Source organism: Candidatus Chlorohelix allophototropha, assembly GCF_030389965.1.
In the GTDB taxonomy this organism is placed as follows: Bacteria; Chloroflexota; Chloroflexia; order Chloroheliales; family Chloroheliaceae; genus Chlorohelix; species Chlorohelix allophototropha.
The window spans coordinates 230,687-346,029 of the sequence record NZ_CP128401.1 but is presented as its reverse complement, the minus strand read 5'-3'; the positions used below and the strand labels follow the sequence as shown (position 1 = coordinate 346,029).

The 115,343-nt window shown below is 46.2% G+C and carries 96 protein-coding genes and 1 pseudogene (1 of these 97 cut by a window edge); 40 read left to right on the top strand and 57 right to left on the bottom strand.

Annotated features, from left to right (window positions below; translation table 11 throughout):
• The 4 genes from OZ401_RS24550 to OZ401_RS24535 all read right to left on the bottom strand — a co-directional run.
• Nucleotides 1–1,476, bottom strand: partial view of a 6-bladed beta-propeller gene (locus OZ401_RS24550; RefSeq protein WP_341471970.1) — the 5' portion only. Its footprint begins 795 nt before the window's first position; only the first 1,476 of its 2,271 coding nucleotides appear in the window; it begins with the start codon at nucleotides 1,474–1,476; its stop codon lies beyond the left edge, outside the window.
• A gap of 21 nt (nucleotides 1,477–1,497) precedes the next feature.
• Nucleotides 1,498–3,843: an SMP-30/gluconolactonase/LRE family protein gene (locus OZ401_RS24545; RefSeq protein ID WP_341471969.1), complete on the bottom strand. Its 2,346-nt coding sequence runs from the start codon at nucleotides 3,841–3,843 to the stop codon at nucleotides 1,498–1,500.
• A 126-nt stretch (nucleotides 3,844–3,969) separates the two neighbouring features.
• Entirely contained in the window at nucleotides 3,970–5,385 is a 1,416-nt protein-coding gene (locus OZ401_RS24540; protein ID WP_341471968.1) for a hypothetical protein, read from the bottom strand.
• Nucleotides 5,386–5,399: 14 nt separating this feature from the next.
• Complete coding sequence (locus tag OZ401_RS24535; RefSeq protein WP_341471967.1) at nucleotides 5,400–5,594, bottom strand: helix-turn-helix domain-containing protein; 195 nt, start codon at nucleotides 5,592–5,594, stop codon at nucleotides 5,400–5,402.
• A gap of 562 nt (nucleotides 5,595–6,156) precedes the next feature.
• Between OZ401_RS24535 and OZ401_RS24530 the strand changes: the two genes are divergently transcribed.
• Together OZ401_RS24530 and OZ401_RS24525 are read left to right on the top strand one after the other, a co-directional pair.
• Nucleotides 6,157–8,385 (top strand): 6-bladed beta-propeller, encoded by a 2,229-nt coding sequence (locus tag OZ401_RS24530; protein ID WP_341471966.1) that lies wholly within the window; start codon nucleotides 6,157–6,159, stop codon nucleotides 8,383–8,385.
• 318 nt (nucleotides 8,386–8,703) lie between these two features.
• Nucleotides 8,704–10,587, top strand: a complete 1,884-nt coding sequence (locus OZ401_RS24525) for a serine/threonine protein kinase (protein ID WP_341471965.1) — start codon at nucleotides 8,704–8,706, stop codon at nucleotides 10,585–10,587.
• Between the two features lie 21 nt (nucleotides 10,588–10,608).
• On the opposite strand, the gene OZ401_RS24520 is transcribed toward OZ401_RS24525, so the two are convergent.
• From OZ401_RS24520 to OZ401_RS24510, 3 genes are all read right to left on the bottom strand, one after another.
• Nucleotides 10,609–11,727: an NHL repeat-containing protein gene (locus tag OZ401_RS24520; protein WP_341471964.1), complete on the bottom strand. Its 1,119-nt coding sequence runs from the start codon at nucleotides 11,725–11,727 to the stop codon at nucleotides 10,609–10,611.
• 76 nt (nucleotides 11,728–11,803) lie between these two features.
• Nucleotides 11,804–12,955: an NHL repeat-containing protein gene (locus tag OZ401_RS24515; protein WP_341471963.1), complete on the bottom strand. Its 1,152-nt coding sequence runs from the start codon at nucleotides 12,953–12,955 to the stop codon at nucleotides 11,804–11,806.
• A 185-nt stretch (nucleotides 12,956–13,140) separates the two neighbouring features.
• Entirely contained in the window at nucleotides 13,141–13,329 is a 189-nt protein-coding gene (locus tag OZ401_RS24510) for a hypothetical protein (RefSeq protein WP_341471962.1), read from the bottom strand.
• A gap of 582 nt (nucleotides 13,330–13,911) precedes the next feature.
• Between OZ401_RS24510 and OZ401_RS24505 the strand changes: the two genes are divergently transcribed.
• Nucleotides 13,912–14,160 (top strand): hypothetical protein, encoded by a 249-nt coding sequence (locus OZ401_RS24505; protein ID WP_341471961.1) that lies wholly within the window; start codon nucleotides 13,912–13,914, stop codon nucleotides 14,158–14,160.
• A 570-nt stretch (nucleotides 14,161–14,730) separates the two neighbouring features.
• Here the strand turns inward: OZ401_RS24505 and OZ401_RS24500 are convergent.
• Together OZ401_RS24500 and OZ401_RS24495 are read right to left on the bottom strand one after the other, a co-directional pair.
• Nucleotides 14,731–14,943: a hypothetical protein gene (locus tag OZ401_RS24500; RefSeq protein ID WP_341471960.1), complete on the bottom strand. Its 213-nt coding sequence runs from the start codon at nucleotides 14,941–14,943 to the stop codon at nucleotides 14,731–14,733.
• Nucleotides 14,940–15,536, bottom strand: a complete 597-nt coding sequence (locus tag OZ401_RS24495; protein ID WP_341471959.1) for a helix-turn-helix domain-containing protein — start codon at nucleotides 15,534–15,536, stop codon at nucleotides 14,940–14,942. The genes OZ401_RS24500 and OZ401_RS24495 overlap by 4 nt, the downstream gene beginning before the upstream one ends.
• A 182-nt stretch (nucleotides 15,537–15,718) precedes the next feature.
• Here OZ401_RS24495 and OZ401_RS24490 point away from each other — a divergent pair, with 182 nt between their 5' ends.
• Complete coding sequence (locus OZ401_RS24490; RefSeq protein ID WP_341471958.1) at nucleotides 15,719–17,167, top strand: DNA methyltransferase; 1,449 nt, start codon at nucleotides 15,719–15,721, stop codon at nucleotides 17,165–17,167.
• 380 nt (nucleotides 17,168–17,547) lie between these two features.
• Here the strand turns inward: OZ401_RS24490 and OZ401_RS24485 are convergent, their stop codons facing one another.
• A complete protein-coding gene (locus OZ401_RS24485; protein ID WP_341471957.1) occupies nucleotides 17,548–17,862 on the bottom strand; it encodes an ATP-binding protein in 315 nt (104 codons plus the stop codon).
• Between the two features lie 119 nt (nucleotides 17,863–17,981).
• Between OZ401_RS24485 and OZ401_RS24480 the strand changes: the two genes are divergently transcribed.
• Nucleotides 17,982–19,250 (top strand): IS4 family transposase, encoded by a 1,269-nt coding sequence (locus OZ401_RS24480; protein WP_341468347.1) that lies wholly within the window; start codon nucleotides 17,982–17,984, stop codon nucleotides 19,248–19,250.
• A 3-nt stretch (nucleotides 19,251–19,253) separates the two neighbouring features.
• On the opposite strand, the gene OZ401_RS24475 is transcribed toward OZ401_RS24480, so the two are convergent.
• Nucleotides 19,254–19,778, bottom strand: coding sequence for an ATP-binding protein (locus OZ401_RS24475; protein ID WP_341471956.1), 525 nt, complete (start codon nucleotides 19,776–19,778; stop codon nucleotides 19,254–19,256).
• Complete coding sequence (istA, locus tag OZ401_RS24470) at nucleotides 19,775–21,298, bottom strand: IS21 family transposase (protein WP_341467827.1); 1,524 nt, start codon at nucleotides 21,296–21,298, stop codon at nucleotides 19,775–19,777. Before istA (OZ401_RS24470) ends, OZ401_RS24475 begins: the two co-directional genes overlap by 4 nt.
• 273 nt (nucleotides 21,299–21,571) lie before the next feature.
• On the opposite strand from istA (OZ401_RS24470), the gene OZ401_RS24465 reads away from it, so the two are divergent.
• Complete coding sequence (locus OZ401_RS24465) at nucleotides 21,572–22,474, top strand: ATP-binding protein (RefSeq protein ID WP_341471955.1); 903 nt, start codon at nucleotides 21,572–21,574, stop codon at nucleotides 22,472–22,474.
• Nucleotides 22,475–22,566: 92 nt separating this feature from the next.
• Here OZ401_RS24465 and OZ401_RS24460 read toward each other — a convergent pair whose 3' ends face one another.
• Complete coding sequence (locus tag OZ401_RS24460) at nucleotides 22,567–23,601, bottom strand: tyrosine-type recombinase/integrase (RefSeq protein WP_341471954.1); 1,035 nt, start codon at nucleotides 23,599–23,601, stop codon at nucleotides 22,567–22,569.
• Nucleotides 23,602–23,985: 384 nt separating this feature from the next.
• On the opposite strand from OZ401_RS24460, the gene dndB reads away from it, so the two are divergent.
• Genes dndB through OZ401_RS24435 form a run of 5 tightly spaced genes read left to right on the top strand, consistent with a single transcriptional unit; the run spans nucleotide 23,986 to nucleotide 30,127 of the window.
• The gene (gene dndB / locus OZ401_RS24455; RefSeq protein ID WP_341471953.1) at nucleotides 23,986–25,083 is read left to right on the top strand and encodes a DNA sulfur modification protein DndB; all 1,098 of its coding nucleotides are present in this window, start codon (nucleotides 23,986–23,988) and stop codon (nucleotides 25,081–25,083) included.
• Between the two features lie 27 nt (nucleotides 25,084–25,110).
• Nucleotides 25,111–26,616 (top strand): DNA phosphorothioation system sulfurtransferase DndC, encoded by a 1,506-nt coding sequence (dndC, locus tag OZ401_RS24450; protein WP_341471952.1) that lies wholly within the window; start codon nucleotides 25,111–25,113, stop codon nucleotides 26,614–26,616.
• Nucleotides 26,613–28,613 (top strand): DNA sulfur modification protein DndD, encoded by a 2,001-nt coding sequence (gene dndD / locus OZ401_RS24445; protein WP_341471951.1) that lies wholly within the window; start codon nucleotides 26,613–26,615, stop codon nucleotides 28,611–28,613. Before dndC ends, dndD begins: the two co-directional genes overlap by 4 nt.
• Before the next feature lie 51 nt (nucleotides 28,614–28,664).
• Nucleotides 28,665–29,057 carry a DndE family protein gene (locus tag OZ401_RS24440; RefSeq protein ID WP_341471950.1) on the top strand — a complete coding sequence of 131 codons (393 nt, stop codon included), beginning with the start codon at nucleotides 28,665–28,667 and terminating at the stop codon, nucleotides 29,055–29,057.
• 2 nt (nucleotides 29,058–29,059) lie between these two features.
• Complete coding sequence (locus tag OZ401_RS24435) at nucleotides 29,060–30,127, top strand: DNA sulfur modification protein DndB (RefSeq protein ID WP_341471949.1); 1,068 nt, start codon at nucleotides 29,060–29,062, stop codon at nucleotides 30,125–30,127.
• Here the strand turns inward: OZ401_RS24435 and OZ401_RS24430 are convergent.
• The 4 genes from OZ401_RS24430 to OZ401_RS24415 are packed head-to-tail and all read right to left on the bottom strand — an operon-like array spanning nucleotide 30,124 to nucleotide 33,409.
• Nucleotides 30,124–31,113, bottom strand: coding sequence for an HNH endonuclease (locus OZ401_RS24430; protein WP_341471948.1), 990 nt, complete (start codon nucleotides 31,111–31,113; stop codon nucleotides 30,124–30,126). The genes OZ401_RS24435 and OZ401_RS24430 overlap by 4 nt on opposite strands.
• A gap of 16 nt (nucleotides 31,114–31,129) precedes the next feature.
• A complete protein-coding gene (locus OZ401_RS24425) occupies nucleotides 31,130–31,468 on the bottom strand; it encodes an AAA family ATPase (protein WP_341471947.1) in 339 nt (112 codons plus the stop codon).
• A gap of 12 nt (nucleotides 31,469–31,480) precedes the next feature.
• A complete protein-coding gene (locus OZ401_RS24420; RefSeq protein ID WP_341471946.1) occupies nucleotides 31,481–31,678 on the bottom strand; it encodes a hypothetical protein in 198 nt (65 codons plus the stop codon).
• 12 nt (nucleotides 31,679–31,690) lie between these two features.
• Nucleotides 31,691–33,409 carry a DEAD/DEAH box helicase family protein gene (locus tag OZ401_RS24415; RefSeq protein ID WP_341471945.1) on the bottom strand — a complete coding sequence of 573 codons (1,719 nt, stop codon included), beginning with the start codon at nucleotides 33,407–33,409 and terminating at the stop codon, nucleotides 31,691–31,693.
• 254 nt (nucleotides 33,410–33,663) lie between these two features.
• Here OZ401_RS24415 and OZ401_RS24410 point away from each other — a divergent pair, with 254 nt between their 5' ends.
• On the top strand, nucleotides 33,664–34,755 hold the full coding sequence (locus tag OZ401_RS24410) for an IS4 family transposase (protein WP_341467879.1): 1,092 nt from the start codon (nucleotides 33,664–33,666) through the stop codon (nucleotides 34,753–34,755).
• Between the two features lie 982 nt (nucleotides 34,756–35,737).
• Here OZ401_RS24410 and OZ401_RS24405 read toward each other — a convergent pair.
• The 4 genes from OZ401_RS24405 to OZ401_RS24390 form a co-directional block, all read right to left on the bottom strand.
• Nucleotides 35,738–37,231, bottom strand: coding sequence for a P-loop NTPase family protein (locus OZ401_RS24405; protein WP_341471944.1), 1,494 nt, complete (start codon nucleotides 37,229–37,231; stop codon nucleotides 35,738–35,740).
• Nucleotides 37,232–37,235: 4 nt separating this feature from the next.
• On the bottom strand, nucleotides 37,236–38,225 hold the full coding sequence (locus OZ401_RS24400) for a hypothetical protein (RefSeq protein WP_341471943.1): 990 nt from the start codon (nucleotides 38,223–38,225) through the stop codon (nucleotides 37,236–37,238).
• Between the two features lie 2,253 nt (nucleotides 38,226–40,478).
• The gene (locus tag OZ401_RS24395) at nucleotides 40,479–41,093 is read right to left on the bottom strand and encodes a hypothetical protein (protein WP_341471942.1); all 615 of its coding nucleotides are present in this window, start codon (nucleotides 41,091–41,093) and stop codon (nucleotides 40,479–40,481) included.
• Between the two features lie 602 nt (nucleotides 41,094–41,695).
• Nucleotides 41,696–43,456 carry a TolB-like translocation protein gene (locus OZ401_RS24390; RefSeq protein ID WP_341471941.1) on the bottom strand — a complete coding sequence of 587 codons (1,761 nt, stop codon included), beginning with the start codon at nucleotides 43,454–43,456 and terminating at the stop codon, nucleotides 41,696–41,698.
• A 383-nt stretch (nucleotides 43,457–43,839) separates the two neighbouring features.
• Between OZ401_RS24390 and OZ401_RS24385 the strand changes: the two genes are divergently transcribed.
• Both OZ401_RS24385 and hemH read left to right on the top strand, forming a co-directional pair.
• Entirely contained in the window at nucleotides 43,840–44,328 is a 489-nt protein-coding gene (locus tag OZ401_RS24385; protein ID WP_341471940.1) for a hypothetical protein, read from the top strand.
• A gap of 158 nt (nucleotides 44,329–44,486) precedes the next feature.
• Nucleotides 44,487–45,434: a ferrochelatase gene (gene hemH / locus OZ401_RS24380; RefSeq protein WP_341471939.1), complete on the top strand. Its 948-nt coding sequence runs from the start codon at nucleotides 44,487–44,489 to the stop codon at nucleotides 45,432–45,434.
• Nucleotides 45,435–45,682: 248 nt separating this feature from the next.
• On the opposite strand, the gene OZ401_RS24375 is transcribed toward hemH, so the two are convergent.
• Nucleotides 45,683–46,132, bottom strand: a complete 450-nt coding sequence (locus OZ401_RS24375; RefSeq protein WP_425607649.1) for an aldo/keto reductase — start codon at nucleotides 46,130–46,132, stop codon at nucleotides 45,683–45,685.
• Between the two features lie 113 nt (nucleotides 46,133–46,245).
• Between OZ401_RS24375 and istA (OZ401_RS24370) the strand changes: the two genes are divergently transcribed.
• Both istA (OZ401_RS24370) and istB read left to right on the top strand, forming a co-directional pair.
• Complete coding sequence (gene istA, locus OZ401_RS24370) at nucleotides 46,246–47,769, top strand: IS21 family transposase (protein ID WP_341467827.1); 1,524 nt, start codon at nucleotides 46,246–46,248, stop codon at nucleotides 47,767–47,769.
• Nucleotides 47,766–48,563: an IS21-like element helper ATPase IstB gene (gene istB / locus OZ401_RS24365; protein ID WP_341467826.1), complete on the top strand. Its 798-nt coding sequence runs from the start codon at nucleotides 47,766–47,768 to the stop codon at nucleotides 48,561–48,563. Before istA (OZ401_RS24370) ends, istB begins: the two co-directional genes overlap by 4 nt.
• Before the next feature lie 176 nt (nucleotides 48,564–48,739).
• Here istB and OZ401_RS24360 read toward each other — a convergent pair.
• From OZ401_RS24360 to OZ401_RS24345, 4 genes and pseudogenes are all read right to left on the bottom strand, one after another.
• Nucleotides 48,740–49,315: pseudogene (locus tag OZ401_RS24360) on the bottom strand (aldo/keto reductase); the annotation flags it as partial.
• A gap of 388 nt (nucleotides 49,316–49,703) precedes the next feature.
• On the bottom strand, nucleotides 49,704–52,133 hold the full coding sequence (locus tag OZ401_RS24355; protein WP_341471938.1) for a choice-of-anchor Q domain-containing protein: 2,430 nt from the start codon (nucleotides 52,131–52,133) through the stop codon (nucleotides 49,704–49,706).
• A gap of 866 nt (nucleotides 52,134–52,999) precedes the next feature.
• The gene (locus tag OZ401_RS24350; protein WP_341471937.1) at nucleotides 53,000–57,481 is read right to left on the bottom strand and encodes an AAA-like domain-containing protein; all 4,482 of its coding nucleotides are present in this window, start codon (nucleotides 57,479–57,481) and stop codon (nucleotides 53,000–53,002) included.
• Nucleotides 57,478–58,929, bottom strand: a complete 1,452-nt coding sequence (locus OZ401_RS24345) for an AAA-like domain-containing protein (protein ID WP_341471936.1) — start codon at nucleotides 58,927–58,929, stop codon at nucleotides 57,478–57,480. Before OZ401_RS24345 ends, OZ401_RS24350 begins: the two co-directional genes overlap by 4 nt.
• A gap of 858 nt (nucleotides 58,930–59,787) precedes the next feature.
• Here OZ401_RS24345 and OZ401_RS24340 point away from each other — a divergent pair.
• The 5 genes from OZ401_RS24340 (at nucleotide 59,788) to OZ401_RS24320 (ending at nucleotide 67,050) form a co-directional block, all read left to right on the top strand.
• On the top strand, nucleotides 59,788–62,013 hold the full coding sequence (locus OZ401_RS24340) for an alpha/beta hydrolase family protein (RefSeq protein WP_341471935.1): 2,226 nt from the start codon (nucleotides 59,788–59,790) through the stop codon (nucleotides 62,011–62,013).
• 137 nt (nucleotides 62,014–62,150) lie between these two features.
• Nucleotides 62,151–63,599 carry an IS66 family transposase gene (gene tnpC / locus OZ401_RS24335; protein ID WP_341471934.1) on the top strand — a complete coding sequence of 483 codons (1,449 nt, stop codon included), beginning with the start codon at nucleotides 62,151–62,153 and terminating at the stop codon, nucleotides 63,597–63,599.
• Nucleotides 63,600–64,025: 426 nt separating this feature from the next.
• Complete coding sequence (locus OZ401_RS24330; RefSeq protein ID WP_341471933.1) at nucleotides 64,026–64,910, top strand: phage antirepressor N-terminal domain-containing protein; 885 nt, start codon at nucleotides 64,026–64,028, stop codon at nucleotides 64,908–64,910.
• A 13-nt stretch (nucleotides 64,911–64,923) separates the two neighbouring features.
• Complete coding sequence (locus OZ401_RS24325) at nucleotides 64,924–65,955, top strand: ParA family protein (protein ID WP_341471932.1); 1,032 nt, start codon at nucleotides 64,924–64,926, stop codon at nucleotides 65,953–65,955.
• A gap of 15 nt (nucleotides 65,956–65,970) precedes the next feature.
• The gene (locus OZ401_RS24320) at nucleotides 65,971–67,050 is read left to right on the top strand and encodes a ParB/RepB/Spo0J family partition protein (RefSeq protein WP_341471931.1); all 1,080 of its coding nucleotides are present in this window, start codon (nucleotides 65,971–65,973) and stop codon (nucleotides 67,048–67,050) included.
• 249 nt (nucleotides 67,051–67,299) lie between these two features.
• On the opposite strand, the gene OZ401_RS24315 is transcribed toward OZ401_RS24320, so the two are convergent.
• On the bottom strand, nucleotides 67,300–68,262 hold the full coding sequence (locus OZ401_RS24315) for a helix-turn-helix domain-containing protein (protein WP_341471930.1): 963 nt from the start codon (nucleotides 68,260–68,262) through the stop codon (nucleotides 67,300–67,302).
• Between the two features lie 589 nt (nucleotides 68,263–68,851).
• Nucleotides 68,852–69,487 carry a CpXC domain-containing protein gene (locus OZ401_RS24310; protein ID WP_341471929.1) on the bottom strand — a complete coding sequence of 212 codons (636 nt, stop codon included), beginning with the start codon at nucleotides 69,485–69,487 and terminating at the stop codon, nucleotides 68,852–68,854.
• A 473-nt stretch (nucleotides 69,488–69,960) separates the two neighbouring features.
• Here OZ401_RS24310 and OZ401_RS24305 point away from each other — a divergent pair, with 473 nt between their 5' ends.
• Nucleotides 69,961–70,395, top strand: a complete 435-nt coding sequence (locus OZ401_RS24305) for a hypothetical protein (RefSeq protein ID WP_341471928.1) — start codon at nucleotides 69,961–69,963, stop codon at nucleotides 70,393–70,395.
• Nucleotides 70,396–70,461: 66 nt separating this feature from the next.
• Here the strand turns inward: OZ401_RS24305 and OZ401_RS24300 are convergent, their stop codons facing one another.
• The 9 genes from OZ401_RS24300 to OZ401_RS24260 form a co-directional block, all read right to left on the bottom strand.
• Nucleotides 70,462–72,021, bottom strand: coding sequence for a metallophosphoesterase family protein (locus OZ401_RS24300; protein ID WP_341471927.1), 1,560 nt, complete (start codon nucleotides 72,019–72,021; stop codon nucleotides 70,462–70,464).
• A 21-nt stretch (nucleotides 72,022–72,042) separates the two neighbouring features.
• A complete protein-coding gene (locus OZ401_RS24295) occupies nucleotides 72,043–73,638 on the bottom strand; it encodes a metallophosphoesterase family protein (protein ID WP_341471926.1) in 1,596 nt (531 codons plus the stop codon).
• 80 nt (nucleotides 73,639–73,718) lie between these two features.
• On the bottom strand, nucleotides 73,719–74,309 hold the full coding sequence (locus OZ401_RS24290; RefSeq protein WP_341471925.1) for a YbhB/YbcL family Raf kinase inhibitor-like protein: 591 nt from the start codon (nucleotides 74,307–74,309) through the stop codon (nucleotides 73,719–73,721).
• 186 nt (nucleotides 74,310–74,495) lie between these two features.
• On the bottom strand, nucleotides 74,496–76,082 hold the full coding sequence (locus OZ401_RS24285; RefSeq protein ID WP_341471924.1) for a hypothetical protein: 1,587 nt from the start codon (nucleotides 76,080–76,082) through the stop codon (nucleotides 74,496–74,498).
• A gap of 95 nt (nucleotides 76,083–76,177) precedes the next feature.
• Entirely contained in the window at nucleotides 76,178–77,581 is a 1,404-nt protein-coding gene (locus tag OZ401_RS24280; protein WP_341471923.1) for a sensor histidine kinase, read from the bottom strand.
• The gene (locus OZ401_RS24275; protein WP_341471922.1) at nucleotides 77,578–78,255 is read right to left on the bottom strand and encodes a response regulator transcription factor; all 678 of its coding nucleotides are present in this window, start codon (nucleotides 78,253–78,255) and stop codon (nucleotides 77,578–77,580) included. The genes OZ401_RS24280 and OZ401_RS24275 overlap by 4 nt, the downstream gene beginning before the upstream one ends.
• Before the next feature lie 109 nt (nucleotides 78,256–78,364).
• Nucleotides 78,365–79,411 (bottom strand): permease, encoded by a 1,047-nt coding sequence (locus OZ401_RS24270; RefSeq protein ID WP_341471921.1) that lies wholly within the window; start codon nucleotides 79,409–79,411, stop codon nucleotides 78,365–78,367.
• Between the two features lie 75 nt (nucleotides 79,412–79,486).
• Nucleotides 79,487–79,723, bottom strand: a complete 237-nt coding sequence (locus OZ401_RS24265; RefSeq protein ID WP_341471920.1) for a thioredoxin family protein — start codon at nucleotides 79,721–79,723, stop codon at nucleotides 79,487–79,489.
• A 49-nt stretch (nucleotides 79,724–79,772) separates the two neighbouring features.
• On the bottom strand, nucleotides 79,773–80,138 hold the full coding sequence (locus OZ401_RS24260; protein WP_341471919.1) for an ArsR/SmtB family transcription factor: 366 nt from the start codon (nucleotides 80,136–80,138) through the stop codon (nucleotides 79,773–79,775).
• A 350-nt stretch (nucleotides 80,139–80,488) separates the two neighbouring features.
• On the opposite strand from OZ401_RS24260, the gene OZ401_RS24255 reads away from it, so the two are divergent.
• Genes OZ401_RS24255 through OZ401_RS24245 form a run of 3 tightly spaced genes read left to right on the top strand, consistent with a single transcriptional unit; the run spans nucleotide 80,489 to nucleotide 82,879 of the window.
• Nucleotides 80,489–81,109 carry a glutaredoxin domain-containing protein gene (locus tag OZ401_RS24255; protein WP_341471918.1) on the top strand — a complete coding sequence of 207 codons (621 nt, stop codon included), beginning with the start codon at nucleotides 80,489–80,491 and terminating at the stop codon, nucleotides 81,107–81,109.
• A gap of 44 nt (nucleotides 81,110–81,153) precedes the next feature.
• Nucleotides 81,154–81,666 (top strand): carboxymuconolactone decarboxylase family protein, encoded by a 513-nt coding sequence (locus tag OZ401_RS24250; RefSeq protein WP_341471917.1) that lies wholly within the window; start codon nucleotides 81,154–81,156, stop codon nucleotides 81,664–81,666.
• 19 nt (nucleotides 81,667–81,685) lie between these two features.
• Nucleotides 81,686–82,879 (top strand): NAD(P)/FAD-dependent oxidoreductase, encoded by a 1,194-nt coding sequence (locus OZ401_RS24245; protein WP_341471916.1) that lies wholly within the window; start codon nucleotides 81,686–81,688, stop codon nucleotides 82,877–82,879.
• Nucleotides 82,880–82,958: 79 nt separating this feature from the next.
• On the opposite strand, the gene OZ401_RS24240 is transcribed toward OZ401_RS24245, so the two are convergent.
• The 6 genes from OZ401_RS24240 to OZ401_RS24215 form a co-directional block, all read right to left on the bottom strand.
• Nucleotides 82,959–83,708 (bottom strand): sulfite exporter TauE/SafE family protein, encoded by a 750-nt coding sequence (locus OZ401_RS24240; RefSeq protein ID WP_341471915.1) that lies wholly within the window; start codon nucleotides 83,706–83,708, stop codon nucleotides 82,959–82,961.
• 5 nt (nucleotides 83,709–83,713) lie between these two features.
• Nucleotides 83,714–85,075, bottom strand: a complete 1,362-nt coding sequence (locus OZ401_RS24235; protein ID WP_341471914.1) for an MBL fold metallo-hydrolase — start codon at nucleotides 85,073–85,075, stop codon at nucleotides 83,714–83,716.
• Between the two features lie 59 nt (nucleotides 85,076–85,134).
• Nucleotides 85,135–85,470, bottom strand: coding sequence for a rhodanese-like domain-containing protein (locus OZ401_RS24230; RefSeq protein ID WP_341471913.1), 336 nt, complete (start codon nucleotides 85,468–85,470; stop codon nucleotides 85,135–85,137).
• A gap of 207 nt (nucleotides 85,471–85,677) precedes the next feature.
• A complete protein-coding gene (locus tag OZ401_RS24225; RefSeq protein ID WP_341471912.1) occupies nucleotides 85,678–86,103 on the bottom strand; it encodes a hypothetical protein in 426 nt (141 codons plus the stop codon).
• Between the two features lie 13 nt (nucleotides 86,104–86,116).
• Nucleotides 86,117–87,055 (bottom strand): 4Fe-4S binding protein, encoded by a 939-nt coding sequence (locus OZ401_RS24220; protein ID WP_341471911.1) that lies wholly within the window; start codon nucleotides 87,053–87,055, stop codon nucleotides 86,117–86,119.
• Between the two features lie 198 nt (nucleotides 87,056–87,253).
• Nucleotides 87,254–87,604, bottom strand: a complete 351-nt coding sequence (locus OZ401_RS24215; RefSeq protein ID WP_341471910.1) for a rhodanese-like domain-containing protein — start codon at nucleotides 87,602–87,604, stop codon at nucleotides 87,254–87,256.
• A 473-nt stretch (nucleotides 87,605–88,077) separates the two neighbouring features.
• Here OZ401_RS24215 and trxB point away from each other — a divergent pair, with 473 nt between their 5' ends.
• The 3 genes from trxB to OZ401_RS24200 all read left to right on the top strand — a co-directional run bounded on the left by trxB (nucleotide 88,078) and on the right by OZ401_RS24200 (nucleotide 89,836).
• The gene (gene trxB / locus OZ401_RS24210; RefSeq protein ID WP_341471909.1) at nucleotides 88,078–89,040 is read left to right on the top strand and encodes a thioredoxin-disulfide reductase; all 963 of its coding nucleotides are present in this window, start codon (nucleotides 88,078–88,080) and stop codon (nucleotides 89,038–89,040) included.
• Nucleotides 89,041–89,124: 84 nt separating this feature from the next.
• The gene (locus OZ401_RS24205) at nucleotides 89,125–89,547 is read left to right on the top strand and encodes a DsrE/DsrF/DrsH-like family protein (RefSeq protein ID WP_341471908.1); all 423 of its coding nucleotides are present in this window, start codon (nucleotides 89,125–89,127) and stop codon (nucleotides 89,545–89,547) included.
• A 49-nt stretch (nucleotides 89,548–89,596) separates the two neighbouring features.
• The gene (locus OZ401_RS24200) at nucleotides 89,597–89,836 is read left to right on the top strand and encodes a sulfurtransferase TusA family protein (protein ID WP_341471907.1); all 240 of its coding nucleotides are present in this window, start codon (nucleotides 89,597–89,599) and stop codon (nucleotides 89,834–89,836) included.
• Between the two features lie 283 nt (nucleotides 89,837–90,119).
• Here the strand turns inward: OZ401_RS24200 and OZ401_RS24195 are convergent, their stop codons facing one another.
• The 7 genes from OZ401_RS24195 to OZ401_RS24165 form a co-directional block, all read right to left on the bottom strand.
• On the bottom strand, nucleotides 90,120–90,413 hold the full coding sequence (locus OZ401_RS24195) for a PDZ domain-containing protein (RefSeq protein ID WP_341471906.1): 294 nt from the start codon (nucleotides 90,411–90,413) through the stop codon (nucleotides 90,120–90,122).
• Nucleotides 90,414–90,425: 12 nt separating this feature from the next.
• A complete protein-coding gene (locus OZ401_RS24190; RefSeq protein WP_341471905.1) occupies nucleotides 90,426–90,665 on the bottom strand; it encodes a glutaredoxin domain-containing protein in 240 nt (79 codons plus the stop codon).
• Nucleotide 90,666: 1 nt separating this feature from the next.
• Complete coding sequence (locus OZ401_RS24185) at nucleotides 90,667–91,035, bottom strand: rhodanese-like domain-containing protein (protein ID WP_341471904.1); 369 nt, start codon at nucleotides 91,033–91,035, stop codon at nucleotides 90,667–90,669.
• A gap of 205 nt (nucleotides 91,036–91,240) precedes the next feature.
• Complete coding sequence (locus OZ401_RS24180) at nucleotides 91,241–92,383, bottom strand: NAD(P)/FAD-dependent oxidoreductase (RefSeq protein WP_341471903.1); 1,143 nt, start codon at nucleotides 92,381–92,383, stop codon at nucleotides 91,241–91,243.
• A 65-nt stretch (nucleotides 92,384–92,448) separates the two neighbouring features.
• Nucleotides 92,449–92,688: a sulfurtransferase TusA family protein gene (locus OZ401_RS24175; RefSeq protein ID WP_341471902.1), complete on the bottom strand. Its 240-nt coding sequence runs from the start codon at nucleotides 92,686–92,688 to the stop codon at nucleotides 92,449–92,451.
• Between the two features lie 395 nt (nucleotides 92,689–93,083).
• Nucleotides 93,084–93,509: a NifB/NifX family molybdenum-iron cluster-binding protein gene (locus OZ401_RS24170; protein WP_341471901.1), complete on the bottom strand. Its 426-nt coding sequence runs from the start codon at nucleotides 93,507–93,509 to the stop codon at nucleotides 93,084–93,086.
• A 36-nt stretch (nucleotides 93,510–93,545) separates the two neighbouring features.
• Nucleotides 93,546–94,070 (bottom strand): DUF6788 family protein, encoded by a 525-nt coding sequence (locus OZ401_RS24165; protein ID WP_341471900.1) that lies wholly within the window; start codon nucleotides 94,068–94,070, stop codon nucleotides 93,546–93,548.
• A 475-nt stretch (nucleotides 94,071–94,545) separates the two neighbouring features.
• On the opposite strand from OZ401_RS24165, the gene OZ401_RS24160 reads away from it, so the two are divergent.
• The 5 genes from OZ401_RS24160 (at nucleotide 94,546) to OZ401_RS24140 (ending at nucleotide 98,083) form a co-directional block, all read left to right on the top strand.
• On the top strand, nucleotides 94,546–95,094 hold the full coding sequence (locus OZ401_RS24160) for a QcrA and Rieske domain-containing protein (protein ID WP_341471899.1): 549 nt from the start codon (nucleotides 94,546–94,548) through the stop codon (nucleotides 95,092–95,094).
• A 52-nt stretch (nucleotides 95,095–95,146) separates the two neighbouring features.
• Nucleotides 95,147–95,455 carry a hypothetical protein gene (locus tag OZ401_RS24155; protein WP_341471898.1) on the top strand — a complete coding sequence of 103 codons (309 nt, stop codon included), beginning with the start codon at nucleotides 95,147–95,149 and terminating at the stop codon, nucleotides 95,453–95,455.
• Nucleotides 95,456–95,468: 13 nt separating this feature from the next.
• Nucleotides 95,469–96,578 carry a TDT family transporter gene (locus OZ401_RS24150; protein WP_341471897.1) on the top strand — a complete coding sequence of 370 codons (1,110 nt, stop codon included), beginning with the start codon at nucleotides 95,469–95,471 and terminating at the stop codon, nucleotides 96,576–96,578.
• A 146-nt stretch (nucleotides 96,579–96,724) separates the two neighbouring features.
• A complete protein-coding gene (locus OZ401_RS24145; RefSeq protein ID WP_341471896.1) occupies nucleotides 96,725–96,970 on the top strand; it encodes an FmdB family zinc ribbon protein in 246 nt (81 codons plus the stop codon).
• Between the two features lie 105 nt (nucleotides 96,971–97,075).
• Nucleotides 97,076–98,083: a methyltransferase gene (locus tag OZ401_RS24140; RefSeq protein WP_341471895.1), complete on the top strand. Its 1,008-nt coding sequence runs from the start codon at nucleotides 97,076–97,078 to the stop codon at nucleotides 98,081–98,083.
• A gap of 3 nt (nucleotides 98,084–98,086) precedes the next feature.
• Here OZ401_RS24140 and OZ401_RS24135 read toward each other — a convergent pair whose 3' ends face one another.
• From OZ401_RS24135 to OZ401_RS24125, 3 genes are all read right to left on the bottom strand, one after another.
• Nucleotides 98,087–99,244, bottom strand: coding sequence for a sensor histidine kinase (locus OZ401_RS24135; protein WP_341471894.1), 1,158 nt, complete (start codon nucleotides 99,242–99,244; stop codon nucleotides 98,087–98,089).
• Entirely contained in the window at nucleotides 99,241–99,945 is a 705-nt protein-coding gene (locus tag OZ401_RS24130; protein ID WP_341471893.1) for a response regulator transcription factor, read from the bottom strand. The genes OZ401_RS24135 and OZ401_RS24130 overlap by 4 nt, the downstream gene beginning before the upstream one ends.
• Before the next feature lie 124 nt (nucleotides 99,946–100,069).
• A complete protein-coding gene (locus tag OZ401_RS24125) occupies nucleotides 100,070–100,735 on the bottom strand; it encodes a ferritin-like domain-containing protein (protein WP_341471892.1) in 666 nt (221 codons plus the stop codon).
• 241 nt (nucleotides 100,736–100,976) lie between these two features.
• On the opposite strand from OZ401_RS24125, the gene OZ401_RS24120 reads away from it, so the two are divergent.
• On the top strand, nucleotides 100,977–101,198 hold the full coding sequence (locus tag OZ401_RS24120; RefSeq protein WP_341471891.1) for a YgaP family membrane protein: 222 nt from the start codon (nucleotides 100,977–100,979) through the stop codon (nucleotides 101,196–101,198).
• Between the two features lie 82 nt (nucleotides 101,199–101,280).
• Here the strand turns inward: OZ401_RS24120 and OZ401_RS24115 are convergent, their stop codons facing one another.
• Nucleotides 101,281–102,054, bottom strand: coding sequence for a GntR family transcriptional regulator (locus tag OZ401_RS24115; RefSeq protein WP_341471890.1), 774 nt, complete (start codon nucleotides 102,052–102,054; stop codon nucleotides 101,281–101,283).
• Nucleotides 102,055–102,140: 86 nt separating this feature from the next.
• Nucleotides 102,141–103,136, bottom strand: coding sequence for a prolipoprotein diacylglyceryl transferase (lgt, locus tag OZ401_RS24110; protein ID WP_341471889.1), 996 nt, complete (start codon nucleotides 103,134–103,136; stop codon nucleotides 102,141–102,143).
• 221 nt (nucleotides 103,137–103,357) lie between these two features.
• Between lgt and OZ401_RS24105 the strand changes: the two genes are divergently transcribed.
• From OZ401_RS24105 to OZ401_RS24085, 5 genes are all read left to right on the top strand, one after another.
• Nucleotides 103,358–104,191 (top strand): sulfite exporter TauE/SafE family protein, encoded by an 834-nt coding sequence (locus tag OZ401_RS24105; protein ID WP_341472130.1) that lies wholly within the window; start codon nucleotides 103,358–103,360, stop codon nucleotides 104,189–104,191.
• A gap of 17 nt (nucleotides 104,192–104,208) precedes the next feature.
• Nucleotides 104,209–104,661 (top strand): DUF1634 domain-containing protein, encoded by a 453-nt coding sequence (locus tag OZ401_RS24100; protein WP_341471888.1) that lies wholly within the window; start codon nucleotides 104,209–104,211, stop codon nucleotides 104,659–104,661.
• Between the two features lie 1,049 nt (nucleotides 104,662–105,710).
• Nucleotides 105,711–107,552 (top strand): hypothetical protein, encoded by a 1,842-nt coding sequence (locus OZ401_RS24095; protein ID WP_341471887.1) that lies wholly within the window; start codon nucleotides 105,711–105,713, stop codon nucleotides 107,550–107,552.
• A gap of 23 nt (nucleotides 107,553–107,575) precedes the next feature.
• Nucleotides 107,576–108,187 (top strand): YbhB/YbcL family Raf kinase inhibitor-like protein, encoded by a 612-nt coding sequence (locus tag OZ401_RS24090; RefSeq protein ID WP_341471886.1) that lies wholly within the window; start codon nucleotides 107,576–107,578, stop codon nucleotides 108,185–108,187.
• A gap of 81 nt (nucleotides 108,188–108,268) precedes the next feature.
• The gene (locus OZ401_RS24085) at nucleotides 108,269–110,536 is read left to right on the top strand and encodes a glycosyltransferase family 39 protein (protein ID WP_341471885.1); all 2,268 of its coding nucleotides are present in this window, start codon (nucleotides 108,269–108,271) and stop codon (nucleotides 110,534–110,536) included.
• 86 nt (nucleotides 110,537–110,622) lie between these two features.
• Here the strand turns inward: OZ401_RS24085 and OZ401_RS24080 are convergent, their stop codons facing one another.
• The gene (locus tag OZ401_RS24080) at nucleotides 110,623–112,899 is read right to left on the bottom strand and encodes an MMPL family transporter (protein ID WP_341471884.1); all 2,277 of its coding nucleotides are present in this window, start codon (nucleotides 112,897–112,899) and stop codon (nucleotides 110,623–110,625) included.
• 138 nt (nucleotides 112,900–113,037) lie between these two features.
• Nucleotides 113,038–113,829, bottom strand: coding sequence for a hypothetical protein (locus OZ401_RS24075; RefSeq protein WP_341471883.1), 792 nt, complete (start codon nucleotides 113,827–113,829; stop codon nucleotides 113,038–113,040).
• A 193-nt stretch (nucleotides 113,830–114,022) separates the two neighbouring features.
• Between OZ401_RS24075 and OZ401_RS24070 the strand changes: the two genes are divergently transcribed.
• On the top strand, nucleotides 114,023–115,333 hold the full coding sequence (locus OZ401_RS24070) for a sensor histidine kinase (RefSeq protein ID WP_341471882.1): 1,311 nt from the start codon (nucleotides 114,023–114,025) through the stop codon (nucleotides 115,331–115,333).
• Nucleotides 115,334–115,343 lie beyond the last annotated feature (10 nt).

The following is a 115,343-nucleotide window of genomic DNA, read 5'->3' as shown; positions in this document are numbered from 1 at the left end:
ATTGCTATCAAACTTCTGGACACGGTTGTTGTTAGTATCAGCGACAAAGAGATTACCCTGCCCATCCACTGCTATTCCAGTACCGCTGCTATCCCACTTGAGGAGAAACCTACCGTTCCCATCGAATTTCTGGATACGTACAGAATCAACCACATAAACGTTACCCTGCCCATCCACTGCTATTCCTCGAGGCCAGAGAAACTGCCCATCCCCTGTATTAAAGCTGCCCCACTTAAGAAGGAACTTTCCATTGTTGTCGAACTTTTGAATACGGTGGTTAGCCATATCAGCCACGTAGACATTGCCTTGCCCGTCCATTGCTACTTCTCTAGGGTCGTTAAACTGCCCAGCTTCATTTCCTTGACTACCCCACTTGAGGAGAAGATTACCCTTTCCATCGAACTTCTGGATACGATGATTGACAGAGTCAGTGACAAATACATAGTCCTGCCCGTCCACTGCAATACCATAGGGATCCCTAAACTGCCCATCGCCGCTGCCGAAACTACCCCACTTGAGGAGAAATCTACCACTTCCATCAAACTTTTGGATACGAGAGTTACCCCAATCAGCAACATAAATATTGCCTTGTCTATCTACTGCTATTCCAAAGGGAGCGCTAAACTGTCCACCTTCATTTCCTTGACTACCCCACCTAGAAATAAATTTGCCACTACCATCATATTTTTGAATTCTATTATTATCTTTATCGGCAACATAAACATTACCTTGCCCATCCACTGCTATTTCTGACGGGTTCTTAAGTCCGTTATAATTTCCCCCAATCTTCCATACGAAATCAACGTTATCAGCCTTGGGGGTTTTAATCTGCTTTCCCAATAGCCCCAGTAATACGTCATAGGGCGTACCGGCATTTTCGGGGTGTGACTCAAATCTAGCCCGTTCGAACCACTGCATTACATACACGTTCCCAGTTTCAGGGTCAACCTCTTTATGCTCCTCGCTGATGGGGTAGCCGAAGCGTTCCAAACCACCGTTCTGCTGCCAATACTCTAGGAAGTGGAAGCGCAGGTTGTGCCCGGTTTCAAGGAAGTACCACTGCACCTCTTTGGAATAAGCGTTGTTATAGAGGACATCCGCTTTCACGAAGTCGGGGTCAACCGTCAGCGCTTCCCGGCGCAGGTCTTTACCCAGCAACCCCGCCAGTACCTCGTACTTCGTACCAGCATTCTCAGGGTGTAGCTCAAGTCTGTGGCGCTCAAACCATTGGGTGAGGAATTGCTTGCCTGTCTCAGGGTCAGTCTCCATCTGCGCGTCGGTGATGGGGTAGCCGTAGGTGGGCAGACCACCGTTGTTGCGCCAATAATCCAGAAATTTCCCGCTCACCGTATGTTTGGTTTCGGGGAAATACTGGCTGGCTTCTGCCGCCAAAGCCGGGGCAAAATATCCAAAAAAGCTAAATGCCATTACCAGAATACCGAGCAAACAATATCTTAAAAGATTAGTGTATTTCATAAACTCCACTCTGACATTTAATTAGCGCTGCCGGAACTTCTGGATGCGGTTGTTGTTAGTATCAGCGACAAAGACGTTACCCTGCCCGTCCACCGATATTTCTGTGGGATCGATAAACTGTCCGTCCACATTACCGTAACTACCCCACTTGGTTAGAAACTTGCCGTTCTTGTCAAACTTCTGGATGCGATGATTGCCAGAATCAACCACAAATACATTACTTTGGTTGTCCACTGCTATTCCATTAGGTTGGTTAAATTGCGCGTCCTCGCTACCCCAACTACCCCATTTGGTCAAGAACCGGCCACTGCTATCAAACTTCTGGATACGGTTATTCCCGGAATCGGCAACTATGACGTTACTTTGTCCATTTACTGCTATAGCACCCAAATCGGAAAATTGCCCATCGCCTTCACCTTGACTACCCCAATTAGTTAGAAACCTGCCGTTCTTGTCAAACTTCTGGATACGGTGGTTATTAGTATCAGCGACGTAGAGATTACCCTGCCCGTCCACCGCTATCCCAGAAGGATTGAGAGCAAATTGCCCATCTCCACAACCATAGTAACATCCTCCCCACTTTAGAAGGAATTTACCACTTTCATCAAACTTCTGTATATTATTTTCATCCGCTATATAGACATTACCTTGCCCATCAAGTGCAATTCCCCTAAGATTGACAAATAACCCATCTCCTTTGCCAAAACTGCCCCATTTGGTTAGAAACCTGCCGTTCTTGTCAAACTTCTGAATGCGCTTGTTCCAGGTATCAGCGACGTAAAAATTGCCCTGCCCATCCACTGCTATTCCCTCAGGATAGTTAAACTGTCCGTCCGCAATAGCCTGACGACCCCATTTGAGGAGGAAATTGCCGTTTCCATCCAACTTTTGGATGCGATCATTCCAAGAATCAGCAACATAGACATTCCCTTGATCATCCACCGCGATTCCAGTAGGAGAATTAAACTGTCCATTCTCACCACCGTAGCTACCCCATTTGGTTAGAAACTTGCCGTTCTTGTCAAACTTCTGGATGCGATGGTTGCCAGAATCAGCGACATGGAGATTGCCCTGCCCATCCACCGCTATTGCAGTAATTTCCCCGCAATCCCACTTGAGGAGGAAATTACCGTTTCCATCAAATTTCTGGATCCTACCATTATAAGTGTCACCGATAAAAATATTGCCCTGCCCATCCACCGCTATTCCTTTTGGAAACCAAAACTGTCCATCTCCATTACCTCCGTTTCCCCATCTAGCTAGGAATTGACCATTCTTGTCAAACTTCTGGATGCGATGGTTATTAGTATCAGCAACGTAGACATTGCCCTGACTATCCACCGCTATTCCCTGAGGAGAATTAAACTGTCCATCTCCATTACCTCCGTTTCCCCATCTGGCTAAAAACGTCCCATTGCGGTCAAACTTCTGGATACGGTGGTTATTAGTATCAGCAACGTAGACATTGCCCTGACTATCCACCGCTATTCCCTGAGGAGAATTAAACTGTCCATCTCCATTACCTCCGTTTCCCCATCTGGCTAAAAACGTCCCATTGCGGTCAAACTTCTGGATACGGTGGTTATCAGTATCAGCAACGAAGACATTACCTTGCCCATCTACCGCTACTCTTCTAGGTTTTTTTAAATCGTTAAAGTTATTACCCCCAATTTCCCACATGAACTCGACGCTGCCAGCCTTGGGGGTTTTAATTTGCTTTCCCAGTAGCCCCAGCAGTATGTCATAGGGTGTATTAGCATTTTCAAGATGTGACTCAAATCTCGCCCGCTCGAACCACTGCATTACATACACATTGCCTGTCTCTGGGTCAATTTCACTATGTTCCTCGCTGATGGGATAGCCGAAGCGTTCCAGTCCACCGTTCTGCTGCCAATACTCTAGGAAGTGGAAGCGCAGGTTGTGCCCGGTTTCAAGGAAGTACCACTGCACCTCTTTGGAATAAGCGTTGTTATAGAGGACATCCGCTTTCACGAAGTCGGGGTCAACCGTCAGCGCTTCCCGGCGCAGGTCTTTACCCAGCAACCCCGCCAGTACCTCGTACTTCGTACCAGCATTCTCAGGGTGTAGCTCAAGTCTGTGGCGCTCAAACCATTGGGTGAGGAATTGCTTGCCTGTCTCAGGGTCAGTCTCCATCTGCGCGTCGGTAATGGGGTAGCCGTAGGTGGTTAGTCCACCGTTGTTGTTCCAGTAGTCCAGAAACTTCCCGCTCACCGTATGCCCCGTCTCAGGGAAATATTGATTAGCTTCTGCTGCCAGCGCCGGGGCAAACGGATTGAAGAACAAACTCATCGCTAAAGCTACCAGCCCAATCAACCCTGCTCGTATCAGCTTTATCCGGTTCTCCATCACCTGCGCTCCTTCATCACGTTATCCGTTTATGCCGTCTTCTTGATTGTAGTCTGCCTTTTTCGCCTTTTGAGAACCTGTCGCTAAAATTCTTTTCGGTGTTTCATTATCATGCTTACACTACTCTCACTCTTTAGGCTTCAACCTTAAGCCCTGAAACCACACCTCCAGATAGCACTCTGCCGACCCATCCCACCCCTCTATCCCTATCTCCAACGGGAAATGCTCCTCCGGTTGCCCAAACTCCTGCTCCATACTTCTTAACCCTCTGGCTTGCCCATCAAACTCCAGTTGCCCCACGTGCAGCGCTGCCCCTTTCCCATTTCTCAGGCTCAAATTCATCCGCCTACCCGTCGCAAAGCTGCGGATTGCAGTGGGAGCTGAAAGCCTAACCCTCACCTGCTCCTCATACACCCTTCGCCCAAATGCGCTCAATTCCTCGCTCCATTCCAATCGGTGGGTAGCCTGCTCGAAAGTGAGCGGGAAGCGGTAGGGTGGCGTGGTTTCTTCTCTGGCGCTGCGCCGCTTAAGCTCATCATAAAATCGCCGTCTGGTCTCCACCCACCTTTGCTCTGGATTTCCAGTATTGCGCTGCCTTTGCGCCTTGCGCTTGAGCACCTCATACCGCAGCACATCCCCGTACAAATAAAAAAGGTCTTGCCAGATCGCTTTAGCCTGTTCTTCTTCCGGCGGATAATGTCCCAACCGCAGCAATTCCACCAACCAACGACTGCGTAACTCATCTTGCCCGGAATACTGCTGGAAAAGTTCGCCGGACAAGAACTCTGCCAGCGGGTCACGCCTCGAGAGGGGTGGAAAACCTTCCAGCCTGGCACGGTTCAGCCGAAAATGCCCCAATTGACGAGGGTTTTCTTCCAGCAACTCTAAATCCAACAGAACTTGGTGCGCCGCGTACAACTTGGCAGGCGCAATGGCATACTTCCCCTTCTTCCTTAACTCGATACGCCCTTCCTCGGTCTCCCTTAACTCACCTTTCCGCAAAATCTCCCCCATCTCGGTGGAAGTAGCATTGTGGTTGGAGAAAACATTGATAGTCAGACCGAAGTAATGATTGAGCAAGCGTTTGGGTAAAGCCAAGTTCTTTTCGCCTCTGAGCGCTTGAATCCAACCGTTCCTGATATAGCTCAAGGGCTTCAGGATACCTTTTGGCTGCAAAGCGGCATAATTCTCAATCACAAACTGGGAATAGTGACCGGTGAGGGCAGAACCTTTGTTGAGCAAGCCTTTATTTTCTGCTTTACTGATAATATCTCCCACATCCTGCCGACCAACCCCACTCAACTCGACCAGTTCAGGAGTGTTAGTCTCAAAAGAACCGGGGGGATTAGCCCGCCAAGCGAGTTGGCGCTCCTTTTCGGTGGGCAAGGAAAGAATCTCCAATCTGGTTTTAGCTGCCAGATAGAAAATAGTGTCCCACAGATCGATTTCGTTGGCAGTCAAACAGGCAAAAGCCTTGGGCAGCCGATAATGAGTGGGTTCGAACTGAGCTTGGAAATATTTGGAACTGTCCTGCGATCTCATTGCGGACTCCTGAGTTACGGCTTAGGCTGGAGCGTAACGCCTTGCAACTTGCTATCGAGCCAACGGTCAATCAGCTCCTTCTGAAAGCGCCAGACCCTGCCAATTTTGATGGCAGGGATTTTATGATCCTGTGCCAGCCGGTAAACCGTATTCTTGTTAAGCTGAAGGTACTCGGCAAGTTGGTCAATGGTTAGGAGTTCATTGGTCATAGCAGCATCCTCACTCCGGCAGTTGGAACTTGCCCAACTGCATAACTAGGAAACTATTAAAATCTGATAAGAAGTAACGCCGAAAGACAAAGAAGTTAAATGCGTGCGATTGGATAAGTAAAGGCAAGCGAACCGAGGTTGGTAGTAAACAGTGGCATGAGATAGCTTGCAGTATATCCAATTACGTAACTTTAGCTATTATCCTAAACCAACATTACTAAAAAGATTAATATATGTAGTAAACAGGTAAACATTTTCTGAATATTTAAATTATTTGAGATAACAGGAAGGGAAGGCAACGTCAAATTGGGTCTAACGGGTTTGAAAATGGTCATAAGTTAGTGGAAAGGAGAGAAGTGGAAGGTAAAATAGACAAACGTGCAGGAAATATTTTTAGCGACACTTTTGAGTAGCAGGAATAAATCGGGTTACACTAGAAGTAAAATGTGTTTGTTGAGAGTTAGGGATACTTTACTCAAGAGAAGCTATATTGGTGCGATAAATTCAAAGCAATAATTGACCTGATTATACTAGAGTAGCGGTCGGGGAAGGCAGGATAAATATGAATCTAAAGCGTAGGGCAATTCGTTTTGGTTTGTTTACAATCGTATTGTTGTCGGTAAGTATGTTCTTTAATCCCTTTGCTCCGGCGTTGGCAGCGGAAGCAAGCCAATATTTCCCTGAGACGGGACACACGGTGAGCGGGAAGTTTCTGGACTACTGGCGCAACAACGGTGGACTAACCACCTACGGCTACCCCATCACCGACGCGCAGATGGAGACTGACCCTGAGACGGGCAAGACCTTCCTCACCCAGTGGTTTGAGCGGCACAGGCTGGAGTTACACCCTGAAAACGCTGGTACGAAGTACGAGGTACTGGCGGGACTACTGGGCAAAGACTTGCGTCGGGAAGCGTTGGCGGTTGACCCCGATTTCCTGAAAGCCGATGTGCTTTTCAATACTGCCTATTCCAAAGATGCGCAGTGGTATTTCCCCGAAACCGGACATAACCTACGCTTCCGCTTCCTAGAGTATTGGCAACAGAACGGAGGATTGGAACGCTTCGGCTACCCCATCAGCGAGGAGCATAAAGAGGTTGACCCTGAGACTGGCAACGTGTATGTGATGCAGTGGTTCGAGCGGGCTAGGTTTGAGTCTCACCCTGAAAACCAAAGACCCTACGAGGTGCTGCTGGGATTATTGGGTAAACAAATTAAAACCCCTAAGTCTGGCAATGTTGAGTTTGTTTGGAAGATTGGTGGAATTGCTTATAACGGGCTTAAAAAGCCCAATGGAGTAGCGGTAGATAAAAATGGCAATGTCTATGTAGCCGATACTGAAAACAATCGTATCCAGAAGTTTGACGGGAATGGTAACTTCCTGATCAGGTGGGGTAACCAAGGTAGTGGGGAAAGTCAATTTAACTACCCCAACGGAATTGCAGTGGATGGACAGGGCAATGTTTATGTCGGTGATAATAATCGGATTCAGAAGTTTGACGGGAACGGCAAATTCCTACTCAAGTGGGGTAGCTATGGTAGCGGGGATGGACAGTTTGTAAGCCTTTATGGAATTGGATTAGCCGTGGATACGCAAAACAATATCTACGTTGCTGATAGCAATAACCATCGGATTCAGAAGTTTGACGGGAATGGCAAATTCCTGCTCAAATGGGGGAGCAAGGGTGGCGGAGAAGGACAGTTTGACAATCCATATGGAATTGCAGTGGATGGGCAAGGGAATGTTTTTGTAGCCGATACCGCAAATAATCGGATTCAGAAGTTTGACGGGAACGGAAGCTTTTTGTTCAAATTTGGTAGTCAGGGCAGCGGGAATGCTCAGTTTGTGCGCCCTTGGGGAGTTTCAGTGGACGGACAAGGGAATGTATATGTGGTTGATTCTGGTAACAATCGAATCCAGAAATTAGATAAAAACGGGAAATTCTTGCTCAAATGGGGTTCTCAGGGAAGTGATGCTGGGCAGTTTAGCAACCCCTATAAGATAGCGCTTGATGTGCAGGGCAATGTATTTGTGGCAGATAATGATAACCATCGGATTCAGAAGTTTGACGGGAATGGCAACTTTCTGCTCAAGTTTGGTAGTCAGGGTAGCGGAAATGCTCAGTTTGTGCGCCCTTGGGGAATTGCAGTGGATGGGCAAGGGAATGTATATGTGGTTGATTCTGGGAACAGTCGAATCCAAAAGTTTGATGTGAGCGGGAGATTCTTGCTCAAGTGGGGTACTCCGGGAAGTGGCGATGGACAGTTTGCTACTCCTTATGGAGTTGCGGTGGCTGGACAAGGGAATGTTTTTGTAGCCGATACCGCAAATAATCGGATTCAGAAGTTTGACGGGAATGGTAACTTCCTGATCAAGTGGGGTGGCAAGGGTAACGGTAATGGGCAATTCAACCAGCCCCATACAATAGGTTTAGATGGGCAGGATAATATCTATATCGCTGATTCGGGTAATATTCGGATCCAGAAATTTGACGCGAGCGGGCAGTTTTTGACTAAATTGGGCAGTTTTGGTAATGGAGATGGGCAGTTTTTCTCGCTTGGCGGCATAGCAGTAGATAGGAAAGGAAATGTTTTTGCCTCGGATTCTGGGAACAACCGCGTTCGTATCCAAGGGTTTGATAGCAGTGGAAAGTTTCAACTTAAGTGGGGTAGCGAAGGTAGCGGAGATGGGCAGTTTCAATCTTCTATAGGTGTAGCTGTGGACGGGCAGGGCAATGTCTTCGTATTGGATACCGCCAATAGTCGCATCCAGAAATTCCGGCAGCGCTAGGCTTCGGGATTTCCCAAACCCACAGTCTCTACTGCCCGGCTCGAAGTTAGCGCTTTGAGCCGGGTTTTCCTTTTACCCCCCTACATATTTTTAGCGACACTTTCCGCTACCTCCCAAGCAACCCAAAAGTTTAACCCCGAAATCACTTCAGAGACGCAATATTTGCTAACATTTTGTCAGCGGCATATTCCGTTCATTTTTCTTTCAAGAGGGTAGCCTCGTGACCAAGCTCAGCAACTTTCAGTTCCCTAAGTGAGGTAGCGAGGTTAAAGCCGTTAGATTTCAACGTGCGCCGACAGATATTAACAGGAGAATACCATGCCGGAGAATGAAAAGTTTCAACCCGAACAGCCCAAACCCTACCAACCTTTCCCTGTCCTCCCCAATTCGAGGAGGGAACAAGCCACTGACAAAATGCCACCACCCCCACCTAAAGGGCTGGTAGAAGGTCGCTACTCTCTGCAACAACTACTGTGCGCCAGCGGAGATAATGAGGTGTGGCTAGCTTCAGAGGGGAATCGCACTCTAGCGCTGAAACGGGTCAAACCTTACCGCACCTTTCGCAGTTCCCAGCAATACCGCTTAGCTGGATACAGATTAGAGCGGGAGGCGGTATTGCTGCAACGCTTGGAAGGCTGTTCCCATATTCCGGCGTTATGGGGCTATGTCATTGAGGTAGAGGGACGAAATTATCTGGTAATGCCCTATTACGAAGGAGAGTCACTTCAGGAAAAGCTGGAGCAGCGCGGTCGCCTACCGGTATCGCAGGCTTGCCGAATTGCCCTCGACCTTTGCGCTGCACTGGAGTACGTCCATGCCAAAGGGATAATCCACCGCGATCTCAAGCCCTCACATGTGTTATTGGCTGCCAATGGAAAGGCGCTGCTCTCAGGGTTTGGTTCTGCCCTCCTGCTTACGGGAGAGGCTGAAAATGATGCGGAAGCGCTTGAAACCCCACTTGAAGCAACCCTGAATCATCCCGGTTCAGCCGAGTACATGTCCCCGGAACAGGCAAGGGGCGAAGGATTGGACGGACGCAGTGACCTGTATTCGCTGGGTTTGCTGCTGCACCTGATGCTGACCGGAAGCCCTTACCGGGCAGGACAGGGAGTGCAAATACGCGCTACCAACCCGGCAGTACCGCTTGCGCTGGAGCAGGTCCTTGCCAAAGTATTGCAGGAGAAACCTTCTCGGCGCTACCCGAATGCTGCCGCGCTGGAAGGGGCTATTCGGAAAGCGCTGCAACCTCACCGCTCTCGGGCAGGGGTGGCGGTAATATTGGTAGCGCTGTTAGCATTACTCATAACCCTGTTTGGTCTGAGCGGAATATTCTTAACCCAACCCGCGCCCACACCGTTTGGTGAAATGCTTACTACCATTCCGGCGGAAAAGAGCGTCATCACCACCAGTTCTGCGCTAACAAGCCCAAGCCCTGCAACGATCTCAGCCACTACTTCACCACTTTCCCCTATCCACACTCTTGCCAGAACCGCGCTTACCCTAGTACCTACTGTCACGCCCCTACCTACATCTACTCCTGTTATTCCGACTCCAACCCCGCTTCCAACGCCACTGGTCAGTAATGGGACTTTCAGTCGCGATTGGCAGCAGGGCTGGAACAGAGCCAGCGGGGAAGATTTGGGCGGTAAGAACGAGATAACCACCCTGCAATATCCCGCGATTGGGGGCACTGCGCTGCAACTGGAGCATAGCGGGCGGACTTATATGGCATTGTACCAGACGGTAAAGGTGGACAATTTCAGGTTGAGCTTTGGGGCGCAATTGGCGGGCTACACCACCACCAACGGACTATTTAGGGATTCGAGCGGAATTGCGGGGTTAGTTCTGAATTTCTACTACGAACTGCCGCAACAGGCGGACTTGAACCGCCCTGCCGGGACGCTGGCATATGTTACGGGCAGCAAGTTTGAGAACGGCAAGGGCTTCGGGCTGTACCCACTGACAACTTCGGCAAGAAGTGGGACGGTCGCGGTGCGAGGGTTTGAGGTGAAAGGGCAGAGCCTTTCCATACCGAATCTGGAAGAGGAAGTGCGGCGGCAGTTACCCGTGCTGGAGGGAAACCGGGTGAAAACGGTGACAATCTCTCTGTTCACGGGAGGTAGCAGCAAGTGCAAGGAGAACGAGTGTATTGCCCGCTTGTATGCCGGGCAAATCACTCTCGCTCCCCTCTCCAAATCCTGAAATAGAGGAAATCCCGAAAGCTTAACGCTGCCGGAATTTCTGGATTCTGCTATCCAGGACAATTACATTAAGGTTAGTATCAACTGCAAATTTGGGATATCCAATCTGACCATCACCATCTGTATGCGGTATATTAAACAAGATCGTATAGTTACCATCTTGAGTGTATTTGCTTATTGTTTGTTCTGAACCTTTTGAGGTATAGACATAAAAATTGCCTTTTTTATCTGTTGCATAATTAAAGAGATGATCAGCTGTAAACTGCCTAATTATGCTTCCATTAGTATCAATTACCTGGATGAGTCTTGGGTTTGACCCGGTATTGATTACATAAAGGTTTCCATCGGATCCAGTAAGAACTTCTGGTTCGTTAAAATTTCCTACCAACTCCCCTAAATATTGGCCATCTCGGGAGTATTTCACAATCTTCTTTCTTTCAGGTGAAAAATATAATATTCCCGAACGATCAGTTGCAATGTATCCAGCAAAATAGGTTGTGCCTGTGATATCCCAGCTACGTATTAAATTTCCATTCGAGTCAAAGACTTTAACCTTTTTTCCATCCGGTATAAATAAATTTTCCTCGTTATCAACAATGAAGTTAGTGAGGTAGCAACTTTCGATAAAAGTTGTTCTTTGCGAAAGAAATTGGCCGTTATTTGCAAATTTTTTCAGCCTATAAAACTCATTTGTACTACAACCTGCATTTGTATCGTATACATAGATATTATCTTTATTATCGATAAAAACATTTTGTAAGTTTTGGAATCTATCAGGTTCAAGCCCGGTCGTTCCCCATTGAGATTGAAATTTATCATTACTGTCAAATCTTTGTATCCGACCGTTATTAGTAGACAAACACCCTCCCCTCCCGCATGAATAGGAAGAGTCGAGAATAAACCTATTTCCTGTATTATCAATGGCCATATCGGTAAGTAGATTAAACTGTCCGGGGTTGGATCCCTTTGAACCAATTTTGCCAGTAATCTCACCATTTTGATTGAATGTAAAGAGGTTATTTATTTCATCACCAACATATATTGAATTGGTTTTATCTATCACGATTAAGACAGGAAGCCAGAGGCCTTGGGAGGCGCCATCAAAAGTTTTCAGGTATCTACCATTACTATCAAATTTCAATACCCTACTATTAGCACTTCTATCATTAAGATAGACATTATCCTGATTATCAACAGCAATTAAATCATGCCCGTACTTATCCGGTACGATCCATTCCCCCCAGGTAAATACCGTTGGGGCTAATTTTCATTATTCTAGAAGCTGTATAGTCATGGTTAACATCCAAGCGATAAAGAATCCCATCCTGCGAAATTGCAATGTTAGACGATCTTGTAAAGTCCGAATAATTACCGCCATATGCATTAATACTACCCAAAAATTTACCATCTGCTGAAAACTTTTGAATTCTGGGTTTTGTAGTTGTGCTAAAGTCTCCAGGATCAAGGGTAAATATTAAATTCTCAGGTGAGGCGACTACCTTCGTAACATTTGTAAACTGGCCATCACCATTTCCTTTATAACCCCATTTAGTAATAAGCCGACCGTCTCTATCAAATTTAACAATTTGATAATTTCCGGCATCTGCTACATAAACATTACCATTCGTATCAGTGGTTATGGAGCGTGCCCCTTTGATATCTCGATAAGAAGTCCCTTTTTTCCACATAAATTCAAATTTACTTTTAGGGGATTTAAGCTGGTTTCCCAGAAGACCAAGTAATACATCATAAGGGGTACCCAAATTTTCAGGATGGTATTCAAACCTGGCCCTCTCAAACCATTGCATTACGAATATCTGCCCGGTTTCCGGGTCAATTTCCCGGTGTTCCTCACTGATAGGATAGCCAAAACGCTCTAGTCCACCATTCTTCTGCCAATAATCTAGGAAGCGGAAGCGCAGGTTGTGTCCGGTTTCGGGGAAGTACCATTGCGCATCTTTGGAATAGGCGGTATTGAAAAGCACCTCCGCTTTCAGGAAATCGGGGTCAACCACCAACGCTTCCCGGCGCAGGTCTTTGCCCAGAAGTCCAGCCAACACCTCGTATTTCGTACCAGCATTCTCCGGGTGCAGTTCAAGCCTGTGCCGCTCAAACCACTGGGTCAGGAATTGCTTGCCAGTTTCAGGGTCAGTCTCCATCTGCGCCTCGGTGATGGGATAGCCGTAGGTGGGCAGTCCCCCATTGTTGCGCCAATAGTCCAGAAACTTCCCGCTCACAGTATGCCCGGTTTCTTTGAAATACTGGCTCTCCTCCGCAAATAGCGGGGTCAACACCGGATTGAACAATGTGCTTAGTAGTAATGTGGCAAACAATAAGCCAATTATCCCCTGACGCTTCCCGCTTCTCATTGCAGCTTCCTCCCTTTTGCCCAAGGCTTCCAATCAACTTTCGATTCCTTTTCCACCTGTTACAGAATAATACAAATCTCAACCGCTGTGTAAAACTGTCACTAAAAATCTTTTCTACCTACGTTAAATGCTTGGGGTAAATAAAACTGGACGCAAGGTTTATAGCCCTGCGCCCAGCTTAGAGGTTAGCCGTGTATTGGAGGTGTAGCCGAACCTCCTCCATCCGCTACCACTTGGGTAATAGAAGAGGAAGGGTTCACGGCTTGGGGGTTCGTGGGGTTACCCGCCACTACTTGTAGGGTCAGTAAAACTAGCGCTGCCAGCGCGAGCGCTTTGCGAGAGATTCGCTTGATCGCGTTAGATTGGGTAGACATCCAGACTCACCTCCATAAGGTAAGCTATGGTGGCTAAACTCAATTCCTAATCAGCTTTAGTCCGGGTTGGGGAGCAGTCTCTCAATTCCCCGGATGTGTTCCGATAGGTTTTGCTTTAGTCCCCGATTACTTGCCGAGCGCCAGCGCGAGTTACCTCGTAGGCGCGACAAAAGCGAAGGGTCTGGAAGTATTGACCGATAGTTACCGGCTATGGCAAAGAAAGAAAGTTGGGAACAAAGCTTGGTGCAAAAGCGCCGGTTGCGATAATGGGTGGGTAGTAAGCTTTCTAGTAGAAATGATACTGGAGGAAAGGGGGTAGGCGGATATTTGTCTCTAATATTCCTTAGCGGTAGAAAGTATGTGGAAAGTGTCGGGAAAAATCTTTGCCGGAGGGAAGGGAGAGCTGAAATGTAGTGATGCTGAGGGAGAATCAGTAGGAAGGTGTAGCACCTCTGTAACAAGCTGGTTAGCCGGTGTTTTGTATAGTATTTTCCGGCAAACAGTGCAGTAGGTCTGAAAGCCAGCCATTATTAGCCAAATCGGCAAAAAAGCCTCATGCCACGAAGCCATATTAGGCGGCTTGTGAGTGAATTAGGCAAGATAGCTGCTCTCAGTGAAATAGGCGGGCTTAAAACGGCTTGTAATGCGTGGCTACTTTTAAGGCTTCGCAATAGGCTAGATAGCTCTAGTATTTTACAACTGAAAGCAGTAATAGCGGCTTATCGTTCTTTGCTGGAAATATTAGTGGTGAAAAGGGAATGGATTAAGATGATCGGAAAGGCAAGGAAGGTCAGGCTGAATAACCTGGTCGAAAATTATTTGGATCGGTAAGAACCCAATCCATCAGAACTATAGAACAAGCTTACTGACCCGGCGCAGCGCAGCAATGTTTTCTGTTATAAAACCTCCATAAATACTGCGAAAATCCCATAATGTAGCGTTTTTGCCCCCGTTTGTACCAGATTTACACCCGAAAGTACCCGGAATTACCCCCTCCATTTTTAGGAGATTTGAACTTACAAATGGTTAGCATGCGGTGAATTAACCGTTCATTGTGTACGAAATTACCGGTTCAAAATAATTGTCCTGCTTTGTCTGAGCGTCAAACTAAAAATCGCGCCCCATAGCGCTGGCACGACATTTGCACAGGATAGCCTGCCCGACCTCCAGCACCAGCAACTGCTTTAGGCTCGCGCTCCTGTCCATAAAGCCACCAATCCCTTGTTTAGCCCACAGAAGCAAAGCGCTAACCTCTCCACTGATTCACATATCCCAAATCCTGCCACCTCAACTAGCGTAACCCTCCTCTCCCTTTTCTCTCCTCGCTATTAACACACTGCTAGTCAGCGCCATTAGAGGGCGCTTTGAAACAAGAGTTGAATAGAGAGAGAAAACACTCCCCTAAAGCCGCACCCACCAGCGCAAGTCGCTTCTCTCTCTTTCTGTAAGGGATAGGGTGAAGGGTGGGAAGCCGTCAGTCACAGTACAAAATCTGCAAGCCACCGGTTGGAGCGTATCGCCGCAAAGAGTAGTGAAAAGAGTGTGGTGGAAAGTGGAAAGGCGAAATATGGCACGTCCGCGCAGGGTGCGGGGCAAAAAATTGGTGGAAATCAATTTGGATACACAATATCACTGCCTGCTACGTGTTCCATTAGTTGTCGCATCAGATCACCAGCTTCTGGATCGTGCAGAATCTTGAAAGCTACATCGCTGCTATTCTGCACTTGGGCGCTCATACCTATCAAGTGGCGCTCTGGCAAATTTAAATCGAGCAGTTTAGCTTTTTGCGCTAGCATATCTCGGATCAGTTGCAGGAAAGCCACGTCCCCAACCTCATCGGAGACGGTTATCTTGAGCATCCCGAACTGCTGCAGCCTGCCGCTAGCCTCACTGCCCGTTTCTCCCAGCAATTGCCGGGTTTGGCTGGCGTGCTTCTGCTGCGACCGCTCCCAAGCTGCATAAGCTTCAGCGATTACGTTGTCGATTTCGATCAGTTGCTTTCGGACCATGGCATCGAAATCCCCTAGATACTTCTGCTGCCACTCGGTGGAGATGCGCCTAATCTCGCGGGAAACGGTGGCTTGCGACACGCCCAGTTCAGCGGCAATGCGAGCTTGCGACCAACCCTTAATGTACAATTCACCAATCTTAATCCGATCATGCAAGATATGCCCTTTGGTGCGGTGTGTTTGCCCGTGCCGTGTCAAAACTAGCAACTCCTTTCATAGAACAAAACATCTTACCCAAGTGTATTATAACGTAACCAACCGTAGGGACTACTAGTAGCTTATTATGCCACCGCCAAGTAGTTACTCGTGGGATCAATTTGTAATATAATCATACCATAAATAGTACGTATGTTCTTCGCGGTTTGCACCGGAAATGTCTTTTGGAGTTAAAAGCTGGAATCGAGGCGCAAATGGAAATCGACTTGGAGAAAATCCGAACTGATGGCGGCTCTCAGACCAGAGCCTCTCTCAGTGAGTTTGCAATCGGGGAGTACGCCCTAGCAATGCAAAACGGGGACAGCTTTCCCCCCGTTGTAGTTTTCTTCGATGGCTCAGACTACTGGTTGGCCGATGGCTTCCACCGTTATAGCGCTGCCCTCAGCGCCGGGATAACTAGCCTGCCAGGAGACTTCCGAATGGGCACGCGCCGGGATGCTATTCTCTATTCGGTTGGCGCCAATACTACCCATGGTCTCATGCGAACCAACGCCGACAAGCGCAGAGCCGTTGAAACCCTCCTGTTTGATGCGGAATGGCAGCAGTGGAGTAATGTCGAAATAGCCCGTAGGTGCGCTGTTAATGAAATAACGGTTAGAAGAATGCGGGATGAGGTATCTTCGACAATGTCGAAGATAGAAGATACATCCCGTCTTGCCACTCGCAACGGCACCACCTACCGGATAAATACTGCCAATATCGGCAAGATGCTCAATAGCCCGATAGCAGATGATCCGCAGGAGCGGAAGGAATTCTTGAGATTGGTGCCAGCTCTCCAAGGGCGGGTAGCCGAACTGCTCTCCAGTGGAGCAGCTCCCTCGGTGCGGGAAGCCCGCAGAGCATTGGAGCGGGAAGAGCTTGAAGCGACACCCACCCCCATTATGCCTGCTACTTGTATGGTAGAGCATCGGGATAATATTCTCCATGTGGCTGATGGCAGCGTGGACTTGGTGCTGGTTGACCCACCCTACAATATAAGCGGGGGAGGCAAGCTTACCAAAGTGGGCGATACCGTAATCCCGGCAGATTTCGATGGCAACGAGAATTGGGATACCGTTCCCGAATATATCTTCAAACAAAAGCTTATGGAATGGACCTCCGAATGGGCGCGGGTACTCCGTCCCGGCGGTTCGCTGCTCGTTTTCACCGACCGGGCGCTGGTGTCGCAGCTCTGGGAAACAATGGTGCGCTATTCCCTGGCGCCCAAGAACATCATTACATGGGTAAAAACCAACAGCGCCCCAAACGGACTGATGCGCCGCAACCTGATCAGCTCCACCGAATTCATCCTTTGGGCAGTAAAACCCGGGGCACGTTACACCTTCAACGAGGTGCCGGGCTGGGATCGGCGTAATGTGATTCAGACCAATATCATCTCGGCGCAGGAGAAGGTTGATCATCCCACCCAAAAGCCGGTTTCACCACTGTTAACCAACCTGATCCAGTTGACTACCCACCCCGGCGATCTGGTACTCGACAACTTTGCCGGCTCCGGCAGTACCGGAGTGGCAGCGCTTAAATTGGGGCGTAGGGCTCATTTGATTGAGCAAAACGCTTACTATGTGAAACTCGCACGGGAGAGACTGGCTGGAAACAGGCGGCAAACTGTTTGATTGGCTTGAGCTAGCCTGATCTGTTTTCCCCACCTCGGCATTGCTAGCGCGTGGGTTTTGAGCTAACCCTGTACGAGCAAATCTTACCGGAAAAAGCGCTTTCCAGATTAGGTCAACCTAGCTGCACCACCAAGTAGCAGACCGGTCAGTTTCTGAAATCCCTGACATTTTCCTGAAGAAATCCCCGACAGCTTCTTGGCTGTAGATTGCGGTTGTCAAGACCCAATATTCCGGGCTAAAAATGCATCTGAATTTAACCCACTTTTTTAAGAAAAAGCTCCAGGCAGTGGCCTGTCGCACGCTGGCGTTCGCACAAAAGCCAAGCTTTTGCGCTCAACCAGCTCTTATTAGGCTGAAATAATCTTAGCCTCTTGAAATCTTTAAGAACCAGTTCCCGCTTCCGGTTTCTTTTCTTCTGGTGGAAGTTGCCGACGCTCTAAGCCGTAACTCTCCTTTCCTAAAGTGCGGTAACTGCTACCTCTTAAATAAAAAACTTCTCCGTGATGCAATAAACGGTCAATAATCGCCACCATCAAGGCAGTATCACCACCCTCGATCAGTTCGCCCCAGTTAGAAAGGCTTTTGTTACTGGTAATGATCGTAGCACCTCTGAGGTAACGTCCGCTGATCAGCTCATATAAGGCCGGACCTACACGTGCGTCCATCGGTAAATAGCCCAGTTCGTCTAATACCATCAGTTACAAGTTAAGGGATTAGGAGATAAGTCAAATCAATACGAGGTGAAAAAAAGCCCTATTCCAATTACAATAGGGCGATGGAAAAAGAAGAAAAACCACCAAAAAAAGCGAGTAGTGTGCGGCATACCAGAGCCATCGCCCTTGATCGCTCAAAAAGACCCACGATCGCTCCCCCGCCCGAAGAAATCGAGCAACTGCTGGCGGAAGTGGTGCAACCCAACACTTTTAGTCTGATCCGGCTCTATCAGGAAATGGGCTTACGGGCGCGTACTCTGACCCTGCCAGTAATGCTGGCTTTCGTCCTCAGTCTGATCTGGCGTCAGATCGGGGCCGTCTCTGAAGCGGTCAGAGTAATCAAGCAAGAAGGAATGTTATGGCAGCCGCCGATCAGGGTCACTCAGCAAGCGATCAGTCAACGCCTGCGGGAAATGCCAGCGGCTCTGTTTGAAGCGGTCCTAAACGAAGTGCTGCCCCTGATGCACCAGCGTTGGCGCCAGCGTCAGCGTCCTCTGCCACCTGAGCTGCAAAGGGTTTTAGCCCACTTCAGCCGGGTGGCCGCGGTGGATGGTTCCACCCTGGATGCTTTGATCAAGAAAACCGGTTTACTGCGAGAAATAGAAGGCAGCGTCTTAGCGGGGAAAATGATGGGTTTGCTGGATGTAGCCAGCCAGTTACCCCTCAAAATCTGGTATGGTGAAAATAGCGCAGCCCACGATCAGAGCTGGTGGGAAGCCATTATCGAGACTTTGGAAACAGAGAGTTTGACGCTGTTTGATCTGGGCTTTGTAAATTATGGCCGTTACCGGCAGTTGACGGTGGAGCACAAGTACTTTGTGACACGGGTAAAAAGTAGGATGGACTACCGGGTGGTGCAAGCGCTAACCAATGAGGAGGGAGTGCGGGAGTGGTTGATCGCGGTGGGTTCCAAAGAAGAGAAAAGTGAGCAGGTACTGCGTCTGGTGGCAGTGGAATGGGAGGGGAAAAGTTATTGTTATTTGAGCAATGTGTTGGAGAGGTCCCGTTTAACTGGAGCTACGATAGCCTATCTTTATCGCCAGCGGTGGCGGATCGAGGAGGCTTTTAAGGTAGTAAAACGGCAGTTGGGTCTGGCTTATTTTCACGCCGGCAGCATAAATGCGATCTGCCTGCAGGTCTGGGCTACCTGGTTATTGTATTGTGTTTTGATAGACTTGACCGACAGCGTAGCGGAAGAACTAAAACAACCTTTTAAGGCAATCTCAGTAGAAATGGTCTATCGGGGGTTATACCATTACAGCCAGGCCTTAAAGCGGGGAGAAACCTTGAGTGTTTCTCAGTATCTGGCTCAAAATGCCAAGTTATTAGGGATTGTCAAACGCCCTTCCAAAAGACCTCTTCTTATTTGACATTTACTTTGCTACCTTAACTTGTAACCTATGGTCTAATACCAACACCTGACATTTCAAAAGCGGCTCTAAAATCCTGGCTATTTCCTGGCGAGTGCTAGCCGCAATCACTTGGTTCGCCAGTTGTTGAGCCGTAATGAACTTTACGGTGTAACCCAACTGCACCATCTTAATTCCGGCTGCAATCGAAAGATGGGTTTTCCCAAGCCCACTTGCCCCGATTAGGAGTAAATTCCCAGCTTTTTCTACAAAACTGCTGTCGAAATAGCGTAAAATCACGCTGCGCTTCAGTTCCGGGTGGCGACTGAAATCGAATTGTTCCAGGCTGGCTTCAAAAGGGAAACTGGCTGAGTGCAAACGCTTTTTGAGTTGGTTCTCCTGACGAGATAGCAACTCTTCGCTTAACAATTCTTCTAAAAACTCCCCGTAATCCATTCCGGTTTCGCGTGCCCGTTCAATCCAATCGCTGTATACCTGTTTTACCCTGCCCAGTTTTAGGCTGGTGAGTTTATGTTCCAGACTATTCATCCCACCGCCCTTTCTATTTCATTTTCCTCAGGTATGGCCGAAAAACGGTTGGCCACCAGTGGTTCGTATTCACTGAGTAGCCGTTCCACCGCTGGTTGAGTGGGCTTGAGGGTAGCGGCATTACTGCCTGAACCCGCTGGCTTGAGTAATAAACCCTTGAGATATTCCGCCCCGTAAAGCTGTTGTTCCGTTGCCAATTCCACCGCCGCCTGGAATTCTTCCAGCCCTACCTGCTGGGCCAGCGCGTATAGTTGGTGGATTTGTTCACTCATGGTGGCTCTTTGCCGTCGACAGATTACCGCCACATACTGGTACACTTGCGGTCCTAAATTTAACAACCAATCCCGCCACACCATGGTTCTGGCTCTGGGTTTGATCTCAAAAGCTTGGGTGTAATGTTCCGGTATTACTAAGCGGCGGTTTCGGGAATAACAACGGGGGTGCTGTGCCACCAGTTCCGTACCCCGCCATAACTTCAGCCATTCCCGATGTATCCGGGCTGTCAGGGTTTGTCCCATTAGTTCCGCCGGTACGCTATATTTGTTGGTCTCAAAAATGACTACCCCTTCCCGGTTTACCACCAGGCTGGTAAATAAACCGTAATCCCGGGCACTAGCAGGCAATGGGCTGAAGTGTTTACGCTCTATTTCCAGTAAGCTACCCGGAATTTCCCCGGTCGCTGCGCATGTACGCTCGTAATTCACTACCCCTAACCATTCTTCCAACTGCCTTACCAGATCCGCCGCATCGTAGAATGTACGACCAGCTAGAAAATTGTTTTTGGTATACTTTACCAAATTTTCTACGGCACCTTTCTGGTTTCCGCTGGCCGGGGCACAGGCTTCCGGGTGAAACTCGAATTCTAGTGCCAGTTTCTGCCACACCGGATGCCACACTGGTTGGTTCTTTTCATCTCGCCTCAGTACCACCGTCTTCATATTATCCGTGGTAATTACCCACGGTACTCCCCCCATCCGGTTGAGGGCTTCCACCAGGCAGCGCACCAGCGTTTCTTCGGCCATATCTTTCTGAAAGCTCACATACATAAAACGCGAGTATTTCAGCCGGGCACAGAAAAAGTAGAAGGTTTGGGGTACACTATCTTGTTTACTGAACAGCACTCCCCGAATTTCACCCCAGTCTATTTGCAAAAACTCTCCAGGTAAGCCCTCAAAACGTATCTGTACCTGATGAGCCTGGTTCTCTCTGGCTTTTTTGAGCTTGCGCACATAGTCATAGAAGGCGGTGGGTCTGCCACAGTAGGGCTGTTTGGGATCTTCCCACGCTAGTTCCAGCATTCTTTTCACTTGTAGTTTTTGTTCTAGCCAGCCTTCAATCTGTTCTTTGAAGACTGCCACACTACTTTCACGATTGGGGCGGGTTTGTACCTTGTCGCTAGGTTCATTTAGCACTCTTTTTACGGTACGGGCATCATGTTGCACTTTGCCCGCAATTACGTTGTAGTTGTCCCCTCGTTTCCGGTGGTACTTTATTGCGCTTCTGGCCATAACTTCTAACATCTCCTTCTCGTAGCTCCTCTCTTCTCACCCTTCTTGCCAATAGTGTTGCTAGAACAACTATTCTACAAAATTGGTCTTCTAAGAGAAACCCAAAACGGCATTTTTATCCCGGAATCCTTTTCCTTTCCTTCCCGTATTCTACATTGGCTCCCTTTGAGAAAGTCGGCAAAATTAAAACAGGCTCTTTCCAAAGCCATTACCAATTCTTTATTGGTTTTAGGCGGGGAGAGCCTAATTTTATTTTAACCGTTTCATTACGAAAAGAGGGATTTTATGGAACAAAATAACCCCGAGCCAGCGAACCTGGCACCAGGAGGGTGGCGCTGTACCTACTGTGCCGATAACGGTATTATTAAAACGCCGGTCGCTGTCTTGGTGGGCTGGTCTACCCAAACACTGGAAGAGTTGTCCTGGAGGACCGCTCCTTGCCCGCAGCAAGGCTGTATAATTGCCGTTACCGAGTTGGAAAACTGGCAGACGCAGCACCAGTGCATTTGCCAGTATGGCTGGCTAACCGTGCAGATCCATAACCGGACGCAGTATATGCCTTGTCCCGATTGCTCGGAAGGGATTAAAATCTCTGAGGTGCTCGCCCGAGCGAAGCGGGAGCTCAAGTACCAGTTGGCTAACCTAGTGGTGAAGTCCGGTGGACTGGTAGGGGAACTGACCAAGCTGCGCTTTGAGAATTTCAAAGCCAGCTCCTATGCAAGGTCAAATGCTCTGCATGAAGCGCAAAGCGCCTGTAAAAAGGGCACCTCCCTACTAATCACCGGCGCGAAAGGCAGCGGCAAGACCCATCTGGCGGCGGCATACTGTAACGGCGCGTCTGCAAACCGCAAAGAGGCGGTGTTCTTAACCATGCCGGGGCTACTTGATTTGCTGAACCTGGCAAAAGAGGGGAAGAATCCCCACGAGCTGAGCGAGGAACTGCTAGTGGATATTCTGTTGAATATCGATATTTTGGTGCTCGAGGATCTGGGCACCGAACCCATCGACGCAAGGTCGCTCAGTCGGCTGTTTAGCCTCTTGAACGGCAGAATTAACCGCGGGAACGCCACGCTAGTAACCACTGTTTTCACCATCCCAGAATTGGTAGAGCGCGGGTACGATGAGAGAGTGATTGCCCGTCTGAAGCGTTATACTCAGATTAATCTTTCCAAGGAGGATATTGCCTGATTTATCTGCTTTAATGGAAGAATTTGCACATAGTTCCCCACCACTTGCGGTGGGGAGCCTTTATTAGCTGGGTAATAAAACTCAGGTGGCGTTTAGTTGTCATTTGAGCTAACCGGTGGCGGATCGCTTTCTACCGAGTCGAAGGGCAGCTTGATCAACTCGGCGGCCTTCTGCTTGGCAACCTCTCCCCGCCGGTCGTAGCGGGCGGTGGTGGTGACGCTGGCATGTCCCGCCAACTTCTGCACCGTGGCAATATCCGCTCCCGCATCCAACAAATCAGAAATGAAGGTGCGCCGCATATCGTGCGGGCTGAAATGTTCCAGCCCCGCCTCCTTGCCCCGCTGCGACAAGATCCATAACACCGCTTGGTCGCTCAAACGCCGCTTCTGCAGCTTCCCCACTTTGTTCACCGGTAAGAACAGCGGACCGCTCTCTTCCCCTCTGACTGTAACCCATGCTGCCAGCACCGTACCCGAGCCCTGCCCCAGATAGGTGATCCGGTCCTTGCCCCCCTTCCCGGAGCGAACTTTCAAGGAATTGTCTTTGGGATCAAAATCCTTCAAGTCCAGCTTGACCACCTCGCTGCGTCTGAGACCGGCGCCGTACAGCACCGCCACCAGCGCCAAATCCCTAGCTCCTTTGGGACTTTTATCTTTCTGGCAGACCCTGAGTAGGAGGGTCACTTCGGTGGGAATCAGCGCCCTGCCTTTGGGCAGGCTTTCGCCTCTGATGCCCTTAAGCTTGGTGGTGCGACGGAAATCGTCGGCGGAGATAAGCCCCAGATTCTCGGCTTGGGAGAGCACCCCCCGTAAAGCGGAGAGCATGTGGTTGACGGTGGCAGGGCGGTAGCGTTCGGCCAGTTTGGCGCGCAAGGCTTGGGTGTGCTGAAAGCGGAGGGAATGCCAAGGGAAGTCGAGGGGGTCGGAGGGTTCCCCCTTGATGGTCTCAACAATGGCAGCGAGGGCACGCCGCATGCCACGCCGCCCAACCGGGCGGAGGGAGGCGAGATAGATGGCAGCCGGGTTCTGGTCGAGGGGCAGCGAGGGGGGCAGTTCTACTGTGACCAACTCCATGGAATCGGCAGGCAGGATAATGGTCTCGGTATCTAACTTATCAGGCTCTGGCATAATAGGGCGCTTTCGGTTGCTCACTCCAGCAAGTTAACTGTATCGCAATATCCTCTATCTAATAGGTAGAAGGTGCCTCCCTTATAGGGCTATTCTCCCTCTGTGATGGGGTTAATTATAGCACATTTTGGCGTAGCTTTCGACAATCCTCCTTGTCATAAGCTATAAATTCCAGGAATTTGTCCTCTTCTCCTACCTCTATCCTATCACCCCTGTATTTACGCAAACGGTCTGGTTACATTGAATGGAATATTAGCAAGTGCTATAATCAGAGTGTGAAAAAGACTTCCAAATACTTGCTCTTTAGCAAATTATAGCGTATAATCATCGCAGATTTAACTTCCAAACAAGAATATTTAACTTCCAAACACGATAGGAAGTCTTATGGACGAAGCTTGCTATACATTTGACGCTATACGAGGAATCCAAGCCGGTAAATCGTATTACCTGGTAATGTGCCCAATAAAGCTAATCAGCAAAATCTTTCTTTTCGATGAGGATGAATTACCGGCAGAGCTTCGCGCCCAACGGGTCATCAATCGGAGCAGGATTCCCGAAATCACCCGCTACATATTAAATAACCCCACTGAATATGCGTTTTCAGCCTTGACCGCTTCCATAGATGGCAAGGTAGAGTTTAAACCTGTGGCAGAAACAGGGGCTTACCGTAATATCGGCAAACTGGAAATTGCTATGACCAGCCGGCTAATGATCAACGATGGTCAACATCGTCGGGCTGCCATTGAGGAGGCGCTTAAGGAGCGACGGGATTTTGGTGAAGAAACCATTTCCGTTGTTTTTTTCATTGATGAAGGGTTAAAGCGCAGCCAGCAGCTTTTTGTTGATCTAAATAAACACGCGGTTAAACCAAGTAATTCACTTACTGTCTTATTTGAACACCGTGAGCCACTCGCTGACCTTGCAAAACACCTAGCAATGAATGTGGTTGGGTTTAAAGGGTTGATTGAGATGGAGAAAACCAGCATCTCAAACCGCTCTATAAAACTTTTTACTTTAAGTGGTCTTTATCAGGCTACACGGGCGTTACTCCAAAATCCAGCTAAATCTGATATTACTCCCCAGCAACAAAGGCTTGCTGTAGATTTTTGGAATACCCTCTCTGAAATATTTCCTGAGTGGAAGTTAGCCAGCGAGAGAAAAGCCAGCAGCTATGATCTAAGAAAAGAATGTGTACACGCACATGGTGTGGTATTACATGCACTGGGCATTATGGGTGCCAGTTTAATTGCAACCTACCCGAATGATTGGAAAGAACGGCTTCATGCGCTGAAGAAAATTAATTGGTCTCGTACCAATACCGGATTTTGGGAAGGTCGTGCAATGCTAGCAGGACGCATGTCAAAAGCGCATAACAATGTTATTCTTACCGCCTCATATTTAAAAAAAGTTCTCGATTTGCCTTTAACTGAGGAAGAAGCACGGATCGAAGAGTCGTACCTTAGGGCGCTGGGTGAAGATTAAGGTAAGATAGAAAGCAAGGCTAAATTGATGTCGGCAGAACAAGAAGCACATTCAATATTTGATACTAAAACTGTTAGAGATATCCACCATGAAATACAGGAAATATATTTGGCAGACCGCCTACCATGGGTAATTGGGTACAGTGGCGGTAAAGATTCTACTGCCACCCTTCAATTAGTATGGAATAGCCTTAAAGCATTAAATGCCGAACAGCTTATAAAGCCTGTTTTTGTAATCTCTTCCGATACCTTGGTTGAAACCCCCGTTATAGTGAATTACATCGACCGTAGCCTAGCTTCGATCAATGCTGCTGCAAAAGAGCAATGGCTACCTATCGTTGCTGATAAAGTGATGCCCCAGATTAAGGATACATTTTGGGTGAACCTGCTAGGACGTGGGTATCCTGCTCCAAATACCGAGTTCCGCTGGTGTACAGACCGCATGAAAATCCAGCCTGCCAACCGTTTTATACTGGATAAAGTGGCGCAGTTTGGAGAAGTGGTCATGGTACTAGGGGCTCGAAAAAGTGAAAGCTCCTCTCGTGGACAAATTATAAACACCCGTCAGCTAGGGCTTATGGATGGACGTACTGATAAACGGGATGAAGAAGAAAAAAGCAACTTCGATTATACTAAAGTCAATGTGCGGCATGGCAGATTATCACGGCACTCTTCGCTCACCCGTGCTTGGGTATTTACCCCTATCGAAGATTTCTCAACCGATGATGTGTGGGAATATCTGTTGCAGGTAGACTCACCTTGGGGTAACGACAACCAACAACTGGCTGCCCTTTACCGTAGCGCTCAGGGAGGAGAATGCCCCCTCGTTATTGACGAATCCACCCCTTCTTGTGGTAATAGCCGATTTGGGTGCTGGGTTTGCACGGTTGTTACCAAAGATAAATCTATGACTAATTTAATAGATAATGGTGAAGATTGGATGCTTCCCTTGCTCCAATTCCGTGATCGCTTAGCTTTAACTCAAAATCCAGACACAAAAGGCGATGTCCGAGAATTCAAACGTCGGAACGGTCGCGTGAAGTACAAAAAAGATGGGGGGGTCATCTGGGGTCCCTATACAATGGAGTTCAGGAAACAAATGCTTCGGGATCTCTTAGAAACCCAGCGGATAATCAATACTTCCCCTAAAGGGTTTGGCATGGAACTCATCTCAGTACCGGAACTGCATGAGATCCGGCGCATTTGGATTACTGAGGAACGAGATTGGGAAGATTCACTGCCGGTTATAGTAAAAGAAGTGCTTGATCGGGAGTTGCAATGGGTAAGGGATGATATTGGTCTCTTTAAGCCCCGCGATAAAGAGTTGCTTGAAAAACTTTGCCGCGATAAGGACATTCCGGTAGAATTGGTTACCAAATTGCTGGAAGTAGAGCGTCAAATGCAAGGCATGAGTCGGCGTTCTTCAGTGCAAAACAAAATCAGGGCGGTATTTTCAGAAGATTGGCGTACTCGAGATCAGGTTTTGAACAAAGAAGATAATTTACTAGGTACTTTCACAGAAAGCCGCAGATGATTTTCACCGAACTCTCCCTCACAAATGTAGGACTGTACCGTGGTAAGCAAGTCTTCGATCTTGCACCCCAGGTTAATCCAGAAGACAATAGCTACCGCCCCATCATCTTGTTTGGGGGTAAGAATGGTTCTGGTAAAACTACCCTGCTTGAAATGATCAAGCTATGCCTGTATGGTCGGGAAGCCTTAGGGTTACGAGTTGAAAAAGCGGTCTATCAAAAATACCTGTCTGAGTTGATACATCGGCAAGCCGGTCAGGAAATAACCGCACAACAAGCCCGTGTCACTTTAAAATTCCAGCACTCGCATGCCGGAGTCGTGGATTATTACGAAGTAGAACGGAATTGGCGACAATTACCTTCCAGTGATGGTGTACAGGAATCATTTTTGGTGCAGCGCAACGCAGAATTCTTGCGGGAAGTAGATATCGATATCTGGCAAGCCTTTATTAAAGACCTAGTGCCGCCAGGAGTTTCACAGCTTTTCTTCTTTGACGGCGAAAAAATCCAAGAGTTAGCCGATGACGAAACCGGTAGTACCGCGCTTGCCGAAGCTATTAAAGCAACCTTTGGCATCAACCTGGTCGGCTATCTTATAAACGACATTGACAATTACGTTCGTAAAGAAGAGGAAAAGAGCCTCAATGTCGAATTGATCGAAGAAAGAAATCGGCTTGAACAACAGTTGATTGAGAAACAAGATAAAATCACTGAACTTTCCCAAAAACAACGGGATTTAGAAGCAAGTTTGAGTGATGTTCGAAAACGACTGACTAAAACAAGGGAGGACTTCGAGCGAGAGGGCGGCCTATTTGCAGAAAAGCGAAAGGAAGCTGAGGGGAAATTAGGCGAAATCAGGGGTAAGCTAGCCCAAGTCGAGAAAAATCTGAAGGATGAACTTCCTCAAGGGTTAATGCCTTTTGCGGCAGTACCGCAATTGTGTTTAGAACTAAAAGCACAACTCCTTTTAGAGGACGCTTATTTGAAGTGGCAAGCCTCCTCGGAGCAACTTGAATGCTATGTTTCAGACCTTATTGAAAGCATTAGTACCCCTGATTACTTAATTGGTGTGGATTCCGTAAGAATCCTTGAACGTTTGCATAGTGATCTGGAATCAATAAAACGAATTCCTTCTCAATTTGAACACTACCAGACTATTCATGAATTATCTGAGGGAGATCGCCGCCGCATACTGGATTTGATTGATCGGTCGGTAGAAGAAGCGCCCAGAGAAATACGAGCCGCATTCCAAGAGTATGAGGCATTTGTAGATGAGTTGGTACGACTTGAGAATGTTACCCGACTAGCTCCTAACGAAGATGTGCTTCTACCAATGGTGCAAAAACAGGCTCGGCTAATTTCTCAAGAAGATCAGCTTCAAAATGAGAAGGATAAAATCAACACTACCCTTAGAAGTATTCTTCGAGAAAATGAAAACCTTGAACGCAAGCGGGACTCACTAAACGAACAAATCCGAAAAATGCAAAGCGGCGCTGAACGCACCCTACTTGCCCTGAAAGCCCAAGGCGTGCTAGAGGAATTTCATTCTCAAATCTTAGAAAACCGGATACAAGAACTTGAGACTACCCTGGTTCGGTATTTCAATCAGCTTTCTCGGAAGCGAAATTTGGTCTGGAATGCAAAAATTGGGCGAGAGGATTTTTCGGTTACACTCTATACCCGTGATGGGCAGTTACTACCAAAAAACGGGCTTTCCGCCGGGGAAAAACAAATATATGCTATCGCCTTATTATGGTCGCTGCGAGATATTAGCAACCGACCACTGCCCGTTATTATTGATACACCCTTGGGTAGGTTGGACAGTGACCACCGGCAACAGATCGTGGAAAATTACTTTCCTTTTGCCAGTCACCAGGTAATCTTGCTTTCTACCGATACTGAAATTGACCAGAAGTATTTTGCAGCGCTTGAACCCGCTATATCGCATTGTTATCACCTTAAATACGATCAGACAGAAAGACGCACTATAGCACTATAGTAGAGGAAGGCTATTTCTGGGAACGAGATACTTCTTCAAGTGAGGTGATTGATGAAGCTAAAGTATAAGGTTTATCTTAGCCGGGAGGTGAGTAGCCGTCTTTCATTATTAGCCTCGCGCCTTGGGATGTTGCCCAACTTGATCTGTCGTATCGGGTTCTGTCTTTCGCTCGAAGAGCCTACGATTCCAGATCCCCGGCAATTTAGCGGGGATAAGGATGGGAAAGAGTTCAATCGGTATACCCTGACCGGGGATTGGGAACTGCTTTTTAATTCACTCTTAAAACAGCGCCTAGCTAAAGACGGGCTTGATCCAATTGCTGATTTTGATGATCAGTTCTCCGCCCACTTGGGAAGGGGTGTATTGTTGCTATATGACCGGGTGAAGAGTTTGAAAGAACTCCGAGGCAGAGATAATTTATTAATGAGAGTTAGGATTAATTGAATATGAGCAATTACCTTTTTGCTGCTACTCGTGGTAAACAAGGTGGACGTGAATATTATGTTATTCAGTGCCCTATCAGACTTCTTTCAAAAATCATTTTGTTTGATGAGTCTGAATTGCCAAAAAATATTCGTGCAGAGCGATCAATTGACGAAACTCAAGTAGAAATAATCACAAAATATCTTATAGCGAAAATTGATAACATTCTTTTACCTCCCTTCCTTGCTACAATTAATCAACCCATAATTTTTGAAGAAATAAGCAGTTCTGGAGAGGGGTTTGGACGATTATTAATACCAATGTCAGCAATGATAGTTTTGAATTTTGGGCAAAATTATCGTGCAGCATTAATTGAAGTACTACAACAACATCCTGAAATTGCTAATGATACTGTCCCAATAATGCTTTTTGCGGATGAGGATTTTTTAAACACGCCTCAGATTTTCTCAAACTTAAACACGAAAATCACTTCGAGTTACAAGAAAAGCGCATTCCTGAGTACTAAGGGAAATCATCTAGAATATTTAGTCAAAGAGTTAATAAAAGAGGTTTCTTTATTTGCTGGTCTGACTGAGATCGAAAAAACTACTCTATCAAACCGTTCTAATAAACTATTCACTTTAAGTAGTATTTATCAAGCTAACCAAGCCTTGCTTGGTGCTACCAAACGAACTGAACTAACAGCACAGCATAAAGAATTAGCTATACAGTATTGGAACGCACTATCACAAATTATTCCTGAATGGGAGCAAGCTATTCGGCGAGAGGTACGCACATCAGAACTTAGGAATAATTATATTCATGCTCATGGTATGGCTCTAATATCATTAGGTAATTTAGGGTGCAAATTGATTGAGCAATACCCTGATGATTGGCAAAAGCACTTAAAGAAATTAGAGCGTGTGGATTGGAAACGAACTAACACCGAATGGCAAAAAAGAGCAATGAATCACGGGCGTATGAGCAAAACCCGACATAGTATAGTTTTAACTACCAATTATTTAAGAATGCTTTTAAATCTGCCACTAACTCTAGAAGAAGAAAAATATGAGGCGGAACTTATTGGTTAGGCGTTTCTGAATATATTATTTTTATGCCATTCAAAAGCTCTCAAGTCGGGTAAGAATCTGCTTTCAGTTGGTTTTAAAATCTCTTTACCCTCAAAGGAAGCTACATGTAGAGGTATGTTATCATTTAGATATAGTTGTGGAGAAGTTTTTACTTTGTAGTGATTATTGACAGTCGTTAGTCCTTCATCAAAAACCCAATGGCATAGACGACATAAAGTAAAACCATTTCTTGGGTCGTCATTATGGCTAAGACTCCAAGGAATTATATGAGCAGCAGCAACAGCAGTATAACCTTTTGCGGTTAATATTCGAATACCACATATAGCGCATTGATGGTTATAAGCAGAAACTATAATTCTTCGGAAAGCTTGGTCACGAACTTCTTTAGCCAGTGGTGTTTCACTTTCTATAGCTTCTTTAATCAAAGTAAATTTTGTGTGAGTACTAACGATTAGTTCTTTACTATATTCAAAGGCTTCCGCGTTTATCTCTTTCAACTTTAATAGTTTTTGTTGGAGGTCAAAAGAAAAATAACTTTCAATTAAAACTCTTCGCAGTAAATCTCTTTCTTCTTTAGTAGCTAACAGTTGATATAGTTCATTATCAAAGGTTGCTCCGAGAAGCATATCTCTAATCTTTCCAGAACTACGAATAGGACCTCCATATTTAATAACATCTTCAAAACCTGGACGAGGTAACAAATGCCAAAACCCATCACTTTTTAAGTGATAAAAGGGTAAGGCAATTTCGCCAGATACACCCATTGGCAAAATCCTTGCACAATAAAGATTAAACATTTCGCCTAATTCTGGTGTTAGTTCGACTAAATTGTCATGGATTTCGCCACGCTCAATTAAGTCGATTACAGATAATAGCAATAAAGGCTTATAAGGCGCACCGTTACTGAGGGTATCACCCCAACTACGGTTTTTTTCACGGTTTAGTTTTGAAAAGAGTATTGCATATTTCTGTAGAACTTCTGACATTTTCTAAAGATACTCCCTAGATGCTAATTTCGGTGGTGAATTTGCGGGTAATTCGATATTCTATTTGGGAGTCGTCACCCAAAGCCAATTCAACCTCGACCTTAGTAAGATCCCCTGGGTTTAAGGAGTGATACACTTTTTCATTTAATATTGGAAGTTGATTTTTCTTGCCATCTTGCTGTAAATGACGTTCTTCCCCATATAAGCACCAAGTAATTGAATTAAGCAGATTGGATTTCCCTGCACCGTTAAAACCCTGTATCAAGGTTAAATTACGGTCAGGATCGGTACTGAACTTGATCTGTGCATCCAGGTACTGTCGGTAGTTGCGTAGACGGATATGATGAATTTTCATATGCTATTCCTGTTATTCGCTATCTGCCATTAAGTACCGGCTATACTTATTTAGTAGGTTCTCATAAACCTGAGTATAGCGCGGAGAATCCTGATCCATGACACCTTTTTCGTGTTGTAGAATCTCGCGTATAAACTCTTTAACGTAGCCAGGAAGTTCGTGATTACTAATTTTATCCAATATCAGACGGTTTATTTGATTCGCATCCATTGTATAAGCCCTCTACTTAATCAAATACTTACGCTTAACCGGTCCAGCTTTGTTCAAGGCTGAAATGCGGTTGAGTGCCAAACCTGCAAACTCATCGTAGCGCTGCAACTCTTTTTTCAGTATCTTGCGTTCCAGTTCAAAGGCATTTAGGTTTAGCTTACCAGTTAAAGTGGGAACTACAATAATATCATAAATGATGGCTTTTTCTTTTCCTTCATATTTCCGCAACACTCTCCCTCGTCGCTGAATAAATTCTTTCGGATTGCCTGAACTGGCCATAATAACAGCGGTTCGAGTTGAAGGAACATCGACACCTTGGTCAAGGCATTTCATGGCTACTAGAATTTCATGGCGACCTTTATCAAAAGACTCAAGTAAAACTTTCCGTTCTTGGAGGGACTCCTCTCCGGTAAAACGGCTCTGAACAATCCCATTGGTATTGAGTATATACTGCACTTGATCGATTTGCTCTGGAGAACAATAGACTAAAGTGTGATCATAATTTTGGAGTGATCCAAGAATTTCTTCGAGACAGGTAAATTTATTACGGGCGTTAACCACAATTTTCTGGCGTAAAATAAAGTAGAGCTTCAGGATTTCATCGTTTTTCGACTCATCACTGGCGCGGGAACGTTTGGTGATTTTCTGAGTCATTTTCTCATATTCAGCCAGTTCCTCCGATGAAAGTTCTACGAAGTAAGGATAATACTCATAAGGTGTTAAGTATTTTGGAATCGCTTTAGCAAGATCGAATTCAAATACTGTTTCACCAAAATACTCAAAAATAGTATCAGTTCCTTCTTCATCCAGCCACCGACGAGGCGTAGCAGAAAGTCCCAACCTATATTTATATTCACTGATTAGACCCTGGCGGCGTTTGGGTGCCCCAATATCATGTACTTCATCAACTATCACCAAATAGGGCAGGTGCTTCTCTTGAAAAATACTCCCAAAGCGAGGATTAGAAAATGTGTCATGAGTGGTTAGCACCACCAAATTATTAATATACCCGGTAGCAAAATTTAGAACTTTATCTGCTAATTTATTAACCCATGTACTGGTTGTACCGAAAGCCAGAAAAGTATTAAATCCAAACTGTTTTACTACTTCTTCCCATTGGGTTACAAGATGGGTAAAAGGGCAAGAAATTATAATAAGGAGGCGAGTTTCCCTTTCGTAGAGACGAATAGCTGCGGCCAGTGCCGTTATAGTTTTCCCCGTCCCTGTTGCCATTTCAAGTATTCCACAGCTGCCATGTTCAAACCAAGCCTTAATAGCCTCCAACTGGTATTCTCTTAAGCTTGTTTGTTCAGGCAGGGCAGGTCTTCTTGTTTGATACTCATATGGGGAAGTTAATTCTGATATTTTTTTCCCATCGAGCCAGGCTGGTTTAGTATATGGTCTTTCATAGGTTTGAAGACGGATGATTTGTTGGCGAGCAGCTTCGGGAAGATCAAATACTTTGACATTAGGATCAAAATTATTCCATAGTCTTTCAAATCGCTCAATATCCGCCTTCACAAAAGCTGTGTAGGCAGACTCCCAAGAACAAAACACTTTTATTGATTCGTAATTGCGTGTACCTTGAAAGCTATCATTATAGGAACCGTTGAAAGAAATTTCATTTCCTTCAACATCGGTAAATATACCGAATTTGTCGTGAAAATCACCCTGATCTAATTTATTGCGGGGGAGTGCCAACCGAAAGGTTAGGATTCCATCAGCCACCATCCAAGCTAGCGCAGACAGCGTATCTTTTTCTAATGTCTTAGCTAAATCTTGAATGGTATGTTCAAGAGCATCGTATATTGCCCGATCAGTACGGGCAGCATCGCCGGTTAGAAGAGCGTCCCAGTCAGTTTGGGATAAAATTGGACTTTGCTACCGTACAGATATAAAGGAGAGGAAAAGGAGGAGAAGGTTGAGGCAGAGTGGTAAACTGTAGTTTTCTTACCGACCAAAGTAGAAAGCAAAAGGATACCAAAATGAGTGACAACCTTCGCCGACATCGTGCCATAAAACAGCAATTGTTGCAACTCCACCCACAAGCGCAGGGGCGCGAATTACAATATTTAACAATTCTAGCGATGGTGATCAGTGGGATTGTAGGTAGTCGGCATAGTGCGTTGCCTAATATCGCCGCCAAAGTGCCAGATAAAACTAAACGGGAAAGCCGCATCATCCGAATGCGCCGATTGCTCAAAAATGATAACTTTAACCAAAAAGTGGTGTATGCTCCTTTCGCCAAACAATTGCTGAGTAGCCTGTGTCATTGTCCACTGGTACTGGTGATAGATGGCAGTCAGGTTGGTGCTGGTGGAATGGGCTTAGTAATCAGTGTAGTATATCAGGGGCGGGCTTTACCTTTGGGTTGGTTGGTGGTTAAGGCTAAAAAGGGACATTTAGCTCAAGCTTTGCACATCAGATTGTTAAAGCAAGTTCACTCGTTGGTTCCGTCTGGTAGCCAAGTAGTCTTTTTGGGTGATGGTGAATTCGATGGCTGTCGTTTGTTAAGACGGTTAGATTATTACGGTTGGCAGTATGTCTGTCGTACTGCTAAAAATAGCCAGGTCTGGTTGGATGAACAAGCTCATTATGCCATCAGTAAGTTAGGGGTTCAGCCTGGTCAGGTAGTGAGTCAGAGCGGCGTAGCATTCAGCAAACACGAGTACGGACCAGTACTGGTCATAGCGGTCTGGCAAAAGCCTTACCGTGAGCCACTTTATCTGGTGAGTAATTTGGCTCTAGCCCAGGAAGCAATCCGGTACTACAAAAAGAGGTTTAGGATTGAAACCTTCTTTTCCGATAGCAAGAGCCGAGGGTTTCGGCTGGACAAGAGCCATTTGGATGACCCTAAACGGCTAGAAAGGTTATTGTTAGCGGCTTGTCTGGCTTATCTTTGGATTGTACATCTGGGTACGATAGCTTTAGCTGAAGGCTGGAACCGGGTCATTCATCGCACCGAACGACTGGATTTGAGCCTGTTCAATTTAGGTTTGAACCTGCTTGAGCATTTTTTGAATGAACATTTACCCTTACCAGTCGCCTTTATCCCTTTTCTTTTAGAGGATTTCTAATTGTGTACGGTAGCAAAAATTGGACTAGTAACCCAGCGGGCATGACCATGGTTCTTGGCAAATGCTGCCATACCCTGTGCATTGATGCGCAGCCAACTAGAACTAAAGAAACCTACTCCCCTATCATAACGGATTGCACAAGAAAGGAGCGGTTGGAAAAAATCCCGTGTGAGATCATTACCGGATGTATCTAAAAATTGTGGTACTGTTAAAGACTTGAATGTGTTGGGTAGCATAAACAGTTACCGATAAAAGTGCTTCACATACGAAAAGTAAGAAATCAGAAGTAATGGGGATTGACTGGGATTTGGTTTAAACATATATCCCTTACAGATTGGAACTGTAATGTACCTAGACGCACTCCATTGAGTGAACTGCCCGCAACAAAGCTAAACTATTGTGACTATCCCTATTATATACAATCCCGCAACCACTTTTGGTAAAAAGCAAGTGAACAACAAACATATACGTAGTCAGCAAGCCAGATGCATTAGAATAGACTTTACCCCCTACATATATTCCGGTCAGCAGGGGAAAGTTCGACACTAATTTCATTAGGGGTTTTACACAGGGGCTGATAAACTTGGGCAGTGGTATGGGTGGAGTGGGGCTGACAGAAAAGTAGTAAAGGGTATGACCAACTTGGGTTGAGAAAAAGCTAATCGGCTTTCGTAAAGCGCTCTTAAATCAAATAATCAAAAAGTGGTGACGCTGTGACGCTAGGTGACGCTGATAAATAGCGACAGCGTCACAGGGGGTTATCCCAGTACAAAGGGACAAACAGCCTTAGCGGGGGGGTCTGTGACGCTGTGACGCTATAATTCCCAATACTTTTTATTTCTCTCTCTCTTTTTTGGTAAGTATAGAAAAGTTAGCGTCACAGCGTCACACGCTGTTGCTTATCCCACTACAATGCGGTAAAAGCCGTGACGCTACACAAAAAAGTTAGCGTCACACAGCGTCACAGCGTCACATTAAATGATCATAAATACTCCATTTCTCCCTGTCCAAAAATAAGTTGAACCTCCTGATCCAATTGCTCTTCTTCAGAATTGGAAATACGCATATTACTGCCTTTTCTGTTGCGAGCTTTGGTAATATAAATAGGCGGGTCGGCAAGGCGCAAGCTGGGTATTAACCGGCTTATTTCCCTACTTAAGTGAGCGCCATCAGCGGGTAGTTTTATCTTATCATTGCCATCCTCCATGTTAGCGTTCCGTAATTCCTTTAGCAGTTCAGTCGCTGTTCCTTCCCATGTTCTTTTACCATCAAACCATTTTGTAATAACACTGGGCAAAGTGGTTTCCAGAATTTGGGTATTGCCAGCTTCTCGGTTGGCTTTATAGGTTTCAAGAAAATTAGCTCCATTTGTCTCTATTTTCGAACTTGCCGCGGCTACCCATTTGGCAAAATCAGCCATACGCGGCAGTACGTCCAACCGGGTTTTAGGGAGATTTTCCAACGCAACTGCTACGCTGTCACACAATGCCCCCAGCAATTTCGGTTGTTCCTGATAAAACTCCTCCAATATTTCTTCTTCCGTTTTACGGTTTTTTTCTACCAAACGCGGACATTCAATGGTTATTGAGCGATCCTGAAAGTCAGGACGGCGACTAATATCAATACCGTTAATCAGTATTGGCCGAGTAGCTTGAAAGATTGTTTCATCCTCGTTGGTATAGAGGGTTCTGTCGCTGAAACCGATTCCGGTAGCTAATGAACAAAACGCATCACTGAACCCCATCGAAATGGAGCTGACATTATCGTAGCTTAGTATGTGGCTATTACTGGCCGCTATCATTAGGGCGCGAATATCGCGTGATAGGATCCGTGTAAGCGCCTTTGAAGGATCTACCAGACTACGTAAAATTCTGGAGGTGAAAGTTTTACCGCTGCCTTGCTCGCCTACTAATACCAGAATCGGGTAAGGTCCTTGCCCGGAAACGGTTCCCAACAGCCAACCTTTGATCAAAACTAGGTCTTTTGGCGCTATGTTAATGAAGTTTTGCAAGGTGTCGAGATTGCCGCCTCGCTCCGGTTTTGGCAAAGCTTCAAGACCGTCCTTCCTGATAAAATGAACCGGAGGGTCTTTAATGATTTGCCAACCGGTGGCGCTGATTTCCACCACGTCACGCTCCTCATTTGCCAGGTCACAATAAATAAAGATGTCTGTTTCCCGTTGCACACGTGCCACTCGGATATAAACCGATTTACACGGTCCCATTTGCGCTTTGTATTCAAGGTGTGTTAAAGCATCTTGTATTACCGAAGAAGAAGGAACACTTTTGTAACTCTCGCTGTAAATCCCGGTTAAAAATCTCTTGAAGCGGTTAGCACTTAGCAGGAGTGTTTCCATTCGTCCGTTTTTGAACTCAGAGAAATAATTCTTGCCGTCCGTGTCGTGAAAGAATTCGGCTCCATTATCCTCTAACAATTGAACAAGCAGGGTGGCTTTTGATGGTAGGGGTTCTGTCATTGCCTTAATCCTCCGGTAATCCTTGAGATGCGGTGATGTGGGTTTTTGCCCAAATCACCAGAGGGTCAAAATCTTCAGGGCGGTTATGGGAACTCCAAGCGCTCCTAAGCGCTTCAATCGCCTCACTTTCATCAATTACCCCGCCATTAATAAAGTAGAAGACGCTCACTAGGCTTTTTTTCAAGGTTTCATGGCGGGTAAAGGCTACCGCGAATTGCACCTTATCACAAAGTTTACGAATTACAGCCGCGGAAAAGGCTTTGACGCGGGCGGATTGATTACCGCTAACCGTATAGTTAATGGCTACTTTTACGGGTGGTTTTTTGCTGTTAAGATATCGGCTATAGCGTTCTCCCCATTCCTCAGCAACCGATAAGGGTAGGATATTGCCGGTTACAACCGGATTCCCGGCGCTATTCCCTAAGAATAGTCGACAATAGTCGGTACAACTTGGATCGGGTTTATTCTCAAATAGCCATTGCATCGCTCTTACTAGGTGACGATATTTCTCACCGTCTTCAATAGAATCATCAAGCAGGAAGATAACCCGCATTTTCGGATTTTCGAAGGTGCTTGAGACAGTGTTATAGATTATGCTGGCATATTTTCTGACCACAGGATGTTCCCAGATTTGCGCCTCTGAGCTTAGGGTGTCGAAGTCAGCCCCCAGATACTGGACAGCTAAAAAATTAGCATTGCAGCGATGTTGTCGGTAACGGCAAGGGAGGTGTTTCCGACCTGAACTATCAAACTCCATTTGGCAATTTTCAGCGCCGGTATGTTGCGCCGTGATAGTAGCGCCCTTGCCCAAACCGTAAGCTATTTGATCGGCTGTAAGCTGAGCGTTCAGCATGTAATAATTTAATTCCAGCCGGCACCGCTTTTGCCACTCAGATAATTTCGACCATTCTAATCCAGTACCCATATCCGGTTTGTGACCAGGATAGGCTAGAACTTTTTCACTACTGGAAACGGCTAGTTTAAAATGCTGCATCCTACAAACCCTCCCCTCTTTTGATTAAAAGGGGCGGATTCAGGCTCACTACAAGCTTTGGAGAGCTTGTCTTTAGCTTCACATGGTTCAGGCGAAGCATCTCGGTGAATACTGAGGAGAAATCGCAATGACGCGGAATGCAGACCGAGCAACGGTATCAAAAGGTTTATGTCTGGTAATATTTTATTCATAGCTTACTTCTTTCCAGCAAGCTATAGGGGGGAGTTAGTATTTACTCAAAGCATGAGTAGTGGTATAATAAGCCTATTAGACTTGCAATAACAATCCGCGTTTGACCGAGCTTGATGAGCAATAAAGGTCAGCGCGGTTTTCTTTCATCAAAAAATGGACAAAAGAATCGATTGAAGCTGGCTTACAGGGAGTTCAGGTGGAGGCATTTGCTTTGGTAGAGTAGGCAGTGTTTAAAGCTATACTGTTTATTTTTACCGATTTTCACAAGTTGGCGGATTCCTAAATAATATAAATGTGTATTTTTGTTCTAGTTGTTGTTGCTTCAATAGTACTACTATGATAAGATGTATACAACTGTACACGAGATTGTCTGATTACCTGATTAACCTAAATGATAGTGTTTGAAATGTATACAGCATTTCAAATATTTTAGGATCAGGTAAATTCCCTCAGCTTTTTTCAAGCCCTGTGATTGATGCAAACAATCACAGGGCTTCGATTCTTATTAAGTTGTCATAAAAGGCGGTGTACAACACTCCAGTTGAAAACATTATCTATCGAATGCAAAACTAAACTTAGCTAGTCAAATAGATTAGCCAAGTATTTTGCTTTACATCGATAGATAATGTTTTCAATTATTTTCTTTTTAAGCTAAAAAGATTACCGGCAAGTTGTATCCGGTTCCTCTTTTATTAAAAATCGATTTAAGGGTAGTACATTTATTTGAAATTTATGTACTACCCCTGCTTTGTCATTTTACTTTATTTTACAGTTATTTTCAATACCGCCCCCCCTTTATGCCTTTATGTGATGTGCTCCTCGTTACTAAAATCTTGTTTTGATTCTTTAAGTTGGAATGCAACTGGTGAATGTGTTTTAAACAAACTGCCACTCTTGCTGTCGTCCAATAACAGCATTATTAAGAAATACGGTGGCAGCCAATCAAGTAGCCTTGAGGCTATCTCTCAGCATCGGTAGATTAGCTCTATCAATGTCCGTATTTCCCCGTTGTGAATTACACCTTGTAAAAGCGGTACAGTTGGGATAAGTCAAACCAGCGCGCCAGATTTCAATTTGAGCAATGAGACTGGGATATCTCGTCCAATTGTCTTTGGGAGAAAGCTTAATCTGCCGTAGACAGTGTGTTATAGATATTTTCTACCCCAATTTATAAATGTCGATCTTGGGAAAATATAAAAAGGCAACGCTAGGGGGGGACTTTAAGAAAAATGATCAACGGTATTTACAACTGGGAAATTCAAAAAACTGCTCCCATAGCGTTGGTGGCACTTTCGAGCTGTTTAACCAAGGCGCCCTCCTAACCTCCCAAGCGCTTTTTATGACGCGCCTGCGCAGACCCTACCCCCCAATCTCGCAGGTAACCCCCCTAGAAAATTCGCGTGAGACATGCCCGCTTAGTGCGCAGCTAATTTTTTTGAAAGCTGATTTTGCGGTTCAAGCAAGGTTGGTTAGGCAAGTTCTGCGGCAGTTTGCCCCATCACGGTGGAAAAACCAAGGCTGTACTGCCACTATTACTGGACTGCACCGGGTTTGGAGGAGAGTATACTAGATGCCGACGTGCCTTGTCCTTAATCACGAATGCCCTAGAGACATATTATCTAGGCTGAGCAGTCGCCTACAGTGGACTGGGTGAGCAGGTCAGCGATTTTCTAATTTGCTATGAGCATTAGATAGGCATAACCAACCCACCTAAAATTGACAGCCTGCTTCAAGTTTAGCATACAATGGTCCCAACCCACTTAATAAAGTATTCCACCGGGTAGCCGGGGATTGACCTCTTTGCATGCGGTAGATACCAATTTCCATAAGTTACGCCGCAAGCGGTGGGGAATTTACCCAAAGTGATTAAAATCTCAAAAATCGTCGGAATAGATTGAAACTACCTATTGCTTTGTACTCAGCCATCTGGTGGTTGTTTCATTGTAGACTACCGTGCTAAAAGTGGGTTGAAGACTTAATGCAGGGTACTCGTTCTAACTGATTTCTGAAGATAATTCATTCAAATTCTATTTGTTTAATGCTATCAAGATAGCTTCACTTTCATAGACGTGTGAAACTGGTATCAAGCCGGATTTTCACGGCATTCATTCCGTATTGAGGATAATACTTAAGCCAGTAACTGGCGCTCGTACTGTACTCAGGAAGATCGAAGCCCAAGATACCTGTAGAGCTTTCTCCAACGCGTAAGGGAGTCAAGCGAACAACTCCATCCATTGCTTCACTCTCATTATAAAAATCCTTCATATAATCGGTTTCGGACCAAGAAAAGAAGGTATGTCCTAGATCATCCACAATAACGAAACTGCCGGGGACCAGTGTAAAGCCATCTGTGCCAGTTGCCTTAGCTGTAACTCCTAAAAGAATAACAGTACCTCTAGAGTATGCTCTACTGGTGTCATACTTGGCCAGGTTAACTGTTATGGAATGAGCGTGTCTGTTCGAGAACTGGTCGCCTAACATTATCTCCTCCCCGATCTGATATTCTGCCCGTAGAGAAGGAATAGTAGAAGCAGCCGTGTTCGAAAAGTTATACCCTTTTGGAAACAAGAGTCCACCTGGCGCTAAAAATAATGCCAAAACTGCTATCATAAGCAATAAAATGAGTGCGACTAGGAAACTGGTGAGAAAACTGTGGTGTTTTGTTGTCTGCTGCATAGTAAGTTAACTCTTTTCCATTCAAAAACTTTCTGGTGTCTGGCTATTAATACCAGAGAGCATACCCACAAGCCCGTTTATACATTCCTCCGGATACTTCACAATAATTTATGATATCCGGTAGCGTATAACGAAAAGCTCCATATATTCATAATAAGTAGTACAGCAAGAAAAGCAGTAGACCTCAGATTTGAACTTGAAAGAGTTTGTGTGAGCTCACGCAAACAGGCGCAAATGCCATTTTGATATCTGGGAGAATCGCGAAGTTCATATGATTGTAATACTTCTGAAAGTTCATGAGTGAACCAACCCATTTATTAAATCTCAGGATTCACCGGAATAGGATGGGACAATATTTATTTATCTGCGTTCAATCATCCTACTATAGTTCCGTTTTTCTTCATTGCTGTCAAAGGGGTTGGTTCCCGTGTATAGAGCTGTAAGGGAAGGACGCCGCGCCGCTGACCTGGCGTTCGGTCAGGGTATAGCCAGATTTGCCCGGTTTGAAGCCAGGGTCGTACTCTCGGCTGGAGGCAGTTTGTGCGCAAGCCAGCTATAGCCCTCTCGCCGCTTGAAAAGGTTAAGCTAGACCCATAACCCCGCTATTCCTGTAGCCAGCCCCGCTGTGTCAGGCTGTTGTTGCCAAGCCGACCTAACAAGACCTCATACGGGGTGCCTGCGTTTTCAGAATGCCACTCGAAACGTGCCCGCTCGAAATATTGGATGATCAGCCCTGTCCCAGGATCTACATACGATTCACTGATAGGGTAACCAAATAGCGCCAACGCTTCCCGGGTGGATACCCCGGGATCCCCAAATTCCTGTCCGTGGCTCTGCCAATATGCCTTGAACCTGCTACACAGGAAATGGCTTATCTCGGCGAAGTAGATACAACTGGAACCGGGAGCAGCTTTGACCGGGGCAAAGGGAGCAGTGCCGATTAAACCCAAGCGGGTGGCTTCGGCTTTACCCAGTAAGCCCAATTCCACTTCGTAAGGGGTGCCGGCGTTCCCAGGATGATACTCGAAGCGCTGCCGTTCCAGATATTGCACGGTGTAGCTGTTGCCATCGTCAGGGTTGGTTTCCTCTAGTTGCTCGGTAAAGGGGAAGCCAAAGTTTGCCAGCCCCCCATTTTGCTCCCAGTAAGCTTTGAAGGGCGTTTTCAAGTAGTGCTTCGATTCGTTAAAGTAAGCGCTGTTGGGGTCGGGATTAGCCGGGCCAGTTTGTGCCGCTGTAGGTAAGACCTCGCTTAGCAGCATTGAGGTTAGGGTAGTTGGAGCGCTTTGGTCGGGATGCTCCAGCCAGAAAAGTCTCCCGTTTCCATATACCAGCGGTTTTCCAAGGGCATAGTTCTTGAGCCGTTCTGTCGAAACCGCTTCAAACAGACTCCCCGTTGCAAAGTCATAACCCATAATGGAAGGGTTGGGGTATGCGGTGGTTTTCCAGAAGAGGTAGGGTTCACTTAAGGTTAGCGCTCCGAGGTATTGATCCTTGAACTGGCGCAGAACTGTTTCGCTTTCAAGGTCGTAGGTGGTCAAGGGAATGGTCTGGAGGTCAGCGTAAATCAGGGTGTTGCCACGTCCCGTCCAACTGATAGTGCAAGCGGCTGGTACGGGGGTGTTTGCCAATTTCTTGTATTCGGTTGTGCCTATTTTCTGTTGGTAGAGCCTGCAATCAATATCCCGGCTATAACTGTTAATAGTTTGCCAAACTACGTGCTGTCCCACCACACTAAAATCGAGCAAGGCAGCGGAGGGTTCTCGGAATACTTTGGGTAATACTACAAAGGGGTCGCCCAACGGGCTAATATTCCGCCCCATCACTTTATAGTCGTTACCTTGAGCCGCTAACCAGTACACCATACTACCGCTAAGATGCGCCCCACCGATGAAATTAGGTGATTGTGCGACTACGAATTCCTGTCCGTTCTGTAAGTCTTTGCCTCGAATGGTTTGAGGGGTGGTGTAATCTTCCCAGATTACCAGATTGCCCGCTACTTCAGGTTGACCTTGTACAGCCGAACCACCCGCAAGCAGGAATTCCTGACCAGTTTTGAGCCTCATACCATAAATATCCGGGTCTCTGGCGCTATCCCCGGCTTTGTAGCCGGTCCAGACCAGCGTTTCACCATCAGAGTAGATTTCTGTTTGTTCCGCAGTAGAGTATGTTTGCCACAGGGGTGCGGCTGTGACAGTTTGAATATTAGCCGGGAAATCAGAGTGGGCTTCCCGCAGGTTGCCAGGGGTAACTCCAAAGTTAGGTTGGGCGAGGGCGGTTAGAGGGGTTGTCAGGAGTAGTGACGCAATAATTAGGCTCACTAGCAGACAAGCTTGCCTGTAAATTCTCAAATGTGTGGTTTTCATACCCGTGATCTCCTGTTTGTCGAAATTTACCAGCCCCCTTTGGGCACACACAAGGGTTGTTTGCAGCTATCCTTACTCGCTTGAATAGAATTCCGGTGGACTTATTACGGTAGCGATTACTTTCAAACCATTATAGCCTCGAAATTAGGCGCTTTCAGTGGCGTTATTTGTTTCTCAGAAAAAGCAGAATTGCGAGGTCCATCTTTTTAAACGAGTATGTGAGAAAAAGCGCTCACATGTGATTAACGCTAATTTCAAGATATTTAGCCCCAGAGGGCAACGAATCCGGCAAAGAATTTTTATTTGCCCCCGCTGTTCGGTAGCGCTGCTACTCTTTTCAGGGGGTTGTAAAATGGAATCAGGGGAAACCTTTAGCGGAGGTTGTGACAGGCTTTTACCGGAAAGTGGTGGGCGATATGAGCGCAGAATTTGTCGATTTCATGTTGTTTTTGGTGGCAAATCTCTATAATCTGCTGATGGTTTCTATTTTCCTTTCTCGCACCCGCAACTTGCAAAAAATTGAACACGATTTTGGATTAGCGGCAGTGTGCTTGGCAATTCCCTTGGTCGCGGTTCTGCTCTATAACAGCGTTACGGGGCGGGATTTATGGTTGGTAGGGTTGCCGCTCCCGCTAATAATTTTCCTAGGGCTAGAGTGGTGTCTGGATTATCTACTAAAACTGGACTTTCGGTCTACTCGGTGGCTTGGTCCTTACCTACTGGTATATTATCTGGGGCTGTTCGGAATGATTGGCTATACTTTTCTGGTGGGTAAGCTCTACGGCTTTGTAACGCTGGCAACTTATTTCTTAAACCTGTTCACCAGCTTTTACTCCTATTCCAGAGTTCGCCATGGCTCGTCTTCTCGGTAGCAGGGCTTGCGGTTCGAGGGGCTCAGGTTTAAGCAAGCGTGGTTACAGCCGTTTCTCTGTAATCTATACTACCTTTGCCCTCTCCCGCTTTCTCTATGATGTTCATACCGACTTGTATTTTGCTTGAGATAACCTGACCTTTGAAGGGAGCTAGAGGCGTGACAATTAATATCCCCCCCATCGGGGTGCTGCTAATGTCTTACGGTGGTCCGGACAGTCTGGACGATCTGCCCGGTTATTTAGCCGATATTCGCAGCGGCAGACCCACCGGGCGAGCGGTTCTGGAGGAGATGCGGCATAACTATACTCTCGTGGGAGGTAAATCCCCCCTCTTGGAGTTCAGTCGCAAGCAGGCAGCGGCCCTTGAAAAGCAGCTTAACCAGAATGGGGATTATTTCAAAGTTTATCTGGGTATGCGTCATTGGGCGCCTTGGATTGAGGAAACCATCCGAGAGATGCTGGCCGATGGTATTGAGCAAGCGGTGGCGTTGGTACTGGCGCCCCATTACAGCCGCTTTAACTCCGAGAGGTTCTACCAGAAGATTGCAGAGGGGCTGGCGCTGTATCACGGTGATATTAGGTTTGAATATATCAAGAGCCACCACACTGCCCCGAAATATATTGAGGCGTTGGCTAAGCGGGTGCATTTAGGTATTTCACGCTGGTCAGAAGAAGCGCAAGAGGGGGTGCATGTGCTCTTTAGCGCCCACAGTCTGCCGGTGCGCATCCTGAAAATGGGCGATCCTTACCAGGAGCAGTTGTTTGAAACGGTGCGATTGGTGGTAGAAAAAGCCGGCTTGAAGCCAGAACAATGGAGTTGGAGTTATCAGAGTGCGGGACGTAGTCCAGAACCTTGGCTTGGTCCTTCGATTGAAGAGCAGTTGCAAGCGCTGGCAGGCAAGGGCATCAAGGGGGTGGTGAGCCTACCGGTGGGCTTTGTGTGCGATAACGTGGAGATTCTGTTTGATATAGACCTCAAGGCGCAGGAGGCAGCAAAAAGTTTGGGTATTCGCTTGGAACGACCGCCCGCGCTAAATGACGACCCGCTATATATCGAAGCGTTGGCAACGCTTATATTGGAAAATAGCTCAGTAGGCAGTAGGTGAGGGTTTAGACCAATCCCGAAGATTAGGATGGGGGGGGGGTGGATTTGGTGGAGGGTGAAATGAAGGCTACGATAGCTTTACCCCTAGTTTTGGAAGCGCCCTTCTGAAAACTTAGCGTTTTTTCGGAGTTTTGAGGACGACTGGAGAAATAGGCGGTTGATTTCTTCCTTTATTGCTATCTCAGCCAACACACATTATTTCAACGTCCAGCCGTCCTCAGTTTCTTATGTCACAAGTTAATCAAGCTTCTACAAATTGACCGCTCGCATTGCCGTTTCGGGATAGCGCGTCCCTGCTCCTACTCCCGGCTTGAATACGTTTTCAAGAAGCGCTACTTCAGCTTCGGTTAACTTCACCTGTATTGCACCCATATTTTCTTCCAGATATTTTTGTCGCTTGGTTCCCGGAATCGGTATTATGTCAAGTCCCTTCGCCAGTAACCATGCCAGCGCTACTTGTGAAGCTTTTGCTCCTTTTTCTTCCGCCAGCTTTTCTACCGCCGCTACCAATTCCAGATTCTTTTGGAAATTTTCTCCCTGAAACCGCGGCTGGTGGCGGCGGTAATCTCCCTCTTCGAAATCTTCAGGACGTTTGTAATTTCCGGTCAATAAGCCACGTCCTAGCGGACTATAGGCTACAAAACCTATTCCAAGCTCCCTGCAGGTTGGTGTAGAATACGGGAAGGAAAGGAAAAGGATTCCGGGATAAAAATGCCGTTTTGGGTTTCTCTTAGAAGACCAATTTTGTAGAATAGTTGTTCTAGCAACACTATTGGCAAGAAGGGTGAGAAGAGAGGAGCTACGAGAAGGAGATGTTAGAAGTTATGGCCAGAAGCGCAATAAAGTACCACCGGAAACGAGGGGACAACTACAACGTAATTGCGGGCAAAGTGCAACATGATGCCCGTACCGTAAAAAGAGTGCTAAATGAACCTAGCGACAAGGTACAAACCCGCCCCAATCGTGAAAGTAGTGTGGCAGTCTTCAAAGAACAGATTGAAGGCTGGCTAGAACAAAAACTACAAGTGAAAAGAATGCTGGAACTAGCGTGGGAAGATCCCAAACAGCCCTACTGTGGCAGACCCACCGCCTTCTATGACTATGTGCGCAAGCTCAAAAAAGCCAGAGAGAACCAGGCTCATCAGGTACAGATACGTTTTGAGGGCTTACCTGGAGAGTTTTTGCAAATAGACTGGGGTGAAATTCGGGGAGTGCTGTTCAGTAAACAAGATAGTGTACCCCAAACCTTCTACTTTTTCTGTGCCCGGCTGAAATACTCGCGTTTTATGTATGTGAGCTTTCAGAAAGATATGGCCGAAGAAACGCTGGTGCGCTGCCTGGTGGAAGCCCTCAACCGGATGGGGGGAGTACCGTGGGTAATTACCACGGATAATATGAAGACGGTGGTACTGAGGCGAGATGAAAAGAACCAACCAGTGTGGCATCCGGTGTGGCAGAAACTGGCACTAGAATTCGAGTTTCACCCGGAAGCCTGTGCCCCGGCCAGCGGAAACCAGAAAGGTGCCGTAGAAAATTTGGTAAAGTATACCAAAAACAATTTTCTAGCTGGTCGTACATTCTACGATGCGGCGGATCTGGTAAGGCAGTTGGAAGAATGGTTAGGGGTAGTGAATTACGAGCGTACATGCGCAGCGACCGGGGAAATTCCGGGTAGCTTACTGGAAATAGAGCGTAAACACTTCAGCCCATTGCCTGCTAGTGCCCGGGATTACGGTTTATTTACCAGCCTGGTGGTAAACCGGGAAGGGGTAGTCATTTTTGAGACCAACAAATATAGCGTACCGGCGGAACTAATGGGACAAACCCTGACAGCCCGGATACATCGGGAATGGCTGAAGTTATGGCGGGGTACGGAACTGGTGGCACAGCACCCCCGTTGTTATTCCCGAAACCGCCGCTTAGTAATACCGGAACATTACACCCAAGCTTTTGAGATCAAACCCAGAGCCAGAACCATGGTGTGGCGGGATTGGTTGTTAAATTTAGGACCGCAAGTGTACCAGTATGTGGCGGTAATCTGTCGACGGCAAAGAGCCACCATGAGTGAACAAATCCACCAACTATACGCGCTGGCCCAGCAGGTAGGGCTGGAAGAATTCCAGGCGGCGGTGGAATTGGCAACGGAACAACAGCTTTACGGGGCGGAATATCTCAAGGGTTTATTACTCAAGCCAGCGGGTTCAGGCAGTAATGCCGCTACCCTCAAGCCCACTCAACCAGCGGTGGAACGGCTACTCAGTGAATACGAACCACTGGTGGCCAACCGTTTTTCGGCCATACCTGAGGAAAATGAAATAGAAAGGGCGGTGGGATGAATAGTCTGGAACATAAACTCACCAGCCTAAAACTGGGCAGGGTAAAACAGGTATACAGCGATTGGATTGAACGGGCACGCGAAACCGGAATGGATTACGGGGAGTTTTTAGAAGAATTGTTAAGCGAAGAGTTGCTATCTCGTCAGGAGAACCAACTCAAAAAGCGTTTGCACTCAGCCAGTTTCCCTTTTGAAGCCAGCCTGGAACAATTCGATTTCAGTCGCCACCCGGAACTGAAGCGCAGCGTGATTTTACGCTATTTCGACAGCAGTTTTGTAGAAAAAGCTGGGAATTTACTCCTAATCGGGGCAAGTGGGCTTGGGAAAACCCATCTTTCGATTGCAGCCGGAATTAAGATGGTGCAGTTGGGTTACACCGTAAAGTTCATTACGGCTCAACAACTGGCGAACCAAGTGATTGCGGCTAGCACTCGCCAGGAAATAGCCAGGATTTTAGAGCCGCTTTTGAAATGTCAGGTGTTGGTATTAGACGAACTGGGCTATTTACCGATGGACGCACGTGTAGGTCCGGCCTTATATGAGCTGATCAGCGGACGTTACCTCAGAGGTGCTACGATCATTACCAGTAACAAAAGCCTTTCTAACTGGGGCGAACTGATCGAGGGTGGTGATACTGCCTTGATGGTGGCGATTATTGACCGTTTATTGCATCACGGAGAAGTTTTTTATTTAAGAGGTAGCAGTTACCGCACTTTAGGAAAGGAGAGTTACGGCTTAGAGCGTCGGCAACTTCCACCAGAAGAAAAGAAACCGGAAGCGGGAACTGGTTCTTAAAGATTTCAAGAGGCTAAGATTATTTCAGCCTAATAAGAGCTGGTTGAGCGCAAAAGCTTGGCTTTTGTGCGAACGCCAGCGTGCGACAGGCCACTGCCTGGAGCTTTTTCTTAAAAAAGTGGGTTAAATTCAGATGCATTTTTAGCCCGGAATATTAGGTCTTGACAACCGCAATCTACAGTTGGTAGTATCTCTGCTTCTACATCTCTAGCCCATAAGGAATACTCGGTTTGCAAAGCGGTGAGGGGGTGAATGGCGTAAGCCCTACGAATGGTTGAGGCTGAAGCTTCCGAGAGTCCCAGATAACGCACTTTACCTTCTTTTACCAGTTCTGCCATCGCCCCAACTGTTTCTTCGATTGGAGTTTTGGGATCAACTCTGTGCTGGTAGTATAAATCTATATACTCTACCCCCAACCGTTGTAGGCTGGCTTCACAGGCACTGCGGACATATTCTGGTCGTCCGTTTACTCCTAAAAAGGCGCCATCGGCAGCACGCTGGTTCCCGAATTTGGTAGCGAGAAATACCTTGCTGCGCTGTCCCTTTATGGCTTTACCCACCAGTTCTTCATTTCGACCCACCCCGTACATATCGGCGGTATCAAAGAAGTTAAGACCCTGATCAAGGGCATATTGGAGGGTTGCCAGCGACTCTTGATCATCCCGGCTACCGTAGAAATCTGACATTCCCATACAGCCCAGACCAAGTGCAGAGACCAGTGGACCTGTTTTTCCCAATTGACGCATTTCCATAAGCTTTTAATACCTTTAGTTATTTTATACAAGTTTGGAGAACTTGCCCTTTTTAAGGGAAGCCCGGTTTGGAGGCTTCTTAAAGCCAGAAATAACAATAACTCTTTGAAAGTTGGTTTGTCAAAGAGAAAAGGAAGCCAAAATAATGTTACTGCCTTAATATTGAGAAAGCCCTATTGGGGGGGAAAGAAATTTATAAATATTTATGTCAAGTTACTTGATGGCACTAGGATTAGTGAGAGAATTAAGTAACAATACAGCCAACCTTGTCAACTGAGGCTGGCTGTACTGTTACGAATTAGGCACGCAAACAATCAATAAGAACGTGTTTTACATGGGCTACCCAACCTCAAAAGGTCTCAGTGCCTTGAGCCTAATAAGGCAGGTTCTAACTCTTATGTATGACAATGCTGCCACCTCCTACTGTGGTCGAAGGTTCTACATCGTCTGCTGCACCCATCTGGTTATCATAAATTACTAACCCAGTAACTTTGTCCCAGATTTTGATGCGGAACTTATCCACCCCGCTGCTGCTAAGCTTTCCGTCAATAACGGTTACTATAAAGTCGTAATTGCCGTTGCCGTTGATGGTTCCGCTGCCCTTGAATTGAGCTTTGGCTCCCGCTAGCACCAACCACTGATAACTAGTGGCCTTGAAGTTCAGGTTCCCAGGACTAAATTGGAACTCGGTATTACCCTCCGGTATTGTTGCGTCTTTCTTGTACTTGGCATTGAAACCGAAGTTCGCTTTGCCGGTAGCATTCTGGCAGGCGGCTGAGAGGTTGCAAGCACCAACAGGAGAGTTGATCCAGCCTCCTCCGGTGACAAATCCACCAGTATATTCATACGCGCCAATGTCACAGGGACCGTTTCGGGATACTCCGCGTTGATCTACTGCCGGGCAAGTGGAATTATTCCCGCTATCTATAGCCGGACTACCACCAAGAAGGGCTATAGTTTGGGTAAGACCGCCGTTATCTTGTAAGCCGTTCGGGTCAAGCTTAGGATTCTGATTAAGCGTATTGGGGCAGGAACTGTCGCCATATTGTAGGTTATTTCCGGCGCTGGTGACGGAACCGTAACAGTTACCACCCGTGTTATTTGCCAGAATTGTATTTTGGAATGTTAGCACGTTTCCATTAGCGCTAATGCCACCTCCCTGTCCTGAGATTGAACGGTTACCGCTAATGGTGGAATTCAACACAGTTGCTACATCGTCACGGGTATTTATAGCAGCTCCGGAACCGCCGATGTTGCCGCTGAAGGTGCTGTTGGTTATATTCGTTTTGCCCCATCCATTGATTGCGCCACCGCTTCTTTCGGAGGTATTCCCATTAAAAGTAGAACCATATATATTTAGGGACAGTAAACCAGCTGAATTAAAATGGATCGCGCCCCCCGGTTCTAGTGCAGTGTTGCCACTGAAGGTGCTATTGCTAATACTGGCAGGGGCATTCATAATAGAAAGCGCCCCCCCAAAAGGATAGAAATCATTTGTACCACTACCTGTTTTGGTTTCGTGGTTGGTTTTGAAAGTGCTGCCAGTAATTACCAGATTACCCTGTAGGGCTCCGGGGAAAGTGTAGTCCGTAAAGAAAATAGCGCCCGCACCCCGTTCTGCCACATTACTCTCAAAAGTGGAGTTCTCCACTGTAAGGTTATAGTTATTTCCACTAATTGCGCCCCCTGCAAAAGTAGCAGTATTTCCTATGAAAGTACTGTTATGAATACCAATGTCTAAACCAAATGCACTGATGGCACCGCCACTTGGATTCGTATTGGTATTAGGGTCAACGGCAGTAGTCACGAGGTTATTGGTGAAGGTTGTAGCTGTTATGCTCACGCTGCCCTTTCCGGAAGCGTCCCCATAGTTGTTATTTCTTAAATCCAGCGCACCCCCTCCCATTTGGGCTTGATTACCTAAAAATTGGGAGCCATTTTGGATGAAAAGATCGTTGTTATTAGCGGCAATTGCGCCACCGGTGTTGCTAGCGCTATTATTGATAAAGCTGGTATGATCAATTACAGCTTTGACATTGCTACCGGAAAGCGAATTACTCTCATATACCCACATAGCGCCACCCGATGAGGGCCATCCGTTGTCGGGGGCTGTTTCTGCGCGGTTATTCTGGAAAGTGCTATCCTTAATAGTCACCGCGCTCCGGCTTGTGCTTAAAGCGCCTCCATTGTTGGAGAAAGTCTTATTACCATCGAAAATGCAATTGGTAATATTTAGTACGCCCCCATCGCCGGAAAATATAGCCCCGCCAGTGCCAGTGGGGTTAGTGTTATTTGAGAAAACGCAGTTCCTTAAATCCAAAGTGGCGCTGAAACTGTTAATAGCGCCCCCTAAATTACCTGCACCTATCGCTCTGGTTACAGTTACTCCGTCCAGAGTGAGATGGGCATTGCTACCTAACTCGAAAATGTTAAAGGGATGGGCAAGGTCATTAGTGCCGTCAATAATGGTGGCGCTTCTATCTGTTCCAGTTATATTGATACTTACACCCGGTGAAATAAACAACTTATTTTGGGTGGCTAGAGTATAGGTAGCAACCGAGAGACTGATGCTACCTGCACCAAGAGCGTTCGCTTGTTCTATAGCCGCTCTTAAGGAACATTTGCCGTTGTTATCGGCGCAATTCCCGTCTCCAATATTACTGTCAGAGGTATCTGCTGTGGTGGTAACAATAAAGGAACCTGCCGCCTTGGTGGGTACGGCTACTAACCCAAACAGTAGTAGAATTGCCATAATCCAAAGCATGGCAAGCGCTGCGAAACGTAACCGTTTTGATGAGCTGATAGCTAACTCCGTCATACCCTTCACCCTCCTGTTTAAGCAACGTTAATAGGTATAGGCAAATCTGGTAGCATACGAAATGCTCCAAGCTTACCTTTCTTTGGGACTGTTAGCTTGGTACATTTAACAATTAGTGTTTTCATTTCCCCCTCATGGAAATAAAACTCACCACCAAGCTGAAATCAGTAGCATAGTTCTAATACAACTTATTACTTAAATTGACGGGGCTTAATGCTGGCATCCTGTTCTTTGGCTGGCTTTACAGGTTCTTAAATCTTTGGTATGACTGGGGTGCAAGCTGGATTCAATGAGTTTAAGATTCTAACCTGTATTTTAGAATGATTATTCAATTATAGCATTGTGAGGTTAAATTCCAGTGAACGCAGGGTCAACATTAACTAGCAGTCTTTTAAACAAGGTGCGGTACAAGTCGGTATGATGATGTCAGTAATAGCGCATGTGTTCGTGCGACTGTTGGGGTAAAAAGGACCGCTACCTCAGTATGTGACGGTATTTGATGGTTAAGAGTTCTCTTACTAGGTGTCGTTATCCGCTCCCCTTCTCACAACAGCGTTACGATGGGCGTTAGTAGGTTGTCAGGCTTTTTATTTAAGGGCGGTGTATTGTATACGTGGCGCAGATGCGGAGACTTTTGGTGCATTTCTTAATTAATGGCAATAGCCATTACAGGTAGTCAAATAGGGCTGACAATTTAATCCCACTCCCAACGCTTTCACAAGTTTTAGTTTTCCGCCTAATCAATGTGCTAAACGCATAGAGTTCATTCAAGCCTTCCAGACTAGGATAACCCGGTCATCTCCAGCAGCATAATACTAAACTTAAACCAAATCGAAAATGGACACACCTCATAAAATAAACCTCCATCAAGCTCTTTCTTGTTTTCTACTCCAGCGAGATACTGGGTTGAGTGGTAAAACAGCCGCAGTCGCTATCCCGAATTGGGCTTTTTCATCGGGGGTGAGGGAACGGGTGACGGTATTTTTAGCTTGCTCCAGCGCTTGGGAAAAGCTACCGCAAATATCGCAGGGTTGAATGATGGCAGTGAAATCTTCGCTGGCGGTCAAGATGTTTTTCCCATCCGGGCTGAAGTTGGCATCGCTCACCGGGCCGTTATGCCCAAGTACTATCGCCAGCAACTGTCCAGATGCAGTATCCCAGATGCGGGCAGTACTATCCGCGCTGGCGGTTATAATAAACTTGCCATCCGGGCTGAAACGAGCAGTATTTAATGCTCCGGTGTGACCTTTCAATACCAGCAACTGCTTACCCGTAGTTGCATCCCAGACACGGGCGGTATTATCTGCCCCGGCGGTGACGATTAACTTGCCGTCTGGGCTGAAAGTGGCATTCGTAACTCCATCGCTATGACCGGTCAGGGTCAGGAGTTGCTTACCGCTAACCACCTCCCACACTATTGCGATACTATCACCCCCACCTGCCACAATTCGTTGCCCATCCGGGCTGAAACCGCCATTTCCCGTTAAAAGCACTCCATTTGTATGCCCTTCCAGGGTGCGCACCAACTTTCCGGTAGCGCTGTCCCACAACCGCACTACCCCATCACTCCCTCCGGTGGCAACCAATTTACTGTCCGGGCTGAAAATTGCGCCGGTATAGGTAGGAACAAAGGGAACCCATCCATAACCATAGCCATAGTACAAATCGAAAATTCGCCACACTTCATCGTTTACCACCCAGACCGGGTCTTCAATTGGTTGATCAACGGGAGTGCCAGATTCCATAATAGCCTTAAAAGTTGCGCAGGTATAGAGACGCTTGATGGGTTTGGTGAAGCCAGTGGTTATTTTCATTTCCTTACCACTGGCGCTGTCCCACAACCGAAGGGTTTTGTCTGCCCCTCCGGTATAGATCCGGCTCCCGTCTGGCTTGAAAAATACGGCGGTTACTGCCCCGCTATGCCCCCTCAGCGCCATTTGTTCTGTACCATTGGCGGCATCCCACACTCTGGCAGTTCCATCCTCGCTGGCAGTAGCAATCCGTTTGCCATCCTCGCTTACCGCAAGACTGGTTATCCCCCCGCTGTGTCCACTGAGTACCAGCAGTTCCTTGCCGCTTGCCACTTCCCAGATACGCGCTGTTTTGTCAGCGCTTCCTGAAATAACGGTCTGACCGTCTGGACTGAAGGCTACACTGCTGATCTCAGCCGTATGTCCCCGGATAACTCTTACTTCTTGCCAGTTTGTTGTATCCCACAAGCGTAGGGTCTTGTCCTCTCCGGCGGTGACCACATATTTTCCATCGGGACTGAACTCAATTCCCGTAACTGCCCCGTTATGCCCTTTCAAAACCGCCACCTCTTTGCCGGTAGCCACTTCCCAAATGCGTGCGGTTTGATCCTTGCTGGCTGAACCCAAAAGCTTATAATCGGGGCTGAAAGCCATTCCGGTTATTTCAGCCTGATGCCCTTTCAAGCCCCCTTGTAATATCGAATCTTTTTCCAAATCCCGAATTTCAATGGTCAGGTCTTTCCTCACATCTGCGTAAATAAGGCTATTCTTGGCAAGCACATAATCGGTGTAAGCAGCGCCATCGAGAAAACCTAATTCTTTGCCGGTAGCCACTTCCCAAATCCGGGTTGATTGATCGTTAAACCCACCTGAAGTAACTGCCAATTTGCCATCCGGGCTCACTTCTGAAGGGTAAAACTGGAGCATTCCGAGACCATTGGTTAAGAATCCTTGAAGGGTTAGAAGTTGTTTGCCGCTGGCGCTATCGAACAGACGCGGTGGGTTATTATTTGCTACCGTAAATACGGTTTTACCATCCGGGCTATAACTGGCGCTTAATAAACGATCGGTATTGGGGTTTAAGATCAAGCGTTTCTGTGAAAGCGCTTCCCAGTCCCACAATCTGGCAGTGCCATCGCTGCTGGTGGAAGCCAGCCATTTCCCGTCCGGACTAAAACTTAATCCGGCATGATTTGGCGCACTCGCCACCGTACTAGCGTGCCCTCTCAACACCGTCACCTCCTTGCCGCTGACATAATCCCACACCCGGATGGTGGTGTCATTGCCCGTGCTAATTGCCAATTTACCGTCGGGGCTTAGAATCACATCCTGTACCGCCGAGGTATGGTTCTGGAAGGTGAGCAGTTCTTTGCCGCTTTCGGTCTCCCAGACTTTAACGGTTTTATCGCTGCTGGCGGTTAAAACCTGTTTGCCATCCGGGGTAAATACGGCATTATTCACAAAGCCATTATGTTTTAGGGTAGCGACATACTTTCCGGTGGTAGTATCAATGATTCGGGCAGTAAAATCTGTGCTGGTTAGAATCAGCCAGCGGCTATCCGGACTGAAAATTGCGCTTGTCGTAACTAAAGTCTTAAACCCTATGGTTATATGATAAGGTTCTTTCGGTGGAATAGTGCCACTGGTAAGATCCCACAGGAATAAGAGGTTCCCACTCGCTATTGCCAGCCATTTTCCGTTCGGGCTGAACACCGGACTATAGATACCACCTGCATCAAATTGTTCCCATAACACTTTTCCGCCAATAGGGTCGAGTATTCGAGCGGTGCGATTACCCGGGCCTTCCGCCAGCATTTTACCATCGGGACTGAAAGCCATCTGGTTGAAAAAACATTGGCAAGTTATTATGTCTCCCAACTGCTTCCCGCTGGCCGTTTCATAAAAGATGGTATTGCCTTCGGCATCGGCGGTAGCGACCATACTGCCATCGGGGCTATATTTCGCCATATAGACTGATCCGAACTTCCCGCCCAATGACATAATTTCTTTATTAGTACCTGTCTCATACACTCTGGCATAACCGTCATTTCCGGCTACCACCAGTCGCTTTCCATCCGGGCTGAATGCAACACTGTTCGTTGCGGTAGCCGGGCTGCGCAGGGCAATATTCGGGGTGTAATTTGCCAGAGCTTGGCGCAACGCCGCTTCCACCTGTCCTCCACTATCTTCCAGTTTGCCATCTTGAATGCGCTGGGCGGCTTCAATGGTTAGTAACAAAGCCAATTCCGGGTCGGTCTGAGTTTGAGAGCGAAATGCCAGCGCTTGCGCTTCTGTCCCACGCAGTAAGCGATCCGACTGGTTTCGAGCAGTTTCAGCCTCAATCCTTCTGGTTTCAGCGGTGTTGCGCTGCTTATTGGCTTCATCTGCTTGTTTACCCGCTTCGTCCTGCTGGATAAAAGCGTAGATTGCCAACCCTCCCATTATTAATGCCAGTAATAATGTGGCTGCAATCACTCCCAGCGCTTGCTTGAGCCTTTTAGCCCAATTGATCGGTAGATGTTCTTTTATCCACTTTTCGTCAAATACTGTCTTATAGATTTGGTTCCTTACCAGTAGCCTTCCACGTTCCCGTTTTACTACACCCGAAAGTTTTAAGTGAGATTTTACTATGGATTGTTCCTGGTCTAGCACCTCTTTTGCTCGTCTTACTTCCCGATAGGTACTCAGCACTTGTAAAAGGTCAGGGGCGCGGCGGGTTAACATGTCCCGCACAAATTGTAGATTATTGTCCTCTTCGCTTTTCTCTCCCAGAAAAGTTTTGGCTACCACTATGGGGGTTGTATTTAGATTAGCCCCAATTTGTGAATTGGCTTTGCTCATGCTCTGTTCTGCCATAACCTGACAAAGTCTCTGGGTTAGATAGGGATGCCCTCCCGTCCACTCCAATATGCTTTTTAAGGTTTCCTGAGCTTCGACATTTGGCAAACCTAAACCACCTGCTAGAGGTAAGGCTTCCTCAAAGGTAAAATCGGTCATTTCTACCCGTTGCCCGATATTAAAGGGGGTGCGTTTGGGGTCACGGATAAGGTCTCCGGGAGTAGCCACCCCTATCAGTACAAAAGAAAGCCGCTTAAGCTCAGGATTACCGGCACGTGCTACATATAACCCTCGAATACTCGCAAAGAAATCGTCAGTAAAAGAGAGACTGAGGGTAGTATCAATTTCATCTACAAAAATAATCACCGGGGCAGTTACTTCACAAAGAAGTACCTCTTCAAAGAAAAGGGTAAGACGCTGTGCTAGACTCAGGTTCTTATTCTCTTCCCACCATTCACTCAGCTTTAATTTCAACTCAAGCTGTTTTCGCACCTCATACATAAATCCATAATACCAGCCTTCGGCTTCTACCTGTGTACCCAACCGGGTGAGATCAAGTTTAACTACCTTTATTCCTTCAAGCGAAAGCTTCTGAGCAGTGCGAAGCATTAGGCTGGATTTGCCAATTTGCCGAGGCGCTAAAATATAGGTGAACTGGGATTTCTGGCATAATTCCAAAAGTTCTTTATCAGCCTGCCGGGAGATATATAGTTCGCTATCCGGTGAAAGAGTGCCACCACCTTGGTAGTGAAATGTCATAATAGCCTCTCTCTAAAGTAGTCGTTATATAGTTTGCAGCGGGGTATTACTTTTTTTCCATGCCGCCTCACCAGTCCCGCTCCTTGTAATCTCCAGAAAGTGGTTTCGTCAGAGCAGGTGTTGGCAAGAATAGTAGTGCGTAAGCCCTCTACCAATTGAGGGTTATGATGCAAGCGTTGAAAGTAGTAGCGGAGATGTTCTCCAAAAGGACCATACTCATCATTTGCTTTCTCAAACAGTCGGTCAGGGGTATAACTCCCGTTGGCTACCATATATAAAGCCTGCCGCGTCAGATAGGGTTGCCCTCCGGTTAGCTCTATTAGTTTCGCTTCTTCTTCTGCTAGAAAGGGGTAACCGTGTCGTCGGTTGAGTTCGGCTACCTGTCCCGGCGTAAAATCTTCCAATTCCAATATTATCCCCACGTTAAAGGGAGATTGATTCAAATCCTGCACAAACTGGTAAGGCTGGGTGGAGGTTACCAATACCAAATCCAGATTCTTCCAGATATGGCTCAACTGTCGAGCATTATGCCAACTCCTGAGCATTCCAAAAAAATCGGAACGAAAGGGTGTATCGAATAGATGATCCACCTCATCCATAGCCAGCACAAGCGGGGAATTTAGTTCGGGGAGCAGATACTCCTCTAAATAGTTACTGCAATGTTGGATATTTCCCGGAAATTCAGACCAGAATTCTTCTACTCGATTATCCAGCTTCAGAAGATTACCCAGCCAACCACAAAAAAGTCGATAAAACAGATCAGGATTAGTTAGGGCGGCTTTGTCAAAGCGTTGGCAATCCATAAGAACCACCCGCTTCTCCAGTTTTTCCGCCAATCTAGAAATCCGCAAAAGTAAAGAGCTTTTACCCATCTGCCGAGGGGCTTTAATTACTAGGGCAGCGCCCTGCGACTTAAGCGTATTTAAAGCCACAGTATCAGAGGCACGTTCGATGTAGAAAGGGGATTCCGGCGACATTATCCCATCTGGAAATTCTAGGAGGTGGGTGGAGGCGGGAGAAGAAGGAATGCCAGTAATACCGTTATAGAAAAGGTGTTCAATGGTTCTTTCGATAGCACTTTCTGACAAAGGAGTACTTCCTGCGCCACTTGCCACTCTAGCTATTTTAAGATAAGAGCGTACCCAACTAGGCGTGGGAGGGTCAACTACCGGTAAAGAAGTAGCCGAGAGTAAAGTAGTAAGCCAAGCTAAACTCAGCCCACCGTGTTCCAGTATCAACCATATCAGTCCTAGAAGTTTGTCTTCATCAATGTTATCCGGGATAGCGCTGGGGGTTTTCCAGCTTTTAAGGGTGCGGGCTTCAATGGCAAGTTGGGGCGCAATATCTTGGTCTACCCGTTCCACTGTTTTGGTAGTGTGAGAGGCGATTGCCCGCAGTCCATCTTTAATTTGTCTGGCTACTAGTTCTTTATTTTTGATTTGAGCCATACTTCTTATACCTAGCTAGGGGAAATTTACCTTTATATTATATAAAGTAGGCTGTAATTTGATATACAGCGCTTCTGTAGGTAAACCGATGGGATATATTCTATTGGTTTTTACCCCATTCCGAGGGGTTTTATTTCTGGGTAGTAGTTTAGTTACAGAATGTAATTAAATTGCTGAAGCGAAAGATGATGAAGCTATAATACAATATTCATGGCGTTTTTGTCTATATTTCTATGCAAGTTTATCCAAATATTATGAGGAAACATCAAAAATATAACTCAACTATTATTTGTTTTACCCGCTATACAGCTGAAATGTATAAGGAAATAAATATTTATACATATTAAACGTATTGAAATACTCAGAAATAATTATAAAATTAATAATAAAGTCGTATATGCTCTCAGATATTAGAGATAATAGTTGAAATTAATCTTTATCCTTCACATGCTTGATGTTCTTTGGAAAATAAGTTGAGTTGAGTCCGCGTTTCTCAGCCTATTTTCACCGCCGTTTGTGCGCCGTCAGGCTAAAGATCAGTGTAGATAACCAGAAGAGCACGCCACTTTGCGACAACTCGCTCAAATTCTTTGTGCTAACAACCTCGCTCGTTTCACCCTCAACAAATCCGCCGGGGTAGCGCTCGAATAATTGAATAATTAGGGCAACCACTCAAAAAGCGTGCATGGGCAGCAATCACCAAATTAGCCTCCACTGCTAGCGAGCTAGGTTGCTCTAAATTTGCTTATAGCGGATCACTTCTTGTTGTCTCGTTTGTCTAAATTTCAACTGATCGCGTTGAGTCCTAGCCCATTAACACTTCCAACTTTTAGCAAGGTAAAGAAAGGGAGAAACTAAATGCGTCGAATTCGTTGGTTTAGTCTCATTGCTCTGTTTTTTTTATTGTGCAGCCAGTCATTGGTAATGGCTGCTATGATACCGATTTCGCAAGATCAATCGGTTGTTATTTCTTCCAACAAGGATAAGATTGAAGCTTTGCAGAACGTTACCACTCCTTATATTCAGAGCAATCTCAGCCCAGACGGGAAAAGCATGATGCTACTTTTCACCAATCCAATGGGTCCCCAATTGGTTTTCTTAAATACTCAGGACGGCTCAACTATCCCGGTTTCGGTGGGTGGTGAATTCCCCCCCAATCCTTTGACCACACCTGTTTGGCTAAATCCTGATACGTTGGGTTTCATTTCTTCTATAGGAGATGCACCGGTACTAGTTACCATTAACCGCACTAGTGGCAAGGGTGCAATCCAGAAAGTGGGCTTACCCGGTTACCCGCTATCTATGGCACCAAACGGTTCGCGACTCCTGCTGGTAGCTCAGACCAAAGGCTCTACCTCTTCCAGCCTAGCTGATGAAGTTGCTTACGAGCCTCTCTCAAACCCGCTGGTGTCACCTTTCGATCAAGTAGTTCACAAAACTTTCCAAGCAGCAACGCCGACTAAATGGGGCGAGTCCAAGGACATTACCACCCTTCAGTTTGCTGCCCCATCACTGATGCTTCTGAGTCTGGATCTGGCAAATGGTCAGATCACCCCACTCTATGCGTTGCCGGAAGGAAGTGGTCTGACCGGGATAAGTTGGACACCTACTGGAACGAAGTTGGCAATATCCCGCAAAACTATTCCCGAATTGGGACGTACTGGGAATTATCTGTCGGATAAAGCTACTCAAGATACTTTGGGGCAGTTACCACCTGACAAGAATCCATTTTTCCAGAATGATACTATTGACTTGGTTGATTTTAACGCTAACTCAATCAGACCTAATGCCCTCAAGGCGGTTGATGGAAATGGAGATGGTTTTGCTGGCAATCTTTCTTGGTCTACCGATGGGCAGACATTATTGGTAAAAATGGCGGTTCCTAGCCATCTGGCTGGTCGCCAGTATCCTTCCTACTTTTTTAGCCAGAGTTCTTACCATCGCTACTATACGGCGGACGGGAAACTCCTTTCTAGCTTTGAAAGTGAGGAAACCAACACTTCCTTATTCTCTTACCCAAATTTTGTAGCCCCTGATGAAGTTATTACGCTGGCAAAACGTGGTACTAACCACGCCCTTTTCTACCATAATAAAGCCACTGGCGAGTTCCGTAAGTTACCGATTCCCGATGGCGCGGTTACTAATTTTGTCGCCAATGAGCGCACCCGCCAGATAGTTTTCACCTTCTCTTCCTTCCTACAAGTGCCAGAGGTTTTCCGAATCAACTGGGACGGTAGTGGTCTTACTCAGCTTACCTTTAACAATAATAAGCTGGTTGATTTGAGTAAAGTGCGCGTAGACCCCGTTGATTTCACTCTTGCTAACGGCCAGAAGCGGAATGGTTATATTATTCAGGCTGCCAATGCCGAGTTCCCACCTAAAAATGTGCCGCTGGTGCTATGGCAGGATGGCGGACCATTCGGTGATGCCTACGTCAATATTTTCGGTACTTCTGTGGAATATCCCTTTAACCTGTTGCCGCAATTTGGAATGGCGCTATTATTTGTACCTTTCTCTGGTCGCGATGGCTTTGGGGCAGCTTTTCAAAATGCTCTGTATGATAACCACAACTTTGGTCAACTTGATATTGACGAGGGGGCTGAAGTAATGCGTCAGGCGCTTTCACGTGGTTATACTTCTCAGACCAAAACCGGAATTACCGGTTGCTCTTACGGGGGCTATTTCACCAGCCAGAGTATCAGTCGATATCCCGACCTATATGCTGCCGCCAACACTCAGTGTACCCTTCTAGATTTTAATAACGAGTGGGAGTTTGGCTTTACTCCACTTGTTTCCTACATAATGGGTAGTACCCCTACCTCTGACCCGAATGAATATATAAAAGATTCGCCCTTCTATAACGCCTACCGTATCAAAACCCCCTTACTAATTTTTGATGCTACTAAAAATTTCCTGCCCTACCAACTTGCGGTTAACTTCCACGATCAGGTAGCAGCTAACGGTACAGCTACCAACATGTTGCTTTTTGATCAGGAAGGACATGGTCTCAGCAGCCCTCATAGCGAGCTTATGGCGGGACAGGCTCAGGTAGCATGGTTCCAGCAGTATCTCGGTATTTCCTGAAACTGAGTCAAGCAGTAAAGCCCGGTATAAACCGGGCTTTTTTCCTTCTTGCAAATCGGGCTATCCTCAATTCCTAAACATTGAATCATTGTAACAAATCAGCCAGGGTCAGTTGACGAGGCTGGTAGACTAAAATAATGACACCTGCGCAAGAACTAGAACAACTTAGAATAGAAAATGCCCAATTGCGAGAACAACTGACTTCACGGGATGCCTTGGTTACCCAACTGATAGAGCGAATTCAAACCCTTGAAGCCCGGCTCTCTCAAGATAGCCATAATTCATCAAAACCACCCTCTTCCGACGGGTTTAAGCGCTCGCCCAAAAAACGCAGCTTGCGTAAATCCACCGGTAAGAAACCGGGTGGTCAACCTGGTCACGAGGGTCAGGCTCTTAAACAAAGCGAAAACCCAGATGCAGTGATTGCGCATCTGCCCACCACCTGTGAAAAGTGCCAGACTGACTTAACCAAAGAAGCAGCGCTACCTCACTTCGAGCCTCGTCAGGTTTTTGAGCTGCCTACTCAACTCAAACTGCACGTCACCGAACACCGCACTTACAGCAAAAAGTGTCCTACTTGTCAGACTGTTACCAAAGCCAAATTCCCGCAGTCCGTCAAGAATTGGGTGCAATACGGACCTGGGTTTCGGGCTCTGGCAGTTTACCTGATCACTTATCAACTGCTGCCTTATGCCCGGGTGTGCGAGCTACTTAATGAAATCTACAGCGAAAGTCTTTCACCCGGCAGTTTGGTCAATATGATAGCGGAGTGCTACGAGCAATTGGCTGAGCCAGAAAAAACCATCAAGACAGCGCTTACCCAGGCCAAAGTGTTACATTGCGATGAAACCGGGTTGTATGTAGAAGGCAAGCGCCACTGGTTGCACGTAGCCAGCACCCTTTACTTAACCCACTATGCTCACCATTTACGGCGTGGTAGTAAAGCCACGGACGAGATTGGGATTTTACCGACTTTCCAGGGAGTAGCGATCCACGACGGTTGGTCTAACTATCTGCGCTATGCCTGTACCCACGGTCTGTGTAACGCCCATCATCTCAGGGAACTTGCTTTTGTCCACGAACAACTCAAGCAGGCGTGGGCGGCTGAGTTCACCACCCTTCTTGTGGACTTGAAAGAAGAAGTGGAAGTCGCCAAGGCCAGGTCTGAAACCAGTTTAAGCAGTGCACGGTTAGCGCATTTCGAAGAGCGCTACCAGCAATTGATCACACAGGGTCTGGCAGCTAATCCTCCTCCGGAGGGTGGTTGGCCTTGTGGAAAACGGGGCAAGCCCCGGCAGAGCAAGCCTAAGAACTTACTGGATCGGCTGGATAAACAGCGTCATCAAGTGCTGCTGTTTGCCTACCGTTTTGACGTGCCTTTTGATAACAATTTAGCCGAGCGTGATATTCGGATGGTTAAAGTGCAACAAAAAGTTTCAGGTTGTTTTCGCAGCCAGGAAGGTGCCAGCTTCTTTTGTCGGATAAGAGGCTACCTTTCCACCATGAAAAAGCAAGGTGAAAACTTGTTGGTTGCGCTCCTTGACACTTTTTGTGGGCATCCTCCCCTTCCCAAGCTTTTGGTCTGAACTGTTACGAATCATTTGGAATGACCCAGTTTGTCTGGATAAATTGTATTTGGCATATTTCCAAATAACGACAATCAGCGTAGTAGGAAGTTTTCTCCCCGCTATTCCAACGCAGGTTTCATTTCTCGAAATTGTAGGAATTGCTATGCGGTTTGTGGCAGAGAAAAACAAAGAGCGAACTGTTCAATCACTTTAAATTTACCCCAAGATTTAGAATTGAAACATGACCACCAAGTCAACTGATTATGAGTTACCTAATCCACCATATCTCAGCAGAGTGCAAAAATTTATTTGAGACTCTCTTGACATGCAACGTTTCCGTTGCTATAATATTTGCAACGATTTCGTTTCAAACCATCAAACCTTAAAAAATAATTACCAGCGAATGGGTGCCATAATGGCACCCATTAAACAGAGGAAAAAGACATGAGTCAGAATGACATTCAACAAACTCCTCTCAAAATTCGTGATAGAAAAGAAGTGCAGATACTGGAAGACAATCTGCCCGCTTATCGTTTGGAAGATGGGGCTATTTTCTTACCTGTTAATGTGTTATGCGAATATTTAGGCCTGGATCGTGCTGCTCAGATACGTCGTATAAAACGTGAAGAGTCCCTTGCAGAAGAACTACAAGAGTTCCCAGTGGAAACAACCCAAGGTTTACGCGATATACAGTTCTTACGGCTAGAAGTAGTTCCCTACTGGCTAGCTGGGATAACGATAGGTAAAGTAAAACCGGAGCTGCAAGATAAACTGAAAGCATATAAAAAGTGGGTGGTACAAAAGGTATATGAGGCCTTTTTAAGGGAACTAGCCCCGGAACCCAGCCTTTCTGCTTCTTTTCAAAACCTAGTAAGCCTCCGCGAAATCGGGCTGGCTCTAGTGCAACTAGCAGATGAACAGCTTGCACTTGAACAACAGCAGAGCTACCTATCAGATAGGCAGGAGATGCTTTCCCGAGACCAACTTCTTACTAGAGAAGAAGTGGAGAAATTGAAGGAGCGAGTGGATAACGCAGCAGGGGTGGTAGGCAAAGCCCTTACTAGGATTAAACACTTGGAAGAACGCACCTCAGTTGGTGCCCTCACTGAAGAACAAGCCACCGAAATTAGTCTTGCAGTAAAAGAGGTGGCAGGGGAATTAGCACGTCGGGATCAAAAAGAAGGCAATCCCTACCAACGTGTCTTTCTGGCTCTCTACCAACGCTATGGCATTGCCAGCTATAAGCAGCTTCCTTCCTCAAAATTTAAGGATGCCATAGAGTGGTTAAATGATTGGTACAAATCACTCATACCATCTACAAAAGATTAAAGGTACAACCAGAATGCGTAAGACATTGCATGAAATTGAACTTGAACATCGAATTCCCACCTCGACTCTCAGAGCCGCTATTCACCGAGGAATCCTCCGTGCCGAAAAAGTGGGTGGAATACGTATGGTAGATGATCAGAGCGATAGTTTTAAGACCTACCTCGCCGAATATAAATCGCGCTCTGGTCGGGAATTGGAAGAAATAATTGGGGAAGAAGTGGAGGGGAAATTTATGAAGAACGGGGCACACCATGGAATAACCATAGGACTTTGTAACCAGAAAGGTGGAGTTGGAAAAAGCAGCTCCGCAGCTGCCATTGCTGCTATTTTCGCAGAGAGGGGCTACCGGGTACTTGTTATAGATAACGATCCCCAAGGCAATGTGAGCCTCCAGCTAGGCATTGACCTTCTAGATATTGAAGTAGGTCCTAGTTATGGAACCGTCTCCGACCTCTACTTAGAAAAAGCCGTGGCGCACGAGGTTGCAGTTTCCACTGGTTATCCAGGAGTAGATCTCGTACCTGCCTCAGTAGATCTTGCAGAAGTAGAAATGATGTTACCCGGAAAGAGTGGTAGCGATCTCAGGCTCAGCATGGCGCTCCGCCCTAGTCGTCAGTATTACGATCTCATAATTCTAGATAGCCCACCTAACTTAGGAAAGTTCTCAGTAAACGTCCTCGCTGCCTCCGACTGGTTTTTAATCCCGGTAAATGGTCCCTGGGCTCTCCGTTCGGTAAAAGCTTTACTGGCGGTGGCAAGGAAAAACGCTAACTACTATAACTCGAACAACCAATTCCTTGGTCTTTTTCTCACTATGGTAGATCGCACACGGATTATGCAAAATGTACGGGAGGTGGCACAGGAAAGCTATCCTAATCATCTTTTCAAGACCGAGATTAGGCGATCCACCCTAGCTCGCGAGTCTGAGGCGATGGCAACCCCCCTCCCTGTGTACGCAACCGACAGCGCCGTGGCTGAGGATTATCGAACGATGGTAAATGAAATTTGCCAGAGGATACAGCTACCTGAACCAGTAGGGAGCTAAGAGGGAGAATAAAAGATGCCATCTAAAGACTTTAAAAACGCTATGAACAAGCTCACCAACCGGGAAGTGGTGTTGCGTGGAGAAAAAATCAGAGAAGGACAAGAGCGCCCGTTTGGAGAAGATCTCAGAGAAGAACTGGAACGAGAGACTCAGAATATGCCAATCGGAGAAGTTGCTGTTAATCATTTATCGGACAACCCATTCCAGCATTTGGCCAGACCCAGTGTAAATGAAGCGGCTATGGAAGAACTGGTGAACTCTATCCAACAGAACGGTTTCTACGGGGCTCTTCTTGCCAGACGAAAGCGTGGTCTTTTGGAAGAATACGAACTGGCCTTTGGACACCGACGTAAAGAGGCCGCAAAGAGAGCAGGACTTACTACCCTTCCGGTACGAATAGTGGATTTATCGGATGCTCAAATGGCCAGGATAATGGCGAGCGAGAACTTTTCCAGAGAAGACCTCACCCCTACTGGTGAAGCTAGTATCATCGGACACCTATATGATCAGCAAAACCTTTCTATACCCGAGATAGCCCGAACTGTAGGAAAAGGCGAAGGATGGGTAAAACTTCGGTTGGGTCTCTATCAGGCACCCCCTGATATAAGAGGGTTGGTGGAAAAAAAACCAGAAACCCTAGGCCATGTGAGGCTACTTCTCCAAGTGGACGACCCTGCTGAAAGGACCAGCCTGATTGACCAAGTGGTTTCAGGAAAACTCACCCGGGAGAAGTTGGAAAAGCATCTGAAGTCCTCCAAAGGAAGTAGTGGAGAAAAGAAACAGAAAAAGCACGGAGAAGACCCTCAAGTTAATGTGAAAAATATCACAGATCGGATACAGTATCCGAATAGTGATTTATCTCACAATCAATATGCCGATTCATATGGCTCGGCTGAAGAAATAAGCGAGGGTCGTTACGCACTCTACATTAATGTAGAGGAGCCTAAAAACGTACCGGAAGCTCTTTCTAGTCTTCTACACGCTATGAAAGGTCTTGAAAAATTAGTCAGGCAAGATTTTAACCAGCTAACAGAGGCAGACGAATTTCTTCTGGAAGATATTTTAGCGCGATTAGCCGCCCTAAAAAACCTCTAAGGTGTGTCCTCTCAGGTTTTCGTGGCAAAAGTGCTGTAGAGCCTTGCAATTGAGCTCATTTTCATTTGAAAACCTCGAGTTGCTTCGGATTATTGAGATGCTACCAATTTTTGTTATTAGCACTCCTTGACACTTTTTGTAGGCAATCTCGTCTTCCCAAGCTACTGGTCTGAACTGCTACGCATAAAAGCCGAGAGCAGAACCATTGCTACCACGCAAACGCCTTTTCCAGTTTGCCAGCAAAATAAACTAAAGCCGTGGTGCGTAGCTGCCCGCCTCAGGCACAAAACGCCCCCTGCCATCTCCCAGTATAGGCGATTCCGTATCCGTTGCCCTCACCAAATAGCCATACTTACCACCGGGAGCGTACTTGGAAAAGTCTATAGCCGCAGGACTCTTAGGCTGGCTCTTACGCTCTCGGCTCTCTTTGACCGACTTGCTCTCCTTGACTGGTACAGGTTCAGCATTGTTCAAAAGCATATAGCGAACATAACCGGGAGGGTTGTGGATACCGGATACTTGGCTTGCCTGTACTATGCGCTTGACATACTCCACGTCCCGGTTCTTGCTGGTCACGAATACTGCTAACTCTTGGATAAGGCTTTCTGACAAACCGGAGGGTGCCAACAAAGCTCTAATCTCTCTCATTTCTCCTGTTTCTGGTGTAGGAGCAGGAAAAGAAACTTCCGGTAAAGGAGTGGCATTATCGGTATCTTCGATTTCGCTAAAAGCGATTTCAGAAAGTGGCTCTTCACACACATGATTTAATTCATGTATATAGGCGGAAATATATTTCCTATCCCTCCGGGAATTTTCTTCCTCACCCCGGAAATATATTTCCGGCTGGGCCACCGGTAGTGGTGGTACTGGCTGCTTCTTCACCCGATGCTTATCCACGTAATAGGTGTTGGTAGCGCCCATGTGATGTGCCACCGTTATCAGCCCTTCGTCTGTTAGTTCTTTCAACAGGTCGCGCACCCGTCTTTCAGTGATATGCATTTCCTCTGCCAGCCGGGCTTGAGAGGGCCAGGCACAGGGTTTGGGTCCGCAGTAAGCCATCAGCACTAGGTAAAGCTTGAGGGCTGCTGGCGTGAGGTTTGGGTTCGCAATTATATTGACCGGGATTTGCACAAAGTGTTCTGATTGAGAAGAAGTCGGAGTAGAATTATCCGCAACCTCAATCTGAGCCTGTTTTTTCTGTAAAGAAGGCATAAAAAATCCTCCCTAACCCTTGACATGGAGAATCACTTATGCTATCCTTTAAGCGTAAAAGGAAAATAAAAGTCCTCCCTGTGAGGGCTATGCACTTGTTGGAGAATCCCCACAGCTTTGGTCGGCACGAGGGGATTTTCTTGTTTTATAAGTTTTAGCTTGCCAGTCACTGACTGGCTTTGTCGTTTCTCTTACATCTTTCTACAAAGAGATACTATTAGTACTTACGAATATTCATTCGATGAGTAGCTCTAGACCCATGACCAAAAGGTTGGGTATAGAAATAATGGGTAGTCGGTGCGAACGCCTGTACTCTACCTGAGTCTAATTGTAAGCTGATTCTTGCGTTTGTCAAGTCATGAGATTCGTCCAGTCCACTTATCCCGCAAGACCCAACTTATCCCAAATACCTCGGTAAAACATTGGCGTTTGCTGTTGTGGTGAGGTAACCTCTAACTATTTCCTCCTTATGCTCCCCAACCCTACACCGCTTGCTAAATAACTTCAACTTGACATAACTTATAACACAAATCTTGTTGCATCAATTAGCCTCTCATTTCAACCGGCTTGTACTTACCTGTTCCTTCCATCAAGCGTAGGGCTCTTGGACCTTTGGCGCGGTCTCTTTCAATTTAAGAGCCAGCGCTTGCAAGGCTTCCACCATGGCAGGATTACGTCCACTCTCTTGCGCTGCAAACCCTTCCGCCAGTTCTACCAGAGCAGGGAGTTTATCCTGATGCTTCGCTTTCAGGGCAGCCAGTTGCACCGCATCAACCTGCAACATCAGTTGTAAGATACCGATCAAATAGCGCAGTTTGGCGGCTTCCTCACCCTCTGCCCCTACCTCGCCCCTTGCCAGTTGCACCATCGTCTCGTAATTTTCGCTCACCCCGACCTGCACTTGCCCCTCCGCCTCAAACTCCTCCCCTGCCACCTGCCTGAGCATACTCACCAACGGTGCCACCAACTCCTGTCGTGCTTGCTCCGACATCTCCTGAAAGTGGGGAATAAAGCAGGTAACTCGCCCCGGTTGGTACAGCACAAAAGGCACCAGCAGATAACCAGCTTGCCCGCAGTGAGGGCAGCTACTCCGGTTCAACTCCGCTTGCTTGAGCGCCTCAAAAGCAGGGCTGCCGGGCAGTACAATCGTGTGCACCTGTGTTTCAAAAGGCTTGCCACACTGAGGGCAATCTAGCAGGTAAGGTTGTAGCGCAGGGTTAAGCAAAACTGGCTCCTTTCAATAATTCTGACAAGTTTGGCGAGATATGCAAAATAGCTGGTGCAAATACCAGTGGCAATCATAACCCATAGCGGGAGTGGAGGCAATGAAAATAGGACAAACTTGCACAGCCTGTGCTACTAAACTAATTTTAACGAGTAGTAGCCTAGCTACTTTTCTTGAAAGTGGTTTAATGCTAGAATCAGGCAGTAACTGCCAGCCTGACCGTAACAGGGTTTAACTACATCTAAACCATTAGCCGGAATAGAGACAGGAGCGTTGGACTTGAGCGAAATAATCCCCCCCCATCTTGCAACTAAAAGTTGATGAAACTCTCGCCACTGTACGCCTAAATGAACTGACCGGAGAAAACGCCAAGCTTCCTCGCCGAAGCGCCTTTTTCTGCCCCTGCTCCCGCTTTAGTTGAACTTACCATCGCGCTAATGCGCCGCACTCGCCTTCCCGCTGAAGAAGAGAAAATGCTGGTGGACTACGGGCAGCAGCTTTATAACCATTTGCTGCCGGGCGTGTTGGACGAGGCTTTCCGTAAGGTGTATAACAGCGGACAACCCTTATGCCTGCATCTGGATTTACGCACAGCCTACGCCAAGTCCTGTCTACTACAGGTGAGCGTAGCCCCTTACCTACCGTCTGCTCTGAGATCCCCATTCGTGTCACAATTTCACTTTGCTTTAAGCTATTCGCGCGTAATTGTACTACCTGCTGCTAACGAGCCATTCATTCAACTCGGTGGGCAAGTCGCCTTTGTTCGCTCTGTTGGGAAGGTTCGACTTTCCAAGTGGCAGGGGGGGGCAGTTTTTTTCATTTTCAGCGATTTGAGCGGACAATTCTATCACCTTTCGCCATTCTTTAGGCAGGTGAGATGGTCCCCCGGCGAGTTACTTTCCGGTTGACCACTACTTTCTCCTTTTTGATCTTTTACCACTAAATTTTACACAGATCCTGATCTTTCTCAATTACTAATCGAACACCATAACATACGTGTATGCTGATTCCCCATTTTTTCTGTCCTTGTTTTCATCTTTTGCCAGATAAGCCCTTACATATTCCACTGTTACATTTAAGTTTGAAACAGTAACCCGTATATGTCCGGCTGGAGGCATAAGAACCCCATTTACATAGCCATATTCCGCACCTTGGTCTTTTTTATTGTAGCCGGGGTTTCCGGGTTGTGGTACTAACTGATATACAATTCCATCCAATTCTTGCTTTGCAAAAAAGTGGTCATGCCCATGAAAAAAAGCGGTTACTTTGTTCTCCACCATTAATTGGTGTATTGGCTTGCCCCATCTGGCACGGTTTTTATCAAACCCGTAGCTTCCATCGTTATTTAAGCCGCCCCATTCAAAGTATTTTGCTGGCTCTATTCCCCCTCTGGCATCCTTATCAGAACCCCCTACCAGATTATGGCTAAAAACAAACTTATATTTAGCCTTGCTTTTTTCAAGAATGCCCTTAAACCAGTCATATTGCTCTTTGCCCAATGTGTAATTCCAGTTTGTCTCAAATGAACTGGATTTTTTGGTTGAATACCAAAACGGGTCAAGCGTCACAAACAAAGCATTGCCCCATTCCCATGAATAGTAACCGCCCCGCTTGCCAACAAAATTCTCCTCTTTTCCGTTTCCTGAATAAAAACTGTCAGGCTTTGGATTCAAGTAATATGTATTGCGAGCGTTTGAAGCCCATACCGCAAGATTATTTGCCTTACCGTTCAGCATCCATCCGTTTTCACCTTCGTGATTTCCATTGACCAGAAAAAGTGGAATGGAATGACCGATGAGGTCGAAAAATTGTCTTTCTTCCACATACCGGTTAATAACCTCTCCTTCAGTTTTTGCGAACTTTTCCGTCATAAATGTATCGCCAAGGTCAATGTGAAAATCTGGTTTATCTGCCAGTATGTTGGCAAGCGTTCTCCGGTAAAGCTCCTCGTTGGTATTCTCATCCCGATGAGAGTCGGCTTGGATTGTAAAAGTAAAAGTTTCGTCGGGCTTTCGCTGTGTGTGAAAGCTGTAGGCATTCCCGGCGAGAAAGGCGCTATCTCCTCGCATCCTGTAAAGCAATCTATAATAATATTGCGTATCGGCGTTAAGATTATCTATTAAAAGTTCAAAAGGTTTTTCTTTCTCAATTACTACCGGATTCGTTTTTGCAGTGTATTTTCCGCTATCTGTTCCAAATTCTATGTAGGCTTCAAGCTCTTTAACCGCCATTAATTTTACCATTACTGAGTGGTCTGTAATAAGCCCAAGCAGTTCTTTGCCCAAAAAATAACTTGTTGCATTTCCTGCTACGGAAGTTTGTGCAACTGTTTTTTGCACAGAAGGTTGGGCGGTAGGTTGCCTTTGTGCTAGAGGTTGAGAAGTTGCAGTATTTTGTAGCTGTTGTGTTTGTGGCTGAGGTGTGGCATTGGGCTGTTCCCCGCAAGCTATAAGCGCAATAGCGGGAGAAGCTAATAACGCCATTCTGACAAATTTGCGGCGAGTTACCCACATGCGGGATTGTTTATCTGACATCAATGTTGCCTTCCATTGCTCTTAGTTTTTAGGTAAAACTATATATGAGTAGATGACCGTCCCGTTAGCCTTTTCTTTTGTCTCATTTTTCGGTAAAACCGAGCTAATATACTCAACCTTAACTTGCTGTGCCGATACAGAAACCCGCACATGCCCTGTGTTGGGGTATTTCACATCTGATTTATAGGCATCTGCGTTATAGAAAGCATAGTTGGGGTCAGCAGGCTCAGGCAGTGATTGGTATATTACGCCGTCCAATTCCTGTTTTACGAACACATGGTCATGCCCTTGAAAGAAGATAGTAACCCCGTTTTTCGCCATCAATTGGTGAATTGGCAATTCCCAGCCGGGACGTTTTTTATCAAATTCCCAAACGCCTTTTTTATTTTTTCCGCCCCATTCATATTGACTCGCCATATCAGTTCCGCCGCGCCCGGTGCCAAGCACATGATGGGTAAAAACAAATTTATACTTGGCTTTGCTCTCTTCGAGAGTTTTCTTTAGCCATTGATATTGAGCATCTCCTAAAGTTATGTCCCATAGGTCTATATTTTTATCGCCCCCGCCGCCAAGCACGCTATCTACCGGAACAGCGGAATGCCAGTAGGGGTCAATCGTAACAACCAGCGCATCGCCCCATGTCCATGCGTAATAATCCCTAAGCTGTCCAATGAATTCCACCGCTTGGGTATCGCCACTGTAAAAGTTGTCAGGCGCAGGCTGCGAAAAATATTTGTTGCGGGCGTTTTGTGCCCATACCGCCACATTGTTTGGCGTACCATCTAAAAGATATTTTGCCGCTTGTTCATGATTACCGTTTACCAGAAATACAGGCGAACTTTTTCCTATTTGAGCTAGAAATTGCCTTTGATAGATGTATAGCTGCTCTACACCCTCTTTAGTAGGAGGACTTAATTTATCTACACTGAAATCATCCCCTATAGTAAGGAAAAAATCGGCTCCTTCCGCCTGAACATTTTTCATCGTCTGCATATACAAATCCGCATCAAATTGTTGGGGACGCTCAGGATGCGAATCGCCTTGAATAGAAAAGATAAAGGCGCTACCCGGAGCTCGCTGTGTAACAAATGAGTTTTCCAAAACCTCTGAAAAAGAACTTGCGCCGGGTTCGCGGTATCTTACACGGTAATAGTAGCGTGTATTAGGTTGCAGGTTTTCAAGTAACGTTTCAACCGGCGTTGCTGCTTCGCCGATTATCGTTTTGGTCTGTACGGTGTATTTCGCCGATTCTGTACCATATTCAACATATAATTCCAATTTTTTGACCGGTACAATGTTGACCGCAATTGAATTATTTGTTGGTCGCCCTAGTAATTCTGGCATAGCAAAAGCCGGATTAACCGATACAATACCGGCTGTGGGGGTTTGCGCCTTTTTTGAATCTGATTTTTGTACAGTAGATACGGCTGTAGGCTGTGTCTGCGGCTGAGGTTGAGGGGTTGAGGTTGGAGTATTTAGTAGCTGTTGTGTTTGTGGCTGAGGTGTGGCGGTGGGCTGTTCCCCGCACGCTATTAGCGCAAGAGCAGGAGAAGCTAACAACGCCATCCTGACGAATTTGCGGCGAGTCAACCACGTATTTGTTTGCTTGTCTGACATCAATGTAACCTTGCTTTCAAATATTAATTAGTTCAGAAAAATAAATATTGTCCGTTTGAAAAATTATTTTTACCCTTATTTTATCGGGAATAACTGACATTTAATGTAGTGCTGGCAAGGGTGTTGTCTTTAATAGCTGCCAGCAAGGTATCCCTGTTGACTTGCGCGGGTGGCACAGTCAGTTTGGGAGACCCTGAGAGAGCATAAATTGTATAGGTATAAACTTTCATTCCCGGTCCTTTAGAACAGGGCGGGGCATATTCAGTTTTATGATTGACGCTGTTATTTCCAAGCGTTCCGATACCGATGACGTTACGCCCTAAGCTGGTAACAGTGGAGGGAATATTATAGAGTGTCCAGTACCAGTGGCTATCGCCCGTCGCTGGAATGTGGTGCATAATCAGTGCAAACTCTTGAGTTCCATTTGGTACACCGCTCCAGGAAAGCGGCAATGTGGCGCTTGTCCCATCGCAGGTATAATCTTTCGGTAATATACCACCCGCTACAACTTCGCTACTTTGCAGGACAAAAGATGAGGATAATGCAGGAGATATCGTAGCAGGATTAGTGAGTGCATTGGATGTGCTTATAGTAGCGTTGCTTTCCGTCCCACATGCACTCAATATTGCTATTAACATACAGATTGCAAGAATTTTGCTCATCATTCGCATTTGCGGTAGTCTCCCTAGTATCTTACATCCAAAACTGAATGGATAGAGTCGGTGACTGTCCCCATGATTTCTGTCTCGCTTCTAATCTCTGTTAGATTGAGGTTTTACCATGCCAGTTCAATCATCGACTCTTCCGTGAGTTTACTTTCCCCAAGTTGGGTTCAATTCTTGAGGGAAAGGCTCTTTTTATGGCTTGGGTTTGGGCGTAGTATCTTTATTACCTCCCTGTGGTGTCTTATTAGGGTCTTGAGTGTTTTTAGGCTCAGCAGTATTTTTGTTACCTCCCTGTGGCGGCTTATTGGGGTCTTCTGCGTTCTTAGGCTCATTTGTACTCCCAAAACTTGCAGGCGCAGTCAGTTGTCCTGCATTTGCAGGGGCGCTACCCATACCAAACATATAGTCTGTGTTTGGTAGTTGCGGCATCGCCGTTGGAGTTGAAAACATGTACGCACCCTGTGGTACGACATCTAAATCCCGTAATTTTACTAGCGCGGCTCGTTGTGTTTCGGTAAGGGTCTTATTGACCTGTGAGAAACGTGTGGCGTAAAGGGCGGACATCTGCCCATCCAATTCTCCATAACGTTTGATGAGCGAATAAACCATTTCCTTATCAACACTGCCTCCGGTCATTGCCTTGCGCAGTTCAGTCGAAACAGTGGTGCGAATTTGGGCAATTTCCTGAAGGGCGCTGCGTTGCTCGTCAATAATCCCAGTAATCAAAGCACGTTGCTCAGTATTCAGAACATTCAAGAACCCTTGCCCACTATCTCCGGTAAGAGAAGTACTGATAAAATAATCTGGATTGTTCATTGCCGGGTAATCTTTCATGTAGAACCCGCCAAAATAAGTGCCGTGACGCTCAGGGCAGAAATATACGTCTGCATCAATACTGCCCTTGTACCAAGAAAACAACTCGCTGGCATAGGTCATTACCGCAACAAATTCTGTATTAGTCATGCTCTTTTTGAGTTGCTCATCTTCAGCTACTTCAGCCCAAGTTGCCGAGTTATTAAACTGCATTTTTGCCAAATATGCCTTTTGCTCATCAGTAAACGAACTGATTATAGACCCCACCACAATTGCACGATTATAGCTAAGGTCTGCATCTGTTTGGTAAAGGCTTGCCGTATAACTAGCCACCGCCTGTATATTCAGACTGTTTGAGCCTGTCGGGACTTTACCTTCTAGGTTTCTTCGAAAAGCATCCATAATTGGGAAGCGGTTATAGGCAAAATTGGTATAAAGGGGCGCTTGCTCTTTCGCCAGCGCGACAAGCTTTGCTTTCTGCTGGTCATTCAGTATAAAGAGGACGTTGTTTGCTGCCTTGCTAAGAAAAGTAGTATTGTGACCGTAGCCTGCTGTATCAACATCTCTCATATACTGAAATCCAAAAAAATCGGCTACTTTTCCAGGAGGCATAAAGGTATCTGCACCACTACTGCCGGTGATAAAGGCAAGCCCACTGAAAGCAATGGTAGAGAGTTGGGCATTGTCGCTCATTGCCTGCTCTAATGTGTATTGGTTAGCAGTGTCACCAGCTTTGGGAGATTCCGAAGGTTGCGGCTGAGGCGTTGCTTTCGGAGTCGGTTGGTTTTTTGGAGCTTCAACAGAGCGCGTTTTGGTTGGTTGCGCCAACTGCGCATTTTGCACAGCCTCTGTAGTTGTTACAGAACTGGCGGAGAGAGCCGTTTTGTCTGAGGATGCGCATGCGGTTATTAATAGCAAACTCAGCATAAGGGTGATGATTAAAAGTGGAATAAAACGCTTTTTCAAAGGACACCTTCCTTTCAAAAAAAATATACCTGCGATTGCAGAGATAACTGCCGACAGGTATATACTAAAATATTATTGTGAAATCCCGGTGAAGTCTAAGGTATCTCGATAAAGAACAACACACCCTCACTTACATTCTCTACTCCTGTAATACCGCCATGAAGCTCCGCTATCATTTGCACTATCGAAAGACCCAGCCCATGCCCGCCATACTGCCGTGACCGAGCTTTATCCACTTTGTAAAAAACGTCCCAGATATGGGGCAAGTCGTCTTTTGGTATAGGCTTGCCGGTATTATATACAGCTATTCTTATTCCACTTTCTTTCTTTTCCGCCGTTACTTTGATGAGTCTCATCCCTTCTAAATGATTTATAGCGTTTGTAATATAATTATTTATAGCTCTTTCAAGTAATTCATAATCGGCAGCTACTATTAAATTCTTTGGGATATTCAAATCGAGAGTTATATTTTTTTCAAGAAATGTAGGTTCAAATCTTTCTAATACCTTTTCGATCAATTCTGCTGCATCAAATCGGGAAAGGTGTATCTGGAACATTCCGGATTCTAGTAACGAAAGATTTAGAAGTTCTCTTACCATGTTATCCATACGATTGCATTCTGCTGCAATAACTGTGCAATATCTATCAGTCTTTTCCTTATCTTCAGCCACACCGAATTTTAGCCCTTCCGCATAGCCTTTAATTACACCGATCGGTGTTTTTAGTTCATGTGATATATTCCTGACAAGCTGTTTTTTGCGCTCAACATCCAGTTTAAGGCTATCCATGCTGGCGCTTAATTTTTCAGAAATATTGTTGATACTTCTTCCCAAATTCCCAATCTCATCCTGCGAATCGCTGAGAACCCGTTTACTAAAGTCAAGATTTGAGATGCTTACTGCCACATTGCTCATTTCTATAATAGGTCTGGTGATTTTCTTTGAAAAAATAAATATAAACACCCCGCCTAAAATTAAGGAGATAAACCCCGAAATAAAATAAAACTGGTTCGCAATCGCTACACTTTCACCGATACCCTTCATCGGTTTTCTAAGAATAATAAGTTCTCCACCAGCCATTCGTGAAACAAAAACTAATTTGGGGGCTTGATCATTGGGTCTTTCAACCACTGTATAGATATAATTTTCTGACAACTGTTTTTGGTTATTGAGGATAAGTTGTTCAATCTCATTTGGTAAGCGGGTATCATTGGTGTCAGGATTGGGGGGGAAAGAATTATATAGAGCATTCAAGTCTTTATCGGTAATGGTGCAGCTTATGCTCTCCACCCGATCAATCAAGCTTATTAAGTTAGGTACATTTCGTTTATTACTTATATATTCCTTGCTGATTTCCGCATCTGTAGAGATGAAAATATCCTTGTTTTTGAAAATGTAATATGGCTCTAAAAACAATGCATTTAAAAGTATTCCGCAGACAATCAAAAAAAACATGAATAGGGCGAATATTAAAGCCAACTTTGCGCGAATTGTTCTCATGGCTCATTCACGTCAAACATATACCCACTACCCCGAACGGTTTTAATATATTCGCCACAATTAGAAAGCTTGGCGCGAAGTGTTTTTACGTGTGTATCAATAGTCCTAGCATCACCCTCAAAATCATAACCCCATATACTAGTTAAAATCTGTTCTCTGGATAGTACCCGATTTCTGTTTTTCAGGAGATATAACAGAAGGTTATATTCTTTGCGGTGTAAATCAATTTCCAAATCACCTACCGTTACTTTTTGGGCAGCCTGATTAATTTTTAATTCTCCCACAGTTATCTCGGCAAATCTTTCTTTTTTTATCTTTCTTAAAAGGGTATTAAGCCTAGCGACAAAAACTTCATAACTAAAGGGCTTGGAAATATAGTCGTCCGCTCCTTTTCTAAGCCCTTGCACTTCATGCACCTCATCGCCTAGTGCTGTCAGCATAATAATCGGAACATCCGAATGTTCTCTTATTTCCCTGAGTACCTCCCAACCATTATACTGGGGCATCATTACGTCTAATAATAAGAGGTCGAAATCGTTAGAGCTAAAATAAAGGTCAAGGGCTTGTTGTCCATCACACGCCTCAATCGGATTGTAGCCCTGTTTTCTTACAATATCGCATACAAGCTCTCTAAAAACCGGGTCATCATCCGCAACAAGGATTTTTATATTCATTTCCTATTTATCCATACGACAAAGTCCTTTTAGACAATTATTCATACTATACAATTTATGTGAAATCCATATGAAATAATTTCATAAGGTGCATTAGTTTTGGCAAACCCTAAAGCACTAGGTTGAACAAATAGCCGGTCAGCGTAATTGCCAATGCCAGCACCAGAACAAAAACCCCGATAAGCTGTGGCTTTAACACTCGCCGGAGAATAATCATTTCCGGCAGACTCAGTCCCACCACTGCCATCATAAATGCCAGCGCTGTTCCCATTGCCGCCCCTTTTTCAATAAGGGTACTCACTACCGGCATTACTCCTGCTGCATTCGAATAGAGTGGCACTCCCAATCCTACTGCTGCTGGTACAGACCACCAAGCGTCTTTGCCCATAATATCCGCTAAGGCACTTTCCGGCACGTAGCCGTGTATCGCCGCTCCCACCGCAATCCCAATTATCACATATAGCCAGACCTTGCCTACAATCTCTTTCGTGGATTGCCAACCGATCGACAACCGCTGCGGTAAAGCTGGTTTGGTTAGATCCAAAGCGGCTTTGCCCATTTTGACCTGCCAAACAAAATCCTCCACGTAACGCTCAAGCTTTAGCCGCCCGATAATAATCCCGGCAAGTACCGCGATTACCAACCCCGAACCCATATATAAAAGGGCTACCTGCCAACCGAAAAGACCAAAAAGCATCACTAACGCTACCTCATTTACTAGTGGAGCCGCTATAAGGAAGGAAAAGGTGACACCCAGTGGAATGCCCGCTTCTACAAACCCGATAAAAAGCGGTACGGCTGAGCAAGAGCAAAAAGGGGTTACCACTCCGAGAGAGGCTGCCAGTACATTACCGATCCCTTCGCGCTTCCCACCCAGAAAAGCGCGGGTTTGTTCTGGACTGAAAAAGGAACGAATTATGGTAATCACGAATATCATCCCTCCTAAAAGCAGGATGATTTTTGGCACATCATACAGAAAGAAGGCAAGTGCTTCTCCCAGATGCGAGCCATGCTCCAGCCCAAGCAGGTTATAGGCAATCCAATTCGCCAGTGGTTCAATAATATTGTAAGCGACTAACCAAACCATAGCAGCTAGTCCCAGAATCAGGATGGGATGTAATCCGGCGCGTTTGGTAGAAATTGTAGGAACGGACATAGCTACTCCTTAATATATTCAAAAAAGCGAATGTTATTTACCCAAAAGAGAGGCGACAAAATCGCCCCTACTAAATCATGAGTTAAGCCAAGCTTTTACTTCGCTCTCTTTGGGGATGCGCCCGGTGGAAACCACCTTATCGTTAACCACCAGACCGGGCGTGGACATAACATTCCACTTCATAATCTCGGCATAATCGGTTACCTTTTCAACCTCGGCTACCAAGCCCTGCTCGTCCACCACTTTCCGAACCAATCCCTCAAGTTTCTTACAATTGGCACACCCAGAGCCAAGCACTTTTACATTAAGCATTATTTCCTCCTGTATCACATTCTGAATTTAGAATATCCTTTGGCAAAAACTATCCACTGACATTAGTTAACAACTGATTGCACTTTGGGCAAGGACAATTATCGGATGCTGTTACTTTCCGCTTGAAATCTGTGGGTAGTTTAAGCGCGGTACGGGCGGTATCGATAAGCCCGAAAACCTCTGAGCTAGTAACCCGGTAATAAATGTTCCAACCGTCCCGACGGTCTTCTACTAGACCCGCTTCTCTTAACAAGATTAGTTGTTGGGAGATGTATGCTTGCCGATATTTAAGTCTATTCTCAATATGGCAGACGCAATGTTCGTCATCCCTTAAAGCCTCAAGAATTGCCACTCTGCCGGGGTTTGAGAGGATTTTGAACAGTTGCGCTATTTCTTTGTGATTATATTCACTCATAGTCTAATTATATTCCAAATACTGAATATGGTCAAGAGAACACCTCTGACAAATTTTAGGCAAATTACTATAGGTGGTATTGAGTTCAATTTGAGCAGAAATTACCCTGTTCGCAAGGGGGGAGAACATTTGCATTATCGTAGCAAGGTTCTTTTTTTACCTACCACATTTCAAAGCTTCAAACTTTCTTTAACTTTCCAATAAGGTTACTTCAAATCTGTCTGCTAGGATGTATATACGAGGTTGGTATTTCAGTGTTTTATTTTGAAAAATTATCCAGCGTTATATTTTGAGAAAATGTCTATGAAGTTAGTGTAATTCAAAACCATTTATTTAAAAAGGATCGGCATATGAATATCGCGTATTTTAGAAAAAGCAACTACTCCCTAAATCAGACTGTTGAAAACGTGAACCGGAAAGCCCGCGAACAAGGTTGGAAAATCCTAGGAGAAGTTGACCTACCAGATCAGGGCGGCAAGATGCTTTTGATCTGCCGCCCCGAATGGTTGAGCACTGTTATTAATGAGGATTATAACCTGTTGGGCTTCCTTCCCTGCGCTATCACAATTTTCGAGAGAGAAGGGGAAGTGCGAGTCGGCACCGGACAGCCCACTATTATCAAAGCTCTCTCCCAAAGCCAAGATATAGCCGAACTTGCCGGACAGGCGGAAAGCCAAACCAGAGAACTAATCCACGAGGCGGCAGGAGTAAGCGACCTGAAACCAACCGGAGTAAAGCTTTATTCCACCAGGTCTTGCCCCTATTGCAATATGGAAAAGAACTGGCTAGAGGGTCATAAGATTGAACATCAGGTAGTGTATGTCGACAATGACCAGAAGGAAGCGAAGGCGATGGTAAACAAAACCGGTCAAATGGGAGTTCCTGTAACTGAAATCCTGTTTGAGAACGGAGAATCCGAGTATATTATCGGCTTTGACAAACCAAAGCTCTCCAGTCTGTTAGGTGTATAGTAGCAAATAACTTGGGAAAAGCCTGCATATTTATAGGATTAATTGTGCCAACCAAACCATTCAGGCGGAGAAAATATGATAATTTGAGCCAGTTCCGCGCTGAACTGGCTTATTTACTGAGGAATCGAAAAAACCTGAGACACGCTCTAAAAGGCGAAACTATCTCAGGTGCTTTCCGGCAACGCCTGATGTTGGTAGTAACCTCCGTTAACCGTTGCCGCTATTGTGCTGCCTACCATTCGCAGGTTTCCCTTGTCGCCGGATTAACCCATCCCGAAATAGCGGAACTTTTAGAGGGAACTATCGAGGATTGCCCTTCAGAGGAAATTCCAGCGCTTCTTTATGCCCGCCAATGGGCGGAGAATAATAGCTACCCTGATAAGGAAGCCTATGATGAATTGGCTGGAATTTACGGTGTGGAGAAAGCAGAACTGATTGAACTGGCATTAAAAACTATCCGAGTGGGGAATTTAAGCGGTAACACTTTTGACTATTTATTGTGCCGCTTATCGCGGGGGTTATGGGGCTGTCCCGAACTTCGACAAAAATCGGCATAATCTATAATAGGAGCCTATTTTGAAAAAGATATTGGTATTAGGAGGAGGTATCGGTGGGGTTGAAGCCGCTATCTCTCTGGCAAAAGAATTCAAAAAGAAAACCGATTACCAGATAGATCTTATTTCTGACCGGAAAGACCTTTTTATCTACCCACTCTCGATTTGGATTCCGGTTGGTAAGCGCACCCCAGAAGATGTTTCGATGCCAATTGCGGAAATTGCAGCAAAACGCGGGTTCAATTTTATTCAAGAAAAGGTTGAACGCATACTGACGGCTGAAAACAAGGTTATTACCAGCAGCAAAGAACATAGCTACGATTATTTAGTGGTTGCCATCGGTGGCGCCAAGTTGAAACCAAAAGGGGTTGAAAACACTCTCTCGATTTGTGGCGGTGGGGATGAAGCGGTCAGAATCCGCGACAGATTTAATGCACTGGTTGAGAAGGGCAGCGGTACCATCGCCTGTGGTTTTTCCGGCAACCCCAAAGACCCCACTGCGGTTAGAGGTGGTCCGGTTTTCGAGGTGCTTTTTAACCTTGATCATTTCCTCAGAGAGAAAGGTATTCGCCAGAATTTCAAGTTGGTATTTTTCAGCCCATCAGAAGAGGCAGGTAAACGCCTCGGCGAACCTGGACTTAAAAAGGTACAAAGCCTATTTGTAGAACGCCAAATTGAGCCGATTATGGGTAAGAAAATAACTGAATTTGGCACAGACGGAGTATTATTTGAAGATGGTACCAAATTAGAGACTGACCTCACCATTTTTACTCCCGGTATGCAAGGTAATCCGGTTCTCGCGAATGGCGATTTGCCTCGTACTGATGCTGGGTTTATCCCAATTAACGATTTTTGCCAAGTTGAATTTCCCGGCACAGCGCAGCACAAGCCTTCAAATTGCTATGCCATCGGGGATAACACCGCTTTCGATGGACCTGAGTGGCGCGCTAAACAGGGTCACTTGGCTGAAGCAATGGCTCGAAATACCGCTAAAAACATTGCGCTTCGGGAAGAAGGCAAAGAGCAAACCGCAACTTTCAGCGAGCATCTTAACATTATGTGCGTGATGGATTTGGGTAAGGAAGCGGCTTTTATCTACCGTGATAGAAAGCGGGCAATGGCGCCTACTGGCAAATGGGCGCATTGGTCTAAGCTAGCTTGGGAGAAATATTACAAACTTAACAAAAATGGCAAAGTACCCAACGCCCCGGTTTAGATAAATTAATCTGCAACTATGCAAGCAGGGCAGGGGAAAACCTTATAAAACAAAAGAGAGGGCAACTCCCTCTCTTTTTCTAGAATGTCCGTATAGCGATATAAATCCCGATGGCAATTACTACCCAGGCAAAAATAAAGCGGAGGGTTTTATCCGGTATCAGTTTAGCCAACTTTGCTCCTACGGTAGTACCAACCAGCCCAGCAGCTAGTAGGGTAAAAGCCAGCGCAGGGTCAAAACCTACCAGCGGCCACCTTCCCGCCAATGCCGAGAATGAATTAAGGGCTATTACCAGAAGAGAGGTAGCAGCCGCACTCCTCATCGGAAAACCTAACAATAAAACCAGACTTGGCACAATCAAGAAACCGCCGCCGACTCCGAATAGCCCAGTCAAAAAGCCCAGTCCCAACCCTATGAGTCCTACCTTGAACCAGAGTAGTTTAAGCGGTGCGGGTTCATTTCTCAGATTGCTCAACTTAGGCGGACGAAGCATGAGACCTGCTACCAGCAGCATCAATAGAGCGAAACCCGCCATCAGCAGTCGGTCTGGAAGGGTTCGGTTCAACCAGTTTCCGATCTGTGCACCTGCCAACCCGGTCGAAGCCAGTGCGAGGGCGTAACTCACATTGAGATTGGAACCTCGCTGTCGGACTGCCCCATAAACCGCATTCGTGCCCACTACAAAAAGCGAAATTGTTGTTGCCGGGCTAATTCCAATGCCCAACAAATAAATTAAGGCGGGGACGGTCAGAATTGATCCGCCGCCACCCACCAAACCTAAAAGTAAGCCGGTTATCAACCCGATTGCGAGTGTAACAATAGTGACCATCTTTTTTATACAGGCTGCTTCACTTTAAGGGCGTTCATTGCATCCATCCCGCCCTTCAGATTGCGTGCCATTTTCCAACCTTGATTTTCCAGATAGCTGGTAGCCACGCTGGAACGGTATCCTGAAGCGCAGAGCACCACTACCAACTTATCACGGGTCTGCTCAATTTGGGATAATTGCACCGGAAGCTTTCGCAGTGGGATATTGAGTGCACCGAATAACCCATCAACCGCAAACTCGCCCGGTTCACGTACATCCAGAATTATCGGTGTATCATCTGTAAGTTTTGAAGCCAGTTCTTCACCCAGCAACCGCTTGTGCAGCCCACTTTGAGCCTGTTCTGCTACCTTATCAAATAGCACATAGCCTGCTACATTGTAACGCCCTACTACCCCCAAACCATTTTGTGCAGCTTGAATTGCCGCCAAGTCTGCTGCAACCATAATAATAGGGTTTTCTGGCAACACAAACATTGCAGCGGTTGCCCCAAACTGGCTGAGTCCTAACGGTACGCTTTGTGAACCGGGGAGATGTTCTTTCCAGTATTGTTCCGGTTCGCGAATATCTAGAAGTTTTGCCCCCGTCTGAATTTTAGCCTGAACTTCTTCCCACTTTAGTTCAGTTAGCCTCGTTTGCACCTCTGGTGAACCAGCCCGGTTTAACCCTACAATGCGTTTGAAATCGGGTGGAGCAGGCGGTAAATCCGCAGTTAAAAAGTCTACAAACCGATTGCGGTCAAAAATTTGAAGCGCTGGGTTGGTCTTTTTCTCGTAGCCGATACTGGAGACGGTAGCGGTACTGAGGCTTCTTCCGCATAACGACCCTGCCAGATGTGCCGGATAGACTTCGGTGTTATCAGGTAGGGGCAAAATCTCGCGCTGGATGCTGTCAAAAAGAGTACCAGCACCTTCCTGCCCGGCAAAATCTGGACGACCCACATCCCCGACAAACAAGGTATCGCCGGATAACAAGTGAGGAGGAAAGTTTGGAGTGCTGGTGTCCTCTACAAGCAGGTTAATCGACTCCCAAGTGTGACCAGGAGTGTGCAGCACTTTGAGATTCAGTTCTCCTAATTTTATCTCAGTACCGCCCTCTACCGCCACGTATGGGAAAGCGGCGTCGGCTATCTTGTGGAGATAAATCCGTGCCCCGGTAATTGCCGCCAAACGACGATTGCCGGAAACATGGTCAGCGTGCAGGTGTGTCTCATATATTTGAGTTATCTTGAGGTTTTGGGCAGCCGCTTCTTCCAGATATTGCTCTATTTCCCAGGCAGGGTCAATTACTGCTGCTTCGCCACTTTTGGTGGAGCCGATCAAGTAACTGGCGCAGCCCATTCCCTCCAGTTTGAATTGTTTGAAATACATGTTTATCCTCTGCTTTTTGAATATAGAGTCTGTTTTTAATAAATTATGAAGATGCTTAGTTACCTAGTAGTTGGCAACCCCGCCCTCATCCACGATAGCATTCCCCCACTCAAGTTATAGACTTTCTTATAACCGATGGCGCTCAATTGTTGGGCAGCAAAGCCGCTCCGACTGCCGCTCCGGCAAACCAAGATAATTTCCTGATCTTTTGAGCAAAGTTCGTGAATATTTGCCGTCAAGTTACCTAGTGATAATAATTTCGAGCCTTCAATATGCCCCTGAGCATACTCATACGGTTCGCGCACATCAATTACCAGTGACTTGCTGTTTTTCATCCGCTGCTCGGCTTGCTGTGGGGTTATTTCCTCAAAAGGTAAGGCTTTATAACTGAACATTTAGTTTCTTTTTCCTTATTATTCTAGTTTTAATAGCGGTTTTGAAGTCGGTATTTTCTCATCCGGCTGTCACATTAATATGTTAACAAGAAAAAGTGAAGAATCTTTGTGGCAAATATGAAGAAAGGTTAAAGAATATTTACCAACAAAAAGTGGTAGTGGGAGTATTTCTCTCCCACTACCGCTCTTTGAAAAACAAGCAGATTGTTATGGTTTGGTCTTATCCCCTCCGGCTTTTGGTGTAGAAACCGTTGGTGGGGCTGCTACCCCTATCTTTTGGGCTACCCAAACTTTAAGGGTGGTAGTTGAGAAGTTCTCACCCTTCCCTTCCAAGTCTTTTACTGCTGTAGAAGCTGTTGTGTCAGACGGTAGCTTGAAAGCCGCTACTATGTCTGCCAACGGTACATTGTAAGCCGTTGCGATATCTCCCAGTAACATCCAGCCCTTTATCTCAGCCGGGTCTTTGCCCGTAAGCTCCACTGCCTTACCGCTGGTATCCACTTTGCCACTGGTAGTCCACACGCCCAACGCTTGGGCTCCTAGAATTACTCCCATAAAGATAACTACTGCCATAACCCCATACACGTAATGGTTTACTTTCGGTGCCAGTCGCCGCTTTGTAGTCGTTCCCATAATTTCACCTCCTCTACAGTTCTTTCTTAGCGGCTTCTCCCGCCATTACCGGTTCATTTTCTTCTTTTTTGAAAGTCGGTAACATCGGCAAACGCACTGCCAACGCTCCGGTCGGGCAACCTGCCACACAACTCATGCAGTTCACACATTCACTGCTGCTGATACTCTTCATTTTCTTTACTTCCAGTTTGGAAGGGCAGGCATTGTTGCAGATGGTACAGCCGGATAGGCAGGTGCTTTCATCTCGTCTGATTTTCAGCAAACTAGCTTTTCCCACCAGCCCAATCGTTGCACCAAGTGGACAGGCATAAGTACACCAAGGTCGTTCTACGAACAGCGATAACACCAGAGTGGTGAATAAGATAATAGTTCCACCCAGCGCGGCTTCTTTACCCAGGTTTAACAGGGCTGACCAAGGATCATAATCGCGAAACACCATATACCCAGCCTGAGCGGTTTCCCACAGCAACCAAGCCAACACTAAGTATTTGACACTGTGAAGGGCTTTATCCAGCCAGCGTGGCATAGTGAAGGGTAGCTTTAGGTCTTTCTTGAAGAAGAGGCGGCGGAAATTGTGCAACCAATCCTGAATTGCACCAAGCGGGCAAATCCAGCCGCAGAAAGCTGATTTTGACACTAATGTCAGACCTAACACTGCTACTAGCAACACTACGTTGGAAAGGTGGGTGTGTGCTACGTACTTGCCGCCAGTAGAAATGAAATTGTAGGCGGTTTCGAGACCCCCAAAGGGGCAATAAGCTTCTGGATTGGCGATAGCGCCGTTATCGCTGTTGATTAGATTGCCCACTACGTGGTAAGCGATTAATGTGGTGAAGCCCACCTGCGATGCTCGCCGAAGAAGATGGATTCGCTTGGTGTCTTTTACCAGTTCGGGTTTACGGCGAATTGGGAAGGGATGTTTTTTGTCTGTACCTGTACTTGCGGTAGTCATAATCTGCTTGCCTTTCCTTATCATAAGGAGTTGGAATGTTTTCTACATTCAGTATGAGGTAGAAAGATCAAGGCAAGATGGGAGAAATATCAAGTTTTGGTCAAGTTTGGCAGTAAGTAGAAATTATCGGCAATAAGACAAAGCAGGGAAAAGGCTACTATCATAACAATGAGGCAGCCTTTTATATAGGGAAAATTATTAGCGTTTGACAGGAAGCCCAGCTCTTTGCCAGGACATCATTCCACCGTTAAGGTTACAAATATTGGTGTATCCCTCTTTCACCAGATAGTTCGCGGCAGAACTACTACGGCTCCCGCTGGCACACACCATAATTATTTCTTGATCTTGAGAGCCAAGCTGCGTAATTCGCTCCGGTAACTGCCGCAAGGGTATATTTTTGCTTCCTTTAATATGCCCCTGAGCATATTCATATTGTTCCCGAACATCCACAATCAGAGGACGGGCGCTTTTTAATTTTTCGGCAACTTCTTGAGGACCAAGCACCGTATAAGGAGGCGGACCAAAGCCGAATAGCTTCTTTAATAACATATTTTTAATGTAACTCTTTCTTTTGATGGTCTAAAGGGTAACACAACTACTTGGAATTTTAACAGCAAAATATAAAGAGTATTTGTGGAAAATATAAGGAATGTTTAAAGATTGTTATCCGCTGCCTTTCGGTAGAGATAAATGTTCAGACTGATTGAGTTAGCAAAAGAGAAGTACTGTACTTTGTCACGATTAAGCCGATTCATTTCTGTATCTAGGTCTATTTCTAAGCAGGTAACGGACAAATGCTGTCTCCAATCCAAACCTTTAAGCTTTCTTCATATTTGTCTTAATGTTTCTTAAAACCTAGTTGCTAAGATATTACAATCAGAACAACTAATCAATTAATATTCCAGAGTAATACATCAGCTAGCAGCCTGACCTGAATGAGTCAAAGCCGATTCATATTTTAACTATTTATTGAAAATGATTATATTAAGATTTCACATTAATTAGAAAGGTCTTTGCAACAAATGAAGGATGAAAAGAACAAAAAAGTAGTGATAATCGGAAGTGGACCGGCCGGTCTAACTGCCGCTATTTATACCAGTCGTGCTGATTTTGACACTACCCTTATTGCGGGATACCAACCGGGTGGTCAATTGATGATAACCAGCGAAATTGAAAATTTCCCGGGTTTCCCGAAAGGGATAGAGGGACCAGAATTGATGGATAATATGCGTCGGCAAGCCGAGCGTTTCGGCACACGGATAGTAGATGTGGACGCTACTGGAGTAGATTTCTCAGGTACTCTCCATAAGGTTTTCACTGATAATGAAACCTTCGAAGCGAATGCGGTAATTGTGGCAACTGGAGCCAACGCAATGTGGCTTAACCTGCCTAGCGAACAGCGGCTGATGGGGCGTGGAGTTTCAGGCTGCGCAACCTGTGATGGCTTCTTCTTTAAGGACAAGGAGATAGCAGTGATTGGCGGAGGTGATACCGCTTTAGAAGAAGCCCTTTTCCTGACCAGATATGCCTCGAAAGTCACTCTGATTCATAGACGGGACAAACTCCGCGCTTCCAAGATTATGCAGGATCGTATTTTAAGCCATCCAAAAATATCAATGCTTTTTGATAGCGCGGTAGAGGAAGTGTTGGGGGAAAGCAAGGTCGAAGGTCTGATTCTGCGTAATCTCAAAACCGGACAGACAAAGAATATAAATTTGCAAGGTCTATTTGTAGCTATCGGGCACAAACCCAATACCGATATATTCAAGGGCTGGCTGGAAATGAACGAACAGGGTTATCTAATAACCCGCAATGAAAGTGAAACCAACGTACCGGGTGTATTTGTAGCAGGGGATGTATTTGACTATCGCTATCGCCAAGCAATTACTGCTGCCGGAAGCGGTTGCAAAGCGGCGCTTGATGCTGAAAAATATTTTGAAATGGTGGCGGAAAGAGAAGAAATGAATTTAGTAGCGCCAAGGTAATATTACTGTATTGATTAACCAATAAATACACGAATATAACAAGTTATTTCATGCTGTTTTTGTGATCAGCAAAGGAGATTCAATATGAGTGAAGACACCGACAAATTCTCAATCGTCCTTTTTTCCGGCACTGTTGATAAGATTATGGGTGCTGTTACCTTGGCCGCAGGCGCTGCTGCCATGGGTAAGAAAACCTTCATCTTTCTTACTTTCTGGGGCTTGATGGGTTTTCGCAAGGATGACTGGCAGAAAAATATCAGATTTAGCAAGGATTTTGAAGATTACACCGAACAAACGCTGGAGATGATGCAGGTTAAGAAAGTACCTAACTGGATGCAGACCCTTCAGGAAGTTATGGAGATCGGAGATGTTACCATTAAGGCTTGTGGGATGACTATGGACTTGTTTGATATTAAGTTGGAAGACATGGAGCCAGTGGTTAGTGAAGTTACCGGCGTTGCCAGCTTTATAAACGAATCCGAAGGCGGCACTATTCTATTTATCTAGTGAGCCTTTTGTTTATTCAAAGATATTCAATTCAACAGGAGTGATTGTTATGGAAGGGGTAGTAATTACCAAAGAGTCTGATGCACGTGGCAGTTTTTGCCCCGGACCTTTGATGGAACTGATTCGGCAGGTTAAAGCCGCTCAGGTGGGAGATGTAATTGCGGTGATTTCCGGCGATGAAGGTAGTCGCAAGGATATTCCAGCATGGATTGAAAAAGCCAAACAGGAGTTTCTGGGAATGGAAACGACGGAAGGCGCTACCCGTTTTATCGTCCGCAAAGTGAAATAACGCGGAGTTTCAAGTAGGCTACCGGGCAAATTTATAAGTTCGTCCGGTACTACCCTACGACCAGGAAGTTGAGGAACAGTATTAATTCCTGGGCGAAATCGGCGTGGCACTAATGGAAAACCTACTGGCAAAACATATGCTACTGACCCGAAACAACGGTGGTAAGGGTCCGTGCGCGTCATCTATGCAAATTCTACTGAAGCGATTGGCTGAGACACAGAAACTTTCCCCCATGTCACAGCAGACCGAAGAAAGTTACTAGCCACACTGTGCCAGATGCTGTTTAGTTCACCTCTAGATATAATAACTCCTCGCGCCCTTCCCTCCAGATAGTTACAGTGGGTTCTTGCAAATGTGCAATCGCTACCCTTTGTAGTTCTTTTGCCAGGTCTTCCACCCCGTGAATTGAGTGCCCTTGCAATGCAATGATTATATCGCCTTCCCTCATACCAGATTTAGCTGCTAGTGAGTCGGGCTTGATCTCACCTAATAATGCGCCCTTGATAGCCGTTTTACCCTGCTTTGGCAGCAATTTTGCGGCATCGGCTACTTGCACTCCCAGTTTTATCCCGCTCATGCCTTTACCCTGCTAGCGCAGTTTGTAAACAGCCTCCCGCAGAGCTGGTTGGTCAAAATCCACTATCGTCTCACCGGCAATCTCGGTAACTGGAACTCCCTGTTGTCCGCTTTGCATGGCCATTTCCATAGCTGCTTGTCGGTCGGCTGCTATATTCTTTTCCAGAAAGCTGATATTCTCACGGGTGAGATAATCTTTTACATAGCGACAATATGGACAGGTTGGGGTGGTATGTACAATTGTTTCTCCCATTTTACTTTACATGCTCCTTATCTATCCACATCTCTACTTGAAATCCTGATTTAAGCCAGTTACGTAAACCGCCTTTCAAATTCGCTACTTTGGTAAAACCAAGGAGCACAAGTTGTCCGGCAGCAAAATGGCTACGATTTCCGCTCTCACAAACTACGATGATTTCATGATATTTCGAGCAAAGCAGATTGGTTATATTATTAAGCTGCCCGAGCGGGATTAGTTTTGAATCTTTGATATGCCATTCAGCGTATGCGTAAGGCTCACGTACATCTATGACTAGAGTTGCGCCACCTTGCAACCGTTCTTCTACCTGCATGGGAGAAATCAAACTAAATGGGGATATTTTTGTGCCAAATATATTAAACATAAAATTAACCATCCGTTGAAAGAAACGGTACTACCCCTGTAAAATAGGGTAGCAAACAAATTTTAAGAAATTTTAAGATAAATATGAAGAAAACTTGAAGATTTAGACAGCATGGAAAAGCGATTGGGCATCTGTTATGCTATTTGGAACAGAACCAGCGGAAAAATACCAACTGTTTCTGTTCCAGAAACGGGATACACAACGCTTATATTCGCCCGGTGGGAACCAAGAAAAAATAGGCCTTATTGAACAATATTTTCTCTAACCGAATCATTCGATTTGGCTTCGGGGTTTTGGGTGGGTTCTGATAATCGAACTCTAGTTTGGTAGCAGTGCCATACCCTGTTTCTATAAAGCACAGCACTTTACCACCGTATTCAGCGTGTTTCTTATGTGGGGTAGTTTTGCGTAGTGTTGCCACCAGCCGTTCTGCCACTACCGGAGCCTCAAAGTGCGTGACACTCCCAGCTTTGCTAATCGGGATGTCGGTGGTATCGCCCATCGCCCAGATATTATCAAAGCCTGTTACCTGTAGAGTATTGCGGTTTGTTTTAACCCAACCTTGTTCATCGGCGATAGGATTTCCTTGCAAAAATTTTGCGCCCCGATGTGGTGGAATCATCACCAATAGGTCATAAGGCAGTTCCGTGCCTTCCATGCTCCGAATAACTTTATTTTCCGGGTCAACCTCTTCTAGGTTAAAGAAAGTCTCTATCTGGACATTGCGTTGTTCCAGTAGAGTTTGAGCGTAGCCCGCCGCGCTTTCGATTGTAAAGACCCGATTTAGGGGGTAGGTGTAGGTTAATTCGGTTTTGTCTCTCAACTTTCGTTTGTTCAGGAAATGTTCTACTAGAAAGGTAAATTCAAGAGGGGCAACCGGGCATTTGTGAGGTAATCCCCCTACTCCCACCACGATTTTCCCACCTCTAAACTCCTCCAACGCTACCCGCAATCTGCTTGCCGAATCTTCAGTGTAAAAAAAGTGTGCGCCTTCTTTGAAGCCGGGTACATCTTCTGGTGAAGGATGAGAACCGGTGGCTACAACAAGGAAATCGTAATCAATTTGCTGACCGTCCTCCAAAGTAACTTTCTGAATTCCGGCATCGAGTTGTGTGATGTTACCTAACACCAGTTTTATTCTTTTGTTAAGAAGATTTTTAAGGGGTTTGCTGGCGGAACGAATATCATCCATGCTGAAAGGGATATAAAGCCAGACGGGTTGGTAAATATGGCGCTGGCTGGCGCTTATCAGGGTAATTTCTGCTTCTTCTTTTTTTAATTTCCGGGCGATCAGGTTTGCCACTAAGGTCCCACCGATACCACCGCCCAGTACGAGTATTCTTTTCATAGCATCCTTGCTCCTTCTCTCATATAGCCGGGTGAGACTCAATGCGCCCGGAAATAGCTCTGCTCTTACTTTATTTTGCGGCAATACAAACGATAACCGCCGGTAACTGCTTCTTCGCCCAGAAATTCCTGTTTGGCTTTTTCAATCCAAGCCGGAATATCTTTGCGGCTGCCTTCGTCACTTGAGATAACTGCCACTACGTCACCCAAGCTACAACTTTTTACTGCGCGGATCATTTCCATCAATGGACCGGGGCAAAAGGTTCCACGCGCATCCACTTCCTTAGTGAAGGTAATACCTTGCATCACAGAGTCTCCTTTTTTAAATGTATGTTATAAATAATATGGACATCATAGTTAAATAGTTACTCCAAACCTACAATGGAGGAACCGAGCAATGGGCTTGAGTCAGGAAATGCCCCACAATTATTTAAAGTTTTCCCTGATTCTCAAACTGTATCAAGGCTATTTACACTAGATAGTGGTGAAGTGGCGTTCGCTTTGTCTTAGGCTGAGAAGGTCGGGCAAAACTTTATAGAGTATTTGGTAAAATCTTTCTGATATAAAGTTAATTGCGTTGATTGTTGTCATATTACCAATGACGTTTTAAGAATCTTTAAGATAAATATGAGGAAAGTATAAAGATTTTCAAAAGCGGCTCTGTCCTTTTCTAGGATAGAGCCGCTTTTTTGTGTAAAGTATCAGTGTACCAGATCAGGATGATTGGCTAATTTTCCACCCAAATAAGCTTCGACTGCCTCATCAATGCTCATTACATCGGTTAGAATAGCCCTGATATTAGCCTGTTCCAATCTTTGTAGCATGCCCATTCCCATACCCCTTGACAGCACTGCTTCACAACCTGCAATTGGCTCAATATTGTGATGCTTACCATTGCCGGTATGGTTTTTGCTATCGTGTTCATGCTCATGTGAGTGTTGGTTGATAACATTAAGGGCGCGACCGTTAGTGCCACTCTGAATAGGAGTCTCCACTACCGCTTCTCTATCTATTACTTCGCGATTAGCAATTTTGCCCGCTTCAATGGTCAGCACTACAAAATAGCGGGCTTTTCCGAAATGGGCACTGATTGAGGTACCATTATTTGAAACTGCTGCAACCTTCATAAATAAGTATCTCCTCTGTAGCTTGTAACTGTGTGTTCAATCTTCATTATGCCCTTTACGACAGCAGGGTTCTTTCAACTCTCCACCATCCCGCTGGCAATGCTGCTGGCATGTTGCTGTAGCGAGTGGTAGAGCGTAACGTACATTCGCTTTATCCGCCGTTATATCGTCCGGGAGTTTCAAACCGATATAGCGCTTCCGACTTTGCCCACCTGAAAAGTTGTAGGAATACCAGTAAGGTCCGTGTCCTTGGCGATCGGCACATTTGGTGCAGTTTGTCTTACCACAACGCACATACTCTTGTTTAAAAATGGTTTTCACTGCCGGAGTAGCGGCAGAGGTAGCAGCCATACTCTGAAGTTGCGCAAGTCCATCCAACTTTCCCTGCAACTTAAGCATTTCGTTGGCTAGCATTTCACACAAGCCCTCAAGCTTGTAATTGCTGGAACAAAACTCGGCTAGGATCTCCAGTTGCCCAATTAATCGGGATAGAGTGAGTGGGTTGTCTTCCCCAGCGCCTTTCTCCGCAATATCGCAAAACCGCCTCATAAAATCGTACATAGCCTACTCCCAATCAAACAAAAACTTCTTCCAGTTTTTAAGAATAACAGATATCTTAATCTTAGTCAAGAGATTCTACATAAGAATAGTTTAACCGATTATAATATGGCTAATATGCACGATTCTTAGATTTTTACCGAATTTACATTGACTAAGATACGCTTAGTTTGTTACCATCTTATTTGTGATACTTATAATTATGATACTAAGATAAGGACAGCCCCAATGACCAACCAATCAACTGAAACCCCTAAAGAACATACTTGTTGTCGCGAAAAAGGTGAGGGGGAGCAAGGTACACACCAGTGCAAAAAACAGACTCAAACAACAACCTCTATTAACCAAGATTCGGACGAGCGTTGCCACCGGCATAATACGGAAGAAACTGAATCTGAAAATGGACATCATTGTTGCCGAAACAGGCAATAAAGGTGGATTTTATAAATCTCCTTTTTCTTAGAGGTAAAACACAAAAGTGATACTAAGTAATACAAATGACTTGGATACCCCCCTAGTCGATCCAACTCCCACCCGCCGTACCTTTCTTAAAACAGGAATTTATGCGGTGGCTGCCGGGGCAGGACTGGTGATAGCTGTGCCTACTATGGGTTATTTTATCGCACCAGCTACCAATAAAGAGGGATCAGCGATAAAGGTAGCGGTCGGTAAAGTAGCCGATTTATCCAACCAGACCGAACTAAAAACGGTCATGCTTAGAGATATTACCTACACCGATACCTTTAAACCGTCCACTATAAACCGGAAAGTATTTGTTCGAGCGCTTAAACCAAATGCCAGCCAACCAGAGGATTTCTTGGTGCTTGACTCTACCTGCACCCACGCTGGGTGTTCGGTGGATTATCGGGTTAGTACAAAAGATATTTTTTGTGGCTGTCATGGCAGTTATTACGACCAAGATGGCAAAAACATTAAAGGTCCTGCTCCGCGCCCGCTGGGCAGTTACGAAGTAAAAATAGAGAATGGTGAGGTTGTGATAAATGTTTTTCAGACCTTTTCGGTTTAATTCATAACTCCACCAGAGCCGTCTTTAAAGGCGGAAGAAAGAGAGAAGTCTTATGGATACGATTATGATTTCAATTGACTCGGTCAAAGAGCGCTTTTACCAGCAATGGGATAACAATAAGGAGCTTGGTCCGGCTTGTTCTGCAACCTTGTTCCAACTAGTCAATCAAGATGAAGTAGATAATATCGATCTCTTTTGCTACTACCTGTTCGGTCGCACCATGTCTTCCCAGAACGTAAATGAAGCTTGGGAGACAGTCAAACCAGAAGTTGAAAAATGTATCGAAAACATGCGCAACAACGGTATTCCCGAAGCCGAGGAGGCTTTAAAGTATTACCGTAGCGTAGTAAAGGAAGACTAGAGCCAAGATAACTATGACTACTTCACCCGCTCCAACTATTGCTCCGGATACAAAAACCGGGGTATTACACACTTTTCACCCTGCTTGGTTCGCGGCTGTGATGGGTACCGGCGTACTGTCGGTAGCCATTTACCAGAACCCTGGCGGAATAAGTGAGCTTAAACCCATTACCGACCCTCTTTCAGTAGCAATTTTGATGCTGGCTTATATTTTGGCTGTTTTGCTGGGAGTACCATATCTTTGGCGTTGGTTTCGCCATCCAGCATTTGCCTGGAAAGACCTACGTCACCCCATACTAGGAGCAATGTACGCCACTTTTCCGGCTGGACTCTTGGTATTGGCAATTGCAACTGCTAACGCTGGATCGCTGCTTTTCTCTAAGGATATCGCAAATACAATAATCGTCACTCTGGCAATGCTGGGTGGTGTTCTGGCTTTTCTGATTAGCTTAGTTTTCACTTACATCCTATTCACAACTCCCAGCATTAATGCTGAACAAGTAGGAGGTGGCTGGTTTATCCCGCCGGTGGTAAATATTCTGCTACCTTTGGCGTTGGCTCCTTTATTAGAAACAGCAGGCAAGGATGGAGCGCGCGTGCTACTGGTTATCAGTTACGCCGCTTGGGGTATTGGCATTTTCCTGTTCATTCTAGTAGCGGCACTACTGTATGCCCGCATGATTTATCACGCCCTTCCGGCAGCCCATTTCGCTCCTTCACTCTGGATCGGTCTGGCTCCCATCGGTGTGGGTAGTATTGACTTGGTACGGTTGGCACAAAAAGGGGCGGTAATCTGGGGTGATCAGAGTCAAGTTATTCTCTCAATTTCTTCAATCGCGGCAACCGCTATCTGGGGTTTTGGGTTATGGTGGCTGCCGATGGCAGGGCTTTTACTGGTGCGTTACTTGCGCCAAGGTGGGCTACATTTTACTCTGGGCTGGTGGGCTTTTACCTTTCCAGTGGGAGCTTTTACGGTAAGCACTCTTGCATTAGCTCGACAGTGGAAGGTGGATTTTATGGAATGGTTGGGAGTGGGATTTTTCCTGCTGCTGGTTGCTTTTTGGCTGACCGTAGCAATACGTACCGTAACAGGAATACGCACCGGAGAGGTCTGGAAACGGTAGAATAGCGATCGGGCATATCTTCAAACTTTCTTTAATATTTCTTAAAAGTTATTTCAAATTAGTTTGTTATCCTAACGCTAGGAATTGATCGGATAATACCGCACTATATTTAAAATTCGCTATTCAAGCCCGAAAGGTATATTAAAATGCCAATGTATGATTATGCCTGCAACAATTGCGGTCACCGCTTTGAAAAATCTCAGAGTATGAGCGAATCTCCCCTCAAGGTTTGCCCGGAATGCAGCACTGAAGCGTTGCGGAAGGTATTTTCACCTACTGGTCTGGTTTTTAAAGGAGCAGGCTGGTACAAAAATGACAGCCGCAGCGTTAATGCCAGTAGCGAATCAAGTTGCGCGACCGGTACCTGCCCAATGGCAAATTTTGGTGGCTGAAAAGCGTATCTGCTTTCATTGATCAATTAGATGAAATGACCATAGCATAAACCAGTAAGCTTTTCCTAGTATAATTTTGTGATTGCAATATAAAGAGGCAAGCAGATGTCAGAATATCGAGAACGTATTCAGGAAATGCTAAATGGCTACCGGATAACACAAACACTGATTACCTGTGTTGAGTTGGGTATATTTGAGCAACTTAAAAATGAGCGTGCCTCAGTGAGCGAACTAGGGCAAAGTCTTAATGTCGATATTGCAGCTTTAACCCGCTTGCTAAATTCTGCTACAGCTTTAGGACTGGTTGAAAGGGATGGTCAATATTATCACGCTAGTCCGTTAGCCTGTGCTTGTCTTGTTCCAGAGGGTTCCCACTATATGGGCAAGCAAGTTAAACGCGAAGCAGCATTTTATCGGCGCTGGTCTCATCTTACTGAAGCGGTACGTACCGGGCAGCGCCCTACTGAGAATACTACGGATGAGAAAGACCCGAATTGGGTGCGAAACTTCGAGTTAGCTCTTCTCGAAACAGCCCGTATCAATGGTCCATTGGTAGCAAAAGTCCTGGAACCGCTATTACCACAAAGAGTTGAACCCCCTTTACGAGTAATTGACGTGGGGGGAGGACATGGAGGATATAGTATTGCTCTGGCGGAGTATTTTAAAGGACTTCAAGCGGTAGTATTTGAACTACCGGCGGCAGCAGAAGTAGCAAGGGAAGTTATAGCCACCGCCAATAGGGAAAAGCAGGTTTCCGTTCAAAGTGGGGATTTTAGGGTAGATTCACTGGGTGATAATTTTGATCTAGTATTGTTATTTGGAGTATTGGCAAGCGAGACAGCCGTTACAGCTAGAAATTTGCTTGCTGAGGTTTATCGGGCGCTCGTTCCCGGAGGAATTGTGGCTATACGCGGTTTTTATCTAAAACCCGACGGTAGCGGTACTGTAGAGACAACCCTTATTGACCTGCATCTTTTACTTTCGAGCGATAGTGGCAAAGCCCATTCGGTCGAAGAAATGATTGCTTGGCTACAGGAAGCGGGTTTTCAGCAGCCTACGACATTGGCGCTTCCCGGTCAAGAGCGAGATAGCTTACTGGTGGCGCAAAAGTAAGAGCTATCGGGCTATCGGCAAGGTGAAACTGAAGGTAGCGCCCTTGCCTGCTCCGCCAGACTTCACCTGAATTGTCCCGCCCATTTCTTCTACCAACGCTTTTGCAATGGTCAGACCGATACCAGAACCGCCCAACGCCCGACTACGGGATTTATCCACTCGGTAGAACCGCTCGAACAGATGAGGTAGATTTTCGGGAGCAATGCCCACTCCATTATCCGTTACTCGGTATTCCACTTCATTTCCTTTGTGGCTTAGTGTAAGCTGTACCTTGCCGGGGGCAGGGGTGTAGCGCAAGGCGTTGGTCAGCAGATTGGTCACCACTTGCACCGTCCGATCGTGATCGGCTTTGATTGTGGGCAGATTTTGAGGTAGTTCGGTGGAAAACTCCAGCCCTTTCTCGGCATATTGGTGTGATAGACGCTCAATCGCTACCTGTGCAATTTCAAGCGGGTTCACCGAAGCTATATTGAGCGGTACTTGCCGCGCTTCCGCTCGCGATAGTTCCTGCAAATCGTCTACCAATCTCCGTAATCGCCCGGCTTCATCGTGGAGTTTCGCCCAAGTGCGCTCGTTCGATTCAATTACGCCGTCCAGCAAACCCTCTAAGTAACCTTCCAGAGTGGCAACCGGGGTTCTTAGCTCATGCGCTACATCTCCGATCAGTTCCATGCGGCGATGCTCAGTTTCCTCTAGCGTTTCCGCCATCTGGTTAAAGTTATATGCCAGTTCTCCCAGTTCGTCTTTGCTTTTGGTAACCACTCGTTCGCTGTACTTTCCGGCAGCAATTCGGCGACTGGCTTCTGACATTCGGCGTACCGGTCCCGTTATCCTACCCGTAACTACCAAACTGATTATGACCGCCACCACCACTGCCACTATACCAGCCACCAGCAGCGCATCATTAATAGCGCCCTGAAAGGCATCCGCCACCGCTGGATCGAGCGCCCCCAACCCACGCTGAGCAGTGCCACGCCCCTGTCCTGGTATAGTGGTTCCGCCCCGATACTGGCGCATTCGCCCGGTAAAGGAGTCGATTGCTACCTGATTTACTGCCATCAGCAATGTCAGAGTGCCTAGCCCTATTACTATCAGGTAGGAAAGGAACAATTTGATGGATAATCTTCCAATCACAGGACGTTTGAATGTCGCGGCTTTCATTTTATGTCCCTAACTTCAAAACGATAACCCACTCCCCGCACTGTTTCAATATATTGTAGGCTGCCGGGTTCGGTTTCTAGCTTTTTGCGCAGGTTGGCGATATGAACATCTACCACATGGTCATCATAATATTCATCGCCCCACACCCTTTCCAGCAGTTGGAAGCGAGTAAAGACCCGACCCGGATGTGCGCTGAGAGTTACCAACAGGGCAAACTCGCGAGCAGTAAGTGAGATTACTTCTTCTTGTCGCCTAACCTCATGCCTCAATTCATCTATGACCAAATCTCCTAACTTGTGAGGGGGAGTAACTTCAGGCTGGGATAATCCGGCAGCGCCACTACGAGGTCGCCTTAACATCGCCTTCACTCTAGCTACCAGTTCACGTGGACTGAAGGGTTTGGTAAGGTAGTCGTCCGCCCCTACCGATAGTCCCACAATTTTATCTATTTCTTCGGTTTTAGCGGTAAGCATTATGACATAGGCATCGGAGAACTGGCGAAGTTGGCGGCAAACCTCAATGCCATCTAAGCCCGGCAGCATCAAATCCAGCACCACCAAATCAGGGGGATTAGCACGCGCTAATTCCAGAGCTTCCAGACCGTCAAAGGCAGTCAATACCTCATAGCCTTCCCGCACCAAGTAACTTTGCACCAGTTCCACCAAGTTTGTCTCATCGTCCACCACCAGCACTTTGGTCATTATCTTCTTCTCTCAGTTTTGGTTATTATGATCTAACTACGGTTACTTTTATTATAGTTGATCTGAAATGAGAAAAGGCTGGCAACCTGTGGCTACCAGACCTTTCCTGATTATTCAATTCGGGTTATTTGTTGTAAAGTTCCAATTCTGCAAGGTGCATATTCAGCGAGGCGCTTTGCAATTGGGTAAAGACCCTAGTTAACTCCGGTTCGCTGACCTGTTTCAGCAAAGTGTCGTACAGCGCAGCATCGTCCTTTTCAAGCTGAATGGCGGCGTTAAAGGCTTCACTCAAGGTAGCTGGCGCAGTAACCTTACCCGCCCAACTATCCGCCGGAACTGCCAACCCATGGTTGGTGAACTGGCGAGCCAAGACTGTTACATGCTGGTTTTCCGAATTAACAATATTGGAAAAAGGTAGCACCTGACCGAATTTCGCTAGGATGGCTTGATAGGTGGCGCGAGCAAGGTATTCTTCCTGAATTGCCTGATTTAGTGCATTTACGCTTTGCTCACTTAGTACGGTAGCATAAGCACCCGTACCCTGCTGACCCATTCCGTTCCGAGCGCCACCAGCGCCGCGCATCTGTCCCATTCCCTGATTCATTCCCATGCCTGTACCGGGTTGCATTCCATAACCGCCCCCGTTTTGCGCTCCCGGCGTGGTAGTACCAGTACCGTTACCCCTGCCGCCCGATCCGTAAGCTTGCGCATCGGACGGAACCACTGCAGCAAATAGCCCAACTAATAGGGCGACTATCAATCCCAATCCCATAAACCATTTCGCTTTCATTTTTAGTCCTCTTTCTGACTTAACTTGCTTTTTTTATCTCTTTCGGGGTCATCCCCGTCCTTACAACTGTATTATGGCTGGGAAAGATCAAGTAAACGGTGGCTTTTAGATCAAGAAATGGTCAAGAAAAGACCAACTCTTTAAACTTACTTCATAGTTTCCATAATTATTCCTCATATCTTATTGTTAAGATGAATTTAGAAAATAAAAAATAATTTATAAAAAACAGGAGGTATTTAAGATGGCATTCGCTTCATTTATGGCTAGTACAGCAGGACGTGCGGTTCGGATTATCGCGGGTTTGGCGTTGGTTGCGTTAGGAATCTTTTTGATTGGCAGCACTGTCGGTTGGATTATCGCGGTGGTTGGCTTGCTTCCCATTGCTGCCGGGGTCTTTGATTTTTGCCTATTCGCGCCACTATTCGGAGCACCTTTTATGGGTAAACAGGTACGTAGTCGTTAGGTCATTTACACTAAAGGGGGAAGCGCAGCAATGTATCAAGCGGCACTTGTGAGCTCAAACATAAGCGTACCCCCCTTGCCAGCTAATTTCCTGTCACTAACTCTACTTTCGGTAAATTGATGTGAAAACGGTAACGGTCGCCCCTTATCAAACTAATGCGTCGTTCAAATATACGCCCCTCACTATTATAAGTCAGGCGCTCTACTCTGAAAGCCGGGGTATTTGCTTCAACTCCAAGCAAGGCGGCGGTTTCCGGATCTAGGTTTTCCGGTTCAAGATACTCTTCCGCCCTCTCAATCTTAAGTCCATAATGGTTTTCTAGAATTTCATAAAGGGGTTGTATTCGCCAATCGTAGGCACTGAGATTTATACTGCTGCCAAAGGCTAAATAGCTGCTTTCTAACACAAGCGGTTCGCCTGCCACCAAGCGCAGTCGGCGCAAATGGTATACGCGATTGCCTGACTCTAGTTTGAGGATTGCGGCTGTAATTTCGTCAGGGATGATTTCTTCCAGATTTAAAATAATGCTGGTAGGCTCCAACCCTTGTTCGGACATATCGCGGGCAAAGCTATAAAAACGGGAGAGATCTTGTTCCACTTTTGGGCGGCGAACCAAAGTTCCTCGCTTCTTAGTACGAATCAGAAATCCAGCTTGCACCAAATCATCTAGAGTTTGTCTAATGGTGTAGCGGCTAACCCCGTATTCTTCCATCAAATCCAATTCCTTGGGGATTACTTCCCCCAAACGCCACTCCTCCTGGTCAATTTTATCTTTGAAAATCTGCCAGAGTTGGCGATGCAAAGGAATGGAGCTATTCCGATCAAGCGCCTCATTTTGTGAGTCTATTTCAACCATCCGGAAATTCCCTCTGTACTTCTATAATACTCCTTGAATGAATCGATTCGATTCGATTTTATTCTAATGCTTCTTAGAAAAAGCTCTCAAGCGACAATACCGGTTTTTTCTTTCCGATCGTGCCGGTGCTGCCAGAACAACAATGCCGAGCAAACCAAGATAGCCGCTATTGCCGTTACCTGAGCAGTACGAAAGCCCCCAAAGGTCAGACTGTCAGTGCGCAAACTTTCGGTAAAAAAGCGTCCGATAGAATAGATAATCCAATATATGAGAAAGAGATCGCCATCGCGCCGCCACCATCCTAGTTTTCGCTCAAACCAAGTAGGGCGGGGATTAAGAGATAGGAAAAGCAATATAAGGAAACAGCCGTAATCCCAAAGCGATTCATATAGAAAAGTGGGATGGAAAGTGCTGTCAACTCCGGGGTTTCCAGTCACTCCGCAACGGGTATCCACCGTGCCGGGATGTCCATCGGTACGATACTGGCAAGGTATTTTTATTCCCCACGGCAAATTGATAGGGCTTCCATAGGCTTCATTATTCATAAAGTTACCCCACCGTCCGATTGCTTGAGCCAGCACCAATCCCGGAGCGATAAAATCAGCCCACCGCCAAGCCTTTACACTTGCCAAGCGAGCATAAATCAGCCCTCCCGCTAACCCACCTAAAACGCCGCCCTGAATGGCAATGCCACCTTCCCAGATGGCAATAATTCTATCAGGGTGCTGAGAATAGGTTTCCCATGTAAAAACTACAAACCACAACCTTGCGCCTACCAAACTAGAAACCAGCACCACCGGAAGCACTCTCCAAGCATGGTTGGCATCCTCCCCGCGTCGCTCGGCGAGATAGGAAGTTACTAGCGTAGCCAAAGCCACTCCACAAGCTATTAGTATCCCATACCAACGGAAGCGCAAGGGTCCTAGTTGCAATAGATTCGGTTCGTTTCCACCCTGCAACCGTAGGAACAAAAATATAAACAACACAGTAGCGTAAATTCCCAGAATTGCATACCACTTGAGTATTATTTCAGGGAAGGCAAGGTTTTTCAGTCGAGATAACGCTTTATTTTCAGTTGTCATAAATTTCATGCCTTCATTCTTACCAAAAAACAAAAAAAGTTAGCATAATATGTACGTACATAAGATATTAATCTAAGTCGCATGGGTTTGTCAATAAAGCGGGAATATCAATTTTAGGAACTAAAAGGCTCTCTCCTTGACTCGTAATTAAATCGAGCGTACTATATATGTCCGTACATATAATTGGCTGTATTGGAGAAATAATTCTAATGAATTTCGAACTGGTAATAACTCTGTTGACCCTATTTGCGGTAGCGCTGGCGGCAGGTGCTTTCGGGGCTATGGCGGGGTTAGGCGGCGGCGTAATCATTGTACCGATACTGACCATTTTCTTCGGTATCAACGTCCACTATGCCATCGGCGCAAGTGTGGTATCGGTTATTGCCACCTCCAGCGGGGCGGCGGCTACCTATATTAAAGCCAATATTTCAAATGTTAAGGTGGGTCTATTCCTCGAAATGGCTACCACGGTGGGCGCACTTACCGGGGCTTACATCGGTGTTTATCTTGCCGGTTCGTATCTCTTTTTCGTTTTCGGGCTGGTGTTAGGGCTATCCGCTCTAATGATGTGGCGAAAGCGCAATCAGGAACTTCCGGCGAATGTGCAACCCGACCTTTGGAGTCGCAAGCTAAAGTTGGGAAGCCATTATTATGATAGGGTATTGAAGCGGGAAGTTCAGTATGAGGTGCAAGGCACGAAACCAGCCTTGGGGATGATGTACATAGCCGGAATTGTATCGGGCTTGCTCGGAATCGGCAGTGGCGCTTTGAAGGTACCGGCGATGGATCTCGCCATGAAATTGCCCATCAAGGTTAGCACTGCCACCTCAAATTTCATGATCGGCGTTACAGCCGCCACCAGTGCAGGGGTATATCTCACCAGAGGTTATATCAATCCCTTTCTTGCCGCTCCGGTAGCATTGGGCGTACTGCTCGGTGCAACACTTGGCACTCGCCTACTGCTGGTACTGAAAGACACGCATATCCGCTGGCTGTTCATTGCCATTCTGGCAGTTTTAACGGTGCAAATGCTATTAAAGGCGTTTGGGATTTAAGGAAGTAATAGGAAACTATGAAAACCGATTCGGGCGAAAAAAGGGCTGAAATCCCACCCCCCAAAGGAAACCTTTTCAGCGCAGCCCTTAGTGTGGTGCTACGGGCAGGCGTAATTTTGAGTGCAATCGTGATTAGTTTGGGGCTGTGCCTATTCCTCGTTACTGGCAAAAGCGGTTATGCTTACGATGACCTAAATCCCAATGATGGCGGGCGCTATATGACTCTGGAGAATACCAGCGCAGAATATTTTCCAAGCACGCCGCAGAAAATCTGGGAGGGTGTCTTGACCCTTAAACCTTTTGCCATAATAACGCTCGGTCTCATTTTTCTGATTTTAACCCCGGTGGTTAATGTAGCGTTGGCTGCCTTAATGTTTATTCGGAGTCGTGATCTTGCTTTCAGCTTGATTAGCCTGTTCGTGCTTTTCGTGTTGGTTTTTAGCTTCTTTTTGGGCAAAGCTGGAGGGTGATGGGTATGGCAACTCGGGTAGGAACACGAGTCGGACAAAAGAGTCGCTACGGAGAATTGGCTTAGCTGTAAAAGCCAAATGAATCTAAAAAGACGATTTGAACTCAAGGGTAAGTTAAAACAAGGCTTACCGAATCATTTTGTCCAATCAGTGTTCCTACCCGCATTTGGCCGAGTCCGAACTCTAGGTGGCAAGTGCCGCGATTGAACTCACGGGTTATTCCTCAAATTCTACGCGCTCATATAGCTGACTTAGGGATATTTCCAATCCTAAAGCTTCCAACCATAGCACATCTTCTAAATCTTCCAAAGGCTCTTCCAGAATCCAGCGGTTTTCATCCCGGTGTTCGATTAATAATTAAGAAAGATCAGGATCTGCGTAAAAATTAGTGGTAAAGCAAAAAGAAAGAAAAAAGGAAGCCCTTTTTCGTATATTAGTAAAGTAAGGGGCATTGTTTCACCCTATTTCACTGGATTTTAGCGAGTGGTCGGACTCCCTGTTTATGGGAGAGCAAGCTTTGATTTGTTGAAGCTCATGGTTTTAGGGGCGGAAGCGGCATAGCCTGTTTGACCACCTCTGTCTGCCTTTCTATCTTTTACCACTAAATTTTACGCAGATCCTGATCTTTCTTAATTATTAATCGAACACCAACACCAAAACCCCCGATATCACACACCAGCTCACGAAAAACCGAATCGTCATCTGCCACCAGAATTTTAATTAGCATCAATTCACTCGTTTTTAACTTGATCGAAGTAGGACAGCTTTAGCATTTATTATAACCCTGAGAGCCTGGTTTCAGAGAGAGCTTTTTCTACCATTCCCGAAAAGAACAGCCTGAAGACTTCACTGACATTTCACAAAGATATTTTACTATGCACTTGGGCCAATCAGAAATACGACTAAATTATTCTGTCAGTAACTTTTAAATATTAATTAAGCCTGGTTTGTTAATTTTATCTAGGTAAAAAGTAAGGTCAAGCAACCAGAAAACCTCGCTATAAAACAATTAGAAGGTCTCCCCTTGTGACAGAAAGAAGGTAGAAACAATGAAGTTCGGTACACGCTACGTTAGATTAAGTTGTAGTTTGGCGCTCTTACTAACTCTGAGTCTGTTTACGACACCATTGTTAGCAGCAGATATTAGTCGCTATTTCCCTGAAACAGGCCATACGGTAGCAGGTAAATTTCTCCAATATTGGCAGGCTAATGGTGGTTTGGCAACATATGGCTACCCCATCACCGATGCTCAAGCCGAGGTAGACCCGGAAACCGGCAAAACCTTTACCATGCAGTGGTTTGAGCGCAATCGAATGGAATTGCACTCTGAAAATGCCGGAACTAAATACGAGGTGTTACTGGGTCTTCTGGGTAAAGACCTGAATCGCAGTAGGCTGGCTACTGACCCGGTCTTCCAAAAGGCCACCAAACTGAACGACGCTTCTCTTCCCCAGGATCAGCAGTGGTATTTCAATGAAACAGGCCATAACCTGCGCGGTGGTTTCCTAAAATACTGGCAGGAAAACGGGGGAGTGGAACGCTTGGGCATTCCTATCAGCGAAGAGCTTAAAGAGACGGACCCGGAGACCGGCAAAACTTTCACGGTGCAATGGTTTGAGCGGGCACGCTTTGAGTATCACCCTGAGAACCAGAAACCCTATGACATACTCCTGGGGTTATTGGGCAAACAAATCAAAAATGGCCCCACAAGTAACAAAGCTCCTGCCGCTACAGGAAATGGAGGAAACAGCTACAGCATAGAACAAGCCATTTCAGATAATGCCCAATTAGCAACGCTTGCCTTTGATGGTCTCGGATTTTTAACCGGAAATACCGGCACCGATTCTTTCTTACCGCCGGGTAAGGTAGCAGATTTTTTCGGCTTTCAGTACTTGCGTGACGTTACCCAGGCAGGCAAGGGGCACAGCACTGATTTTGTCACCAATGCTGCTAACAATGTCTTATATACCTTGAACGATACGCAAAAAGCAAAATTGATTGCGCTTGCCAAAACCCAGACCAGTTTAGTCAACGATTTTGCCTATAAAAGATTTCCCCTGATGGTGGCGTTCAGACGCCAATTGACTGGGAATATTCCTACAGGCTCTTCCGGCTTAAGCAAATCTGCCGTAATACAGTACTCTTCTGACCTGTATGAGCTGGATGCAAAAATCAGCATCCAGAGAGCCGAGTTGTATGCGGGAATAATCAAGTCGTTAAGTTCACAACAAACTGCTTACCTCGATAATATGCTCAAAGGCGGATTTGCTTCGTGGCCTGCTCTGGCCGATCAGGTTGATAAAAAGAGTCTCAGTCATGATGAGGATGTGCTGGTAATGTCATATGCCAGCGACATACTTAGCTGGTACGGCGGAAACGTAGAAGCAGACACCTATTTTTGCCCGGAAAGGCAAGGCGATTATTTCGGGGGATTTTATATCAAGGATGCCCCGGCTATAGGAAATGCCGGTTACACGATTGACGAGTCTATTACCGGCGACAAAGGACAGGAATTTATTGATACGTTGGATAGCACCCAGAAGCCGGTCATTACAAGTATAGTGAACACCCAAAAACCGGCCCTTACCGGAATAGTGAGCACGAGGCGTGCAATCGCTACTGAATTACGTAAAGCTCTGGCAGGGGGAACAATAGATGAAGCCAGCGTCATTACCCTTTCTAGAAGCTACGGCGCATTGGACGGCGAAATCTCGTATTACTACGCCACCGCTTTTGCTCAGGTGGGCAAGACGCTAACCGCAACTCAGAAGCAAAAGCTTATGGGAATCAGGGATTTAGACAATTATCCTTGTCCCGACAATAAAGCTTATCTCTATTCGGACATGATTAATATGCCCATAGTTGCAAATACTGATTTCCTTTTCAGCTAAGTACCGGAGGAAGGTTGCCGCAGATGCGAAAGGTCAAGACAATTCTTTTAATAAGTTCTTTAATAATTATATTGAGTGCGTGTGGCACGGACAACAATACTATTACAAGCAGCATGCCCAACGTAATAACCACCCCATCTGCGGCGACTCCACAATTAACCTCATCTTTTGTCCTGCAAAGTAGCGAGGTTGTGGAAGGCGGACTATTGCCGAAAGATTATACCTGCGATGGGACAAGCGCCACCCTACCGCTTTCCTGGAGTGGTGCTCCGGCTGGCACGCAGGAGTTTGCCTTGATTATGCACCATGTTGCCGGACCGGACGATATTCACTGGTACTGGGTACTGTATAATATTCCGCTCACTGTTACCAGTTTGCCGCGTAATGTTACAGGTATTGGAACGCTTGGAAATAACAGTGTCAACGGTAAAACCGAATATACACCCCCATGCTCCAAAGGCTCAGGGCCAAAAGTTTATACCTATACGATTTATGCCCTCTCGTCACCACCCAGGCTGAGTGTGCCACCCGCTCAGGTCAACAGGGATACCTTGCTGGTGGCCATAAAGGACATCACTCTGGCCAGCGCTACTTTAAACGCCAGTTATTCCCGGCAAGAAAAAGAGAGAGGATAGCAGTATAGAATCATCTCCACAAGAACTGGCCTTAAATGACTTACTCTGCCTGATAATTACAAAAAGGTGTTAATCAGCTATATGAATACAATCTCAAACCTTGTTAGAGGGTATAACGGTAAAAAACTAAAGATAAATTTTAGATTTTCCAGATTTAAATTGATTTGGAATCTGGAGCACCTGGCTTTGAGCCTTATTCTTTTGCTGTCTACCTACCTGGGTTTCTGGAACCTGAGCATTAACGGTTTTTCTAACCAGTATTATGCCGCTGCCGTTAGAAGTATGGCGCAGAGCTGGCACAACTTTTTTTACGTTTCATTTGACCCGGGTGGGTTTGTGACGGTTGATAAACCCCCGGTAGCTTTATGGATCCAGACCGCTTTTGTGAAAGTATTCGGTTACAGCGGAGTCACTTTATTGTTACCCGAAGCCCTGGCAGGGGTAGGCGGCGTTTTTCTGTTGTACCTAATGGTAAAGCGCTCATTCGGGTCGCTGGCCGGTTTGCTCTCCGCACTGTTTTTGACCGTCACACCAATCTGGGTGGTAATGAACCGGCATAACAACCCTGAGAGCATCCTGGTATTTACCCTGATACTGGCGGCCTGGGCGATGCTGCGGGCGGCAGAAAAAGGCCAGTTGCGCTGGCTTTTGCTGGGAGCCATTCTGGTTGGGTTGGCCTTTAACGTAAAAATGCTGGAGGCCTATGTCGTGTTGCCGGCTTTTTTCCTGATGTATTTTTTAACAGCCCGGGTAGGCTGGAAAAAACGCCTCCTGCACCTGACCCTGGCCGGATTAGTTATCCTGACAGTTTCCTTTTCCTGGGCGCTGGCGGTAGACCTAACCCCTGCCGCCCAAAGGCCTTATGTGGATAACAGTACCACCAACTCAGAACTGGATTTGATCCTGAACTACAACGGTCTGGGAAGGGTTGATGGAAATATGCCCCATAACCCCGGGGGCGGAACTGCCGGGCCGGGCGGAACTGGGGGTGGCGCACCCAGCGGCTTTGTTGGTCAATACGGCGTTGCCCGGATGCTCACTCCCGAACTTGCCGGTGAATACAACTGGTTCTTCCCGCTGGCATTACCGGGCCTGTTATTGGTTGCCCCTTATATTCTTTTTACTATGTCAAAAGGGGAAGCACGGTCACGCCGTTTGCAGTCTATCCTGCTCTGGGGCGGTTGGTGGCTGATCTATGGCCTTGTTTTTAGTTTTTCGAAAGGTATCAACCATAGCTACTACCTGAATATTATGGCTCCGGCCCAGGCAGCCCTGGCCGGTATAGCACTGGTGATATTGTGGCAGGGCTACCGCCTGGGCGGTTGGCGGGCCTGGTTCTTACCTGAGGGTCTGTTCGCAACCGCAGTTTACCAGACTTACATCCTGGCCGGCTATCCCGGTTGGAACAAATGGGTAAGTCCGGTGCTGCTGGTAGCAGGGATCTGTACTTTAATCGCCTTTGGGGTTGGCCGGTTCAATAAAACTGACCGTTTCGGGGGCTACCTTTCCCGGGGCGTAATCGGGGTAATGGTGGCGATCCTGCTGGCAACCCCGCTCTCCTGGTCATTTCAGACAGTTTTTTCCGCTCTTTCCGGTTCACTCGTTTCGGCTATTCCAGAAGGGGCCGGGTCGGGTTCCTCAAACAACGGTGGTATTTCCCAGGCCTGGCTGGAATTTATTGGGACCAATATAGGCGGGCAGTTATATCTGCTCCTAGCGCTGGGAGTTGTCTTTATGATTATATTCGGCCTGAGCGGTCTTTTCAGCCGCCGTTCAATAAGCAGGTTATTAAACCCGGCGGTTATGACCGGGTTGCTGCTGGCAGTCTTCCTGTTGGTTAGCGCCGGATGGTGGATATATTCAGCCCAGGCCCAGACTACCACTGCAATTAACCGGCCGGTCAATAATCCCGGGGGAGACCCCCAAGGCGGTAGCGGGCAAAACGATCAAAGGTTGCTTCAGTATCTAGTGAATAACCGGGATGGCTATTACTACCTGGTAGCGTTCGACAATTCCAACCAGGCTGCCCCGTTTATTACTCAAACCGGTTTGCCGGTTATGTCACTGGGTGGTTTTCTGGGCAATGACAGGATCGTAACCACCCCCGAGCAGGTTGCCCAACTGGTCGCCAGCCATAAGGTTCGCTTCTTCCAGTCTGATGGTGGCCAGGATAACGTGGTCAATCAGTACCTGCAGCAGCATTGTCAGGTTGTGAGTAGGGATGCCTATATGGGGTCATCCAGCAGTACTGCAAACCAACCCGGTAATAGCTCTGCAAATAAGAACAATCAAAATGGTCTCAGACCGGGAGGAGACACGGAGTTATATCAATGTGGTGAATACCACTAAATCAGCGACTCTACAGTTCGGTAGGGTAGGCGACCAGCGCGGTAACTGATTACTCAATCCCGTTTCTGTCGACCTCCCTACCCAATTTATCTTGCTTGTAAATCCATTGCCCTTTCAACCACTTCTTGTTTACGATATAAAGCAGAGGGCCACCAGTTCCAACGCCCCACCAGCGCCACTACGGATGGCACTAAAAGGGTTCTCACCAAGAATGTATCGAGAATTACTCCGATGGCGATACCTGTACCAAGTTGGCGAATCTGGTCGGTTGCGCCGAAGATACCCGACACTGCAAAAGTTGCCGCCAGAATTAATCCGGCAGAGGTTACAGTTGTACCGGTAGCATTCAAAGCATCGGTAATAGCGGTGTGCAAAGAAAATTTCTGAGCTTCCTCCCTAATCCGGCTCATCACCAGAATATTGTAATCCTCTCCTAGCGCCATCAAGAAAACAAACATCAGGAATGGTAAGACAAAGTTTAAGCCTGATTGTCCTCCAAAGGTCATAAATATCAGTACCGCAATGCCGAAGGAAGCTCCAAAAGATAATGCTACACTCAGAACCAGATATATTGGCGCTACCAAACTCCGCATAACCAGCGCCAATAATAGTGCAATGAGTAGCATAACAATCGGTACTATTCGAAATAAATCATTATCAGAAGCAGTGCTAACATCGTAACCGACAGCAGCCATACCGTTTACTCCGTTATCCACCGCTCCCACTTGTCCGGCAATATCGCTTACACTTTTACGGATTGACGGAACAGCATTTAAAGCGGGAGTACTGGTAGGGTCTCCTGCAGAAAGGGTTGTGTAAAAAGCCACAGTTTTCCCATCCGGGCTGATAAACTGAGCAATTGCCCGATAAGCATTATAGGTCTGAGCCGAGATTTGAGAGGAAGCCGGAGGGGTAGCGGCTAAAGTGCTAGGTGAACCTAACTGACTGTAAAGCGATTGTAGCTGAGCCGTAGTTATGGCAGTACCGTTAGGGTTAAGGGGTCCGCTGACCGAACGGAACACGGGTGTTTTTTCTAAACTTTGTTCAGCCTGTTGTACCTTGCTTAAATCACTCCAAACAGGGTCAGAGAATTTAAGTAACACTGTTGTTGGATTGACCACGGCTGGCGGATAGTGTGCCGCAATAGCTGCGGTACCGTTAGCCGAGTCATAGCCGCTAGGTCCGGTGTTAGAACCGCCAAAGCCTGCCGGGCTATAGCCAAATACGGCGATGGAGAGTCCTCCGAAGGCAACAATTCCTAATACCAGCGTTATTATCGGATGTTCAACTACTTTAACCGCTATCTGTCCCCATGCGCCCGGTTTTTCTACCACACCAACTTTTAGTTTGGCGGGCCAGAAAAGCCATTTGCCAAATATTGCCAACAGTGCCGGTAGGAAGGTTAAAGCTGCCAGAAGCATAAGAGCAATCGCGATAGCGAGACTTGGGCCTAAACCGCGATAAATACCAAAGGAAGCCAGCAAAAGACATAACATCGCCCCAATAACAGTACCGGCGGAAAAGCTGATTGATTCGCCTACTTTGTCAACTGCCTCGATTACTGCCTCGTGTGGTGTTAACCCTCTGCGCAATTCCTCGTGCATTCTGAGAGTTAGAAACAGGCCATAATCTGTACCTGCGCCTAAAACCAGAATTGTCAGGATGGCTTGTGTCACGCTGGAAGCCTGAATGATTCCGGTTGTCACCAGCCCGGCAATTACCGGTCCCGACAAAATCAAAACCAAAACAGGCGCTAGGAGGGTAAGTATCGGCGCTAGTATAGCCCGATACACCAGAACTAACATGATTAGAATAGCCAAATTTGAAAGGGTCTGGGTAAGACGTTGAGCATCGGCTGATGCCTTGTTGTTATCCACTGTTGAAGCTAATTGCCCGGTCAGATTGAAGCTTAATCCGGTTGGTAGATTTTGTGATGTAAACTTGGCGCGGATAGTATTTATTATATTTTCCGCATCAGGACTGCCCGTACCAATATCAAATTCAAGCAAGGCTTTATGTGCTTTTCCGTCACTGGAAATGCCTTGATCGCGCACGTTCTTAATATGCGCCACACCTTTTATGGAATTGAGTACGGTGGTGAAAGCCGTTTGGTCGTCGGCGCTTAGTTGAGTGTCATTACGAGAAGCCACTACTAAAGTGGTTGCACCTCCGGTAGCTTGGAAGGGGTTATCCAGTTGCAAAGCGTGTAAACTCGGCGAGTCTGATGGTAAAAATGCGCTGTTATCGCTGTTAAGAACGCTGCTGAGTGAGGGCAAAAACGTCACACATACAATTGTTACACCTACCCAGATTAACACCACCAAGTAGCGGAATTTTACTGCAATCCTGCCAAAAACTCTCATTAAATTCCTCGCAATCTATAGTTTTAAAATGATCGAATTATTGTAGTGACACTCTTACCGCTATATATGAAATATTAAGCGACACCGTTTTATATCCTGTGCCGCTTAATGGATTTTATTATTTCTGAAGCGCTGCGCCTATTTTGTAACCTTCTGATAAGAATTGGTGAGGTCGTCCTGTATAAGATATGCCGCACCTTTTGCCACCAAATGCAGGTCTTGATCAGGAGTAACGACTTTGAATTGCCAGCCTGTTGGCAGTTTCAGCCGTGTACCGAGATTTGCTAAATCATCTATAGAAAGCTTAGGGTCAATAATTTGCGAATATGTTTGCATAACATAGGTGTCTCCATTAGGAGAAACAAGTTGAAAGGTGGGCTTGCCACTTAAAAACACATATTCGGTATTGCGCTGAATGATATTTTCGGAATAGGGACCTGCCATTGTAGTACCTGCCGGAATTTCGATTTTTGCCCGCAATTGCATTTTCAGGTCACCAAAGGTTTTTACTTCTCCAGCTGCACTATCACCGCTTGCAATAACCTGATCCATCATCCAATAGCGTGGACCATTCAGCGTAACTTGTAACGAGCCAAGATTTTTTGCTAAATCAGTTGCGTTTAAAGCTTTCCAAGCATCTTGTGGGCAATCACTCAACCCTTGGGTGTTATACACATACTGAACCAGTTTGCCAGATTCCTGAAAGACCGGTATCACCTCGCAATAGCGAGAGTTGCGCAACGGTTTTGATGAAGCAGCAGTTGTTGCCATAGTTGTCGTAGATGCGACGGTTGTAGCAGGCGAGGTTGTGGTGGTGGCAAGCGTCGTTGCGACGGCTGCGGTTGTAGCCGTATTGTCGCCACAAGCGCTAAGAGCCATGGTACTTAACAAAAGCGCTAATAAGACAAGCTTTATACCAGTTTTATACATCGGTTCCCTTTCTGATTGATAGCCATAAGCTAGATTTGGAATTTATTTACAGTATTGAGCTTAATAGTAAATTCGATATTTTTGATGTGGCTGTCGGCATATTTTGAATATGTCTGTAGTAATGTGACTTACGGCATATTGTTCTCTCCGATTTCCTCTGCTATAGTTAAATCCCAGATGAGGTACTTGTTATATGCTAGGTAGCAAATTTTTGGAAAATTCCCAAACCAAATTAGAATTTCAACCCGACGAGAAAAATATACCCCTTGGGAGGAATTCCCGACACTGGTATAATTGGCTAATTTCTAAACCCTTTGACTGGATTTCTACTCCAATCTACCTCGGAGCCTGCCTAAGCCTTTTTTATGATCGCAATTTTTACGGCAGTAGTTACCATGTTTTTGAGTGGTGGCAAATAACGGCGTTGGTTGTAGCTACCTTTATTCTGCTGGCAATTGACCGTTATGAATATTGGCGTTGGGGCGAAGAAATGCCAATGCGAGTAGCTACCGGCTATTTTCTGCTGCGGGTCGGGTTAGTTGCGCTTATTTCAGTAGTAAATCCAAATGAAATAACCCTTTTTATGTATTTGATAATCCCATTCTCGGCGTTAATATATTTTGGAAGTGGGGTGGGAATCGGGGTTGGGTTACTAACTTGGCTGATTTTTGCAATTCGAGTATTATTCTTTGCGACAATCGCTTCTGAAATGCCCAGACCCTTGCCGTTTATAAATATTTTCACCATCTGCCTCATCTTTATTATGACCACAGCTTACACCCTTCGCCGTGAAAAAAGCAGCCGGACAAACGCCGAGCGACTATTGAAAGAGTTAAAGCAATCGCAACGTCAGGTAGAGGAACTTGCTGCTACAAGGGAACGTAATCGGCTTGCCCGTGATATTCATGACAGCTTAGGACATTATCTTACCGTTATAAGCGTGCTACTCGGAAAAGCTAGGGCTTTTAAAGAAAAGAATCCGGCCGAAGCGGAACAAGCCGTGACCGATGCGCGCCGTTTGGCAAACGAAGCTTTGCAAGATGTGCGCGAGTCGATAAAATCATTGCGTACCAGTCAGGAACTCTTTTCACTTGAAAGGAAATTGCCGGTATTAGTAGCAAATCTGCAAAATGAACATTTAAAAATTGAGCTTGAAATAAGCGGAAGCGAAGCTGGTTTCTCAAAACAGGTTTTGATGGTGCTTTATCGGGTGGCACAGGAAGGACTAACCAATGTGCAACGCCATTCCGACGCTAGTCGAGCTAGATTGCAATTGAAGTTTGAGGTACACGTGGCTGAACTGACGCTTGAGGATAACGGTAAGGGATTTGATTTGCAAAACTTGTCAACCGGGCAGAGTAGTGGTTACGGGTTACTGGGGTTACAGGAACGCCTCGAAATCACAGGAGGCGAATTTCTACTGGATAGCCAACCCGGAAAAGGAACTCGTCTAGTTGCTAGGGTTTGTAAAACATCAGCTGCAGCTACAGGAGAGCTTGGCTAATTTTTGAGGA

Coding starts and splice junctions, on each gene's coding strand:
- OZ401_RS24545 (WP_341471969.1), bottom strand. CDS start 3,843: ATGGAGAACCGGATAAAGCTGATACGAGCAGGGTTGATTGGGCTGGTA.
- OZ401_RS24540 (WP_341471968.1), bottom strand. CDS start 5,385: ATGAGATCGCAGGACAGTTCCAAATATTTCCAAGCTCAGTTCGAACCC.
- OZ401_RS24535 (WP_341471967.1), bottom strand. CDS start 5,594: ATGACCAATGAACTCCTAACCATTGACCAACTTGCCGAGTACCTTCAG.
- OZ401_RS24530 (WP_341471966.1), top strand. CDS start 6,157: ATGAATCTAAAGCGTAGGGCAATTCGTTTTGGTTTGTTTACAATCGTA.
- OZ401_RS24525 (WP_341471965.1), top strand. CDS start 8,704: ATGCCGGAGAATGAAAAGTTTCAACCCGAACAGCCCAAACCCTACCAA.
- OZ401_RS24515 (WP_341471963.1), bottom strand. CDS start 12,955: ATGAGAAGCGGGAAGCGTCAGGGGATAATTGGCTTATTGTTTGCCACA.
- OZ401_RS24510 (WP_341471962.1), bottom strand. CDS start 13,329: ATGTCTACCCAATCTAACGCGATCAAGCGAATCTCTCGCAAAGCGCTC.
- OZ401_RS24485 (WP_341471957.1), bottom strand. CDS start 17,862: ATGGTATTAGACGAACTGGGCTATTTACCGATGGACGCACGTGTAGGT.
- OZ401_RS24475 (WP_341471956.1), bottom strand. CDS start 19,778: ATGAATAGTCTGGAACATAAACTCACCAGCCTAAAACTGGGCAGGGTA.
- istA (WP_341467827.1), bottom strand. CDS start 21,298: ATGTTAGAAGTTATGGCCAGAAGCGCAATAAAGTACCACCGGAAACGA.
- OZ401_RS24465 (WP_341471955.1), top strand. CDS start 21,572: ATGGAACAAAATAACCCCGAGCCAGCGAACCTGGCACCAGGAGGGTGG.
- OZ401_RS24460 (WP_341471954.1), bottom strand. CDS start 23,601: ATGCCAGAGCCTGATAAGTTAGATACCGAGACCATTATCCTGCCTGCC.
- dndB (WP_341471953.1), top strand. CDS start 23,986: ATGGACGAAGCTTGCTATACATTTGACGCTATACGAGGAATCCAAGCC.
- dndC (WP_341471952.1), top strand. CDS start 25,111: ATGTCGGCAGAACAAGAAGCACATTCAATATTTGATACTAAAACTGTT.
- dndD (WP_341471951.1), top strand. CDS start 26,613: ATGATTTTCACCGAACTCTCCCTCACAAATGTAGGACTGTACCGTGGT.
- OZ401_RS24440 (WP_341471950.1), top strand. CDS start 28,665: ATGAAGCTAAAGTATAAGGTTTATCTTAGCCGGGAGGTGAGTAGCCGT.
- OZ401_RS24435 (WP_341471949.1), top strand. CDS start 29,060: ATGAGCAATTACCTTTTTGCTGCTACTCGTGGTAAACAAGGTGGACGT.
- OZ401_RS24430 (WP_341471948.1), bottom strand. CDS start 31,113: ATGTCAGAAGTTCTACAGAAATATGCAATACTCTTTTCAAAACTAAAC.
- OZ401_RS24425 (WP_341471947.1), bottom strand. CDS start 31,468: ATGAAAATTCATCATATCCGTCTACGCAACTACCGACAGTACCTGGAT.
- OZ401_RS24420 (WP_341471946.1), bottom strand. CDS start 31,678: ATGGATGCGAATCAAATAAACCGTCTGATATTGGATAAAATTAGTAAT.
- OZ401_RS24415 (WP_341471945.1), bottom strand. CDS start 33,409: ATGGTGGCTGATGGAATCCTAACCTTTCGGTTGGCACTCCCCCGCAAT.
- OZ401_RS24410 (WP_341467879.1), top strand. CDS start 33,664: ATGAGTGACAACCTTCGCCGACATCGTGCCATAAAACAGCAATTGTTG.
- OZ401_RS24405 (WP_341471944.1), bottom strand. CDS start 37,231: ATGACAGAACCCCTACCATCAAAAGCCACCCTGCTTGTTCAATTGTTA.
- OZ401_RS24400 (WP_341471943.1), bottom strand. CDS start 38,225: ATGCAGCATTTTAAACTAGCCGTTTCCAGTAGTGAAAAAGTTCTAGCC.
- OZ401_RS24395 (WP_341471942.1), bottom strand. CDS start 41,093: ATGCAGCAGACAACAAAACACCACAGTTTTCTCACCAGTTTCCTAGTC.
- OZ401_RS24390 (WP_341471941.1), bottom strand. CDS start 43,456: ATGAAAACCACACATTTGAGAATTTACAGGCAAGCTTGTCTGCTAGTG.
- istA (WP_341467827.1), top strand. CDS start 46,246: ATGTTAGAAGTTATGGCCAGAAGCGCAATAAAGTACCACCGGAAACGA.
- istB (WP_341467826.1), top strand. CDS start 47,766: ATGAATAGTCTGGAACATAAACTCACCAGCCTAAAACTGGGCAGGGTA.
- OZ401_RS24355 (WP_341471938.1), bottom strand. CDS start 52,133: ATGACGGAGTTAGCTATCAGCTCATCAAAACGGTTACGTTTCGCAGCG.
- OZ401_RS24350 (WP_341471937.1), bottom strand. CDS start 57,481: ATGACATTTCACTACCAAGGTGGTGGCACTCTTTCACCGGATAGCGAA.
- OZ401_RS24345 (WP_341471936.1), bottom strand. CDS start 58,929: ATGGCTCAAATCAAAAATAAAGAACTAGTAGCCAGACAAATTAAAGAT.
- OZ401_RS24340 (WP_341471935.1), top strand. CDS start 59,788: ATGCGTCGAATTCGTTGGTTTAGTCTCATTGCTCTGTTTTTTTTATTG.
- tnpC (WP_341471934.1), top strand. CDS start 62,151: ATGACACCTGCGCAAGAACTAGAACAACTTAGAATAGAAAATGCCCAA.
- OZ401_RS24330 (WP_341471933.1), top strand. CDS start 64,026: ATGAGTCAGAATGACATTCAACAAACTCCTCTCAAAATTCGTGATAGA.
- OZ401_RS24325 (WP_341471932.1), top strand. CDS start 64,924: ATGCGTAAGACATTGCATGAAATTGAACTTGAACATCGAATTCCCACC.
- OZ401_RS24320 (WP_341471931.1), top strand. CDS start 65,971: ATGCCATCTAAAGACTTTAAAAACGCTATGAACAAGCTCACCAACCGG.
- OZ401_RS24315 (WP_341471930.1), bottom strand. CDS start 68,262: ATGCCTTCTTTACAGAAAAAACAGGCTCAGATTGAGGTTGCGGATAAT.
- OZ401_RS24305 (WP_341471928.1), top strand. CDS start 69,961: ATGCTGGTGGACTACGGGCAGCAGCTTTATAACCATTTGCTGCCGGGC.
- OZ401_RS24300 (WP_341471927.1), bottom strand. CDS start 72,021: ATGTCAGATAAACAATCCCGCATGTGGGTAACTCGCCGCAAATTTGTC.
- OZ401_RS24295 (WP_341471926.1), bottom strand. CDS start 73,638: ATGTCAGACAAGCAAACAAATACGTGGTTGACTCGCCGCAAATTCGTC.
- OZ401_RS24290 (WP_341471925.1), bottom strand. CDS start 74,309: ATGCGAATGATGAGCAAAATTCTTGCAATCTGTATGTTAATAGCAATA.
- OZ401_RS24280 (WP_341471923.1), bottom strand. CDS start 77,581: ATGAGAACAATTCGCGCAAAGTTGGCTTTAATATTCGCCCTATTCATG.
- OZ401_RS24275 (WP_341471922.1), bottom strand. CDS start 78,255: ATGAATATAAAAATCCTTGTTGCGGATGATGACCCGGTTTTTAGAGAG.
- OZ401_RS24270 (WP_341471921.1), bottom strand. CDS start 79,411: ATGTCCGTTCCTACAATTTCTACCAAACGCGCCGGATTACATCCCATC.
- OZ401_RS24265 (WP_341471920.1), bottom strand. CDS start 79,723: ATGCTTAATGTAAAAGTGCTTGGCTCTGGGTGTGCCAATTGTAAGAAA.
- OZ401_RS24260 (WP_341471919.1), bottom strand. CDS start 80,138: ATGAGTGAATATAATCACAAAGAAATAGCGCAACTGTTCAAAATCCTC.
- OZ401_RS24255 (WP_341471918.1), top strand. CDS start 80,489: ATGAATATCGCGTATTTTAGAAAAAGCAACTACTCCCTAAATCAGACT.
- OZ401_RS24240 (WP_341471915.1), bottom strand. CDS start 83,708: ATGGTCACTATTGTTACACTCGCAATCGGGTTGATAACCGGCTTACTT.
- OZ401_RS24235 (WP_341471914.1), bottom strand. CDS start 85,075: ATGTATTTCAAACAATTCAAACTGGAGGGAATGGGCTGCGCCAGTTAC.
- OZ401_RS24230 (WP_341471913.1), bottom strand. CDS start 85,470: ATGTTCAGTTATAAAGCCTTACCTTTTGAGGAAATAACCCCACAGCAA.
- OZ401_RS24225 (WP_341471912.1), bottom strand. CDS start 86,103: ATGGGAACGACTACAAAGCGGCGACTGGCACCGAAAGTAAACCATTAC.
- OZ401_RS24220 (WP_341471911.1), bottom strand. CDS start 87,055: ATGACTACCGCAAGTACAGGTACAGACAAAAAACATCCCTTCCCAATT.
- OZ401_RS24215 (WP_341471910.1), bottom strand. CDS start 87,604: ATGTTATTAAAGAAGCTATTCGGCTTTGGTCCGCCTCCTTATACGGTG.
- trxB (WP_341471909.1), top strand. CDS start 88,078: ATGAAGGATGAAAAGAACAAAAAAGTAGTGATAATCGGAAGTGGACCG.
- OZ401_RS24205 (WP_341471908.1), top strand. CDS start 89,125: ATGAGTGAAGACACCGACAAATTCTCAATCGTCCTTTTTTCCGGCACT.
- OZ401_RS24200 (WP_341471907.1), top strand. CDS start 89,597: ATGGAAGGGGTAGTAATTACCAAAGAGTCTGATGCACGTGGCAGTTTT.
- OZ401_RS24195 (WP_341471906.1), bottom strand. CDS start 90,413: ATGAGCGGGATAAAACTGGGAGTGCAAGTAGCCGATGCCGCAAAATTG.
- OZ401_RS24190 (WP_341471905.1), bottom strand. CDS start 90,665: ATGGGAGAAACAATTGTACATACCACCCCAACCTGTCCATATTGTCGC.
- OZ401_RS24185 (WP_341471904.1), bottom strand. CDS start 91,035: ATGTTTAATATATTTGGCACAAAAATATCCCCATTTAGTTTGATTTCT.
- OZ401_RS24180 (WP_341471903.1), bottom strand. CDS start 92,383: ATGAAAAGAATACTCGTACTGGGCGGTGGTATCGGTGGGACCTTAGTG.
- OZ401_RS24175 (WP_341471902.1), bottom strand. CDS start 92,688: ATGCAAGGTATTACCTTCACTAAGGAAGTGGATGCGCGTGGAACCTTT.
- OZ401_RS24170 (WP_341471901.1), bottom strand. CDS start 93,509: ATGAAGGTTGCAGCAGTTTCAAATAATGGTACCTCAATCAGTGCCCAT.
- OZ401_RS24165 (WP_341471900.1), bottom strand. CDS start 94,070: ATGTACGATTTTATGAGGCGGTTTTGCGATATTGCGGAGAAAGGCGCT.
- OZ401_RS24155 (WP_341471898.1), top strand. CDS start 95,147: ATGGATACGATTATGATTTCAATTGACTCGGTCAAAGAGCGCTTTTAC.
- OZ401_RS24150 (WP_341471897.1), top strand. CDS start 95,469: ATGACTACTTCACCCGCTCCAACTATTGCTCCGGATACAAAAACCGGG.
- OZ401_RS24145 (WP_341471896.1), top strand. CDS start 96,725: ATGCCAATGTATGATTATGCCTGCAACAATTGCGGTCACCGCTTTGAA.
- OZ401_RS24140 (WP_341471895.1), top strand. CDS start 97,076: ATGTCAGAATATCGAGAACGTATTCAGGAAATGCTAAATGGCTACCGG.
- OZ401_RS24135 (WP_341471894.1), bottom strand. CDS start 99,244: ATGAAAGCCGCGACATTCAAACGTCCTGTGATTGGAAGATTATCCATC.
- OZ401_RS24130 (WP_341471893.1), bottom strand. CDS start 99,945: ATGACCAAAGTGCTGGTGGTGGACGATGAGACAAACTTGGTGGAACTG.
- OZ401_RS24125 (WP_341471892.1), bottom strand. CDS start 100,735: ATGAAAGCGAAATGGTTTATGGGATTGGGATTGATAGTCGCCCTATTA.
- OZ401_RS24120 (WP_341471891.1), top strand. CDS start 100,977: ATGGCATTCGCTTCATTTATGGCTAGTACAGCAGGACGTGCGGTTCGG.
- OZ401_RS24115 (WP_341471890.1), bottom strand. CDS start 102,054: ATGGTTGAAATAGACTCACAAAATGAGGCGCTTGATCGGAATAGCTCC.
- lgt (WP_341471889.1), bottom strand. CDS start 103,136: ATGACAACTGAAAATAAAGCGTTATCTCGACTGAAAAACCTTGCCTTC.
- OZ401_RS24100 (WP_341471888.1), top strand. CDS start 104,209: ATGAAAACCGATTCGGGCGAAAAAAGGGCTGAAATCCCACCCCCCAAA.
- OZ401_RS24095 (WP_341471887.1), top strand. CDS start 105,711: ATGAAGTTCGGTACACGCTACGTTAGATTAAGTTGTAGTTTGGCGCTC.
- OZ401_RS24090 (WP_341471886.1), top strand. CDS start 107,576: ATGCGAAAGGTCAAGACAATTCTTTTAATAAGTTCTTTAATAATTATA.
- OZ401_RS24085 (WP_341471885.1), top strand. CDS start 108,269: ATGAATACAATCTCAAACCTTGTTAGAGGGTATAACGGTAAAAAACTA.
- OZ401_RS24080 (WP_341471884.1), bottom strand. CDS start 112,899: ATGAGAGTTTTTGGCAGGATTGCAGTAAAATTCCGCTACTTGGTGGTG.
- OZ401_RS24075 (WP_341471883.1), bottom strand. CDS start 113,829: ATGTATAAAACTGGTATAAAGCTTGTCTTATTAGCGCTTTTGTTAAGT.
- OZ401_RS24070 (WP_341471882.1), top strand. CDS start 114,023: ATGCTAGGTAGCAAATTTTTGGAAAATTCCCAAACCAAATTAGAATTT.